This window comes from Apibacter adventoris (assembly GCF_002964975.1).
Classification (GTDB): Bacteria; Bacteroidota; Bacteroidia; order Flavobacteriales; family Weeksellaceae; genus Apibacter; species Apibacter adventoris.
The window spans coordinates 1-115,343 of the sequence record NZ_PSZM01000040.1 but is presented as its reverse complement, the minus strand read 5'-3'; the positions used below and the strand labels follow the sequence as shown (position 1 = coordinate 115,343).

Annotated in this window: 114 protein-coding genes and 2 pseudogenes (1 of these 116 running past the window's edge); 38 read left to right on the top strand and 78 right to left on the bottom strand. The window is 28.9% G+C overall.

Annotation, left to right across the window (positions count from 1 at the left end):
* Both C4S77_RS07330 and C4S77_RS07325 read right to left on the bottom strand, forming a co-directional pair.
* Positions 1 to 547 carry the 5' portion of a diphosphomevalonate/mevalonate 3,5-bisphosphate decarboxylase family protein gene (locus C4S77_RS07330; protein WP_105247001.1) on the bottom strand. Its footprint begins 509 nt before the window's first position, so the window shows 547 of its 1,056 coding nt (coding positions 1-547); it begins with the start codon at positions 545 to 547; its stop codon lies beyond the left edge, outside the window.
* Positions 540 to 1,553: an SDR family oxidoreductase gene (locus tag C4S77_RS07325; RefSeq protein WP_105247000.1), complete on the bottom strand. Its 1,014-nt coding sequence runs from the start codon at positions 1,551 to 1,553 to the stop codon at positions 540 to 542. The genes C4S77_RS07330 and C4S77_RS07325 overlap by 8 nt, the downstream gene beginning before the upstream one ends.
* A 658-nt stretch (positions 1,554 to 2,211) precedes the next feature.
* On the opposite strand from C4S77_RS07325, the gene C4S77_RS07320 reads away from it, so the two are divergent.
* From C4S77_RS07320 to C4S77_RS07305, 4 genes are all read left to right on the top strand, one after another.
* Positions 2,212 to 2,796 (top strand): porin family protein, encoded by a 585-nt coding sequence (locus tag C4S77_RS07320; RefSeq protein WP_181042845.1) that lies wholly within the window; start codon positions 2,212 to 2,214, stop codon positions 2,794 to 2,796.
* Between the two features lie 169 nt (positions 2,797 to 2,965).
* Positions 2,966 to 4,045, top strand: a complete 1,080-nt coding sequence (locus tag C4S77_RS07315; protein WP_105194035.1) for an Mrp/NBP35 family ATP-binding protein — start codon at positions 2,966 to 2,968, stop codon at positions 4,043 to 4,045.
* Positions 4,046 to 4,055: 10 nt separating this feature from the next.
* Positions 4,056 to 4,292 (top strand): NifU family protein, encoded by a 237-nt coding sequence (locus C4S77_RS07310; RefSeq protein WP_105194034.1) that lies wholly within the window; start codon positions 4,056 to 4,058, stop codon positions 4,290 to 4,292.
* Between the two features lie 95 nt (positions 4,293 to 4,387).
* Positions 4,388 to 5,179 (top strand): DUF3108 domain-containing protein, encoded by a 792-nt coding sequence (locus C4S77_RS07305; protein ID WP_105246999.1) that lies wholly within the window; start codon positions 4,388 to 4,390, stop codon positions 5,177 to 5,179.
* Between the two features lie 13 nt (positions 5,180 to 5,192).
* Here C4S77_RS07305 and C4S77_RS07300 read toward each other — a convergent pair whose 3' ends face one another.
* The gene (locus tag C4S77_RS07300; protein ID WP_105246998.1) at positions 5,193 to 6,356 is read right to left on the bottom strand and encodes a hypothetical protein; all 1,164 of its coding nucleotides are present in this window, start codon (positions 6,354 to 6,356) and stop codon (positions 5,193 to 5,195) included.
* Complete coding sequence (locus C4S77_RS07295) at positions 6,353 to 6,919, bottom strand: RNA polymerase sigma factor (protein WP_221405105.1); 567 nt, start codon at positions 6,917 to 6,919, stop codon at positions 6,353 to 6,355. Before C4S77_RS07295 ends, C4S77_RS07300 begins: the two co-directional genes overlap by 4 nt.
* A gap of 177 nt (positions 6,920 to 7,096) precedes the next feature.
* Here C4S77_RS07295 and C4S77_RS07290 point away from each other — a divergent pair, with 177 nt between their 5' ends.
* Genes C4S77_RS07290 through C4S77_RS07275 form a run of 4 tightly spaced genes read left to right on the top strand, consistent with a single transcriptional unit; the run spans position 7,097 to position 12,173 of the window.
* On the top strand, positions 7,097 to 8,128 hold the full coding sequence (locus C4S77_RS07290) for a DUF6263 family protein (RefSeq protein ID WP_105246996.1): 1,032 nt from the start codon (positions 7,097 to 7,099) through the stop codon (positions 8,126 to 8,128).
* A gap of 20 nt (positions 8,129 to 8,148) precedes the next feature.
* On the top strand, positions 8,149 to 8,379 hold the full coding sequence (locus tag C4S77_RS07285) for a hypothetical protein (protein ID WP_105246995.1): 231 nt from the start codon (positions 8,149 to 8,151) through the stop codon (positions 8,377 to 8,379).
* The gene (locus tag C4S77_RS07280; RefSeq protein ID WP_105246994.1) at positions 8,366 to 10,885 is read left to right on the top strand and encodes a YfhO family protein; all 2,520 of its coding nucleotides are present in this window, start codon (positions 8,366 to 8,368) and stop codon (positions 10,883 to 10,885) included. Before C4S77_RS07285 ends, C4S77_RS07280 begins: the two co-directional genes overlap by 14 nt.
* A 1-nt stretch (position 10,886) precedes the next feature.
* The gene (locus C4S77_RS07275) at positions 10,887 to 12,173 is read left to right on the top strand and encodes a glycosyltransferase family protein (protein ID WP_105246993.1); all 1,287 of its coding nucleotides are present in this window, start codon (positions 10,887 to 10,889) and stop codon (positions 12,171 to 12,173) included.
* 5 nt (positions 12,174 to 12,178) lie between these two features.
* On the opposite strand, the gene C4S77_RS07270 is transcribed toward C4S77_RS07275, so the two are convergent.
* Genes C4S77_RS07270 through C4S77_RS07260 form a run of 3 tightly spaced genes read right to left on the bottom strand, consistent with a single transcriptional unit; the run spans position 12,179 to position 14,999 of the window.
* The gene (locus tag C4S77_RS07270; RefSeq protein WP_221405002.1) at positions 12,179 to 13,093 is read right to left on the bottom strand and encodes a glycosyltransferase family A protein; all 915 of its coding nucleotides are present in this window, start codon (positions 13,091 to 13,093) and stop codon (positions 12,179 to 12,181) included.
* Positions 13,094 to 14,005 carry a glycosyltransferase family 2 protein gene (locus C4S77_RS13215; RefSeq protein WP_221405104.1) on the bottom strand — a complete coding sequence of 304 codons (912 nt, stop codon included), beginning with the start codon at positions 14,003 to 14,005 and terminating at the stop codon, positions 13,094 to 13,096.
* Complete coding sequence (locus C4S77_RS07260; RefSeq protein ID WP_105246992.1) at positions 13,998 to 14,999, bottom strand: hypothetical protein; 1,002 nt, start codon at positions 14,997 to 14,999, stop codon at positions 13,998 to 14,000. Before C4S77_RS07260 ends, C4S77_RS13215 begins: the two co-directional genes overlap by 8 nt.
* 110 nt (positions 15,000 to 15,109) lie before the next feature.
* Here C4S77_RS07260 and C4S77_RS07255 point away from each other — a divergent pair, with 110 nt between their 5' ends.
* A complete protein-coding gene (locus tag C4S77_RS07255) occupies positions 15,110 to 15,817 on the top strand; it encodes a VanW family protein (protein WP_105246991.1) in 708 nt (235 codons plus the stop codon).
* A gap of 196 nt (positions 15,818 to 16,013) precedes the next feature.
* Here C4S77_RS07255 and C4S77_RS07250 read toward each other — a convergent pair whose 3' ends face one another.
* Together C4S77_RS07250 and C4S77_RS07245 are read right to left on the bottom strand one after the other, a co-directional pair.
* On the bottom strand, positions 16,014 to 16,529 hold the full coding sequence (locus C4S77_RS07250; RefSeq protein ID WP_105246990.1) for an endonuclease V: 516 nt from the start codon (positions 16,527 to 16,529) through the stop codon (positions 16,014 to 16,016).
* Between the two features lie 383 nt (positions 16,530 to 16,912).
* Positions 16,913 to 17,323 carry an META domain-containing protein gene (locus C4S77_RS07245; RefSeq protein ID WP_181042844.1) on the bottom strand — a complete coding sequence of 137 codons (411 nt, stop codon included), beginning with the start codon at positions 17,321 to 17,323 and terminating at the stop codon, positions 16,913 to 16,915.
* A gap of 343 nt (positions 17,324 to 17,666) precedes the next feature.
* Here C4S77_RS07245 and C4S77_RS07240 point away from each other — a divergent pair, with 343 nt between their 5' ends.
* The 3 genes and pseudogenes from C4S77_RS07240 to C4S77_RS07230 form a co-directional block, all read left to right on the top strand.
* A complete protein-coding gene (locus tag C4S77_RS07240) occupies positions 17,667 to 18,458 on the top strand; it encodes a DUF2797 domain-containing protein (protein WP_105246988.1) in 792 nt (263 codons plus the stop codon).
* 87 nt (positions 18,459 to 18,545) lie between these two features.
* Positions 18,546 to 19,865: a dihydrolipoamide acetyltransferase family protein gene (locus C4S77_RS07235; RefSeq protein WP_105246987.1), complete on the top strand. Its 1,320-nt coding sequence runs from the start codon at positions 18,546 to 18,548 to the stop codon at positions 19,863 to 19,865.
* 208 nt (positions 19,866 to 20,073) lie between these two features.
* Positions 20,074 to 20,499 (top strand): annotated as a pseudogene (locus C4S77_RS07230) (DUF7000 family protein); the annotation flags it as partial.
* A gap of 253 nt (positions 20,500 to 20,752) precedes the next feature.
* On the opposite strand, the gene C4S77_RS07225 reads toward C4S77_RS07230, so the two are convergent.
* From C4S77_RS07225 to C4S77_RS07205, 5 genes are all read right to left on the bottom strand, one after another.
* Positions 20,753 to 23,893: a type I restriction endonuclease subunit R gene (locus C4S77_RS07225; RefSeq protein ID WP_105246986.1), complete on the bottom strand. Its 3,141-nt coding sequence runs from the start codon at positions 23,891 to 23,893 to the stop codon at positions 20,753 to 20,755.
* Entirely contained in the window at positions 23,890 to 25,080 is a 1,191-nt protein-coding gene (locus C4S77_RS07220; RefSeq protein WP_105246985.1) for a restriction endonuclease subunit S, read from the bottom strand. Before C4S77_RS07220 ends, C4S77_RS07225 begins: the two co-directional genes overlap by 4 nt.
* On the bottom strand, positions 25,077 to 26,624 hold the full coding sequence (locus tag C4S77_RS07215; RefSeq protein ID WP_105246984.1) for a type I restriction-modification system subunit M: 1,548 nt from the start codon (positions 26,622 to 26,624) through the stop codon (positions 25,077 to 25,079). The genes C4S77_RS07220 and C4S77_RS07215 overlap by 4 nt, the downstream gene beginning before the upstream one ends.
* 385 nt (positions 26,625 to 27,009) lie before the next feature.
* A complete protein-coding gene (locus tag C4S77_RS07210; RefSeq protein ID WP_105246983.1) occupies positions 27,010 to 28,677 on the bottom strand; it encodes a glycoside hydrolase family 3 protein in 1,668 nt (555 codons plus the stop codon).
* 21 nt (positions 28,678 to 28,698) lie between these two features.
* The gene (locus C4S77_RS07205) at positions 28,699 to 29,286 is read right to left on the bottom strand and encodes a hypothetical protein (protein WP_105246982.1); all 588 of its coding nucleotides are present in this window, start codon (positions 29,284 to 29,286) and stop codon (positions 28,699 to 28,701) included.
* A gap of 209 nt (positions 29,287 to 29,495) precedes the next feature.
* Between C4S77_RS07205 and C4S77_RS07200 the strand changes: the two genes are divergently transcribed.
* A complete protein-coding gene (locus tag C4S77_RS07200; protein WP_105246981.1) occupies positions 29,496 to 30,311 on the top strand; it encodes a glycosyltransferase in 816 nt (271 codons plus the stop codon).
* On the opposite strand, the gene C4S77_RS07195 is transcribed toward C4S77_RS07200, so the two are convergent.
* The 6 genes from C4S77_RS07195 to C4S77_RS07170 all read right to left on the bottom strand — a co-directional run bounded on the left by C4S77_RS07195 (position 30,308) and on the right by C4S77_RS07170 (position 35,792).
* Positions 30,308 to 30,928: a J domain-containing protein gene (locus C4S77_RS07195; protein ID WP_105246980.1), complete on the bottom strand. Its 621-nt coding sequence runs from the start codon at positions 30,926 to 30,928 to the stop codon at positions 30,308 to 30,310. The genes C4S77_RS07200 and C4S77_RS07195 overlap by 4 nt on opposite strands.
* 95 nt (positions 30,929 to 31,023) lie before the next feature.
* A complete protein-coding gene (locus tag C4S77_RS07190) occupies positions 31,024 to 32,673 on the bottom strand; it encodes a ribonucleoside-diphosphate reductase subunit alpha (protein WP_105194012.1) in 1,650 nt (549 codons plus the stop codon).
* 9 nt (positions 32,674 to 32,682) lie between these two features.
* Positions 32,683 to 32,976: a hypothetical protein gene (locus tag C4S77_RS07185; RefSeq protein ID WP_105246979.1), complete on the bottom strand. Its 294-nt coding sequence runs from the start codon at positions 32,974 to 32,976 to the stop codon at positions 32,683 to 32,685.
* Positions 32,976 to 33,950 carry a ribonucleotide-diphosphate reductase subunit beta gene (locus tag C4S77_RS07180; protein WP_105194010.1) on the bottom strand — a complete coding sequence of 325 codons (975 nt, stop codon included), beginning with the start codon at positions 33,948 to 33,950 and terminating at the stop codon, positions 32,976 to 32,978. The genes C4S77_RS07185 and C4S77_RS07180 overlap by 1 nt, the downstream gene beginning before the upstream one ends.
* 283 nt (positions 33,951 to 34,233) lie before the next feature.
* On the bottom strand, positions 34,234 to 35,109 hold the full coding sequence (locus tag C4S77_RS07175; protein WP_105194009.1) for an NAD kinase: 876 nt from the start codon (positions 35,107 to 35,109) through the stop codon (positions 34,234 to 34,236).
* Positions 35,110 to 35,132: 23 nt separating this feature from the next.
* Positions 35,133 to 35,792: a CBS domain-containing protein gene (locus C4S77_RS07170; RefSeq protein ID WP_105246978.1), complete on the bottom strand. Its 660-nt coding sequence runs from the start codon at positions 35,790 to 35,792 to the stop codon at positions 35,133 to 35,135.
* Between the two features lie 414 nt (positions 35,793 to 36,206).
* Here C4S77_RS07170 and C4S77_RS07165 point away from each other — a divergent pair, with 414 nt between their 5' ends.
* Complete coding sequence (locus tag C4S77_RS07165) at positions 36,207 to 37,067, top strand: hypothetical protein (RefSeq protein WP_105246977.1); 861 nt, start codon at positions 36,207 to 36,209, stop codon at positions 37,065 to 37,067.
* A gap of 242 nt (positions 37,068 to 37,309) precedes the next feature.
* Entirely contained in the window at positions 37,310 to 38,554 is a 1,245-nt protein-coding gene (locus tag C4S77_RS07160) for a D-alanyl-D-alanine carboxypeptidase (RefSeq protein ID WP_105246976.1), read from the top strand.
* A 132-nt stretch (positions 38,555 to 38,686) separates the two neighbouring features.
* Here the strand turns inward: C4S77_RS07160 and C4S77_RS07155 are convergent, their stop codons facing one another.
* From C4S77_RS07155 to C4S77_RS07125, 7 genes are all read right to left on the bottom strand, one after another.
* Positions 38,687 to 39,292, bottom strand: coding sequence for a hypothetical protein (locus C4S77_RS07155; RefSeq protein ID WP_105246975.1), 606 nt, complete (start codon positions 39,290 to 39,292; stop codon positions 38,687 to 38,689).
* Positions 39,293 to 39,307: 15 nt separating this feature from the next.
* Positions 39,308 to 41,728: a TonB-dependent receptor gene (locus C4S77_RS07150; RefSeq protein ID WP_105246974.1), complete on the bottom strand. Its 2,421-nt coding sequence runs from the start codon at positions 41,726 to 41,728 to the stop codon at positions 39,308 to 39,310.
* A gap of 90 nt (positions 41,729 to 41,818) precedes the next feature.
* The gene (locus tag C4S77_RS07145) at positions 41,819 to 42,142 is read right to left on the bottom strand and encodes a hypothetical protein (RefSeq protein WP_105246973.1); all 324 of its coding nucleotides are present in this window, start codon (positions 42,140 to 42,142) and stop codon (positions 41,819 to 41,821) included.
* Between the two features lie 71 nt (positions 42,143 to 42,213).
* The gene (gene galU / locus C4S77_RS07140; protein WP_105194002.1) at positions 42,214 to 43,113 is read right to left on the bottom strand and encodes a UTP--glucose-1-phosphate uridylyltransferase GalU; all 900 of its coding nucleotides are present in this window, start codon (positions 43,111 to 43,113) and stop codon (positions 42,214 to 42,216) included.
* A gap of 98 nt (positions 43,114 to 43,211) precedes the next feature.
* Positions 43,212 to 43,733, bottom strand: coding sequence for an isopentenyl-diphosphate Delta-isomerase (idi, locus tag C4S77_RS07135; RefSeq protein WP_105246972.1), 522 nt, complete (start codon positions 43,731 to 43,733; stop codon positions 43,212 to 43,214).
* 23 nt (positions 43,734 to 43,756) lie between these two features.
* Positions 43,757 to 44,713 carry a PorP/SprF family type IX secretion system membrane protein gene (locus tag C4S77_RS07130; RefSeq protein ID WP_105194000.1) on the bottom strand — a complete coding sequence of 319 codons (957 nt, stop codon included), beginning with the start codon at positions 44,711 to 44,713 and terminating at the stop codon, positions 43,757 to 43,759.
* Positions 44,714 to 44,919: 206 nt separating this feature from the next.
* Positions 44,920 to 45,621, bottom strand: coding sequence for an alpha/beta hydrolase (locus C4S77_RS07125; protein WP_105246971.1), 702 nt, complete (start codon positions 45,619 to 45,621; stop codon positions 44,920 to 44,922).
* A 129-nt stretch (positions 45,622 to 45,750) separates the two neighbouring features.
* Here C4S77_RS07125 and C4S77_RS07120 point away from each other — a divergent pair, with 129 nt between their 5' ends.
* Positions 45,751 to 46,956: an RsmB/NOP family class I SAM-dependent RNA methyltransferase gene (locus tag C4S77_RS07120; protein ID WP_105246970.1), complete on the top strand. Its 1,206-nt coding sequence runs from the start codon at positions 45,751 to 45,753 to the stop codon at positions 46,954 to 46,956.
* A gap of 259 nt (positions 46,957 to 47,215) precedes the next feature.
* Here the strand turns inward: C4S77_RS07120 and coaE are convergent, their stop codons facing one another.
* Positions 47,216 to 47,803 (bottom strand): dephospho-CoA kinase, encoded by a 588-nt coding sequence (gene coaE, locus C4S77_RS07115; protein WP_105193997.1) that lies wholly within the window; start codon positions 47,801 to 47,803, stop codon positions 47,216 to 47,218.
* A gap of 7 nt (positions 47,804 to 47,810) precedes the next feature.
* Positions 47,811 to 48,437, bottom strand: a complete 627-nt coding sequence (gene trhA / locus C4S77_RS07110) for a PAQR family membrane homeostasis protein TrhA (protein ID WP_105246968.1) — start codon at positions 48,435 to 48,437, stop codon at positions 47,811 to 47,813.
* A gap of 209 nt (positions 48,438 to 48,646) precedes the next feature.
* Between trhA and hemG the strand changes: the two genes are divergently transcribed.
* From hemG to C4S77_RS07075, 7 genes are all read left to right on the top strand, one after another.
* Positions 48,647 to 49,195, top strand: a complete 549-nt coding sequence (gene hemG / locus C4S77_RS07105; RefSeq protein WP_105193995.1) for a menaquinone-dependent protoporphyrinogen IX dehydrogenase — start codon at positions 48,647 to 48,649, stop codon at positions 49,193 to 49,195.
* A gap of 85 nt (positions 49,196 to 49,280) precedes the next feature.
* Positions 49,281 to 50,156, top strand: a complete 876-nt coding sequence (locus tag C4S77_RS07100) for a carbon-nitrogen hydrolase (RefSeq protein ID WP_105193994.1) — start codon at positions 49,281 to 49,283, stop codon at positions 50,154 to 50,156.
* Between the two features lie 21 nt (positions 50,157 to 50,177).
* Positions 50,178 to 50,807 carry a DUF4271 domain-containing protein gene (locus tag C4S77_RS13550; protein WP_105193993.1) on the top strand — a complete coding sequence of 210 codons (630 nt, stop codon included), beginning with the start codon at positions 50,178 to 50,180 and terminating at the stop codon, positions 50,805 to 50,807.
* A gap of 20 nt (positions 50,808 to 50,827) precedes the next feature.
* Positions 50,828 to 51,571 (top strand): uroporphyrinogen-III synthase, encoded by a 744-nt coding sequence (locus C4S77_RS07090; RefSeq protein WP_105193992.1) that lies wholly within the window; start codon positions 50,828 to 50,830, stop codon positions 51,569 to 51,571.
* 121 nt (positions 51,572 to 51,692) lie between these two features.
* On the top strand, positions 51,693 to 52,679 hold the full coding sequence (purM, locus tag C4S77_RS07085) for a phosphoribosylformylglycinamidine cyclo-ligase (RefSeq protein ID WP_105246967.1): 987 nt from the start codon (positions 51,693 to 51,695) through the stop codon (positions 52,677 to 52,679).
* Between the two features lie 7 nt (positions 52,680 to 52,686).
* Positions 52,687 to 53,259 (top strand): phosphoribosylglycinamide formyltransferase, encoded by a 573-nt coding sequence (gene purN, locus C4S77_RS07080; RefSeq protein ID WP_105193990.1) that lies wholly within the window; start codon positions 52,687 to 52,689, stop codon positions 53,257 to 53,259.
* A gap of 57 nt (positions 53,260 to 53,316) precedes the next feature.
* Positions 53,317 to 53,685, top strand: coding sequence for a putative signal transducing protein (locus C4S77_RS07075; protein WP_105246966.1), 369 nt, complete (start codon positions 53,317 to 53,319; stop codon positions 53,683 to 53,685).
* 704 nt (positions 53,686 to 54,389) lie between these two features.
* Here C4S77_RS07075 and C4S77_RS07070 read toward each other — a convergent pair.
* The 3 genes from C4S77_RS07070 to C4S77_RS07060 all read right to left on the bottom strand — a co-directional run bounded on the left by C4S77_RS07070 (position 54,390) and on the right by C4S77_RS07060 (position 56,916).
* Positions 54,390 to 55,262: an IS982 family transposase gene (locus tag C4S77_RS07070; protein WP_105246965.1), complete on the bottom strand. Its 873-nt coding sequence runs from the start codon at positions 55,260 to 55,262 to the stop codon at positions 54,390 to 54,392.
* A 102-nt stretch (positions 55,263 to 55,364) separates the two neighbouring features.
* Positions 55,365 to 55,952, bottom strand: a complete 588-nt coding sequence (locus tag C4S77_RS07065; RefSeq protein ID WP_105246964.1) for a hypothetical protein — start codon at positions 55,950 to 55,952, stop codon at positions 55,365 to 55,367.
* A 91-nt stretch (positions 55,953 to 56,043) separates the two neighbouring features.
* Complete coding sequence (locus C4S77_RS07060) at positions 56,044 to 56,916, bottom strand: IS982 family transposase (protein WP_105246963.1); 873 nt, start codon at positions 56,914 to 56,916, stop codon at positions 56,044 to 56,046.
* Between the two features lie 257 nt (positions 56,917 to 57,173).
* On the opposite strand from C4S77_RS07060, the gene C4S77_RS07055 reads away from it, so the two are divergent.
* Genes C4S77_RS07055 through C4S77_RS07040 form a run of 4 tightly spaced genes read left to right on the top strand, consistent with a single transcriptional unit; the run spans position 57,174 to position 61,124 of the window.
* A complete protein-coding gene (locus C4S77_RS07055; RefSeq protein ID WP_105193988.1) occupies positions 57,174 to 57,761 on the top strand; it encodes a DUF4199 domain-containing protein in 588 nt (195 codons plus the stop codon).
* Positions 57,727 to 58,692: a glycosyltransferase family 2 protein gene (locus tag C4S77_RS07050; RefSeq protein WP_105246962.1), complete on the top strand. Its 966-nt coding sequence runs from the start codon at positions 57,727 to 57,729 to the stop codon at positions 58,690 to 58,692. The genes C4S77_RS07055 and C4S77_RS07050 overlap by 35 nt, the downstream gene beginning before the upstream one ends.
* On the top strand, positions 58,689 to 59,402 hold the full coding sequence (locus C4S77_RS07045) for a GIN domain-containing protein (protein ID WP_105246961.1): 714 nt from the start codon (positions 58,689 to 58,691) through the stop codon (positions 59,400 to 59,402). The genes C4S77_RS07050 and C4S77_RS07045 overlap by 4 nt, the downstream gene beginning before the upstream one ends.
* Before the next feature lie 18 nt (positions 59,403 to 59,420).
* Positions 59,421 to 61,124, top strand: a complete 1,704-nt coding sequence (locus C4S77_RS07040; RefSeq protein ID WP_105246960.1) for a phospho-sugar mutase — start codon at positions 59,421 to 59,423, stop codon at positions 61,122 to 61,124.
* A gap of 61 nt (positions 61,125 to 61,185) precedes the next feature.
* On the opposite strand, the gene cysK is transcribed toward C4S77_RS07040, so the two are convergent.
* The 7 genes from cysK to rpsF form a co-directional block, all read right to left on the bottom strand.
* Positions 61,186 to 62,094: a cysteine synthase A gene (gene cysK, locus C4S77_RS07035; RefSeq protein ID WP_105193984.1), complete on the bottom strand. Its 909-nt coding sequence runs from the start codon at positions 62,092 to 62,094 to the stop codon at positions 61,186 to 61,188.
* 29 nt (positions 62,095 to 62,123) lie between these two features.
* Complete coding sequence (gene epsC / locus C4S77_RS07030) at positions 62,124 to 62,978, bottom strand: serine O-acetyltransferase EpsC (RefSeq protein ID WP_105193983.1); 855 nt, start codon at positions 62,976 to 62,978, stop codon at positions 62,124 to 62,126.
* A 202-nt stretch (positions 62,979 to 63,180) separates the two neighbouring features.
* Positions 63,181 to 63,969 (bottom strand): zinc ribbon domain-containing protein, encoded by a 789-nt coding sequence (locus tag C4S77_RS07025; RefSeq protein WP_105193982.1) that lies wholly within the window; start codon positions 63,967 to 63,969, stop codon positions 63,181 to 63,183.
* Between the two features lie 163 nt (positions 63,970 to 64,132).
* On the bottom strand, positions 64,133 to 65,230 hold the full coding sequence (locus C4S77_RS07020; RefSeq protein ID WP_105246959.1) for a Nif3-like dinuclear metal center hexameric protein: 1,098 nt from the start codon (positions 65,228 to 65,230) through the stop codon (positions 64,133 to 64,135).
* A 270-nt stretch (positions 65,231 to 65,500) separates the two neighbouring features.
* Positions 65,501 to 65,959, bottom strand: coding sequence for a 50S ribosomal protein L9 (rplI, locus tag C4S77_RS07015; RefSeq protein ID WP_105193980.1), 459 nt, complete (start codon positions 65,957 to 65,959; stop codon positions 65,501 to 65,503).
* Between the two features lie 18 nt (positions 65,960 to 65,977).
* On the bottom strand, positions 65,978 to 66,283 hold the full coding sequence (gene rpsR, locus C4S77_RS07010) for a 30S ribosomal protein S18 (protein WP_105193979.1): 306 nt from the start codon (positions 66,281 to 66,283) through the stop codon (positions 65,978 to 65,980).
* A 3-nt stretch (positions 66,284 to 66,286) separates the two neighbouring features.
* Positions 66,287 to 66,628 (bottom strand): 30S ribosomal protein S6, encoded by a 342-nt coding sequence (rpsF, locus tag C4S77_RS07005; protein WP_105193978.1) that lies wholly within the window; start codon positions 66,626 to 66,628, stop codon positions 66,287 to 66,289.
* 169 nt (positions 66,629 to 66,797) lie between these two features.
* Between rpsF and C4S77_RS07000 the strand changes: the two genes are divergently transcribed.
* The 4 genes from C4S77_RS07000 (at position 66,798) to C4S77_RS06985 (ending at position 69,721) form a co-directional block, all read left to right on the top strand.
* Positions 66,798 to 67,298, top strand: a complete 501-nt coding sequence (locus C4S77_RS07000) for a hypothetical protein (protein WP_105193977.1) — start codon at positions 66,798 to 66,800, stop codon at positions 67,296 to 67,298.
* A complete protein-coding gene (locus C4S77_RS06995; RefSeq protein WP_105193976.1) occupies positions 67,250 to 68,497 on the top strand; it encodes a PKD domain-containing protein in 1,248 nt (415 codons plus the stop codon). Before C4S77_RS07000 ends, C4S77_RS06995 begins: the two co-directional genes overlap by 49 nt.
* The gene (locus C4S77_RS06990; RefSeq protein WP_105246958.1) at positions 68,463 to 68,816 is read left to right on the top strand and encodes a T9SS type B sorting domain-containing protein; all 354 of its coding nucleotides are present in this window, start codon (positions 68,463 to 68,465) and stop codon (positions 68,814 to 68,816) included. Before C4S77_RS06995 ends, C4S77_RS06990 begins: the two co-directional genes overlap by 35 nt.
* Before the next feature lie 251 nt (positions 68,817 to 69,067).
* Positions 69,068 to 69,721 (top strand): T9SS type B sorting domain-containing protein, encoded by a 654-nt coding sequence (locus C4S77_RS06985; RefSeq protein WP_105246957.1) that lies wholly within the window; start codon positions 69,068 to 69,070, stop codon positions 69,719 to 69,721.
* A gap of 10 nt (positions 69,722 to 69,731) precedes the next feature.
* Here the strand turns inward: C4S77_RS06985 and C4S77_RS06980 are convergent, their stop codons facing one another.
* From C4S77_RS06980 to C4S77_RS13545, 20 genes and pseudogenes are all read right to left on the bottom strand, one after another.
* Entirely contained in the window at positions 69,732 to 70,388 is a 657-nt protein-coding gene (locus tag C4S77_RS06980) for an ATP-binding cassette domain-containing protein (RefSeq protein ID WP_105246956.1), read from the bottom strand.
* Between the two features lie 28 nt (positions 70,389 to 70,416).
* Positions 70,417 to 71,094: a molybdate ABC transporter permease subunit gene (gene modB / locus C4S77_RS06975; RefSeq protein WP_105246955.1), complete on the bottom strand. Its 678-nt coding sequence runs from the start codon at positions 71,092 to 71,094 to the stop codon at positions 70,417 to 70,419.
* Between the two features lie 19 nt (positions 71,095 to 71,113).
* Positions 71,114 to 71,881 (bottom strand): molybdate ABC transporter substrate-binding protein, encoded by a 768-nt coding sequence (gene modA, locus C4S77_RS06970; RefSeq protein ID WP_105246954.1) that lies wholly within the window; start codon positions 71,879 to 71,881, stop codon positions 71,114 to 71,116.
* Between the two features lie 27 nt (positions 71,882 to 71,908).
* Positions 71,909 to 72,820, bottom strand: coding sequence for a bifunctional molybdenum cofactor biosynthesis protein MoaC/MoaB (gene moaCB, locus C4S77_RS06965; RefSeq protein ID WP_105246953.1), 912 nt, complete (start codon positions 72,818 to 72,820; stop codon positions 71,909 to 71,911).
* Positions 72,821 to 72,853: 33 nt separating this feature from the next.
* A complete protein-coding gene (locus C4S77_RS06960; protein ID WP_105246952.1) occupies positions 72,854 to 74,116 on the bottom strand; it encodes an alginate export family protein in 1,263 nt (420 codons plus the stop codon).
* Positions 74,117 to 74,304: 188 nt separating this feature from the next.
* The gene (locus C4S77_RS06955; RefSeq protein WP_105246951.1) at positions 74,305 to 74,754 is read right to left on the bottom strand and encodes a molybdenum cofactor biosynthesis protein MoaE; all 450 of its coding nucleotides are present in this window, start codon (positions 74,752 to 74,754) and stop codon (positions 74,305 to 74,307) included.
* Position 74,755: 1 nt separating this feature from the next.
* Positions 74,756 to 75,844, bottom strand: coding sequence for a HesA/MoeB/ThiF family protein (locus tag C4S77_RS06950; RefSeq protein ID WP_105246950.1), 1,089 nt, complete (start codon positions 75,842 to 75,844; stop codon positions 74,756 to 74,758).
* A gap of 12 nt (positions 75,845 to 75,856) precedes the next feature.
* Complete coding sequence (locus C4S77_RS06945) at positions 75,857 to 76,090, bottom strand: MoaD/ThiS family protein (protein ID WP_105193966.1); 234 nt, start codon at positions 76,088 to 76,090, stop codon at positions 75,857 to 75,859.
* The gene (gene mobA / locus C4S77_RS06940; RefSeq protein WP_105246949.1) at positions 76,090 to 76,656 is read right to left on the bottom strand and encodes a molybdenum cofactor guanylyltransferase; all 567 of its coding nucleotides are present in this window, start codon (positions 76,654 to 76,656) and stop codon (positions 76,090 to 76,092) included. The genes C4S77_RS06945 and mobA overlap by 1 nt, the downstream gene beginning before the upstream one ends.
* On the bottom strand, positions 76,653 to 76,976 hold the full coding sequence (locus C4S77_RS06935) for a winged helix-turn-helix domain-containing protein (protein ID WP_181042843.1): 324 nt from the start codon (positions 76,974 to 76,976) through the stop codon (positions 76,653 to 76,655). The genes mobA and C4S77_RS06935 overlap by 4 nt, the downstream gene beginning before the upstream one ends.
* Entirely contained in the window at positions 76,964 to 78,151 is a 1,188-nt protein-coding gene (locus C4S77_RS06930; protein ID WP_105246947.1) for a molybdopterin molybdotransferase MoeA, read from the bottom strand. The genes C4S77_RS06935 and C4S77_RS06930 overlap by 13 nt, the downstream gene beginning before the upstream one ends.
* Positions 78,152 to 78,191: 40 nt before the next feature.
* A complete protein-coding gene (gene moaA / locus C4S77_RS06925; RefSeq protein ID WP_105246946.1) occupies positions 78,192 to 79,175 on the bottom strand; it encodes a GTP 3',8-cyclase MoaA in 984 nt (327 codons plus the stop codon).
* Positions 79,168 to 79,440, bottom strand: a complete 273-nt coding sequence (locus C4S77_RS06920) for a hypothetical protein (protein WP_105246945.1) — start codon at positions 79,438 to 79,440, stop codon at positions 79,168 to 79,170. The genes moaA and C4S77_RS06920 overlap by 8 nt, the downstream gene beginning before the upstream one ends.
* A 4-nt stretch (positions 79,441 to 79,444) precedes the next feature.
* Positions 79,445 to 79,954 carry a QcrA and Rieske domain-containing protein gene (locus C4S77_RS06915; RefSeq protein WP_105193961.1) on the bottom strand — a complete coding sequence of 170 codons (510 nt, stop codon included), beginning with the start codon at positions 79,952 to 79,954 and terminating at the stop codon, positions 79,445 to 79,447.
* Between the two features lie 23 nt (positions 79,955 to 79,977).
* Positions 79,978 to 80,547: a 4Fe-4S dicluster domain-containing protein gene (locus tag C4S77_RS06910; RefSeq protein ID WP_105193960.1), complete on the bottom strand. Its 570-nt coding sequence runs from the start codon at positions 80,545 to 80,547 to the stop codon at positions 79,978 to 79,980.
* A gap of 17 nt (positions 80,548 to 80,564) precedes the next feature.
* Complete coding sequence (locus C4S77_RS06905; RefSeq protein ID WP_105246944.1) at positions 80,565 to 82,787, bottom strand: molybdopterin oxidoreductase family protein; 2,223 nt, start codon at positions 82,785 to 82,787, stop codon at positions 80,565 to 80,567.
* A 23-nt stretch (positions 82,788 to 82,810) separates the two neighbouring features.
* Complete coding sequence (locus C4S77_RS06900) at positions 82,811 to 83,866, bottom strand: MFS transporter (protein WP_105246943.1); 1,056 nt, start codon at positions 83,864 to 83,866, stop codon at positions 82,811 to 82,813.
* Positions 83,867 to 83,883: 17 nt separating this feature from the next.
* Positions 83,884 to 85,239 (bottom strand): MFS transporter, encoded by a 1,356-nt coding sequence (locus C4S77_RS06895; RefSeq protein WP_105246942.1) that lies wholly within the window; start codon positions 85,237 to 85,239, stop codon positions 83,884 to 83,886.
* A 40-nt stretch (positions 85,240 to 85,279) separates the two neighbouring features.
* A complete protein-coding gene (locus tag C4S77_RS06890; RefSeq protein ID WP_105246941.1) occupies positions 85,280 to 86,755 on the bottom strand; it encodes an MFS transporter in 1,476 nt (491 codons plus the stop codon).
* Positions 86,756 to 86,844: 89 nt separating this feature from the next.
* Positions 86,845 to 87,230 (bottom strand): annotated as a pseudogene (locus tag C4S77_RS13545) (RrF2 family transcriptional regulator).
* Between the two features lie 363 nt (positions 87,231 to 87,593).
* Between C4S77_RS13545 and C4S77_RS06880 the strand changes: the two are divergent.
* Together C4S77_RS06880 and ric are read left to right on the top strand one after the other, a co-directional pair.
* Positions 87,594 to 88,040: an RrF2 family transcriptional regulator gene (locus tag C4S77_RS06880; RefSeq protein WP_105193954.1), complete on the top strand. Its 447-nt coding sequence runs from the start codon at positions 87,594 to 87,596 to the stop codon at positions 88,038 to 88,040.
* 13 nt (positions 88,041 to 88,053) lie between these two features.
* Entirely contained in the window at positions 88,054 to 88,779 is a 726-nt protein-coding gene (gene ric, locus C4S77_RS06875; RefSeq protein WP_105193953.1) for an iron-sulfur cluster repair di-iron protein, read from the top strand.
* A gap of 80 nt (positions 88,780 to 88,859) precedes the next feature.
* Here the strand turns inward: ric and dnaJ are convergent, their stop codons facing one another.
* Positions 88,860 to 89,984 (bottom strand): molecular chaperone DnaJ, encoded by a 1,125-nt coding sequence (gene dnaJ / locus C4S77_RS06870; RefSeq protein ID WP_105246940.1) that lies wholly within the window; start codon positions 89,982 to 89,984, stop codon positions 88,860 to 88,862.
* A 24-nt stretch (positions 89,985 to 90,008) separates the two neighbouring features.
* Positions 90,009 to 90,566 carry a nucleotide exchange factor GrpE gene (locus C4S77_RS06865; RefSeq protein ID WP_105246939.1) on the bottom strand — a complete coding sequence of 186 codons (558 nt, stop codon included), beginning with the start codon at positions 90,564 to 90,566 and terminating at the stop codon, positions 90,009 to 90,011.
* A gap of 165 nt (positions 90,567 to 90,731) precedes the next feature.
* Here C4S77_RS06865 and C4S77_RS06860 point away from each other — a divergent pair, with 165 nt between their 5' ends.
* From C4S77_RS06860 to C4S77_RS06845, 4 genes are all read left to right on the top strand, one after another.
* A complete protein-coding gene (locus C4S77_RS06860) occupies positions 90,732 to 91,712 on the top strand; it encodes a long-chain-fatty-acid--protein ligase (protein ID WP_105246938.1) in 981 nt (326 codons plus the stop codon).
* A 111-nt stretch (positions 91,713 to 91,823) separates the two neighbouring features.
* Complete coding sequence (locus C4S77_RS06855) at positions 91,824 to 92,378, top strand: YdcF family protein (RefSeq protein WP_181042842.1); 555 nt, start codon at positions 91,824 to 91,826, stop codon at positions 92,376 to 92,378.
* Positions 92,379 to 92,625: 247 nt separating this feature from the next.
* Complete coding sequence (locus tag C4S77_RS06850; protein WP_105246936.1) at positions 92,626 to 95,310, top strand: PD-(D/E)XK nuclease family protein; 2,685 nt, start codon at positions 92,626 to 92,628, stop codon at positions 95,308 to 95,310.
* Between the two features lie 74 nt (positions 95,311 to 95,384).
* The gene (locus C4S77_RS06845) at positions 95,385 to 96,611 is read left to right on the top strand and encodes an aminotransferase class V-fold PLP-dependent enzyme (protein WP_105246935.1); all 1,227 of its coding nucleotides are present in this window, start codon (positions 95,385 to 95,387) and stop codon (positions 96,609 to 96,611) included.
* Positions 96,612 to 96,636: 25 nt separating this feature from the next.
* On the opposite strand, the gene C4S77_RS13040 is transcribed toward C4S77_RS06845, so the two are convergent.
* The 8 genes from C4S77_RS13040 to C4S77_RS06810 form a co-directional block, all read right to left on the bottom strand.
* Positions 96,637 to 96,795, bottom strand: coding sequence for a hypothetical protein (locus C4S77_RS13040; protein ID WP_181042841.1), 159 nt, complete (start codon positions 96,793 to 96,795; stop codon positions 96,637 to 96,639).
* A gap of 103 nt (positions 96,796 to 96,898) precedes the next feature.
* On the bottom strand, positions 96,899 to 97,705 hold the full coding sequence (locus C4S77_RS06840) for a TPM domain-containing protein (RefSeq protein ID WP_105193946.1): 807 nt from the start codon (positions 97,703 to 97,705) through the stop codon (positions 96,899 to 96,901).
* Positions 97,689 to 98,111 carry a TPM domain-containing protein gene (locus C4S77_RS06835; protein WP_105193945.1) on the bottom strand — a complete coding sequence of 141 codons (423 nt, stop codon included), beginning with the start codon at positions 98,109 to 98,111 and terminating at the stop codon, positions 97,689 to 97,691. The genes C4S77_RS06840 and C4S77_RS06835 overlap by 17 nt, the downstream gene beginning before the upstream one ends.
* Before the next feature lie 11 nt (positions 98,112 to 98,122).
* Positions 98,123 to 98,752, bottom strand: coding sequence for a LemA family protein (locus tag C4S77_RS06830; protein WP_105246934.1), 630 nt, complete (start codon positions 98,750 to 98,752; stop codon positions 98,123 to 98,125).
* 128 nt (positions 98,753 to 98,880) lie between these two features.
* Positions 98,881 to 100,260: a tetratricopeptide repeat protein gene (locus C4S77_RS06825; RefSeq protein ID WP_146106065.1), complete on the bottom strand. Its 1,380-nt coding sequence runs from the start codon at positions 100,258 to 100,260 to the stop codon at positions 98,881 to 98,883.
* A gap of 1 nt (position 100,261) precedes the next feature.
* Positions 100,262 to 102,814, bottom strand: a complete 2,553-nt coding sequence (gyrA, locus tag C4S77_RS06820) for a DNA gyrase subunit A (RefSeq protein WP_105246932.1) — start codon at positions 102,812 to 102,814, stop codon at positions 100,262 to 100,264.
* 189 nt (positions 102,815 to 103,003) lie between these two features.
* Complete coding sequence (gene nrdG / locus C4S77_RS06815; protein ID WP_105193941.1) at positions 103,004 to 103,507, bottom strand: anaerobic ribonucleoside-triphosphate reductase activating protein; 504 nt, start codon at positions 103,505 to 103,507, stop codon at positions 103,004 to 103,006.
* Positions 103,500 to 105,707 carry an anaerobic ribonucleoside triphosphate reductase gene (locus C4S77_RS06810; protein ID WP_105246931.1) on the bottom strand — a complete coding sequence of 736 codons (2,208 nt, stop codon included), beginning with the start codon at positions 105,705 to 105,707 and terminating at the stop codon, positions 103,500 to 103,502. Before C4S77_RS06810 ends, nrdG begins: the two co-directional genes overlap by 8 nt.
* 418 nt (positions 105,708 to 106,125) lie before the next feature.
* On the opposite strand from C4S77_RS06810, the gene C4S77_RS06805 reads away from it, so the two are divergent.
* On the top strand, positions 106,126 to 106,548 hold the full coding sequence (locus tag C4S77_RS06805) for a hypothetical protein (RefSeq protein ID WP_105246930.1): 423 nt from the start codon (positions 106,126 to 106,128) through the stop codon (positions 106,546 to 106,548).
* Positions 106,549 to 106,631: 83 nt separating this feature from the next.
* Here C4S77_RS06805 and C4S77_RS06800 read toward each other — a convergent pair whose 3' ends face one another.
* The 9 genes from C4S77_RS06800 to C4S77_RS13035 form a co-directional block, all read right to left on the bottom strand.
* Positions 106,632 to 107,603, bottom strand: coding sequence for a hypothetical protein (locus tag C4S77_RS06800; RefSeq protein ID WP_105246929.1), 972 nt, complete (start codon positions 107,601 to 107,603; stop codon positions 106,632 to 106,634).
* A gap of 6 nt (positions 107,604 to 107,609) precedes the next feature.
* The gene (locus C4S77_RS06795; protein ID WP_105246928.1) at positions 107,610 to 108,581 is read right to left on the bottom strand and encodes a hypothetical protein; all 972 of its coding nucleotides are present in this window, start codon (positions 108,579 to 108,581) and stop codon (positions 107,610 to 107,612) included.
* 6 nt (positions 108,582 to 108,587) lie between these two features.
* The gene (locus C4S77_RS06790; protein ID WP_105246927.1) at positions 108,588 to 109,547 is read right to left on the bottom strand and encodes a hypothetical protein; all 960 of its coding nucleotides are present in this window, start codon (positions 109,545 to 109,547) and stop codon (positions 108,588 to 108,590) included.
* A gap of 6 nt (positions 109,548 to 109,553) precedes the next feature.
* A complete protein-coding gene (locus C4S77_RS06785; protein WP_105246926.1) occupies positions 109,554 to 110,531 on the bottom strand; it encodes a hypothetical protein in 978 nt (325 codons plus the stop codon).
* Between the two features lie 6 nt (positions 110,532 to 110,537).
* Positions 110,538 to 111,512 (bottom strand): hypothetical protein, encoded by a 975-nt coding sequence (locus C4S77_RS06780; protein ID WP_105246925.1) that lies wholly within the window; start codon positions 111,510 to 111,512, stop codon positions 110,538 to 110,540.
* Between the two features lie 6 nt (positions 111,513 to 111,518).
* Entirely contained in the window at positions 111,519 to 112,496 is a 978-nt protein-coding gene (locus C4S77_RS06775; RefSeq protein ID WP_105246924.1) for a hypothetical protein, read from the bottom strand.
* A 6-nt stretch (positions 112,497 to 112,502) separates the two neighbouring features.
* Complete coding sequence (locus C4S77_RS06770) at positions 112,503 to 113,480, bottom strand: hypothetical protein (protein WP_105246923.1); 978 nt, start codon at positions 113,478 to 113,480, stop codon at positions 112,503 to 112,505.
* A 6-nt stretch (positions 113,481 to 113,486) separates the two neighbouring features.
* The gene (locus tag C4S77_RS06765) at positions 113,487 to 114,464 is read right to left on the bottom strand and encodes a hypothetical protein (RefSeq protein WP_146106064.1); all 978 of its coding nucleotides are present in this window, start codon (positions 114,462 to 114,464) and stop codon (positions 113,487 to 113,489) included.
* Between the two features lie 6 nt (positions 114,465 to 114,470).
* Positions 114,471 to 115,343, bottom strand: an 873-nt coding sequence (locus C4S77_RS13035; RefSeq protein WP_105246921.1) for a hypothetical protein, incomplete at its 5' end; no start/stop codon positions are given.

Here is a 115,343-nt window from a genome sequence, read left to right as displayed (position 1 = left end):
CCGGAATTGTTTTATGTTTTCCCCAAACTACCAATCCTTTATAAACAGAACGGCAAGCACTTCCAGAACCTAATCTTGCTAAAAATGAAGTTTTAGCTTTATTAAATTCTTCATTATTTTTTTCTCCTAAAAGTGTACTCATTTTAACTAAACAATCGGCTATAGCTCCAAAACCTGATGCCGAAGATGCTATACCACTACTGTGAGGAAATGAATTTGTAGTGTAAATTATATATTTATACTTATCTATAAATGGTAGATATGGTTTTATTGACAAAAAATATTTTTCAATTTTCTTACTAAATTTTTCGTTAAAATGCTTTCCTAAAAAAACCTGAACAGAAAACTTTGTAGTTTTTTCAAAATTTATCGTTGTTTGGGTAAAACTTTCAGAAAGTGTGTAACTAATAGACGGATTGGCTGGTAATTGTGGAAAATATTTTCCCCAATACTTTATTAATGCTATATTTGAACCACATTTTGATTCTATTTTTCCTTTATCTACAAGATTATACTTATAATCAGAAATAAAGTCTTTTTCAGTCATTTTTTATTTTTTTATAGTGTAAGTAATTATTTGCGTGAAACTCTAATGATTTTTTTAATGGTGTAAATGTAAAGCCTAATGTTTCATTAATTTTTTTATTGCAATATCCAGTTTTAGAAGTTAAAGCTAAAAATGTAGCTTTATTTAATTTTTTCTTAATCGGTAATATGCGAGAAAATAATGCAATTTTAGATAACCAAAAATCTGAAATTTTAATTGCCGGTTTTTTATTAAAGTATTTTCTTAAAATCTGAAAAACTTTTTGATAAGTGGCATTTTCACTAACTAATATATATTTTTCATTAAAAATAGAATTATTATCCATTAATTGTATGCTTATTTTACTTACATCTTCTGCATCAATATAAGCTGAAAGTCCTGATGGATAAAATGCATTTTTAGTCATTGCCATATCGTATAAAAAACCACTGCTTCTCTCCCAATTTCCGGATCCAAGGATTATGCCCGGATTTACTACTATTACTTTTAAACCTTCTTGAGAACCTCTCCAAACTTCCATTTCTGCAGCATATTTGGAACTTGCATAAGAGGAATGTATATTTTTAAAATTCCATTCAGCTTTTTCATCAATATAGGGCTGCCCCGGTATTATGTCTAATGTAGCGATTGAACTGATAAAACAAAATTTTTCTATTTGCTTTTCAATACTAATATTAATTATATTTTTTGTTCCTTCTACATTTACTTTATATAATTCATCTTTTTGATTTTCATCAAAAGAAACCTTTCCTGCAATATGATATACATGTGTAACTCCTTTTAATGCAATTTCTAATGAAGATATATCTAATAAATCACCTTCTACCCATAGCAATGAATTATAAAATTGTAAATATTTCTCAGGTTCATAAATTTTAAACAATTCTAAAACTTCATGTTTAGTGGCATTATGACGTAACAATACTCTAACTTTCTTATTTAATCGTACTAATTGCAATAAAAAATAAGTGCCCAATAGTCCTGTACCTCCTGTTACTAATACCATTTTCTAACCTTAAATTAAAGTTCTTTCAAAATATAATTATATTTTTAAATAAACCAACCAAAATCACTAATTAACATCTAAAATCTATATCTCATACAAAAATGTATATCTAGACTTTACTTGATGAAATGAAAATAAATTTCAGCATTAAACATTTATTCAAATGATTAAATTGTATTTTGCTAAAATAGTCATTTATGTTTAAAAATCTTTAATTACTATTGTGTATTTATGGATAATAGATAATAATTAAAAATGATCAATCAAAATTATTACCAGATATCAGACTATCAATTTACTATAATATCACAAATTAATATTATATTAAAATAGATATATAATATTTTATAATATATATTGATTATAATAAAACTGAAATTCCAAATACGAATAGACTTCATATTATATAATTTCAATTTTTCCTTCATAAACTAAATTAAAATCACAAACATTACTATATGTATTTTTATTAATTTATATTAATTTTTTCCCGTTTGTTTAAAAATACATATTTAACAATATTTTATTGTTATTTTTTAATAATATATTATGTTAATTCAAAATATTAAAATTATTAACAAAAAAAACACATATTAATTACATTTTTTTAATACAAAACTCTAAATTTGCACGATTAACAGATAAAAAGAACAACACATTGAAAAAACTATTTTTTATTATACTACATTTAAGTATAATTATTTCAGTTAAATCACAAGTACGTTTTGGTTTAAAAGGGAGTTTACAGTTCACTAACGTTATAGACATACATGCGCATTCTGATACACGAGACTGTGGAATAGCTTTTGGAGGATTTTTACAAATTCCTTTTAATAAATACAATGAAAATTTGTTTATAAAACCTGAAATTTTATATTCACAACAAGGTGAATATGATGGGGATGACAAATATTTTCAGGATTATATTAATATTCCTATAATGATTAAATATTATTTATCAGAACTTATTCCGATAAGCAATTATGGAAATAGTGAGCTTTTTGCGGAAATAGGTCCACAAATAGGGTATTTAATTCATGAAAAAAACAAAGAAAAAGATCATCTAAGATATGCAAAGGCTGGGAATACAGATATTTCTATAGGACTAGGAGCCGGTGTTGCTTTTTATAGGACATTTGAAATAAATTTCCGTTATAATTACGGACTTACTGATGTATATAAAGATTATTCTAAATTTAATAATACATCAAATTTTGCTTTTTCTTTATCTTATATATTTTAATTAATTCATTAATGTTTAATACTTTACTTCTATTTTAGTTTGTAATACTTAAGAATATAGAATTTCTTTATTATATTATTTATTTTCTTTCTAAAAGAGTTTTTATTAATCCTATAAGATTTGTAAATTTGTAAAATACATTTATTTATAATTTTATAAAGACATAATGATGATTAGTAAAGACGAAATCAAGAAATATCTAAAGGAAATAGAAGTTGATGATCTAATTAGAAATATACAAATTATGGGAGACACTGTAATGATAGATATGCTCTCCCACTCTCCTGCAATGCACGAAAAAAAGAGAATGGAAGTGGCTATGCAGGCAGCATTTGAAGAAAAGTTTGGAAAAGATATTCATTTAAAATTAAATATAATAGTAGAAGTTCCTGAAAAGGAAACTAAAAAAGGAAAAAATATTCCAAAAATTAAAAACATCATAGCTATAGCTTCAGGTAAAGGTGGAGTAGGAAAATCCACAGTCGCTTCAAATCTTTCAATAGCTTTAGTTAAAATGGGATTTAAAGTAGGATTATTAGATGCTGATATATATGGACCATCGATCCCTACTATGTTTGATGCTGTTAATGAAAAGCCTATATCAAAAGAAAATAAAATCGAACCTATAGAAAGTTATGGGGTTAAATTGCTTTCTCTTGGTTTTTTTGCGGGTTCTAATCAAGCTGTAGTTTGGCGTGGAGCAATGGCCTCTAAAGCTATACATCAGTTATTACATGATTCCAATTGGGGAGAGTTAGATTTTCTTTTAATCGATTTACCTCCCGGAACCGGAGATATTCATCTTTCTATAGTGCAAGAAGTACCAGTAACAGGGGCTGTTATTGTAAGCACCCCTCAGCACATTGCATTAGCTGATGTAAAAAAAGGTCTTGGCATGTTCCAAATGCCTGAAATTAATGTACCTGTATTAGGATTAATTGAAAATATGGCTTATTTCACTCCTAAAGAATTACCAGATAATAAATATTACTTGTTTGGAAAAAAAGGTGTACAAAAACTATCAGAAAGTCTTGAAATACCTTTTTTAGGAGAAATACCTATTATACAATCTATTAGAGAAGCTTCTGATTATGGAAGACCTGCTGTTTTACAAGACAATGAAATAATTTCTAATATATATTCAAATATTTGTAAAAAAATGGTACAAAGTTTAGTAAAAAGAAATGAAAATTTACCTCCTACAGAAGCGGTAAGAATAACTACTATGGCCGGATGTTCAACTCAATAAAGCATTAATTATGTCAAATACGATTTTAAATAAGGTTAATAAAGCTCTGGAAGAAATACGTCCATTTTTAATTTCCGATGGTGGAAATGTGGAACTTATTGAGGTAAAAGATCATATTGTAAAAGTAAAACTTACAGGGGCTTGCAATGGTTGTTTCGTGAATCAAAGTACTCTTAAATTAGGAATAGAAGCAACCATAAAAAAATATGCGCCTGAAATAACTGAAGTAGTTAATATATCTGCATAAAATAATATTTTAATTAGAGACAGAAGTTTAGTTTAGATTTTAATTTTTTCTATTTTATTTAAATTATTACATTTGTCTGTTATTAAATTTCGTTCATGAAAAAGTTTTTTATAATTTTTATATTTTTATTTTCAACTTTTTTACTTGTAACCGCTAGTTCTACTGAAACACTTTTTCCTGCTTCGGAATTAAATAATGGAGAATATTTAAGATACAGAGTTCACTATATGTTAATAAATGCAGGATATGCTACGTTAACTACCAGTGAAACTAATTATAACGGAAAGCCCCACTATCATGTAGTAGGAGAAGGTTATTCTACCGGATCAGCTAAATTATTTTTTAAGGTTGAAGATAGATATGAAACTTACATGGATAAAGCCACTCTTCTTTCTTCCAAATTTATCAGGAAAATAAGAGAAAGTTCCTACGTAAGAAATCAATCTATGACTATTGACCATATCAATAAAAAAATTACATATACGAACGAGAGTGATAAAACATCCAAATATTTTACATATACAGGAGAGATTCATGATATGCTTTCAGCTTTTTATTATTTAAGAAATATGAACACTGATGGTTATAAATCTGGAGACTTTATAAGTCTTAATATTTTTTTAGATTATGAAATGTTAAATTTTAAATTAAAAATTTTATCACGAGAAACTATAAAATCAAATTTTGGAAAAGTTAAGTGTATTAAATTAAGACCGTATGTACTTTCTGGACGCGTTTTTAAAGAAAAAGAAAGTGTTACTATGTGGGTTACAGATGATGTTAATCACATTCCGATACAAATAAAAGCGGAACTTGCAGTGGGTTCCTTAAAAGCAGATTTAAGTAATTACAAAAATCTACAAAGTCCCATTAATTTTATTAAATAAACACATTGTTATCTCACTTGGTAAAATATACTTTTCCTTTTTTACCTTTCCAATCTGCACCATTTTTTATTAAATCTATTAATTTTTCATCTATTTCAGAGCATAGTGATTTTTTTATAATGAAATTATAAGGTCTCCCTTGTTCCGAAACTGAAAAACTTATAACAATATCGCCTTTATCAGATTTACATTTATTATTTTTAAATAAGTGCATGTGATCCTTTAAATATTGTTTATAAAGTTTGTCTCCTATAACCGGAACTGCGTCATACTCCTGAAGTTCCGAAAATCTATCGACATTTATTGATCCTAATAAAAGATCTTTATTATTTTGACTATTACCTTGTTCACTTTTTGAAGTGTTTTTATTTATTAATGACAGTCGATTTGTTTTTTTAGAATCTAAATCTAAGTTTGAATCTTTTTTATTATCATATTTCTCATTTTCTAAATTTTTTGTTAAAGAGGGAGAAGTTCTTATAGTTTTGTCTATCTGTATCATTCCCTGAGCAGATAACGGATGGTCAAAATATACCGAATTATTATGATAAGCTATACTTAGAGTGTCTAAATTTTGAGTTTTATTCTTCTCATTATTATTAATATTAGAAGGAAAAGTTATAGCATTATCTGCATGTTTCATTCTATAATCAGATAACGATTGCTCCAAATAGATAGAATTATTTTGCAAGGCTAAACTAAGAGTTTCTAAATTATTATCTTTTTTCTCCTCATCTATTTTTAAATTTTTTTTATTTTTAGATATAAATAACTTATTATACACTTTATTTTCCTTTTCGAAAGAACCATTGGTATTTACATTTTCATTTTTTTTATTTTCTTGAATTTCATTTGTTATTACTTCATTTTTAGACGTTGTATGATTAACAAACATTTTGTTTTCTTTATTTGTATTATTCATAAAGAAATAAGCTCCTATAAAAAATAAAATTATAATACTGGCTGCTATATAATAATATGTATATATTTTTTTCTTTTCTGTTTTTTTTAAAATTTGGCTTTTTAATTTATCTATAGTATTAATATGATTTCCCTCTACTAAGTCATATCCTTCTAAAGCATCATGCAAAAAAGGATCCTGCATAGCTTCTCTTTCCAGATCATGAGCTTTTTTTCCTTTTCTATTTCCTTGTATGTAATCTTTTAGATTTTTCACTTTGAATTTTTTTCCATGCAAATTTTTAAATTTCTTTTTCCATTTTGGATATAACTTTTTACACTTTTCAAATGATATTTAGTTTCTATAACAATTTCTGCATATGATTTTTCTTTAAAAAAAAACTTTTCTATAGTAATTCGCTGAGGTTCCGGTAACTTTTCTATACATTGTTTTAATATAGAAAACTTTTGATCTTCATTTTGTTCATCTAATAGATACAAAATTTCTACAGATTCCATAGATTCTTCATTAAAATCTGTGAAAATTTCTTTTTTTATAGCTCTAATTTCTTGCAAACAATGATTTCTGGCTACCGAATATATCCAAGTTTTAAAATTGGAAATTGAATAATTTATAATTTTAGTAACTAAGTTTTCAAATATTTGCATTACAGCATCTTGTGCTTTTTCATCATCTTTTAAATATTTAAGACAAAGACCATAAATTAAGGGTATATATTTATTATAAAGTACTCCAAAATACTCAGAATTTAATGTTTCTTTATATTTTCTTAAAAGTTCTTCATCACTTAATTGAGATATTTTAAAACGAATTTTCAATAATTTACAAATTAAAAGTGTAAAATTAAGAATTTGTTTTTGGGTTATATAATCTTATTACAAATTATAATCAGTAAATAATTAGTATTTTCCTAACAGGCTGTTAAATATTTAACCTTTTTATTCATTTTTATTTAAATGAAAATTATCTTTAGTAAATTGCGGAAAAATTTATAAATGAGAAAAATAATTTTTGCATATTCATTATTACTATTTTTAACTGCTTGTAAAAATGAAGAAAAGTCTAAACTTATAGATAATTCAAATATTAAAAATACTCAAAAAAATAAAAATCAAACTCAAATATCCACATCTGATAAAAATTCATCCTCTAAAATAATAGAAGCAGGAATATATCAGGACAAAGATAGTTTATATCACTTAAAATATAATTTAGAAGTAGGTAAAACTTATTCTTTTAATTCTAAAGAAATAAACAAACAAACAATAACTTTTAGAGGTAAAAGTCAATCTATGACTCAAGAGACGTATGATCCCATAAATTTCAAGGTTACAGATACCAAAGACAATAAATATACATTAGAGGTTAAAATGGGAGGTAAAAAAATTATTACTAAAGCAGAAGGAAAAGAATTTACTTTTGATACTCATGGAAAACAGCCTACAGATCCTAACCAGGCAAGAATGTGGAAAATTTATAAGGCTATAAGTGAGGTAAGTTTTACTGTAGATATGGATGTTTATGGAAATTTATCAAATATTAAAGGATTAGATGCTATCTATACAAAAGCAAAAAATTCTTTATCAGGAGACTTAAAAGGAAAGCAACTGGATGATTTTATTTTAGCTTTTAAAAAAGGATTTAACGCGGAAACTTTTAAAACCCAATTTGAAAATTCTATGATGAAGTTTCCAACTAAAGGATTAAAAATTGGCGAAAAATGGAATAATGATCCTTCAAGAAAGAATCAGGGATATAATCAATTAATTCAAGTTAATGATCAAAGTGCTGAAGTTAAAGTTCAAGGTATCATTCCTTCTAAATCAGATTCTAAAGTTATAGATGGAGTGACTTATAAAATTTCTGTTAAAGGCAGTCAAAACGGGAAAATTATTATGAATAAAAACTCCGGTTGGATTTCTAATGCTAGTTTTAATATAACTGTAACTGAAACAAAATCAGCAAAAAAAGGAAATGAATCTGAACAAGTAATACAAAAAACAGAAAATAATACTTACATTAACTAATTCTCTAATATATTTTTGATATGGGAAGATTATTAGAATTTATATTATTTGCAATAGTAGCATATTTTATATTTAAATTTTTAAATCAATTATTTAGTAATTCCACTAATGTTAATAATACCAATATAAACAATAAAAATAACCCTTCACAAAAAAATAACTCTTCATCTTCAATTAAAAAAAAAATAAACTGGGATGCAGAAACTATAGATTACGAAGAAGTAGATAAAAAAGACAATGAAAAAGAATAAATATTTATTGCCTGTGTTAGGATGTTTGATATTATTTATCATCATCTCTTTTGCTTATTTTACCCCGCTATTGTCCGGTAAATATATTTCACAACCTGATATTATTCATTATAAAGGAGGAGCTCATGAATTAGAAGAATATCGAAAAGCTCACGGTAAAGATACCTATTGGAGTAATTCCATGTTTGGAGGTATGCCTACATATCAGATGGGAGCCGCGTATCCTTCTGATGTGATAAAAAATATTGACAAAATTTTAAGGTATTTCCCGGCTCCTGCATGTTATTTATTTTTACTTCTGAGTGGTTTCTTTTTATTAGGTATGGTATGGTTAAAGAATTGGAAATATGCTTTATTGGGGAGTATCATGTTTTCTTTTTCTACTTATTTCTTTATTATCATCGGAGCAGGGCATAACGCAAAAGTACATACTATAGCCTATTTTGCTCCTTTTATAGCCGGTGTATATCTTTTATATCAAAAAAAATATATATGGGGATTTATTCTTACTACCATATTTCTCTCCCTTCAAATAGCTGCCAATCATCCCCAAATGACCTATTATTTATTTCTTGCTTTAGGCATTTTTGGAATAGTAGAACTTATACATGCTATTAGAAAAAAAACAATTAAATCCTTTTTTATCTCTACTTGTTTTTTTATAATTTCCATTTTACTATCAGTAGGGATGAATTCTTCACGACTGCTTTCTACCTACGAATATTCTAAAGAAACAACCCGTGGTAAATCAGAATTAACAATAAATAAAAATAATAAAGAAATCAATCATGGTTTAGATAATGACTATATAACCCATTGGAGCTATGGAATACTAGAAACAGCTAATTTATTTATTCCTAATTTTATGGGAGGAGGAAATAATGAAAAAGCTTTTAATCAAGAACATTTACAAACAGAATTACAGCAAAATATAAATTCTGAAAAGGATTCTAGAGAATTGCAACAATCTTTAGCTAGTTCCTTTAGTGGCTCATATTGGGGAGAACAACCTGGTACATCCGGACCTGCTTATGAAGGGGCTATAGTGGTTTTTTTAGCAATTTTAGCTTTATTCTATTATAAAGGAAGGTATAAATGGTGGCTAATTGGAGCTACTATATTAAGTTTTTTACTTGCCTGGGGAAAAAATTTTGGAATATTTACTAATTTCATGATAGAACATTTTCCTTTATATAATAAATTCAGAGCCGTTTCTTCAGCTTTAGTTATTGCTGAATTTACCATACCTTTATTAGCATTATTGGGCATATATTCTTATTTTAAAGATGAAACTCTGAGTATGCAATATAAAAAGAAAGTTTTACTCACTACTTCTGCGATTATACTTGGACTTCTTCTAATCTTTTATTTTTTTGGTATGAATTTATTTAATTTCCATACAAAAATTGAAGGAGAAAAAATAAATAATACATTTCTTGAAATAATACGAAAAGAACGTTTTGTTCTATTTCAGGCAGACACATTAAGAACTTTTATTTTTGTCTTACTTACTGCAATAATTTTATATATTCCTCAAAAAACACAAATTCGTCCACAATATATAATCTTCACTATTACTTTTTTATGCCTTGTAGACCTTTGGGGAGTTGATAAACGTTACTTAAATGATGAAAATTTCGTAGACCGCCAACTTTATAAAAATCCTTTCCCTACAGAAGTAAGTGAAAGCCAGTTACAGTTGGCAGCAACAGACCCTGCGGTGGCCAGAATAGTTAATACCGTTCCTGTTAATCAGGTTTTAGATGAAATTAAACAAAAAGACCCTTCTCAATATAGAGTATTTAACCTACTTTTAAGCCCATTTAATGAAACTAACACTTCATATTTTCATCAATCTATAGGTGGATATCACGGAGCTAAATTAAGACGTTATCAGGATTTAATAGATTTTTATTTTTCTGATAGCCTTAATTTACCTATTCTAGACATGTTAAATACCAAATATATTATTACCGCAGATTCTGTAATCCATGCATTACCTAACCCCAATAACAATGGAAATGCCTGGTTTGTAAATGAAATATTTTTTGCAAATAACGCCAATGAAGAAATCTCCCAAATAGGAAAAATAAATACTAAAAGACAGGCAATACTTAATAAAAATTTTCAAAAAGACCTACAATTTGCAAAATCCACCGACACTCTTTCTTATATAGAACTGAAACAATATGAACCTAATAATTTAATCTATGCTACCCATAACAAAAGTGAAAAATTGGGTGTTTTTTCTGAAATATATTATCCTCACGGATGGAAAGCAACCATAGATGGAAAAGAAGTACCTATCTATAGGGCCAATTATATTTTAAGAGCACTAAAGATACCGGCTGGAAATCATACTATTAACTTTACCTTTGATCCTCCTGTTATTTATAAAGGTCGAATTATTACTCTTATTTCTTTTTCAATTTTCATTATTTTAAGTGTAGCCTTATTAGTTTGGGATTATAAAAAGAAACTTAAAAAATTATCAATATCTCTTTAAAATGCAAAATAGGGTTTTAATTGTTTCTTATTACTGGCCTCCGGCAGGAGGACCAGGAGTACAGAGATGGCTGAAATTTACTAAATATTTACCTGATTTTGGTTATGAGCCTTATGTATATATTCCAGAAAACCCCTCCTATCCCATAATAGATCTGTCTTTACAAAAAGAAATAAACCCTAAAGTAAAAATAGTAAAACAACCTATTTGGGAACCCTATAAAATAGCTGAAAAGTTAACTAAAAATAACAAAGATTTTAAAGCAGGGCAATTTGAAACTAATAAAAAACAGAGTTTTTTATCTAAAGCATCTGTATTTATACGCGGAAATTTTTTTATTCCTGACGCCCGAAAATTTTGGATAGCTCCTTCTGTTAAATTTCTATCAGAATATTTACAAAAAAATAAAATTAACATATTAATAACTACAGGTCCTCCTCATAGTATGCACTTAATAGGAATGAAACTAAAAAACAAAATTCCTAATTTAAAATGGATTGCAGATTTTAGAGATCCTTGGACTGATATTTCATATTATTCTGAGCTGAAACTAACTTCTTTTGCCGACAAAAAACATAAAAAGTTAGAAAAGCAAGTTATGAATCAAGCCGATATAATTCTTTCAACCAGTTATACTGACAAAGAAAATTTTATAAAATTAGGGGCTAAAAATGTAGTGTGTATTACCAATGGCTTTGATTCAGAAATACTTCCTGAAAGTATTAAAACCTCAAAATTTACTCTTTCTTATATAGGTATGTTGGAAACTTTACGAAATCCTAACAATCTTTGGAAAGTATTAAATGAACTAATTACTCAACATTCTGATTTTAAAAATGATTTTGAATTAAAATTTGTGGGTAAGATTGCAAATTCTATATTAGATGAATTACAAGTGTCTCCTCTAAAAAACATTATAATAAATAAAGGATATTTATCTCATCAAGAATCTATTTCAGAAATGAATAATTCTACCCTTTTGCTTATTACCAATTTTGATAGAAAAAAATCAAAAGGAATTATTCCGGGAAAACTATTTGAGTATTTGGTTACAGGAAAAAAAATTATATCTATAGGTCCTGAAAATGCAGATGTTAAAAAAATTTTAAACGAAACACAGGCTGGTAAACATTTCACTTACCAAGATTATGATAAATTGAAATTTTTTATTTTAAGTGAATATGAAAAATGGAAAAACAATATTTGTTATTTTTCATCCCAAGATATCAAAAGATTTCACAGAAAAAAATTAACTAAACAACTTTCTGAGATAATCAAAAATTTATAATATATTTAATTTTTACGGAATAAATTTTTAAAATATAAACTCATATATTTTTTATATGTTTTTGAACGTATTTTATTATCATTTTCTTTAGCTATTTTCATAACCTTTCGCATTTTCTTTATTCCCCCATAGTTATATGCCATTAAAATATCATTGTCTAAAGCATTTATAAACTTATATTTTTTTACTTTTTTAAAATAGTTATTTATTCTAATTTTAGCATAAAATCCTTCATCAAAATCGCTTTCATTATCTAATTTAAAACTCAAACTATTAGGTCTATATGTTATACAATAAAGTTGAAAATTATCTGCAACATATTTAGTTGATAATTCCCCTGCTTTAATGACAAAGAGAGCATCTTCACCTATTTTAACTTCTTCAAAAGATAATTTATTTTTTTTTATAAAGTCGTTTCTAAACATTTTAGCCCAGGCTTCCCAATTTTTATAAACTAATTCTTCTTTTGCTTTTATCTTATTATATTTCAGTTTTTTATAGTACTTATTTCTTGTTTTTTCTAAATATAAATGCCTTTCAGCGGGCTTGAAATTATCGTTATTAACACTATTGGCTAAAAAATACACTATATCATTATCTGTATCTTTATATTTATCAATTGCATTTAAAAATCCCGGATTATAAAAATCATCTGCATCTGCAAACAATATCCATCTACCTTTTGCATGGGTTAAACCTACGTTTCTAGCATATCCTGCCCCTTTTCCTTCTTTTGTAAAATAAACTTCTGTATTCTGTCTTTTTAATCCGGGAAATTCATTAAAATTTACTATATCTGAATCACTATTATCATCAATTATTAGAATTTGAATATCCTCTCTCATAGGGATAGATTCCAAACATCTTTTTAATAAATCCGGTATATTTTTATGGGGAATGATTATAGAATATGAATACATTTAAGAAATATTTTTTAAATAAATTTTTATTTTTTTTATAAAAGAAATATTTTTCATATTATTTTTTAACTGTTCTTTTATATACAAAGGTACTTTATCTTTAGGAGTAGTAATATAAATTTTTCTTAATAGCTTATTTCTATATTCAATAGTTCTCTTTAAAAAGTTATTTAATTTATTTTCTTTACTAAATTTTATTCTGTCTTCCAATGCCTCTAAATAAGCTATTTCTTTTTTTAAAGGAAATTCAATATAGCTTTTATTTATTATACTATCTTCTCTAATAAAATAATAATACATAGCTAAATCTACTTCACATATTTTTTTTGAATTGAAAATGCATTTATACCAAACAAATTCATCTTCACAGATTTTTCCTTCAGGAAATCTTAAAGTGTTCCACAAGTATTTTTTATAAAGCTTATTCCAAACAACCACACAATATACTGTATCTTTTGCATAAGTAAATTCTTCTATAAAATTAATACTATTATATTCTTTGGGTATATATGAATTTAAATCTTCTTTAATATCCTGTATATTTAAAAATTTTTCTACTTTACAAAATGAAAGGTCACTATTAGTTTCATTTAGTGCATCATATAATATTTTGTAAAAATTTAAAGAAATAAAATCATCAGAATCTACAAATCCAATATAATCGCCCTTAGCAATATCTAACCCTGAATTTCTAGCAGCTGAAAGACCTCTATTTTTTTGATGGATAACTATTATCCGAGAATCCTTTTGCGCATAATCATCACAAATAGTACCGCTAGAATCTGTTGAACCATCATCAATTAATATTATTTCTAAATCTCTATAAGTCTGATTAATTATACTTTCTATACATCGGCTTAAATATCTTTCTACATTATATACAGGAATTATTACGGATATAATCTTATTCATTAAAAAATTTTCTTAATTGGTTTTCAAATAGTTTTTCTTCACTTATTATTTCCTCTTTATAGGTATTAAAATCTGAAATACAGGTATCATAATTATTTAATACTTCCTTAATCTTAGCTACAATCTCTAGAATTTTAGCTTTTGAATATTCAAACTTATACTTATCTGGTATATTTAAATCTTGGATAAATTTAGAAGAACCTCCGGTTCCTGATATTATGATACAATTCATTAATGCTGATTCTCTTAACATTCTATCTCTACCCGGATTATAACCAAAATCAATATATAACTTTGCCTTTTTCATCAAATTAGAAACCTGAAACGGAGTCATTCCCTGAATAGGTATCCAAGGATAGTCCCTACATTGTTTTTTTATTAAATCTATTGCTTTTTTTCCTTTTTTGGGATTATATATAATAATATTTTCCTTATGATTAATGTTTGATTCTTGATTGTCTTTACTGATAAAAATAGGATTCATATAATCACATACTCGAGCAATTTTCTCTTCCGGTATCCCTTTTTTTAATAAATACAAATAAGATCTATATGATTGTGCCCAATGATAAACATTGGGAAGATCCTCCAACAAATATTCCTTTATTTCTTTTTTACGCAAAATATATTTACTTACATAAAAATTTAATCCTCTATGCCTGTTTTTCATACATATTGCATAAAAGTCCACACTTAACCACCATACAATTTTTTGGATCTGAGTATATTTATAAATATAATAGGTGAGCGATTCCGGAATAATTAGAACATCATTTTCTTTATCTATAATTTCTGATGTTTCTTTTGTATAATAAATATTATAAATTTCTGGTTTAGGATTTAGACCTTTTTTTTTATTGGTATAAAACATTCTCACATCATAATTTAAAACTGTTTTTAATTTATGACTTAACTGATGTAATGCCTCCGGGCCTCCTGTTGTGCTATTAGCAGGACAAACAATATATATTTTAGAAAGAAAATCAGTTTTCATTAATTTGATTCTGTTACAAAAATAAATTAATTATTTTATAGTGTTTAAATATCTTATTAATTTTATAAATTAAAAAAATGTTATTTTTTCGTTTTTATATTTATTAATACATGAGTTTTATTACTAAATATTGTCTTCTAGTAAATTCATACTTTTCTATTTACAAAAGATTTTATAAAGATTTTAATTCAAAATATTCTTTTGCAAAACGAAATTTAAAAAAAACATTGGAATGCCCTTTTGAATTATCTATTATTCAACCCATAGAATTTATTTCTCCTTATACTAAACAAAGTCAAATTCAGAATTTAAAATTGGCGGCAAATAAAATAGAAAAATATATTATTTTGCCTAATCAGATTTTCTCTTTTTGGAGAATTGTAGGAAAACCCGTAACTAAAAACGGATTTGAAAAGGAAGATATAAATCATAAAAAAATCCAAGATCATGGTGAAAATTTAAGACAACTTTCAGGAATTATTTATTATCTGTCGTTGTTAGGAGAGATACAAACTCTCGAAAGGTACAATTATCCTACAGATATTTATTCTGAAGAACAACGTATATATCCTTTAGGATCTGACGCTTATATTTCATATTTTCAAAAAGATTTGAGGATTAAAAATAATTATACCTTTGCTATTAAATTCAAATTTATAGTAGAAAATAATCATATAAAAGGCTCTTTATTCACTGAAAAAAAAATATTTCCTAATAAAATTAATTTTAAAAGAACTGATTATAAAAATTACAAAGAAATATTAACTCGAATTAATCGAAGAACTGTAGCTTTTTCAAAATATAAAAATCTAAAATAAATTATTTAAAATTTATTATTAACCACATTGACGCTAGAGTGCATAATAATATGTCTTGTTTTTGCAATTTATTTTTATAAAAACAATATGATATAAATTAAAGGAATATATTTATAATTATTGTAGGTATTACTATTGATGCATTATTATTTTCATATGTCATATTTACACTCCCTATCAAAACTAAAAGATAATTTTATTCTGATTTAAATAGCTTTGTTTGTTGATCCATAAAAGTTAATATATCCGGCATACGATATTTACCTGCCATTAATTTTATATTTGCTGCGGCTGTTTCTAATTGCATACCTATTGCTGTAACATATAAAGGATGTTTACTCTCCCCACGCAACACCTCAACTAAATATTGGCTATTGCCTGAAAAAGACTTTTTAGCTACTCCAATAATAGGTATTGTTTGATTTAATTCATTATAAAGACGACCACCTAACCCCAATTTACCTTCATTCAAATGAACATAACCGTCAATAACGATAGTATTTATTTTACTTAAATCAATTTTAGCAAGTAGTGACATGATGCAAGGCAATTCTCGTTGATAAAACTGTCCAGATTGATAAGGAGCAACATTTTCTATATAATCAGTAACAATTGCATTAATATTCGCTTTGGCAACAGTCCAATCCTCAAATAAAATGCCTACGGTTTTTGCTCGATTTTCTATATAATATACATCGATTGCTAAAATCATTTTATTATTTTTATTTTAATAATTCTACATTATCAGGTCAATTTTTTGTTTTTATATCATCGGTATAAAATTTTTGGAAACAATCAAAATTTCCCTCATTAAGAATCTCCTTAATATGTTTTATTTTGTTGTAATTTAAAGAATACGACCTATATATTCTATATTGGATATTTTTATTTTTAGTATAAACCAGATATATTTTTAAATAAAGAGCTTCATTTTTTTAGAAACTAAGATTAAGTCTCTCAATTATGTTTTTATCTATTCTCCATAATTTATTATAAGATTTAATCAAACCTCCCATTTATATATTAAGAACACTATTATAAATATTCTGAATTAATGCAAGCATAAATGCTAAAGACCAACTAAAATTTTATTCATTAATTTTTTTTGAATGTTAACATCACTTTCCCATTATTTAAAAGATAAAGTAAATTTACATCTTCTGAAATTTCATTTATATTCTGTAATACATCTAAAAACATAGATTCATTTGTATTACTGCAAACTTGATCAGTAGAAGATAATCTTGTAATAGATAATTGAGTGCTATCTCTTTTATAATATGCTGTAAATTTATTGCATTCTGCTAATCCATAAATTTGTTTCCAAGATTCATCAAATCTCATTACAGGAACATGGGTATAAAGATCCAGGGCATTTTGATCATTAATAGTAACTAGTTGCCATTTCTCTTCGTTATTATCACCTAAATAAACTAATATTTTGTTTATTTTATGATTAGAAGAATTTGGAGTTTTTGTAGCCATTACTTTTTCTTGTTTTTGCATCTTTGCACTTTTACAGTTTATTAGTAAGGGTAATAAAAATAAATGTAATAATAAAAAATGACTCTTAAATAAATATTGTCTCATATGTTTTTATTTTTTTTCATTATAATTATATGGGTAAATTTATAAAAAATATAACTTTATTATTTAATTTTAGTTTTATTTTTTTACATAATTTACATTTAATTTATAATGATTTATATGAAAAACAATGGATATATAACCTCATTTTTCTTATGTTCAGCCCATAAATTTATCTCAAATATTTAATTAATTATTTTTAATAAGATTATAATTATATTTGTAATTTAACTCTATTGGAATAGAAAAATATTTTTTATTTATGAAATTCACAGGTCTTTTGACTAAATTAATTGCTGAAAATTGTAATCCGGTACAATACTATCTAAATTTTACAGATGAGATAATTTTTTTAAATCCTTTGATAGGTAAAGAAATTCACATTACATTTAGTCATTACCAATGTTTAGGTTGCGGGGAAGATAAAGAAATTTTTGCTATGGGATATTGCAAAAATTGTTATTTTACTTCGCCGCATACAGGAGAATGGATTATAAGACCTGAGCTTTCAAAAGCTCATCTAGGAATAACAGACCGGGATTTTTCTTTTGAAGAACAAGCTCAGCTGCAACCTCATATTGTATATCTTGCAAATTCCGGAGGGCTGAAAGTAGGAGTTACAAGAAAAACACAAATTCCTACACGTTGGATTGATCAAGGGGCAGAATATGCTATAAAGTTAGCAGAAACCGATAATAGATATGAAGCCGGTTTGATTGAAGTTGCATTAAAAAAACATATTTCAGATAAAACAAATTACAGGAAAATGTTGAGGGAAGCCGTACCTTACGTTAACCTTGAAGAAAAAAAAAGGGAATTGTGTCAATTTATACCTCAAGATTTACTAAAATACATTACAGAAGATTCCACAATCTTACATATAAACTACCCCGTAAATGTATATCCCTTAAAAATTAAATCTGTAAATTTAAAAAAAACCACAGCTTTTGGAGGAAAATTAATCGGTATTAAAGGACAATATCTCTTGTTTGACAATAATTTAGTATTCAATGTAAGAAACCATGAAGGTTTTGTAATTGATTTAAATATATAATAGTTAAAAACTAAATACATAAGGTAATTTTAGTATTTCTAATAATAATTTCTCGTTTTTTAGTAAATTTGTGTAATAATTTTAATTATGATTGAATACGAATTAAAACTTCCTCCTATGGGTGAGGGAGTTATGGAAGCTACCGTGACAGGTTGGGCAAAAAATGAGGGCGATTTTGTTCAGGAAGATGATGTAATAATTGAAATTGCTACGGATAAAGTAGACTCAGATGTTCCATCTCCAGTTTCAGGAAAAATAATCAAAAAATTAAAAAATATAAATGATATCTGCAAAATAGGCGAACCTTTCGCTATTTTAGAAATAGAAGGAAAGGCAGATAATAATTTAAATGAAAATAAAGAAGAAGTAATCATTTCAAATCATTCTTCAGAATCATTAGAAAAAGAAATCATTACTGAAATTGAAAAACCATTATTACATAATACTTCTTTAGAAAAAGACATACATTTTAGTAAAGATCGATTCTACTCACCTTTAGTAAAAGCTATATGCATAAAAGAAAATATTTCTCAGGAAGAATTATCTGCTATAAAGGGTACGGGAATTAATAATCGTATTACGAAAGATGATATGTTTTTATATCTAAAAAATAGGAAAAATGATAATCTAAATCATACTTCAGCAACAAAAAATATCGTTTCCGATGTTTCTTCAGTTTCCAATAATCATTCATACGAAACTGAAGAAGTGATAGAAATGGATAGAATGCGAAAATTAATTGCCGAGCATATGATTGCCAGCAAACAAATATCTCCACATGTAACTTCTTTTATAGAAGCAGATGTAACAAATATTGTACAATGGAGAAATAAAATAAAAGATGCTTTCTTTAAAAAAGAAGGCGAAAAAATAACTTTTACTCCCCTATTTATTCAAGCGATTGTAAAAGCAATAAAAGATTATCCAATGATTAATATTTCCGTAGAAGGAAATAATATTATTAAGAAAAAAAATATAAATATAGGCGTTGCAACGGCTCTTGTTAATGGTAATTTAATTGTTCCCGTTATAAAAAATGCAGATCAATTAAGCCTCACAGGGCTAACCAAAGCTACTAATGACCTAGCTAAACGCGCAAGAAATAACAATTTAAAACCCGAAGAAATAAAAGGTGGTACCTATACAATTACGAATTTGGGATCTTTTGGAAATATTGCCGGTACTCCTATAATTAACCAACCCGAAGTAGCTATCTTAGCCATAGGAGCAATTGTAAAAAAACCAGCAGTGATAGAAACTCCTCAGGGAGATTTGCTGGGCATTAGACACAAAATGATTTTATCGCATACATATGATCACCGAGTTGTGGATGGAGCCCTAGGTGGAATGTTTGTAAAAAGAGTTTGTGAATATCTTGAAAATTTTGATATAAATACTCTTATTTAACTTTTCTCAAAAAAGAGATTTGGCAAATTAAATAAGTCTGAATATAGATATATTTTTAATAAAGAATTTAGAGACCAAGCGCCTAAAAAATATCTTTTAAAGATTAGATTACAGATAAAATATCAATTAATAGAGGTTTTATTTTGAAAGATTTTAATAAACAGGTTTCCTTATATAAGAAGGCTCTAGAAGAAGGCAATATCCAAAAGCTTATAGGGGTCTATTGAAATATGTTTCTAACTTAAAAACTCATTTATCGAAAACATATACAAATAGATTTTCTTTCGGAAATGTATTTTCCGGTTATATGGATTATACGTATTTCTATTTCTTCAACGATTATTTGAGAGCTCACAAACTTCGTTTTGGAATTGTTTTTAACCACAAAAAAGTAAGGTTTGAACTGTGGCTGATGGGACAAAATACAGAAGTGCAAAAAGAATACTGGGAACTATTAAAATCTACTGAATGGAATGAAGGTAGAACGACCAAGCCTCGGTATTCTGAATTAAAGGTGATCTTGGTGGACCATCCTAATTTTGACCAATTGAATAATCTAACGCAGAGTATAGAAAAAGAAATAGACAAACTTGTTCCTATAATATTAGAATTTTTGAAAAATAATATCCAATAGGATTATGATAATACGGAGAAAGAGGTAATCTTTATTGAGAAATTTTACCTTTCTCAAAGGTACCCATCCTTCCATATCTGTAGGTTTATTTTGCAACCGACCCAACCATTCAGAGTTTTATTACCTATTAGTATTTCATTCTTTTCAACAGTCAATTCGTTAGCGGAAGAGCTTATTTTTTCATTATTTTCATAGGGATCTTCTCTGATTTAAGTTTTTGATTTTACTTACAAGTACATGGCACCAAAATTAATCAAAGTTGCCCTCCTATTCCTTTAAACTTATCAATAAATAAGGTCAGTTTTCTAAAAACCCTTTGCTTTTTTGTCAAATACTCTGGGTTTAAGGGACTCATCTTCGGTAAAACCGCATTAAGCTCTGTCCCGTTTTCCGTAGCATATTCTCGCTTTAAAGAAGTGGTGATATAACGCTTGGCTTCTTCTTCGTTTAAATCTTCTTCGGTTATTAAATCTTCTGCTTCTATTTTTTGTTTCTGCTGTGCATATTCGAAGAAAGAAGCTATAATATTCGCTTTATCTTGTATAGCATCTAAATTGGTTTCATTAATAAAATCTACAACCAAACTTTCTTTTGCCCTATTGCCTATACTTGCACGAATTACCCTGCGTATTTCTTCTATTAATGAGGCTTTATCTTTAGTCTTTTTGTTATGCTCAAAAATCAGTTCGAGAATATAATCCAGATTTATTTCCTGAGATTTAAGTAAATCTATTTCAAAGACTACATCCTCCCAGTCAATTTTCGATTCTTCCGGCTCTTTACCATTTTTCTCTCTTCTCAACCAATCGCGAATATCATTATAAGTAGATCGATAGTCTTGGATGGTTCGCTCCGGGAGTATTTGTATTCCTCGCATGGTATCTATCTCCTCATCGGTTACAAAATAAGTTTCTTTAAATCTTTCAATAGATTCAGGATCGTTGATATCTATTTTTTGAAGTGCTTTGAGATAGGTAAATTCATCATAATTCTGTAGTATATTTTCTACACGCAAATATTCTCCAAATAATTTTACAAATTCCTTTTTGTCTTTGTCTGTAGCTATTTTTTCCGTATCGGGAAATTTTTTATTTAAGTCTTTCACTACCTCAATATAACCTCTATGGGCTTTTCCTGTGACAATATCCGTGAAACCTTCTAAATATTCCTTGTAACTCTTTTCCAATACCACGTTTTTCGTGTTTTTATCGCCAAATAAGGTAATAGCATCAATGGTTGCCTGCTCTAAATCTCTGAAAGTTATAATGTTTCCAAAAGTCTTTGTGGCATTATAAATTCGGTTAGTACGTGAAAATGCCTGTAAAAGACCATGATAACGCAAATTCTTATCTACAAATAGCGTATTGAGCGTAGGAGCATCAAACCCTGTAAGGAACATCCCGACTACAATTAAAAGGTCAACTTTTTGTTCAGGTGGAAGTTTTTTGTTGCTACTATCTACTCCTTTTACACGTTTAGCAAGGTCTTTATAATAATTCTGAAACTCTTTACTATCGATGCCATAACTGGTTTTGAACATAGCGTTATAGTCATAGATGGCCTTAGTTAAAAATTCTTTGGCGCTGCTATCCATTGCAGAGGGTTCAAAGGTTTCATCTACAATCCCACCGATGGCATTTTGCTCTTCATTAGCTGCAAAGGAAAAGATGGTCGCAATTTTCAATGGCTTTTCACTCTCTTTTTGCAAACGATTCAATTCATCATAATAACATTTTGCGGCATCAACACTGCTTACTGCAAACATGGCATTAAATCCTTGGTTGCCTCCTAAATTTCTGTGGGTTTTTATTCTGAAATTCTGTAATATGTATTGAGATATTTCTTTGATACGGGCAGGATGAAGCAAGGCTTTATTATTTTCTGCCGCACTTAGTTTTCCCAAATCTTGTTCGGATTCTATTCCTTTAAATTGTGGACGTACATCATTGTAATCGACTTTAAATTTCAGCACTTTCTCATCTCTAATAGCATCGGTAATTACATAAGAGTGCAATTCTCTGCCAAATACACTTGCAGTGGTATCTGCCCCCAAAGCATTTATAGGGAATATAGGAGTTCCGGTAAAACCGAATTGATAGTACTTTTTAAATTTCTTCTTCAGATTTTTCTGGGCTTCGCCAAACTGGGAGCGATGGGCTTCATCGAAAATGAATACGACCTGCTTTTGAAAAATAGGTAAGTCACTTTCACTTTTCATCAGGTTATTCAGCTTCTGAATCGTGGTGACAATAATCTTATTATCCTCTTTTTCTATATTTCTTTTTAAGCCCGCGGTACTTTCCGATCCGTTCACACTGTCGGGAGAGAAACGTTGGTATTCTTTCATGGTCTGGTAATCCAGGTCTTTACGGTCTACCACAAAGAATACTTTATCAATAAAATCGAGTTGGGTAGCCAACCGGGCAGCCTTGAAACTGGTAAGGGTTTTACCCGAGCCTGTAGTATGCCATATATAACCGCCTCCTTCTGTATTTGACCATTTTTTTGACAGGTATGAACTTTCTATTTTACGCAAGATTCTTTCTGTGGCTGCAATTTGATAGGGCCGCATAATGAGTAAGGTATTGCTTGTATCGAATACCGAATAGGTGAACAATACATTCAGGAGTGTGCGTTTCTGAAAAAAGGTTGCGGTAAAGTCTTTCAGGTCTTTGATTAAGGTATTATCAGCTTTAGCCCAGTTCATGGTAAAATCGAAACTGTTTTTGTTTCGCTCTACTGTATTTGCAAAATAACGGCTGTCGGTACCATTAGAGATCACAAAAATCTGCAGGTATTTAAAGAGTGAATTTTCAGCATTAAAACTCTCTTTGGTATAGCGGTGTACTTGATTGAAGGCTTCGCGAATAGCCACGCCGCGTTTTTTGAGTTCTACTTCTACCAAAGGCAAGCCATTGACCAATATAGTTACATCATAGCGGTTGGCATGTGTTCCTTTTTGTGCAAATTGGGAGATTACCTGCACTTTATTCCGGGCTATATTCTTTTTATCTACTAAGTAAATATTTTGGATATGTCCATCGTCAAACACAAAATCGTAAATATAGTTGTCCTGTATTTTCCTTGTTTTATCTACTAAATTATCTCCCGGACGGTCTAAATATTCTTCTACATACCGCGCCCACTCGCTATCGGTAAATACCATATTGTTAAGAGCCTGCAGTTGCACCCGCACATTGGCGAGCATAGCTTCTGCGGTAGTCAGATAAGACGGGTTTTCATACCCTTGATTGATTAGGTCCTGGATAAATTCACGTTCCAGATCAGCCTCTGTCTGATAAACAGCCGGAGTATCGTTTACCAATGAGTACTTGGTGTAATTATCGAGAACTATGAAATTGTTCGATTCTGCTATGGGTGTATATTGTGTCATTTTTGTTCGTCTTTAGGAAATGTTAATAACATATCGCGGTAATATTCATACTGTTTTTTTCTGAGTTCTATTTCCTTAGGCAGACCTTCAGTTATGGAAGCAGTGAGGGTATCGAATTTGTCGAGAATGGAAACAATGCGCTCTTGTTCTTTTAAAGATGGGATAGGAATTTTAATTTTAGACATATCTTTTGCTGAAACATCAATTACTTTTGTTCCTTTTGCATATTTCTTTTTTTCACTAGCAAACATTGCTGTTTGAGTAAAATATACAAAATATTTTCCTAAAATATTTTTATTGGGTTTAAATATTGTTGCATGTCCACCAGTGACAGCTTGTCTCTCCCCTAAATAAACAACAGCTTTTCCGACATCATCAAGGTTTTCACTTGTGTTTGTAATAACAACATCACCATAATTAATTTTTTTAAGTTTTTTTGCTAAATCATGTGAAACAAAGGACTTTGTCTTTGTAGCAAATGTACCATAATAAGTATAAATCTGCCCATAATGAATGGCTGGAACACCTACTTCAGTAAAATCTTTTTTTTGTAAACCATTACCTCTAATTAATTCTCCTATTTCTCCCAAACTCTTCCACTTTACTTCTCCCTCTTCAAAACTAAGCAGCCGGTCACGATAGAAGTTATATTGCTTTTTACGAGCTGTAAGCTCGGCTGTAAGCTCGGCTGTAAGCTCTGTAAAAGTATCAAGAATATCAACTATTTTTTGTTGTATTTCTAAAGGTGGTATCGGGATTAATATTTTAGCCATTTGATTACTCATCAATTTAGGATTACCCATCCCTGAATAAACATATTTTTTAGATTCAATTGAAAGCCAATAAAACAAAAATTTATAGTTTAGTTCTTCTATGTTTTTTATCTTTATTAATCCACAAACATTTGTTATTGAGAATTTACCTATTCTATGAAATACAGTTCCAGCATTAGCTCCGTCAGTTGTCCAAGTAATAGCTTCTCCATCTTGGTCAAAAGTTCTTATTTTCCCAATTTCTCCATTATTAGCTGTTTGGGAACTATATACAGGAAATTTACCCACATTATCTTCTAAATATTCTTTTGACATTACCCGACCACGACTTAATTCAGCTACTCCAGATTCTAAATAAGCCAACGGTTTCCATTCCACCTTAACACCTTGTAATAATTTTTCTAAATACCTCATGCTTCAATTTCTTTTATAATTGCATCTATATCGGCACGAAGGGCATCGATCTTTTTCACTGTTTCCGTAATTTCCGTGTTCAGCTTAGCAATATCTATTACTTCCCTAAGATCCTTGGCTTCTACATAGGAGCTAACCGAAAGGTTGTAATCGTTTTCGGCAATCTGCCGATTGTCTATCGATTTTGCCACATATTCAACCTCTTGTTTTTTGTCGAATATTTCTATAATCTTATCAATATGCTTATCTTCAAGTATATTGTTATTGGTGGCTTTCTTATAGAAACCTTCGCCACTGGCGTCTATAAACTGTGTATGGTTATCGGTCTTATGCTTGGAAAGAACCAGGATATTTACGGCAATGGAAGTGCCGTAGAACAGGTTGGGGGCTAAAGAAATGACGGTTTCCACAAAGTTATTATCTACCAGATATTTCCTGATCTTCTGCTCTGCTCCCCCACGGTAAAAAATCCCCGGAAAACAAACTATAGCAGCCCTTCCTTTAGCCGACAGGTAACTTAGTGCATGCAATACAAAGGCAAAATCGGCTTTTGATTTGGGAGCCAGTACCCCGGCAGGCGCAAAACGGTCGTCATTGATGAGCGTAGGGTCATCTGCTCCTATCCATTTTACCGAGTAAGGAGGATTGGAAACAATGGCATCAAAGGGTTTTTCGTCGCCAAACTGCGGATTTGTAAGCGTATTCCCCAGCACAATATCAAATTTGTCGTAGTTGATGTTGTGCAAAAACATATTCATACGAGCCAGGTTATAGGTGGTGTGGTTTATTTCCTGTCCAAAGAAACCTTCTTCTATGATATGATCTTCAAATTGCTTTTTTGCCTGCAGTAGCAAAGACCCCGAGCCGGCTGCCGGGTCATAAATCTTATTTACGCTTGTTTGTTTATGCATGGCAAGCTGTGCAATAAGCTTAGAAACGTGTTGTGGCGTGAAAAACTCTCCTCCTGACTTCCCTGCGTTTGCCGCATAATTAGAGATAAGAAATTCATAAGCATCGCCAAACAGGTCTATATGGTTTTCTTCAAAATTGCCGAAATTCAGTTCCGCTACGCCTTTTAATACGGCAGCTAGCCGACTATTCTTGTTTTCAACGGTGTTACCCAATCGGGTGCTGGTAGTATCAAAATCGGCAAACAACCCTTTGATATCATCTTCGGATGGATAACCATTTGCAGAACTTTCAATAGCATCGAAAATAGCTTTCAGATCTGTATTAAGATTCGGGTTGGTATGGGCGGTCTCAACGATATTTACAAAAAGCTGGCTTGGATAGATAAAATATCCTTTGGTTTTGACCGCGTCTTTTTTTATTTCCGGAGTTATTATCTCATCGGACATACTTGGATAGTGAATGCTGCGATCTCCTCCTTCCATATAGTCTGTGAAATTTTCACTAATAAAACGATAGAAGAGGGTTCCTAATACAAACTGTTTAAAATCCCAGCCATCTACAGACCCACGCACTTCGTTAGCTATTTTCCATATTTTGGCTTGCAGTTCAGCTCTCTGATTTATACTTGTCATCTTTTATATTTCCTATAATTAGTTTGTTTTTCCTTTGTATTCAAAATTACTAAAATATTTTTCTGTTATCGTATTGGGCTATTCTCTTATTTGATGTTTAATTTACAGTACCTTCCTACAACTGAACCCTAAAAAATATTACCTCTTTTGTGTATCTTTTTTTGGAAGGTATATTTTGTTTTAGCGGAGTTATTTCTTATAAAGAACCGAGTTGGGTAAAGGAAAACCCGAGGAGGATTGTGAGACTGTTCCATGATGAGTAGTTTTAGTTATTTTAGGTGGTTTGTGGTTTATGTTTATTTTTATAGTTAAAAATAAGTAAAATAATAATGGTATAAACTATGTTTAAAAAAAACTTATCCTTCAGCCGAATTATTTTTATAGGTTAATTGGCAATCTTTACAGGTAATTTACCTTCTGCTTTTATTGCTCCTGTTAATATATCAATCATATTTTTTTGGGTATAAGAATTATTCTGGTAAGTGATTATAATATTTTTTATTGAGGTTAAGTCCAAGTAATTTAAACTATATGGACTTATAAAATCACATAAAGTCACCTCATATTTTTTTGATAATTGTGTAAGGGAGTCTTTAGATTCTTGAGATATTTTATATGAGTAATACACTGAACTTTCCGTATCTTTAAAGATGCCTATAATTAGCTGATAATCTTTGGGATTCAATTTGCCTGAGTTTAATTGTGAGAGGGTTACTTTTTGTATATCCGGAAATTTGTTTTGTAGTTCCGAATAAAATATTTCATGGTTTCCTTCTTCCAAAGGCAAGAATAAATATTTTTTGCTTTTTGATAAAGGGAAAAAGCCTTTTGTTGTTTTTATGTTAGTAATTGCGGCTTTATACAATTTTTCTATTAATAAATCCGAGTCTTTATTATTCAAATCGTTCATTAAATTCTCTTCATTTACGGGTGTAAATTTTTTATATAAACCTACCTTATATTTAGCAAACAATATCTTTTTTACACTTTCTTCGAGTCGTTTTTCCGAAATATCTCCACTTTCCAGGCCTTGTTTTATTTTTTGTTTTCCCAATACAACCCCTTGGGAGAATAAAAGAACATCATTGCCTGCTTTAAATGCCAAATAATCCATTTCTCCATAAGGGTAGTTTTTAGCTACTCCTTGCATATTCAATGCATCGGTAATGATTAAGCCTTTAAAGCCTAACTTATTCTTCAACAGTTTTGTAATTATATTGTAGGAAAGTGAAGCGGGTACTTTAGGGTCTTTTTCATAAACCGGAACATTTAAATGAGCGACCATAATACCGTCTACTTTATTTTTAATTAATTTTTTAAAAGGAAATAATTCTAAAGTTTCAAAACGGGCTTGGGTATGATTTAAGGTGGGAAGATCCAAATGGCTGTCGACCTCTGTATCTCCATGACCCGGAAAGTGTTTTGCCGAAGAAAGGACCTTTTGACTTTGCAACCCTTGCATATAGGCTAAGGCTTTTTTTACAACATTATGTTTGTCGGAACCAAAAGATCGGTTTCCTATTATAGGGTTATTAGGATTTACATTAATATCTACTACCGGAGCAAAATCCCAATTAATTCCCATTCTTTTGCAATGTAACGCAATGAACTTAGCCGTTTCAAAAATAAGACTGTCTTGCGTTATAGCACCTAATGTCATAGCCCAAGGAAAACGGGGAGTTTCTGCAAACCGTTGTGCTAACCCCCATTCGCCATCGATTCCTATTAACATAGGGACAAGGGATTGTTGTTGTAATTGGTTTACCCATCTTGTTTGTTTTCGGGCGTCGTCTTGCATCAATATTAAACCTCCAATATGCTCGCGGTTTACTAAATCCGTAACTTCCTGTATATGTTTTTCTCCTTTATTTACATAGGCTGCCACAATAAATAATTGTGCAATTTTATCTTCTATTGTCAAAGAATGATAAACTGAATCAACCCATTTAGCCGCTTTTTTTTGTTCTTCTTTAGTCATATTTCTCTTTAATTGAGATTCTACTCTACAAAAAAAAGAGCTGAAAATAATAAAAGCCCACAGTATTTTTTTCATAAATAAATTTTACCTGTTTTTTTAAATTTCTAAATCATATTTGGAGATGGATAGACTTGTAAGTATATTTTTTTCATTAAAATAAAAGGTAATATACTTCGATTGGTTTTCCATTTTATAAGTTGGAATTTTTGAAGATTTATATTTGATTAATTTTCCGGGATATAATTTTTGAATAGAAGCTAAGGTGGATTTATGAATACTTATAGAATTTCCCAGTTCTAAAGAGTTGGTATTTCCATAATTAAAACTTACCAGAACTATATTATCATTTCCTCCTACTGTACCTCCGGACTCAGATATTGCACTTATTTGAAATCCATTGGTAAAATCCCAAGTATATATATTTCCTGCTCCTTCTATAGATTCAGAACTTGTATATCCTGCAATACTGTTTATAGCAGATATTGTGGCTGGTAGTTTAAATTGAGAATTAAGAAAGAACAGTTCTTTTATTTTAGCTGCGGATTTAGGTCCGTAAATTAATGGTTTTTTTTTATACTGAGAGCTTTTTTCCTGTTGGGTAGTTTTTTTATTTTGAGCCTGAAACATTCCTATGTTTATAATTGCAATAACTATGATTAACAGCCTTAATAATTTATTATGCATTTTTCATTTTTATTTTGCTAAGCATAAATATAATAAATTATTTTTTATTCTTTTCTTTTTTAATATGCAAGCATTATTACAGAAATTTATCATATTTAATAATTGTTGTATTTCTATAATATTTTGTATATTAAAACCATTTATTTCATATTTTTGAATAAATATATCACTCTTTTTATTTTTTTAAACTAAAATTGAATTTAAACTCCATGTCTCATACTATTTCTTTAGTTATTTACACTTTTAATTGGCCGGAAGCTCTTAACCTAGTTTTAAAAAGCATACAACAACAAACTAAATTTCCTGATGAAATTTTAATTGCCGATGGTGGATCTTCCAAATTAAACAAACCTATAATTCAAAAATTTGCTCAATATATACCCACTCCTATCCTACATATGGAATTAGAAAAGAATGAAGAGCCAAGTAAATCTAAAATATTAAATAAAGCGATTCTTAAAAGCCAATCGGATTATATAATACAAATTAATGCAAATTGTATTTTACATAAAAATTTTGTTTATGATCATAGTATAAAAGCTAAACCTAATATTTTTCTGTATGGAATTAGCCTACCTGTACATTCTAAATCAATTCATACAGTAATACAAAATGAAATTATTAAATTCAGTTACTTCTCAGGAAAAATTAAACGAAGCAATAAAAATTTAAGAATTCCTTTTTTGTCAAATTTTAATTCCCCGATTAATTATTTTTCTGAAGAAATGACGGGAAATAATGTTTCTTTTTGGAAAAAAGATTTTATGGATATAAATGGGTATAATGAAGATTTTATGACCCAAGCCGGGGAGGATATTGATTTTTTTTATCGTTTATTATTTAGTGGAATTAAGGGGAAAAAACTAAGTTATCTAGCGATTTTATATTTTTTGCCTAATCCCTCTACTGATGATGCTGATAAGCTGAATATTATGATCTTAAAAAAAACAAAAAAATATAAGATTATAGTATGTACAAATGGAGTGGAAAAAATTAAGAAAAATAAAAAAATTCCTTTTTATTAACGGAATAATCTTGTAATCTTATATTTGGCTTTTATAAAAAAAGCTATTACATTTGAAAATATTAATTGATTTGAATGTTTAATATAATCATTTATTAAATTATTTAATTTAGGATTTTCATTTGCTAAAATAAATAATCTACCAGTAATATTATTCATATTTTGGGTAGTTAAAAAATTACAACATTTCAAAACTTCTTTTATTATTTCTTCGTTGATTTCTTTTTCGTTTTTAATTAGTAAAAATTTCAGATTGTTATCTGATAATAAATTGTATAAGGCTTTATATAAGGCTGTTTCACTAATTTTATTCCTTCCTTTTGTGTATATGAATTTTCTTATATTATTAATTTTTTCTAGAAACAAATGAGGAGATATAGTTGTTTTTTTCTGAATAATTTTTGTTTTATAAATTAAATCATAACGTTTTCGAGATTCATTTTTAGATAAAACGTTATAAGCTTCATTTATCTCTGTAAATATCTTTTGGTATTTATTTTTATCTGAAGGATTTTTATCCGGATGATATAATAAGGCCAATTTTCTGTAGGCTTTTTTTATTTCATAAGGTTTTGCATTGTAATTAACTCTTAAAATTTTATAATAATCAGTACTCATTATTTTTAGATGAACTGTACATTTCCGTAAAATTAAGAATATATTATTGGAAAATAAAAAAGTCTGAATGTATCAGACTTTTTTTATTTTAATTGTTATGATTCACAACTACTACAGCTTACCAAATTAACTACCATTTCTTTAGCTACACTTTGACTTCTTTGATAATACAATGTTTTTACTCCTAATTTCCATGCTTCTATAATTAATCGGTTAACTTCCTTTACAGGCAATTCTGCGGGTATATTTAAATTTAATGATTGCGACTGATCTATATATTTTTGTCTTATTGCCGCTTGTTGTATTATTTCTAATTGACTTATTTCTTTAAATGTTTTAAAGACTTGTTTTTCTTCATAACTTAGCTCATTTAAATGCTGAACACTTCCACCGTTTAACATAATTCCTCTCCATGTATCTTCATTATTAATGCCTTTTTCTGTTAATAATATGTCTAAGTATTTATTTTTCCGCATAAAATTACCTTTGGATAATCCTGCTTTATAATAATTTGAACTAAATGGCTCTATACCGGGAGAAGTTTGTCCTAAAATGGCAGAGGAAGAAGTAGTAGGAGCAATAGCTAATAATGTGGTGTTTCTTTTGCCATATCCTTTTAATAATTCAGGTTCTCCGTATATTCTGGCTAAGTCCTCTGTTGCTTTGTTAGATTTATCTTGTAAATATTTAAAAATTTCTACCGTTTTTTGTTTAGCTTCCATTCCTTCAAACGGAATCATATTTTTCTGTAAGTAAGAATGCCATCCTAAAACTCCTAAACCTAAAGCCCTATGCCTTTTTGCAAAATTATTTGCTGAAGCTAGGTAATAATTCCCTTCAGTTTTTACAATAAATTCTTGTAATACAGCATCTAAAAAGAAAATTGCTAATTTTACTGCATCGGTATCTTTCCATTCATCATATAATTCCAAATTCATTGAGGATAAGCAACAAATGAAAGACTCTTCTTCTGTAGAAGGTAACATAATTTCTGAACAAAGGTTAGAAGCATGAATTACCATTCCTTGATCTTTATATACCTGTGGCTTATTTTTATTTACGTTATCTGAAAAGAAAATATAGGGTAATCCTTTTTGTTGCCTGCTTTCCAAAACTTTAGCCCAAATTTTTCTTTTATCAGTATCTCCATCAATCATTTCCTGCATCCAATAATCGGGAACGCAAACACCGAAAAATAAATTTTGTACAGGATTACCTATATCTTTGATAGTTAAAAATTCGTCAATATCAGGATGGTCAATATCTAAATAAGCAGCAAAAGCCCCTCTTCTTACTCCTCCTTGGGATATAGTATCCATAGCAGTATCAAAAAGTTTCATAAAGCTTACAGCACCACTACTTTTACCATTGTCTGATACAGCAGATCCTCTGGGTCTTAGGGCCCCAAAATATCCGGAAGTTCCCCCCCCTATTTTGGTTTGCATGATTACTTCTCCTAATTTATGGGTAATGCCTTCTATACTATCGGGTATGTAAACATTAAAACATGAAATAGGTAATCCTCTCTGAGTACCCATATTAGCCCAAATAGGTGAGCTTAAACTCATCCATCCTCTTTCTATCATTTCCTGAAAAGCTTCTTTGAGTTCAGGTTTATAAAGCCTCTGAGATGCAGATGTTGTAATCCTGTCAATAGCTCCTTCTACTGTTTCCCCTTTCAACAAATATCCTCTATTCAAAATTTGTTCACTTTCTGAATTTTTCCACCAAAGTTTTTCGCTCATAATTTATTATTAATCTATTCTTTTAACCATTAATTCCAATTTTCCTTTTAAACCGGATTTTTTATTTATTGCCAATTTTCTTAAGAAATATCCATTATCTTTTCCTTCTACATCAATAAAAGGCATTTCATAAAAATCTGTTAATTGAAATTCTTTTAAATATTCTGATATTTTGTCTTCTAATTCTTCTAATATTTGTAAATGTCTGGTTCTATTATCCAAACTTGTCAAAACTTCTTTTTCTATAGATGCTGTAAATTCTTTATGTAAAAAACTTGCTTTTATGGTATAAAAATTTCTCATTAAAATAGATCATTTTCAGTTATACTTTTATCATGTTTTGTATACTCTGTTGGTCTTTTAGCAAAGAAGTCATCTAAACTGTTAGCAAAGACTTCTTCTTCAAACCATGCCATAGGTTTATATTGCTCTGCCGAAATATTATAAAGTTGTTTTATTCCAATCTGTTTAAGACTTTCATCTACCCTAAATTTCATAAAATTCAATAAATCTTCTTTTTGTAAATTATTTATTTCACCTTCTTCAAAAATCCAGTCTAAAATTTTATCTTCTATTTTTAAGGAGTTTTCTACGGTTTCTCTAATATGGTTTATTGTGTCTTCATCAAAATATTCAGGATATTCTTCTTTTATTTTATTTATTAAATAAATTCCTGCATTTGCATGTACTTGTTCATCTACAGAGGTCCATCCTATAATATTGCTAACATTTTTCATTAGCCCATTAAAACGAGTAAAGGAAAGTATTATGGCAAATTGACTGAATAATGATACATTTTCAATTAAAATGGAAAATAATATTAATGAAATTACATATTTTTTACGATCACTAGATTTAGCATATTGTAAAGCATTATCTAAATATTCTATTCGTTGTTTTATAATTGGTATTTCTAATAATTTTTCAAACTCATTATTATAACCTAAAACTTCTAATAAACGAGAATAGGCTTCCGAGTGACGGAATTCACATTCGGCAAAAGTACTTCCCAATCCGTTAAATTCCGGCTTAGGAAAATGTTGATATATATTTCCCCAAAAAGTTTTTACAGCTACTTCTATTTGTGCAATTGCCAATAAGCTATTTTTTATAGCATTCCTTTCTCTATTTTCTAAGTGGGAATGGAAATCTTGAATATCAGCCGTAAAATCTACTTCTGAGTGAACCCAAAAAGCCCGATTTATAGCTTCTGTAAATTGTAATATTTCCGGGTATTCAAAAGGTTTATAATTTACTCTTCTCTCAAATATTGACATATCTTTATTTTTTATAGCATTTTTATTAAAATCAACAAAAAAAAACTAAAACAAAGAGAATGGAATCTTGTATTTGAAATCTATCTCTATATTTTATCAAAAAACCTTATAAAACTATAAAATTAATATAAGGTTAATATTTTTTTAAATAATTGCTCTCTTTTTTTCAAATATTTTTGATGAAATAAAATTAGAGATATTTATATGATAAGGAAAATGATATTAATAAAAGATATTAAAAACTTATAAACAAACTTGGGTTTAATAATTGATAATCAGTAATTTAATTTCTTGAATCTCTTCCCCATTGTAGTTTTTGTCTTAAATTTTCAAAGTAAGAATAGTTTTTATATTTTACAATATTTATTTTATAATCTGCTTTTTTTATAATGATTTCATCCTCAATATTCATTGTATTATACCTGGAATCTAATGATAAGGAATATTCCTTTGATCTGCCACGGATTTTCAGTTGAATGGTTACGTCATCTTTTAAAATTAATGGCCGAACATTTAAATTATGAGGAGAAATAGGTGTTATAACAAATATATCTGCTTGTGGATAGATTATTGGTCCTCCACAACTTAGCGAATATCCTGTTGAGCCGGTTGGTGTAGAGATAATAAGGCCATCTGCCCAAAAAGAATTTAAAAAAACATTATTTACATAAGTATCTACAGTTATCATAGAGGATGTTTCTTTTCTCATGACAGCTACTTCATTAATAGCAAAAGGATAAAAAATTTCTTTATTACTTTTTACTTCTAGAATAGAACGTTCACTGATACTACAATTACCCTCTAAAATTCTGGGTAATTCATTCAAAATTTCTGTTTTTTGAAGAGTTGCCAAAAATCCTAATCTTCCTGTGTTTATACCCACAATAGGAATATTGGTATTTTTAATAAAAGTTGAGGCAGTCAGTATAGTTCCATCACCACCAAAGGTAAAAAGCAAACGGGTATCTTCCGGCAAACCTTTTTCTTTATCAAAAGATAATAAATTAGAATTTTTATAGCCTAATACATTATACAATTCTTTTAAATAAGTATTACAAACTAAAATAGTAATTTTTTTTTCTTCCAACTTTTGAAAAAAAGTCTCATATAAATTTTTATCTTCTTTTTTTACTACCTGTCCATAAACTCCTATCTTCATTATTCTTATATATTTATAATTTACTATACTTCTAAAAATCTTTGGAAATGATCAAACCTGTTTTTAAGTAATTCTTGTTTTGAATCCTCAAAATATTTATTTGAAATATGATACCCAAAACGTTCAAATGTATCTCCTATAGAACTAATATTTTCTGTCTGTATTTTTAATGTTATTTTAGTTGTTTCCTCATCAATTTTAGTAACCATCAAACCTAATATTTTTCCATTATTGCTTTCAACTATATTTGCCACTTCACTAATTGAATATTTTTGTATCGGAGTAGTAAGTGTCATATAAACTCCAAAATCGTTAATCACAGCATAGGTCGCAAATTCTTCAATTATGTCTTCTTCTAATACTACTCCTAAATAATTTTCTTTTGTATCTATAATCGGGATTATATTAGTTGCATTATCACTAAAAATTTTAATAGAATCAAATATAATTGAACTTTGATAAAGAAAAAATTCTTCTAATTCTATTAAATGGTTTATAATTACTTCCTTTTTTTCAAGATTTTTAATAATTTCAAAACTTATATTCCCTAAAAGTTTCTTTTTTTCTGAGATTACAGGCAAATGAGAAAGCTTATAGGTTAACATAATATCTTCAGCCTTTTCTACAGTGTCTTCTTCATATAATGGGGAAACATTTTTAAAAATATAATCTGTAATTATCATTGCGCTAAGGTATAATAAGATTTTTTAGTTTCCAAAATTTTATGTTTTTTAGTTAATTTTGCTGACATTTTACTTATTAATTAGAAATAAAATCGGATCAAGCAAAATGTAAGTATAACATATTTAGGTTCTCAACTTGAAAAGGGAAATCCTATACAAGTAGGAGTAGATTATGTTTTAAATTATAAAGGAAGCATTTAATGAAGGAACAACAGATCATTTCATAGTTATAGTGGGACGAGGTTGTGATTATGGAAAAGTTTTTTATCATTTTTAAGATGTTGGAACAAGTTATAAGAATAAGGGAACTAGCCTAAATAATAAGTTGTATTTAAATATTTCTGACTATTCATTAAAAAGAAAAACAGTATATAATATTAATTTTTATCTAATAAATTAAATAAGGATTAATCAATGAAAAATATTATTTTATTAACATTAGTAACTTGTGTACTATTTTGTAGATGTAATTCTCAAAACAAAAAAAATATTCCTATATCGAATATTGAAAATACAGGTAAGTTTGGAAAATGGCAAATGCTTACCATACAAAAAAATGATACTATTTTATTTCTGCCATGTGATGCTGATAACAGAAGTATTACTTATACTAAAGATTCTGTAATTGATAATAAAGAACAAGAAAACTTAAGATGTAAAATTCAAAGTATTATTGAGAAAGGAAATAGAACTTATATTTCTTTAGAAAAAGATTGTTCTTATTCAGAAACCATTTCTTATGAAATAATCAGTAATAACTTAGTTCATTGGTATCTATATAATGGTGTGAATTTTTTATCAACTAATGAAATAAATAAATATAAAATTGTAGAGCAACCTTGTACTGAATGTAGAAGTCTAAAAGAATGTAATGGGATTGATACTCTAAACAAAAGTGTTATAATTAATGGGAATTGGAGATATTCATGTGATAGTCCTGCAAATATTTACATTACTGATGAAAATAACATCCTCTTTGCTGTAATGTCTAATCAAATTTATATCAAAGCAAAACTCAAAAAAATAAAGAAAAATAAATTTGAGTTACTCCTTATAAAACCTGAGGATCTAGGACCTGGGGGAATGAATATGAATTGGAATAGTTTTTCAAGAGATAGAGCTATTGCAAATATTGATTTATTAGAAAATGATACCATCCGCTTTTATTGGGTAGGGTTTTATGATGAAAAGGAAAGAAAAATTGTTTTTCCGGATTGTGAATTTAATTTAGAATCTGATTATAATAATCCTGTAAAATTAAAAAAATGCCAATAACTAACTATTTTTTAAATAGATGAGCTAGGGAAATATCGCCGGAAAAAAATAATATAGAGTTGATAGATTTCACGTAAAATTATCTAAAATAATGTTGCAGGTTCACTTTTTTATTATGATAATAAACAGTTCATATTAAATAAAGAGAGATGAGATTTAAACCTCCTAAGAATTAAACATAAATTTAAAAAGAAGATTCCATTCTTATTTGTTTTTTTTCAATATATATATAATTTTGTTCAATGTTAAAATATAATTTCATTTTTTGGTCATTTATTATTTTTGAGATTACTAAGGCTCAAAATTCTTTTTTAGACTCTCATTTTAATTCTGATTTTTATAAAAAACAGTGGGTTGGATTTTATTTGTATGATCCTGTAGGAAAGAGAGAACTCTATAATTTTCAAGGTGAAAAGTATTTTATCCCAGCCTCTAACACTAAAATTTTTAGCCTTTATACAGGGTTAAAAATTATTCCCGATTCTATTCCTGCTTTAAAATATCTAATTAAAAATGATACTCTATATATTGCAGGCACCGGAGATCCTTCTTTGCTTGAATCTTATTTTAAAGAAAATAAGGTAATAAATTTTTTAAAAAATAGTAAAAAGCCAATTTCATTATTTTTAGATAATTTTAAAGATGATCCTAATGGCAAAGGATGGATGTGGGATGATTTTGCTGAATATTATTCAGCAGAACGAAGCGCATTTCCAATATATGGAAATATTGTAAACATATATCCAAATTTAAAATCAAATCCAAACTATTTTGAAAGAAATATAGTAAGGAAAGGAAATAAGTATTCCAGACTATTTAATGAAAATATTTTTTTCTCTAATGGAGAAAAGCATTTGGAAATACCTTTTATAACTTCTGATACTTTAACTCGAAAATTACTGGAAATAGAAATTAAAAAGCCTGTCACTCTTACTCATAAATTTCCTGCAGGAAAAGTAAACATATTATATAGTATTCCTTCTGATAGCCTCTTTAAACGTATGATGCTTGTTAGTGATAATTTTCTGGCAGAACAAATTTTAATGATTTCTAGTGGAATACTTTATGAAAATATGAACAGTAAAAAAATTATTAATTATATGATTAATGAACATTTAAACAAAATACCTCAAAAACCTATTTGGGTAGATGGTTCAGGTTTATCTCGATATAATAATATATCTCCTCAAGATTTTGTTTTTGTTCTTAATAAAATGTATCAAGAGTTTTCTTTTGACAGATTAATTAATATATTTCCAACTGGTGGGGTAAGTGGTACTTTGAAAAACAGCTTTAAGTCTAAAGAACCTTATATTTTTGCTAAAACCGGGTCTATGGGACAAGTGTACAACTTAAGCGGATATTTAAAAACGAAATCAAATAAAATACTGATATTTAGTTATATGAATAATAATTTCCAGCATTCTAATGGAGAAATTAAAATGCAAATTCAAAAAGTTTTAGAATATGTAAGAGATACTTATTAAAATTATTTTAAATAAAAATTCACTAATAAAATAAAAAAGCCATACGCTAAATACGATATGGCTTTTTTTTATTAAAAGTAAGTGATATATTTTATTATTAATACATATTTTTTGGATTTATAGTTTTAAATATTAATCGGTTTTTATTTCAAAATGAGCTTCAATATCTATTTCTCCACCTAATTGTCCTGCCGATGGCGCATCAGGATTCTTATCAGCCGATTGATGCATTAAATATAAATAAACCATTCCACCTCCTTTAGGAACATTCCATAAGGTTTTATGTCCTAATTTTCTTCCTTGAGCATCTACCCTATCCTCTGCTGCATATTTTATATTAATCTGAGAATTATTTAATTTCTGATAATATACAAAATGATCCTCTGCATCTTCAATAAATATTTCATCTGTCACATCATGGATATGATCACCATGTGCAGAGTAAAAATAAGTTTCTACATTATAGGTCCCTGCAGGAATATTAACAAGTGTAAGTGGCAACTCTGTAGTCCCTTCTTTTACTTGATAGCTAAACTCTCTTACTAGAGTAGGATCTGTCAGATTTATAAATTTTAATACTATTTTAGATATTTCCTCATGTTCATGTTCTGGTATTGAATTGATAATATCATATTTATCATCTGATGAACAGGAGATAAACCCTATAAATATTATTAAAAATACTGAAAAATATGTTAGTAAATTTCTAATTATTTTTATTGTTATTTTGTTTTTCATTTTTATTATTTAGTGTTAAAAATTATATTGTAAATTAAGTATTAAGTTCCTTCCTACTTCATCCGAATAAAATCTTAATCTATTTAAATAATCTCTGTAGGAAGTATCAAATATATTTCTAATAGTAAATGATATATTTAATTTATTGTGATACGTAATTGGTAAAGAAAACCCTGTATTAAAATCAAATATTTGATAAGCTGCCGGGGGGGTACTTATATCTAACAAGGTAGGAGTAATTATTCCGTTGTTTACTATATTCACTGTAAAGTTATAATCCGGATAATGATTTTGTCTAAATACACTTATAGAAGATAGCTTTGTAAAAAAATTCATCCATTTTTTATTTTCATATAGCAAAGAGTTAACCCATTTAGCTGGTGGCATATTAATTAAAGCTATATCATTTTTTTTATCATTTCCCCGTAAATAAGAGAAATTAGTTGCTATTTTTATGTTAGGATTTATAGTAAAATCTGCCATTACATCTATTCCATAAATTTCTGCATGAGTCTGCATATATTTCCACACAGGGAAAGCTCCTCTTATAGAGTATTCTACTCCTGTAGGAATTTGATTTATATAATCTTTAATATAATTATAATGTGTTGTTATTTCCAGATTTATACGATAATTCAATAAGTTTCCTCTAAAAGTAGCCATAATTTTATTAGATTTTTCATTTTTCAAATCTAAATCTCCTAATTCTATGGCTGCTGCGGAATGATGTAGACCATCGCTAAACAACTCACTGGGGTTAGGCGTTCTACTGCTTAGTGAATAATTTACTATGATATCATTTGAGGCTCCTATTTTATAATTTGCTCCTAAAGTAGCTGCAAATCCATAAAATTCTAAAACAGGATTGGTAAGATAGCTTAAACCTGTATCTTTGAGTACAAGATTTGGATATTTTTTATCATACCCTAAATCCTGCCATCTTGTTTTTTTGAAAAATTTAAGTGCATCTATTTTTTGATAATCATATCTAAAACCTGTTTCTAAAATCAGATTAGGAGTCAATGAATAATTTTCTATCCAGTAAGTCCCAACATTATTTTTTTCATAATAAGGTATTATGGGACTTATTCCTGTATCTACATTAGGTATATTTTTCTGGAAAATATAAGATACTCCCATCTTACCTTTAAAACCAAAAATATTTTTATGATCAAAATCTAAATGAAAATCCTGTGTTGTCAAATCTAAATTTAATGAAGGTTTTCCTTTAAACTCTGATCTTCTTACATCATATTCTTTTCTGTTATTAAACTGATAGCCGTAAGTAAAACTCAATTTACCTAAATTAAAATTATAGAAAGTATTAATTTTAGCCAGATTGTGTTGTATTTTTTGTTTAGGAGTATCAATATCCATAGTAAAATCTTCTATAATTAGAGGTTGTTTACTATTAATAGCATTTACTAGATTTTCCAAATTTCCTATGTGTGCCGATTTTAAAATTCCCGTATCAGTACCATAATAACTATAAAAAATTTCCATTCCAAAACTATCTTTATTGTAAGCTGCCTGAACAGAAAAATCATTTTCTGAAATACCTGTATTAGAAAGATTATAATTAGGTGCAGACAAATCTCCTAATTTTTTATAGGTCCCTTGTAAACGAAACGCTAAACCATTTCCAAACCCTTTTTCTATATTGGCTGACATATTTCCTCCTTTTCCATTTGAAATATTAGAAGTTAATATATTTCCTAACAAGGTATCTTGCCTTGTTAGTTTTTTAGGTTCCACCAATATAATCCCTCCTATAGCATCTCCGGCATATTGCAGAGCTCCTGCACTTTTAATAATATAAATAGAATTGGCAAGATTTACATCTATATCCGGAGCGTGTTCTATTCCCCATTGTTGATCTTCCTGCCTAATTCCATCATTCAAAATAGGGACACGGCTGCTATGTAAACCATGTATAACCGGTTTAACAATATTATTTCCTGTACTTAATGAATTGACTCCGGCTATGGAAGTTAAAGCCGTTCCTAAATTTGTATCTGAATAGGAATTAATTTGACTTTTAGAAATTTTATTTTCTATTGAAGTTTTTGTATTTTTTTGAGATTTACTTATTGTTATTACTTCCTGAATCTCTTTTTCATGATGCTCTAAAGAATAATTTTTTATAATGTTCTTATTAATAGAAAGTGGAAAAGTTTTAGAAACGTATCCTAAATGTGAAATAATAACGTTATAAGTTTCTGCACAAACATTAGAAATTAAATATTCTCCTTTTTCATTTGTGAATGTTGAATATATTTTTTGTCCCATAGTATTGCATACTAAGACCTCGGCATTTTCTATGGTTTCTCCTGAATGTATATCTTTAATTTTTCCTGATAGTGAATAATTACAAACATTTTGCGCTTGTATAACTATTACTATAGTTAGCGATAGTAATATAAATATTTTAGACATAAAAAGGGTTTATAAGATAAATAGATTTCTTTTTTTAATAATGATTTATGCATTATTAAAAAAGAAAAAGTTGAAAAATGATTATTTATTTTAAACCCCTTGAGGAGGAGGGCGATTATACAGCTCTGAACTAATTATATTTTTAAAAAATATATTACTGTATGCACAGGTAAATAAATGTAATTGAATTGAATGTTTGAATAAAGCAAAATCAAAAATTTCAGGGATTTCAAATGCCTGATATTTACTTATTAAATAAATATTATGACAAACCTGACAATCTATATGATGTGAATGTTCTTTATTATGTTGCTCTATATGAACATATTCCTGAATTACAGCAAACTTAAAAATAAAAGCTACTATAAAAAGAATATAATTTATATTTGTTTTATGTTTATATAAATAATTCATGCAAATCAGTGCAAAAATAAAAAAATCTCCTTAAATGAAGGAGATTTTTACATCTATCTATTTTTATTGATTTACTTCTTTTTAGAAGAATCTTTTTTAATAAGTTCTTGTCCTAATTCTATAATGTAGTTATGTAAACTTTCCTTTATTTCAGGATGAGATAATCCATACTGAATACTTGTTTTTAAAAAGCCAAATTTATCTCCTACATCATATCGTTTTCCACAAAATTCTCTCGCAAATACCCTTTGGGTTTTATTTAATGTATCTATAGCATCTGTTAGTTGAATTTCATCTCCTGCACCCGGACTTTGATTTTCTAATATTTCAAAAATTTCAGGTGTCAAAAGGTATCTTCCAATAATTGCTAAATCACTTGGAGCTACATCCGGTTGTGGTTTTTCAACAAAACTATGTACATTATACAACCCTTTTTCTACTATACTTTCGGGAGCTATAATTCCGTATTTATAAGTTTCTTCATGAGGTACTTTCATTACGGCAATAGTTGCTGCATGAGTCTTTTCATAGTCTAGTATCAACTGCCTTGTTAATGGTATTTTATCTTCCATTAAATCATCTCCTAACATCACTATAAAAGGCTCATTACCTACAAAGGCTTTAGCCTGTAATACAGCATGCCCTAATCCTTTTGGATGAGACTGACGTATAAAGTGTAAGTTAATATCTGTAGTTTCTTCTACAACTTTTAATAATTCTGTTTTATTCTTCTCTCTTAAATTATTTTCTAATTCAGGGTTTGAATCAAAATGATCTTCAATCGGACGTTTTCCTTTTCCTGTAACTATAAGAATATCTTCAATTCCTGACTTTATAGCTTCTTCTACTATAAATTGTATTGTAGGTTTGTCTACAATCGGCAGCATTTCTTTAGCCATAGCTTTTGTTGCAGGTAAAAAACGTGTTCCTAGTCCTGCTGCAGGTATTACGGCTTTTTTAACTTTTTTCATAAATTAAATTTTGTTCACCTAAAATAATTTTTTTATTGTTATTATTTCAGTATAATATAAGGCTATTTGTTTTATTTTTTATAATTTTATTAAATAATTTACTGAAATAAGTTTTCTATCTCATTTTCATATTTATCAAAAATAATTTTAAACCATTCAGTAAAGTTATCCGGATAATTTTTTATTTCGTTTTTTAAATCTTCTATACTAACCCATCTCACAGCATGCACTTCTTGCACATTAATATATACTTCATTTTCATATGTTCCAATAAAAACACGATCAAATTCATGTTCTATTAAACCATCACCTACCTCAGCTTTATATATAAAATGAAATTTTTCAGTGAGATGACAATCAAACCCTAATTCTTCTTTTAGCCTTCGATGTGCAGCATCTAAATAGGTTTCATTTTTTCTGGGATGGCTACAACAAGTATTAGTCCACTTTAAAGGGGAATGATATTTAGTTCCAGCTCTTTGCTGAAGAAGTAATTGCTTTTTTTTATTAAAAATAAAAATTGAAAAAGCCCTATGAAGTAATCCTTTTATATGAGCTTCCTGTTTCTCCATCTCTCCAATAACCTCATCAAGTTCACTTACTAAAATTACAAATTCCATATTAAATAAAAATAATAAAATGATTATCTATACCTAAAGCCGTTAGGATTGATAAAATTATCTAAATTGTAACCTAAACCTACCATAAGACCGTCTCCTCCTTCTTTATAAATATCTGATATACCAAAATTATAGCCAAAAGTAAAATTAAGTTTTCCTAAATCTGCCTGGAAAAAAGGAGTAAAAGAAAGACCACCACTTTGCTGTGAATCTTTTGCTGTTCTATAACTAACTCCTACTGCAAATGCATTAAAATCATCTTTATATTTTGCTTTCAAATTAAAATCCATAATTCGTTCCGAATTAGTATTTAATGACATAAGGAATGAGGGCTCAAGGGAAATTTTATCTACCAACTCCCAATTGTAACCCAAATTAAGATAATACCAAGTCGGAGAAGGTTCTATTGAATTTACAACCGGTCTATTCCTACCTAATGGAATATCTAAAACAGATACACCTGCAAAAAAACCAGAATAAACTACTGATGTGCCTAAATTGAAATAAGGCAAAAATATAGATTTATCACCATATAACAACGGATCATTCTGATCTTCTGGCCTTAATTTATTATAATCAAATGATTGAGAAAATAGGCTAACAGAACATCCGAAAGAGAATTGACTTTCTGATCTAAATTCTTCATCTCCTAAAGGTATATGATAAGCAGAAGAAATATTCAATCCGGTTAAAGTAATAGGTCCATTCTCATCTCGGAAAAAATAGGCTCCTAAACCTACTCTATCAAAAGCATTAAAATGAGCACTGATAGTTTGAGTATTAGGACTCTCATTAAAATCATTCCATTGTTGATGGTACGTAGATTTTAATACTATTTCATCTGTTGATCCTGTATAAGAAGGATTTATTAAAACTTTATCAGATAATAAGTATTGCTGATCAAAAGGAATACTTTGTTGTCCGTAAGCGCAATAATAAATTAAAATAAATACCGATAAAATTTTTTTTAAATAATTCATTAGCAATTAATTATCTAATAGTTATTGTTTATAGAAAATGCAAACTTAAGAAAAAAAGTATTCATCTGTATATTTTTAAAAAACTATTTATATGAAAATAACTAAAATTACATGCATTTAATAACAAAAGAAATAAATTCTTATCCATTAATTATCTATTTTAAATTATTATAAATTTACACTTTTAAATGAAATAAATATTACAATTATAATAATATTTTTTCAAAAGCTTTATTTATTTTATGTGGATATTCTAAAACTAAAATATGTGAAGCTTTATCAATTGTATATAAATTATCTTGCATATCATCTTTTTTCGTTTTTATTGAAATTTTTTTATATGGAAATATAATATCTTTTGTACCATGTATTTGATATATATTTTTACATTCTTTCTCAGATTTCCAATTTATAATCTGGTTAATTGACCATTTTAAATATTGGGGATTCATCTGAGTCATATATTCTTCAATTTTTAAATCTTCTTTATCTTTTATCCGGGGAGGTCGCATTTTAAAATAAACTGATCTTAAAAAAGCATAAGATAAAAATTTTTTACTTGTAAAAAATGTCATAGGAAACCAATGTGTAAATTTTATTCTTTTTAATATTTTAAATAATTGTGGAGTTTGTATATCATTTTTCATACTTGCTATAAGAATAGTTTTTTCTGGATTCATAAATTTATTCATCTCCTGCACAATTATTCCTCCAAATGAATATCCTACTAAAATAAAAGGTTCCGTGGTATCTATTTTTTCTGCCATTTTATGAGTATACTCTTCTATAGTTTCAGTACCTTTAGGAGTAAACCACTCTATATATACTTTTTCAAAACCATCAGGTAATTTTATATGCTTAAAACACTTACAATTTGCTCCTAATCCTGGAATAAAATATACTTTCATATTCAATTATTTAACAATTTAACAAAGATAAAATTATTAAAAAAACGTTCTTTTTTTATTTTAATAAATTTAATACAATAACACTTATATTTGCAATTATTTTTTGCTCCATTTAGATTTATTAATCACATGAAAATATTACATAGAAATTTAATTCAAGGATTGGAAAAAGCTCTTAAAGAAAGTTTTTTTGAGCCAAATAAATATGCAGATAAAGTACTTGAACGAACTCTTAAACATAATAAAAAATGGGGAAGTAAAGACCGATCTTTTATTTCCGAGTCGTTTTATGACATTATAAGATGGAAAAGAAAACTTGAATTTTATGCAAATAAAAAAATGGCTCCTGATAATATTAATTCTATAATAGCCACTTATTTATTATTAAAGAAAATAGAACTCCCATTATTTCCGGAATTTGAAAAAATATATAAAAAAAAAATAAAAGATCGTTTTAAACTTGCTTTCCCCTCTAAGGCTATTGAATATTCAATTCCTGACTGGATGCAAACACTTATGAAAGAAGAATTAGGAGAAAATTGGTATAAAGAAATGAAGGCTTTAAATATTCCTGCTTCTACTATTTTAAGAGCTAACACTTTAAAAACTACCGCTGAGGATTTAAAAAATATTTTGAGTGAAGAACAAATATCTGTAGATTTCATTAAGGGTTATAAAGATGCATTAATTCTTGAATACAAAGAAAATGTATTTAAAACTCAAGCCTTTAAAGATGGGCTTTTTGAGATTCAAGATGCATCTTCTCAACTTGTCGGGCAGTTTCTAAATCCAAAACCAGGCATGAGGGTTATTGACTCTTGTGCAGGTGCTGGAGGAAAAACTTTACAGTTAGCAGCATTAATGCAAAACAAAGGTCATATTATTGCTTTAGATATACATGAATGGAAACTACAAACTCTTAAACAAAGAGCACGAAGAAATGGGGCTCACAATATTCAAACAAAAGTAATTGAGGATTCTAAAACCCTTAAAAGACTAGAAAATACAGCAGATAGAGTTTTAATTGATGCTCCTTGTAGTGGCATAGGTGTATTAAGAAGAAATCCTGATGCTAAATGGAAACTTACCCCCGAATTTATGGAAAGAATTTATAAAGAACAACGGGAAATTTTGCAAAATAATTCAAAATTAGTAAAAAATGGAGGTATAATGGTTTATGCTACATGTTCCATAATGCCTTCAGAAAACACAAAACAAGTCCTAAATTTTTTAGAGAATAATAAAAATTTCAAATTGGAAGAAGAAGTATCTATTTTACCTTCTAAAAGTAATTTTGACGGATTCTATATGGCTAAATTAGTACGAATCAGTTAATATTTTTTTATATATTTTTATGTTTTCAAATAATTTATTAATTTCAACAGGAATTGAGTTCCTATTATATGGATTCTTTCATCCTATTTTTTTATGAATAGAAATAAATATGCATATTAGCAATTATTTAATTTTATCAGAATATTTATTTTATTGAAAAAATTGAGCTGATAGGAAGATTATTAGTATTATTCCCTGTATTATTCTTTTAGAAACGAATTTGGCATTTCTATATATTATTTTCCCTACTTTTTTTAAATTATATTTGATTCTCAAGTATATTTATAATTGATTTTACCTGCTTATTCAAGTTTTCGATACTTGAATCATTAGATATATGAAAATCAGATAATTTAATTAATTTTTCCTGAGGCCATTGATTTTTAATCCTTAATTTAACTTTATCTTCCGGAATATTATCTCTTTTCATAACTCTCTTTATTCTTAATCTTTCGGGTGCTGTTACCACGAGTGTATAATTACAATCTTTATAGGATTCACTTTCAAATAATATTGCAGTTTCTTTAATACAAAACTTCCCACTTTGTTCAGATACCCAATTTTTAAAATCTTTTTTAACTTCTGCATGAACTAACTTATTTTGTTGTTTTAATAACTCATGATTTGTAAAAATTTTCTGGGCTATAAAACTTCTGTTTAACGATCCATTAAGGTAAGCCTTTTTCCCTAATAAATTTATAATCCCTTGTTTTAAAGAATCGTTTTCTTCCATAAGTTTTTTAGCTCTTATATCTGAATTATATACCGAGTATCCTTTCTCTTTAAATATCTTAATAACTGTTGACTTTCCAGCTCCTATTCCACCGGTCACTCCTAATATTTCCATATAAATTTTAAACAATAGAATATACCATTACATAATGAGCTGTACTTCCTCCTAAAACAAATAAATGCCAAATAAAATGTGAATAGGGAATTTTTTCAATAGCATAAAAAATCGTTCCTAAAGTATAAAAAACTCCACCAATTACTAAATACAACAAAGCATAGGAGGCCATTAACTCTATAACATTTTTAATATCAAAAATGATCATCCATCCCATAGCTAAATACAGAAATAAAGAAAGTTTGTCTACCTTACCCGTTAAGAATACTTTCATAATAACACCTATTGTAGCTATAGTCCATACAATAAAAAATAAGGTCCACCCCGAATTATTAGCCAAAGTAATCAAGCATATTGGTGTATATGTTCCAGCAATTAAAAGATAAATACTCATATGATCTAAAATTCGAGCTTTTCTTTTCATTTTTTCATTGGAAAATAAATGATAAATAGTAGAAGAAGTATACAAAATTATTATTGATATTCCATACATCCATATACTTAAAGTACTATACGCAGTTATACTTCTATTTTTAATTAATAAAAAAATAAGACCAACAATACCTAATACAATCCCTGTAGCATGGGAAACTGTATTAAGTAATTCATGCTTATCTTTTGCTATTTTTATCATTTTTATTTTAGTTGTATTTTAATAAGTCTTTAACAAATTTACCTTTTTATCTTAAAATAAACAAGAGAATAAAATTATTTATTATCATTGCAGCTTTATATTGTCTTAGCAGAATTTATTGAAAAAAAATTTACATGACAAAAAACAGACAAACTGAATAAGAATTCCCTTATTATTCGCAGTACTTTTGTAGGAACTAATGCTAAAATATGCAAAAAACACATGAATTAAATCCTAAAAAGAAAAAAGTATTAATTATATATTCAACTACAAATGGTCATTGTTTAAAAGTATCAAATTTCATCAAACAATATTTAAATGCTAATGTAGATGTTATATCTATAAAAGAGACAATTCCAGACTTAAATTTTTATGATGGAATTATTATTGGGGCAAGCATTCGTTATGGTAAACATAATTCATTAGTAAAAAAATATATAAATTCACATTATAAAGAAATTCAGTCTAAACCAAATGCCTTTTTTTCAATCTCGTTAATTGCTCGAAAAGAAGAAAGAAGAACCATTGAATGTAATCCATATGTTAAAAAATTTTTATCATCTATTAAATGGAAACCTCAAAAACTGTCTATTATTGGAGGAGTGTTAAATTATCCAGAATATTCGATTCTTGATAAGTATATGATTAAATTTATTATGAATATAACTCATGGTCCTACTGATTTAAGTAGTGTGATAGAATACACAAATTGGAATGATGTTAAAAAATTTGCTTTGGATTTTAATCAGGGATTATAATGAGTTTTTATAGCTGAAAAATATATATATTAAAATAAAGACTTATTTTTGCAAATAAATTTAATTACAATTTTTAAAATATTAGATGGCAAAAATTAAAGTTGGTTTAGTACAATCCAGTTGTTCTAAAGATGTAGATAACAATTTAAAAAAAGCAATTGAAGGCATTAAAAAAGCCGCTTCGCAAGGGGCACAAATTGTATGTTTACAGGAACTATTTACTTCATTGTATTTCTGTGATGTAGAGGATTATAATAATTTTAAACTTGCAGAACCCATTCCTGGACCTACAACTGAGCTACTTTCTATAATTGCAAAAGAAAACAATATAGTTATTATTGCCTCTTTATTTGAAAAGCGTTCACTGGGTATTTATCATAATACTACAGCTGTAATAGATGCTGATGGGACTTATCTGGGTAAATATAGGAAAATGCATATTCCAGATGACCCTGCTTTTTATGAGAAATTTTATTTTACTCCCGGAGATTTAGGGTATAAAACATTTCAAACCCAATATGCAAAAATAGGGGTTCTCATTTGCTGGGATCAGTGGTTTCCTGAAGCTGCAAGAATTACTTCTTTAATGGGTGCTGAAATTTTATTTTATCCTACAGCTATAGGCTGGGCTATTTCTCAAGACGAGGTTACTAATCAGGAACAATATAATGCTTGGCAAACTATACAAAGAAGTCATGCAATAGCGAATGGTGTGCATACTGTAAGTGTAAATCGTGTAGGTTTTGAACAAGACGGAGCTATGAAATTTTGGGGAGGTTCTTTTGTCTCTAATCCCTTAGGGTCTATTTTATATCAAGCTTCCCATACTGATGAAGAAATTATTGTAGTGGATATAGACACTCAAGAATCTGATAATTATAGAGTACACTGGCCATTCTTAAGAGACAGAAGAATAGATTCTTATCAACCGATTACAAATAGATGGATTGATAATGATTGAATTTAAATAATTTATTAAGTTTTGGAAGTTTTACGATCCTCTTTAGGAGATGATTTAATTAATTTTACCTTTTTAGGTAGTTTATTGTTGTTAGTTTTATCTAGATTTATACTTATTCCTAAAAGTGAACCTATTTTTAAGTTTTCCTCTCTATCATTTGAAAGTGAAAATTTTACTCTTTATATTGCAATATGCAGTTTTGTATATACTGTAATTTTAGCTTTAGTTTTGTTTCCTTTTTTTGATATTGTTATACCCTTTTATCAATCAGAAATTTTAAAATTTATTATTTTATTTATTATACTTTTAATCTATCATGTATTTTCTTATATTTTAGGAAATGCCTTTTTTCTTATTCTCGGAAAAAACAAAGAATATAAAGAAAATTATAAAAATCGTTACATCTTCTTATTTCTAAAATTATTTATATTTATATTTCTTTGTTTTGCTATTTATTATTCAAATATTCCAAAAGAATATCTTACCTATATAACAATTGGAACACTATTTACGCTGTTAATATTAGAATGGATATGGTTAATATTTTTCATCAAAAAACGAATAAATATTTCAACATATTACGAATTTTTGTACCTTTGCACTTTCGAAATATTACCTGCACTATGTATATTAAAATTAGTGTTCTTATAAGAAAAATTTTATTTTAAATTATGAAAGTTAAATCTATATTAGTATCACAACCCAAACCAATAGGTGATAGTTCTCCTTATTTTGAAATAGAGAAAAAGCATAAAATTAATATAGATTTCTATCCTTTTCTCCAAGTAAAAGGGGCTGATGCCAAAGATGTTAGGTTACAAAAAATTGATTTTTCCCATTTTACTGCAATTATTTTTACAAGTAGAAATGCAATTGACCATTTTTTTCGTTTAGCTGAAGAAATGCGTTTTAGTGTACCTGATTCAATGAAATATGTATGTCAATCAGAAGCAATAGCACTTTACCTTCAACGATATATTGTTTATAGAAAACGTAAAATATATTTTGGAGAAAAAGAAGCTGAAGATATGATTCCTCTTTTCAAAAAAAATCTGAATGAAAAGTATTTGTTACCCACATCTGATGTTTTAAATCAAGACATTCCCGATGCTTTAAATAAAGCAGGAATTACGTGGACTCGAGCTGTTTTATTTAGTACCGTAAGTTGTAATGTTGCTGCTAAAATTAAAGATATACATACATATGATGTTTTAGTTTTCTTTAGTCCTTTAGGCATAAAATCTTTATTGGATAATTATCCTGGATTAAAACAGGAAAATTTGATTATAGGAACTTTCGGACATTCTACTAAACAAGCTGCTGAAGATGCCGGTTTAAAAGTAGAATTTTTTGCTCCTACTAAAGAAAAACCTTCTATGACTAAAGCTTTGGAAGATTTTCTTAACGATCAATAAATTAAACTATAGATAGATAAATGCCCAAAAATTAATATAAATTTTTGGGCATTTTTCATAAAAATATATAATTATAATTTATAATTAATATTTTTGTAATACAACTAAAAAATTAAACTATATGGTAACGTATAAAGAATCCGGAGTAGATAAAGAAGAAGGATACCAAACTGTATCTAAAATTAAAAATGCTGTAAGTCAAACTTACAATACTCATGTACTAAATGAAATTGGTAGTTTTGGTGCTTTTTATGAATTATCTGGTTATAAAAATCCAATATTAGTATCAGGGACTGATGGAGTAGGTACAAAGCTTCGTATAGCTTTAGATTCTCACATATATAATACTGTAGGAATTGATTGTTTTGCTATGTGTGCTAATGATATTCTTTGCCATGGAGCAAAACCTCTTTTTTTTCTGGATTATTTAGCATGTGGTAAATTAAATTCAGATATAGCCGCCGAAATAATTTTAGGTATTGTAAAAGCATGTAAAGAAACAGGAACAGCTCTGATTGGAGGAGAAACTGCCGAAATGCCAGGAATGTATAAAACAGGAGATTACGATTTGGCTGGATTTTGTGTAGGTGTTGTAGAAAGAAATGAAATTATTGATGGCTCAAAAATAACTGAAGACCAAGCTATCATAGGTCTTCCTTCCAGCGGGTTCCACAGCAATGGATTTTCATTAATCAGAAAAATATTTACCGATATTAATGAAATTTATGACAATAAACCTATTTATGAAACTTTACTCACTCCTACTCGTCTTTATCAAAATGACATTCTAAAAATACAAGAAAATTTTCCTATTTTTGGAATTGCACATATAACCGGTGGTGGATTATTAGAAAATGTTCCTCGAATTATTCCAGAAGGTTTATGTGCAAAAATAGAAACTTCAAAAATAAATATACCTCCTATAATGAAAGAACTCCAAAGAAGAGGAAATATTAAAGAAATGGAAATGTTTGGAACTTTTAATATGGGAGTAGGTATGTGTATTATTGTAAATCCTGAAAATGTCTTAGATATTTTACAACTTATTGAGGGTAGTATGTTTTTAGGTTCTATTAAACATGGAAAAGAAAAAATTGCACTAATTTAATAATTCTATGAATCTAGCTGTTTTAGTTTCCGGAAATGGAACAAACTTACAAAGTATTATAGATGCTGTAGATTCAAAGGAGTTACAAAATACTAGAATTTGTATTGTAATTGCTGATAGGGATTGTTATGCTCTAGAAAGATCTATAGACAGGGATATAAACACGTTCTTAGTGGAAAGAAACAAAGACTTATCTTCCGAAATAGATATATTATTATCTTCTGAAAATATAGATTTAATAATACTTGCTGGTTTTTTATCTATATTATCTGCTAATTTTTGTGAAAGATGGAAAGGAAAAATAATTAATATACACCCATCTCTTTTACCTAAGTTTGGTGGAAAAGGAATGTATGGAGCAAAAGTTCATCAGGCTGTTTTAGATGCAGGAGAAACAGAGTCCGGAGCTACAGTTCATTACGTAACGCCCGAAGTAGATGAAGGAGATATTATTGTACAGGGAAATTTCCCTGTTGAAAAAGGAGATACTGTCACAGATTTACAACAAAAGGTTATGCATACGGAACAAAAAATTTTAATTGAAGCAATAAACAAAATCTCTTCCGGTATTAAAAATTAAATTCTATATGTAACAGGTTTTTGCCAAAAAATTCTTTTTTGTATAAACCATAAAAATATGAATCAGTTAGTTAGCTTAAAGAAGTATGATAACTATATTGAAGCTTCTCAAACCCTTCAATTACTAGAAGAATATGGAATTTACGGATATATAGCAAATGAATATACCGTACAATCTGATTGGTTGCTAAGTCAAGCTATTGGGGGAATAGAACTACAGGTATTTAAAAATGATTTGGAAAAAGCAAAATCTGTTATTCAATTACATGAAGAACAAATAAAAACTACAGAAAATAATGTAAAAGTAGAATATACAATTAAAAATTCTAAATATGGAGATAAAACATGTCCTAAGTGTGGTTCAAATCATATATATCAAGATGAAAACCTCAACGGAATTTTTGGTTTAAGTATATTATTCCTATAAAAGTAAAAAATTCTAAGTTTCATTGTTATTATTGTGGAAATGTATGGAAGGATATTTAACTGAAATCTAATAATTAGTTAATTACAAAATATTAAATACTAAAATTTAGCTATTTAATTTATAAAAGAAAAAGCCTCTTATAAAAAGAGGCTTAATTAACACTAGTTGCTTAATAATATGTTTGAAATTATTATTCTGATTAACTGATATAAAATTACGATTAAGTGATAGAATTTCATTACGGAAATCCGTAATTACAATAAAAAAATATATTTTTTCGCAATTATTTTAAATTTTATTAAATTTTATTAATAAAACAATAATCAACTTACCCATTAACATAAAATACAAACTAGTTTATTCTACATTAATAATCAAATGAATGATTATATTATCACACTAACTTTACTGTTTAAAAAAATATTTTTCGTAGAAAATATAAGCCTCATTTTTTGAATTGTAATAAATGATAATTTTCAAATTAATTCATGTATCATTTATTTAAATAAATATTGTTTTTGGATAACTTTGTTTTATCCTTAATCTTAATAAGATCTTTCTAAAAATAATTTTTATTTCTATTAGAACAATAAACTAATTAAACATCTTAATAAAAAAGATATACTCATATTGTTAACTTTATAATTATAAATATTTGTCGTTCATTGTATTTTAAATTAATACTATTACCCGTAGTGCATTAATCATGCAATACTAATTTTTAAATTGTTAATATTTCGGTTATTTAATTTGTTTATGAACTGTATAACGGTAAGAGCCATTATTTTAGATAATATTCTATTTTTAAAACCATCAAAACTTTTAGCATAGTTTCTGCGAATCATAAACTGGTCGCATAGCTGTGAGAAAAGAGTTTCGATACGTTTTCTTGATTTTCTAAAAACATATGCTTGAGGTTTATAATCCTTTTGATTTCTTCGCATTGGCACTTCAAGCCGGATTTGATTGGACGAGAATAAATCTCTTTGGTAATCAACACTTAAGTAACCTTTGTCGGCTAAAACAGTACAATTTTCATAAATTGATTTTATGTCTTTCAAATAATGAATATCATGTACTGAAGCCTGTGTCAAATCAAAATCAGTAAAAACGCCATCAATTGTGCAAACTGCATGAAGTTTATAGCCGTAGTAGTTAGTCGATTGCGATGCACAATAACCCTTGTCTGGAGCAGTTTGATAATCTTCCTTACAGATGCAAGAACGTGAACTTCTGCTTAATTTACACACTTCCAATGGCATACTGTCTACTATAAAATGATCTTGGGTACTTATCTTGTTTGCTAAAACTTTACGCAAAGACTCTCGATGATAAAACAAAGCTCGTTTTCTACGATTGTAAACACTACGTTCGATTCTTGTCTTTAATGAATGAGGTAATATTCTAAATAGTTGATATTCTGAATCAATACTCATGTATATAGAAGTCAAGTCAATGGAGATTAACTCAATATCTGATAGTCGGGGTTTACGTTTTTGATTCAAAAAATTCATTTCTACTGTTATTGACTGTAAGACTTCTAGAATCTTTTCGTAACTTGCTTCAATGTTGTTCATTCATTTATTTAGTTGGTAGCTAAATAAATATAGTAATTTAACTAGATATGAACAACTTTTATTTTCTTATAATATTAATGCACTACGGGTTAATATAATAAGTTAGTTCTTTGTTTCATACTGACGAATCGTTCCACATCCCTTATAAATCTTGCCATAAATGTTTATGTAAACTTCGTAAAGCGAATCTTTATATTCAGGTATAAGGTATTCGCAAACATGACATTTGTCCTTTGTTCGCGATCCTGTATTGTTGATTGTTCCGAATATGTTTCCACATTTGCTTGAAAACATTGCGAAAAAAATAGGATCTAAACTTTCCTCATTGGTGTATAAATTGATTTTGTAATCTTCCCAGTTATCTTTTTCAGGGATGTAGATATTTATTTTATCTTTAAAAATAATAGCATTCCAAAAAGGTTCATATCCGTTCAATTCGAAACATAACCCTGACTTGAAAAGTTTATTAGTAAATTCCTTGCCGATTAACAATCCAACCTGTTCTAAATCTTCAGAGTTTTTGAATGTGATTTTGTTATCCTCAAAAACTTTCAGGGTATCATTTTTTTCGGATTTAATTCCGCCAATGAACAAGCAGGTATCTTGCGAAACTTTATCTAAAAATATCTCTTGTCCATTCGCAGTCAGAAAGGATAAAAATATTAATATTGTTAATAATCTTGGTTTCATAATTATTCAGCTTTTATTATTTGAATGTAAAGAAATATATTAGGACTATTTATCGCAATAAATTTAGCTATATTAACCCGTAGTACATTAATCATGCAATACTAATTTTTAAATTGTTAATATTTCGGTTATTTAATTTGTTTATGAACTGTATAACGGTAAGAGCCATTATTTTAGATAATATTCTATTTTTAAAACCATCAAAACTTTTAGCATAGTTTCTGCGAATCATAAACTGGTCGCATAGCTGTGAGAAAAGAGTTTCGATACGTTTTCTTGATTTTCTAAAAACATATGCTTGAGGTTTATAATCCTTTTGATTTCTTCGCATTGGCACTTCAAGCCGGATTTGATTGGACGAGAATAAATCTCTTTGGTAATCAACACTTAAGTAACCTTTGTCGGCTAAAACAGTACAATTTTCATAAATTGATTTTATGTCTTTCAAATAATGAATATCATGTACTGAAGCCTGTGTCAAATCAAAATCAGTAAAAACGCCATCAATTGTGCAAACTGCATGAAGTTTATAGCCGTAGTAGTTAGTCGATTGCGATGCACAATAACCCTTGTCTGGAGCAGTTTGATAATCTTCCTTACAGATGCAAGAACGTGAACTTCTGCTTAATTTACACACTTCCAATGACATACTGTCTACTATAAAATGATCTTGGGTACTTATCTTGTTTGCTAAAACTTTACGCAAAGACTCTCGATGATAAAACAAAGCTCGTTTTCTACGATTGTAAACACTACGTTCGATTCTTGTCTTTAATGAATGAGGTAATATTCTAAATAGTTGATATTCTGAATCAATACTCATGTATATAGAAGTCAAGTCAATGGAGATTAACTCAATATCTGATAGTCGGGGTTTACGTTTTTGATTCAAAAAATTCATTTCTACTGTTATTGACTGTAAGACTTCTAGAATCTTTTCGTAACTTGCTTCAATGTTGTTCATTCATTTATTTAGTTGGTAGCTAAATAAATATAGTAATTTAACTAGATATGAACAACTTTTATTTTCTTATAATATTAATGCACTACGGGTAATACTATTCTAATTAAATATAAATATTTGTGTTATTTACTCTCCTAAATATTTTTATATCATCATTGAAATAAAAAAATAACAATATTTACATAAATAATTATTTATTGATAATTTAGTACTTTTTACATTCACACAAAAAAGAGTAAATTTGCATTAAATATATTATGAAAAGTAAACCTATTAATTATGGATTATTATTAACAGCAATAACTCTTGTAATATTTTTTGCTGTTTACTTTTTTTTTATAAATTCTGATTATTATATGATTAGTGCAAAAGTTAATTTTTTTGTTCTTCCATTTATCTATACATTACTTACTATAATCTTATTATATAAAAAAACAAATGTTAAAAAACTTTCTTTTTTTAAATGTTTACAATACTCATTTAGCACATTATTAATAGGAGGAACACTCTCATATCTATTTATAGCCTTTTTTTTTAACGTTATAGATAAAAATTCAGAAAAATTATTAAGGAATCAAAGACTTGAACAGAGCTTAAAAGAACTAAATAAAGATTATAAATCTTTACAAAACCCAACTGAAGAGGACACATTTAAATATAAAATGCACCATAAAAGTTTAACTTCTGAATCTTTAAAAAATGAACCTTTGTTTAATTTGAAAAATTCTTTTATTATTTTAATTATACTGTATCTTTTTTACTTTACAATATCCGTACTTTTGTCAATATTTTTTAGAACTCGAATATCCAATGCAAATCTCAATAATTATTCCTCTACTCAATGAAGCTGATTCACTGAATGAGCTTTTTGATCGTATACATAATGTTTGTATTCAAGAAAAATTTTGCTATGAAGTAATTTTTATAGATGATGGCAGTACAGATAATTCTTGGATTATAATTAATAACCTTTCAAAAATTTATCCACAAGTAAAAGGAATTAAATTTGCAAGAAACTATGGGAAATCCCAAGCTCTAAATGCTGCATTCAAAATAGCTAAAGGTGAAGTTGTTATCACTATGGATGCAGATTTACAAGACTTTCCTGAAGAAATTCCTGCACTACATAAAATGATAGTAGAAGATAATTATGATTTGGTTTCCGGGTGGAAAAAAAAACGTTATGATAATGTAATCACCAAAAATCTTCCTTCAAAACTTTTTAATTGGGCTGCAAGAAGTACTTCGGGAGTAAAACTACATGATTTTAACTGTGGACTAAAAGCTTATAAAAATGAAGTTATAAAAGCAATCGATGTTTATGGAGATATGCATAGATACATTCCTGTTTTAGCAAAAAATGAAGGATATACTAAAATAACCGAAAAAGAAGTACCACATCAAGCTCGTATATATGGAAAATCAAAATTTGGAGCTAATCGTTTTGTCAGGGGCTTTCTCGATCTGATAACCATATGGTTTATGTCTCGTTTCGGATCTAGACCTATGCATTTTTTTGGATTTATTGGTACTCTTATGTTTATTTTGGGCTTTTTCTCAGCAGCATGGATGGGAATCAGCAAATTAATTAAAGTATGGAAAAATATTCCTGCTAAACTAATTACTACCGATCCTTTATTTTATATCTCTTTAATCATGATGGTATTAGGTACCCTCTTGTTTATTGCAGGATTTTTAGGTGAGCTTATTGTCGAATTAAAAAGAGGAAGAAAAGAAGATTATACTATCTCCAAATATATAAATATAAAAGAATGAAAAAACTTATATACCTTGCATTTATGCCAGTGATAATAATGTTTTGCATATCCTGCAATTTTTCTATTAAAGGTGAAGGAAATATTATTACTAAAGAAATAAAACTAAGTAATATCAAACAAATCTCAGCAAAAGGAAATTACCGCCTTATTTATTTATATGACGATAAAAATCCGAGAATGATAATAGAATCTTATAATAATATAATAAATAATTTAAATATAAAAAATAAAGATGGCTTACTAAGTTTGTCCGAATCTAAAGAAGTAAAAGATACTGATTTATATAATATATATATTTATAATCCGGAAATAACCCAATTTAATTTGTACAATAACGTAAATGTAGATATTAACTCACAAATTAGAACTTCTAAATTAACCATCTTTTTATATAATAATTCCAAATTATTAGCAAGCAATATTGTTGTTGATGAATTAAACGTAAAAACAGAAAATGCCTCTAAAATTAATTTACAAGGAAGTGGCAATAAACTAAAATTAAATGCTAAAAACGATAGTGATTTTTCAGCTCCTTTTTTTGAAATTTCTGTAGCAGATATACAATTAGCTAATGTAGCTACTGCAGAACTTAATATTAAAAGTAAATTGACCGGTAAAATTAAAAATAATACTACTTTAACTTTAATAGGAAACCCTGAAAAAGATTTAAAACAAGTGGATATGGCTGAAATTAAACAAAAACAATAACTAAAATTACTTTATAAAATGAATTCCTTAGAAATTGCTAAAACATGGCTAAAATCACCTTTTGATGAAAATACACAAAAGGAAGTTCAAAAGTTAATTGAAACCAACCCTAAAGAGTTAGATGAAGCTTTCTACAAAAATCTGGAATTTGGTACAGGTGGAATGCGAGGAATCATGGGGGTAGGTACCAATCGACTAAATAAATACACATATGGACAGGCTACCCAAGGTTTAGCCAATTATTTACACCAACAATTCACTGGAAAAAAAATTACAGTTGCCATAGCCTTTGATGTACGACATAATAGTGACACTTTTGCAAAACTTGTAGCAAATGTCCTTACAGCCAATGGAATTTATGTATATTTATTTAAAGAATTCAGGCCCACACCAGAATTATCTTTTACTGTACGTAAATTAAAATGTGATGCCGGAATTGTTTTAACAGCTTCCCACAATCCACCCGAATATAACGGATATAAAGTATATTGGAATGATGGGGCTCAAATAGTACCTCCTCACGATTCAGCAATTATCAAAGAAGTACGAAAAGTAGATTTTGCTGAAATCAAATTTGATGGTGATGATTCTAAAATTACTTATTTAGATCAAGAGATAGATAATCAATTTATTGATGCTGCAATTGAAAACACTATGTTTTTAAAAGGAAAAAAAGATCTTAAAATTGTTTATACTTCTCTTCATGGAACTTCAATAAAAATATTACCTCAAACTTTACAAAATGCAGGATATGAAAATGTATTTATTGTTCCAGAACAAGAAATACCTGACGGAAATTTCCCTACAGTAAAATCCCCTAATCCGGAAGAACCCGAAGCCTTATCTTTGGCATTAAAATATGCTGAAGAACAAAATGCAGATATTGTTTTCGGGACAGATCCAGATGCTGACAGATTAGGAATTGCAATTCGAGATATAAACGGAAAATTGGTTTTATTAAATGGTAATCAAGCAAATACTATACTTACAGATTATATTTTACAGAAATGGAAAAAAAATGGAAAAATTGACGGAAAACAATTTATTGGATCTACTATAGTTACTTCTGATATTTTCTTTGCATTAGCTAATCATTACGGTGTTGATTGTAAAGTAGGTTTAACAGGATTTAAATGGATTGCTGACTTAATAAGAAAAGAAGAAGGAAAAGAAAAATTTATTTGCGGAGGCGAAGAAAGCTTTGGATTTATGCCGAGTGATTATGTTCGAGATAAAGATTCAATATCATCTATTCTTGTAGCTTGTGAAGCTGCGCAGGAAGCTAAAAATGAAGGAAAAACCTTATTTGAAAAGTTAATTGATATATATGAAAAAGTAGGCTTTTACTATGAAGAATTGGTTTCAATCGTAAAGACTGGAAAAGATGGAGCAAGTCAAATTTCAAAGATGATGGAAGAATTCCGTGCTCACCCTCCTAAAGAAATAGCTGGAGAAAATGTAATCAAATCTGATGACTATCAATCATCTATTTCCTTAAATTTAACTACAGGTGAAAAAACAAACATTGATATTCCTAAGTCCAATGTTTTAATTTTCTATACAAACAAAGGAACAAAATTAGCTTGCCGGCCTTCCGGGACAGAACCTAAAATTAAGTTTTATTTTTCCGTACAAAGTACATTAACAACTAAAGATGAATTTGCAGAAAAAATTTCTGAAGCTCAGATTAAAATTCAAAAAATTAAAGAATTTTTAAAATAAATTTTCATTAATAAATAAAAAAGAGATGTTATAAAATAACATCTCTTTTTTTATAAAGTTTTTAAAATAATCCTTCAACTGAAAAATATCTTTCTCCTGTATCATAATTAAAAGTTAAAACCGTAGCCCCTTTAGGGAGCTCTTTTATTTTTTTGGCTACTGCTGCTAAGGATGCTCCTGTGGATATTCCTCCTAATATTCCTTCCTCAAAAGCTAATCTTTTAGTATATTCAAATGCCTCATCTTTAGATATTTGAATAGTCCCATCTAATAATTTTACATTTAAAGTATCAGGAATAAATCCTGCTCCAATGCCTTGAAGAGGATGAGGTCCAGGTTTTCCTCCTGATATTACCGGTGAATCTGTAGGCTCTACAGCAAAAACTTTTATGGTAGGAAATTTTTCTTTTAACATTTCACCAACACCTGTTATATGTCCACCAGTTCCTACTCCGGAAATTAATGCATCTATTCCCTCAGGAAAATCATCTATGATTTCTTTAGCTGTCGTTTTTGCATGTATTTTAGGATTTGCAGGGTTTTTAAATTGTTGAGGAACAAAAGAATTTTGTATTTTTTTGTTTAATTCCTCAGCTTTTGCTATAGCTCCTTTCATTCCTTGTTCCCTTGGAGTTAATACCAATTCTGCTCCATAAGCAGACATTAATCTTCTTCTTTCAATTGACATAGATTCAGGCATAGTTAACATAACTTTATACCCTTTTACTTTTCCTATCCATGCTAAACCTACGCCTGTATTTCCCGAAGTAGGTTCTATAATGGTACCACCTGCTTTTAATAAACCTTTTTTTTCAGCATCCTCAATCATAGCTAAAGCAATACGATCCTTAATACTACCTCCGGGGTTTTGTTTCTCTAGCTTGATATAGACTTTGTAATCAGGAAATAATTTTTTTATCCGTACATGTGGAGTATTACCAATAACTTCTAATATACTATTTGCTTTCATAAATTTGTTTTTATTTGTTTTTAAATTTTCTATATAACATAATTAATAGGTTCCTTAAAATCTTTAATAGTTTTAATTTTCATTTCTGAAGAGTAATAAACTAAAGTATAGGGTAACACACTTTGAGTAAGCCAAACATTTCCTCCAATAGTTGAATCATGTCCTATAATCGTATCACCGCCTAGAATGGTAGCTCCTGCATAAATAACTACATTATCTTCTACGGTGGGATGTCTTTTTACTTTAGACAGATTCTTTGCTACATAGAGTGCCCCTAAAGTAACACCTTGGTAAATTTTTACATTATTGCCTATAATACAAGTTTCACCTATTACAGTACCTGTCCCATGATCAAGAAAAAAATTTTCTCCTATTACTGCTCCTGGATGAATATCAATACCTGTACGAGTATGTGCATATTCTGAAAACAAACGGGGTATTATAGGAAATTTTAATTTGTAAAATTCATGAGCTATTCTGTGAACTGTTATGGCATAAAAACCGGGATATGTCAACACTACTTCTTCTAAAGATTCAGCGGCTGGATCGTTGGCTAAAAACGTTTTTGCATCTTTCTCTAAACTTAATTGTATATCTAATAATTTATTTAAAAATAGTTCTAACTTGTATTCAGCTTCTTTTTTATTTAATAATTTAGAAATATTTTTTAAAAGTATTTTATATGCCTGAGTTAGTTCTAATTCTGATTTTTTCTTATTTGTTTTTTGACATATTGGAAACATTTGGGAAAAAAATATATCTATTACTTGTTCTAGATCCTTTTTATTGATAGGTAAATAAATTGGCTGAGAATTAAATTTATTTATTAATTCTGATATCTTTGTAGCTATACCCTGTTCTTGTTTATTTTTACCTTTATCCATATAGAATTTATAATATTTTTTGCAAACCTTTTTATTTTTTTTCCTCTTTATAAGCAAATTTAGAAAATATTCATATCATACGTATTTATATTTTTATAAATTTCATTATTTTTGAGATAACTAATGTATAATTGAAATAAAAAACCTGAAGGCAATTAAAATTAATTGCCTTCCGGTTTTTTATTTTATAAATTTTATTGATTTAATTACCTTTTAGTAATTCTTCCATTCTTTCTTGTTCTTCTTTGGCTAAAAACTCATCTACAAGGATTTTCCCACTATGTTCATCAGATATAATTTTCTTTCTAGAAGCTATTTCCACCTGTTTTTGAGGTGGAACTGTAAAGAATGACCCAACAACAGCCCCTCTGTCTATACTGGTAATAGCTAAACCATTTTTAGAACTTTTTCTGATTCTGTGATAGCTATTTAATAATCTTTCATCAATTTTAGAACCGAACTCTTCAGATTTTTTTATTAAAAAATCTTCTTCTTTTTCAGTTTCTCGAATTAAATTTTCTAATTCTGATTTTTTATGATTTAAATGTTCCTGATAACTTGATAATTTTGTTTGTTGCTCTTCAATTTGAGATTTTTTAAATTCAATTTTAGCATTAATTTCTTTTATCTTTTTATTTTGTAATTGAATTTCTAATTCCTGATATTCTATTTCTTTTGCTAATGCTTCAAATTCTCTATTATTTCTTACGTTATCTTGTTGGGATTTATATTTTTTTATTTGAGCTTCAGAATTTTTATTTAATTCATTCTTAATCTTAATTTCATTTACAAAATTCAATACTTCATCTTCAATCTTTCCTATTCTTTTTTCTAATCCTGCTATTTCATTTTCCAAATCTTCTACTTCCATAGGCAACTCACCACGTAAGTTTCTTAGTTCATCTAAACGAGAATCTATAATTTGTAAATCATACAATGCCCTTAGCTTCTCCTCAATTGTAGTAGTATCTGCTTTTTTCTTTGTAGCCATAAATTATTATAGTTATTTTTTTGGAATTTTATTTTGTGTTTAATCAAAGTGTAAAATTACTAAATTTTATAATATGTTTAACACCCAATCAAACATTTACACTTTAAAACTTTATGTAACAGGTAATTTATTTTATTAATACTGACTCCATGAATTCCTTATTTTAAATAAAATAATTCACAGGATTAGTATTGTACTCAGATATGTAAATGGGTAAACTTCCAATATTCCCTGTTAAATAATTATATATTAAATTTTTGGTATATTGTTCACTTTCATAATGTCCTATATCGATTAATAATATTTTGCCTTCTGCCTGAAAAAATTTATGATATGTAATATCTGCTGTAACAAAGGTATCGGCTTCCTGTGAAATAGCATTTTTTATTGCAAAACTGCCGGATCCTCCTAATACAGCTACTTTTTTAATGGGCTTATTTCTTAAAACAGTATGTCTTATACATGGGGTTAAAAAATTATTTTTTAATTTTAATAAAAATTCTTCTTCAGAAATTTCTTGTTCTAATTCTCCGATCCTTCCCATTCCTAAATCTTGATTTTCATTATCCAATGTATATACTTCATAAGCCACTTCTTCATATGGATGAGATTTTTTTAGCGCTTGTAAAACATCAGGCAATTTATAATCTTCAAAAATTACACTTAATAAAGCCTCTTCTACTTCTTCTAAATTATTTATATTTCCTAAATAGGGATTGGCATTTTGTGTTGGTAAAAATGTTCCTCTTCCATCCATTCTAAAACTACAATTTTTATAATTTCCAATTTCACCAGCTCCAGCTTTAAATAAAGCTTGTTGTATGCTAGAAAAATGAACAAAAGGAACATAGGTATGAAGTTTTTTTATACATTGTTTTTTACTTATTAGAGGACGCAGATTCTTGAGATTTAAACGATTCCCTATTTCAAAATTTACCCCTTCTTTTGCAATATCCAAATTGGTATGTATTGCATAAATTGCAATATCATGCTTTATAGCTTTAGCAACAGCCTTTTCTACATAATTATTACATGTAAAAGATTTTAATCCAGAAAAAATTATAGGATGAAAAGTAATAATCATATTACATTTTTTATGTATTGCCTCTTCAATTACTTCTTCCAAACAATCTAAAGTTACTAAAATCCCTGTTAGTTCTTCATCTACATTTCCAACTAATAAACCTACATTATCGAAACTTTCGGCGTTAGATTCAGGAACCCATTTATCCAGCATTAAAGCTATTTTTCCTACTTTCATTTTTTATGCTTTATCTAAATAAACAAAGGTAATATTTTAACTAATAATCACGAAAATTAGATTAGAATTGTAGTAGTTTATAAAATTAGATTTAAAAATCTATTTTTTAAGAAATCAAAAAAATTATATTTTTAGTACTCTATTTTTCTTATAAGTAGTTAAATTTATCTTATAAAATACTAAAAACTTTCAACTTAAATCCAATAATTAGATAAGACAGAAAAAAGCAGTTATAAAACTGCTTTTTTATATATTTTATATTTTATTTGATTATTCCGTTACACCATCAGAAACAACTTCAAAAGAATAATCATACTCCACATTTCTGTGTAAACGAACTTTTGCAGTATATTTTCCTAATCTTTTAATCGTGTTACCTGGAATTTTAATATATTTTTTATCTATTTCAACTCCGGATTTTGCTAATGCTTCTGCTAAATCAGAATTATTAACAGAACCGAATAACTTATCACCAGCACCAACTTTTGCAGGAATAGTTACAACTACCTCTTTCAATTTCGCAACTATATCATTAGCAGTTTTTACTAAGGCAGCTTCTTCTGCTTCTCTTTCTTTTAAAGTAGCTTCTAAAGCAGCTTTATTTTTTGGGGTTGCTAATAAAGCACATCCTTTAGGTATTAAATAATTACGAGCATAACCAGGTTTTACATTTACCACATCAAACTCTAATCCTAAATTTTCTACGTCTTGTTTAAGAATAACTTCCATGATCTCTTTTTTATAAAATTAAGGTTTTAATTGATCTCCTACATATGGCAATAAAGCTAAATGTCTTGCTCTTTTAATTGCCTGAGATACTTTTCTTTGGAATTTTAAAGATGTACCGGTAAGTCTTCTGGGAAGAATTTTACCTTGCTCATTTACAAATTTCAATAAGAAATCAGGATCTTTATAATCAACATATTTTATACCGTATTTTTTAAAACGGCAATATTTCTTTTCTGTCTTAGTGTCAATATCTAACTGACTTAAGAATTTTACTTCACTGGCATTTCCTCCTGCTGCCTGTTTTGCTAATTCATCTATTGCCATGTCTTATTTTTTTAATGATTTAACTTTTTCTTCTCTCTTTCTAGCCCATTCTACTCCGTGTTTATCTAGCTTCACAGTTAAGAATCTTAATACTCTTTCATCTCTTTTAAATGCTAACTCTAGAATGTTAACAATATCACCAGGAGCTTCAAATTCAATTAGGTTATAAAACCCATTTCTTTTTAATTGAATAGGGTATGCTAATTTTTTTAATCCCCAGTTTTCCTGGTTTACAATAGTTGCGTTGTTTTCTTTGAGTAAGTTCTCAAACGATTTAACTGCTTCCTCTACCTGAGAATCCGATAGAACGGGAGTTAAAATGAAAACAGTTTCATAATGATTCATAAATCAAATTGTTTAATTATTTTTTCGAACGGCAAATATAAGAAACTTAATTGAATTTACAAAAGGTAATTCTATTATAGAAAACTGTCATAATTGATCATTATCTATAATTTTCACAATACGAAATAAAAGTTGTATGTTTATAAATTAATTACTAATTATTCCACATATGAAGAGATATTTTTTAATTATTTACGTATTATTATCCTATTTTATATATGCACAATTGGAAACCGCTCATTGGTTCTTTGGCAATCATGCAGGGCTAGATTTTACTTCAAGATCCCCCATAGCCGATACTAATGGCGCTTTGTACACCCATGAATGTTGTTCTTCAATATCCGATAAAAATGGAAATTTATTATTTTATACCGATGGTTCAACCGTTTACAATAAAAATCATTCCATTATGTCTAATGATACCGGTTTATTAGGAAATAGTTCCAGTACTCAATCAGGACTTATAATTCCTGATCCTTACACCCCAACTCTTTATTATATATTTAGTGTTCATACAAATGATATTAGCCCAACAAATTCTGTAGGAATACACTACTCTTTAGTGGATATGACTTTAGATTCCGGAAATGGAGCTGTAATATCAGGAAAAAAAATATTCCTTTGCCTCTCAATGGTGTACAAAAAAGTTTTGAAAATATTACTGCAGTAAAACATGCTAATGGAGAAGATATTTGGATTATTACCCAATTTATTGATAAATTTTATGCTTTTAAAATAGATAATTCAGGATTAAATACCATTCCCGTAATAAGTAAAGTTGGAATATCTGTTCCTTTAGACCATGATTGTCGTTTAGGTTATATTAAAATTTCTCCTGACAGTAAAAAACTAGCAATTGCCCACTATTCAAAAGCTTTAGCTATCTATGATTTTAATTCTTTCACTGGTGGTGTTAGTAATGAAGTTATTTTAGATACTAACAAACATTTTTACGGAGTAGAATTTTCTCCTAATAGTAAAATACTTTATTCGTCTGAAAACGTTGAAAGCACAATACATCAATATGATTTAACTGCAATCTCTATACCAAATAGTAAATTTCTCTTATATAAAGGTAATAATCAAAGTTATTTTGGAGCTCTACAATTAGGTCTAGATAAAAAAATTTATCATACTGCAATAAATGATAAAGCCCTATCTGTAATTGAAAATCCTGATATATATGGATCAGGAGCAAACTTTAAACCTCTTTCTATCGATCTAGGAGGAAAAATTTCCACCTATGGACTCTCCTCCTTTATTGTCTCTTTTTTTAATGGAACTATTCTTATTAATGGAAATTTAAACCTGTCTGAATTTTGCTTAAATGAACCGCTTACTTTTTCCTTAAATACAAACCTTTCTACTTATACTGCTAACTGGGATTTTGGAGATGGAAATACAGTTATTAATAATAATACTCCTATTCATACTTTCTCTACTTTCGGAACCTATCTAGTTAAGGTTACCCTAAAATATAAAGACCAGTATGAAAATGAGCAAAACATAACATTCGATAAAACTATTACAATACATCCCAAACCATCCGTCAACTTAGGTCCCGATAAAATCCTATGTGAAGGTGCTTCCTTAACTTTGGATGCTGGTAACCCCGGAGCCTCTTATCTGTGGAGTACCGGTGAGACTACCCAAACTATCAACGTTATTAAGTCCGGCTCGTATTCGGTAACTGTGACTGATTATAACAATTGTAGTGTTTCTTCTTCAGTGATTATTAATTTCCTTAATCCTTTTATTAAAGAGATTAAAGTTAATAAGAATACTGCGGAAATAGTAGCGATAGAAAACTCTCTTTTGCAATACAGCCTGGGATATGATTCACTGGCAGTATTCTCCTGTTTTTTATAACCTGGAATTTAAAATTTATAATACCTATGTTAAAAATGCTTCCGGCTGTATCTCTGCCCCTTTTCCTTTTGGTTTGCTCAATGTTCCCAATATAATTACTCCTAACAAAGACGGAATAAATGATGTATGGAACCTAAAGGGATTGGAATTATACCCGGGAAGTTCTGTGAAAATCTTTGACCGATATGGCAAATTATTAGTCAATACTAAAATTGATAAAGGTTTCGTTTGGGATGGTAAATATTTAGGAAAAAATGTAGCTACAGCAAGCTATTGGTATATAATTGAACTTACGGATGGGAGAAAATTAACTGGTTAAATTATGGTTAGAAATTATAATGAGAAAGATCAATAAGTAATTACGAAGCGTTGAATAAAAAGACTATATTTCATAATTTTAAATAATAATATTTGAAAATATAATTTTCTTCTCTCTTATTTTCTTTAGATAAGTATAAAAAGTTACCATATTAGTTCATAAATTGTATATAGTAATTATATAATAATTATTAGAATAAAATGTTTATTTTTGCATTATTATTTTTTTATTAAAATTATTATTACTGTCTTATGAAAAGCTTATTTTTAACACTAACTATACTATTATTATCTCCATTTGCAAGCGCTCAACTAGAAAATAATAATGATGTCATTCAATTCCATAAGGTTAATTCTTCCGACACATATTTAAATTCTACAACTGATAGAAACTTATGTAATTCCTCTTCTTCTGTCAATATTAATAATCTTTTCATTAAAGAGGTAAAGGTTAATAATTATAGAGCAGAAATAATTGCTGTGGGAAATCCTCCTTTACAATATAGTCTGGATAATATTCATTGGCAAAATTCACCAATTTTTCATAATTTAAAAAATGAGGTATATAATGCTTATGTAAGGAATGCTTATGGATGTATATCTAATGCTTTTCCTTTCGGCATTTTAAACCTTCCTAACATAATCACTCCTAACGGAGACGGAATCAATGATGTTTGGAATCTGAAAGGATTGGAATTATATCCGGGAAGTTCAGTGAAAATATTTAACCGATACGGCATTATATTAGTCAATACTAAAATTGATAACAATGGATTTGTTTGGGATGGTACTCATCTGGGGAAAATTTTACCTTCTGATAGCTACTGGTATGTAATTGAAATTACTGATGGCAGAAAATTAACCGGATGGATTGTGGTTAAAAATTATAATGAAAAAGATAGATAAAAGTTCTTGTTTATTTTATATAAACTAACTCTGCTTTTCCATTTTTAATATATAAAATGCATGAGGCCATCTTATTAATTTCATCTTCGTCGTGGCTTACGACAAAAGTTGTTGAATGTAAAAGATGATGTGATTTTATAATTTCATCTTGTAATTCAATCCTCATTTCCCGATCAATAGCAGATAGTGGCTCATCTAAGAGGAGAATAGGCGCTTTTTGAACCAGAACACGAGCCAAAGCTACTCTTTGTTTTTGACCTCCGGAAAGTTTTTCTATTTTTTGTTTTTTAAGTCCTTCTAAATCAAATATTTTGATTAATTTACCCGCCCATTCCCCCTCTTTGTTTAAGGGCTGTGCAAAAAAGATATTTTCTTCTACATTCAAATTAGGAAAAAGAGCATAATCCTGAAACATAAAACCTATATTTCTTTTTTGTGGAGATAGATTAATTTTTTCGGTTGAATCAAAAACTATTATATCTCCAAACTTTATTTGTCCGAACATAGGCTTAGTTAAACCGGCCAATATACGAAGTAAAGTGGTTTTTCCTGCTCCGGATTTACCTGAAATACATACTAATTGATTTTCCGGTATTTTTGCTTTTATATCTAGAATACTTTTTCCTTCAGAAGTTTGTATGTGATGTTTTATATCTATTTCTATCATATATGAATTTTCATACTTTTCTTACGAATTACAAAGTGTTAATTCTAAAACTTTTATTTATACTGTAAATAAGCGTTAGCAAAATAAAAGAAATTATAAATAAAATTATAGAATACTGATTGGCTACTTCATAATTAAGTGCCTGAACTTGATCGTAAATAGCTATGGATGCTATACGAGTTTGCCCTGGAACATTTCCCCCTACCATTAAAACAATTCCGAATTCTCCTATGCAATGTGCAAAAGTTAAGGCTATTCCTGTGATTAATGATGGTTTTATATTAGGAATCAATACTCTCCAAAAGGTAACCCATTTTGATTTTCCCATAGTATAAGAGGCTTCTCTAAAACTATTAGGTAATGAAGTAAAACCATTTTGAAGAGGTTGAATCATAAAAGGAAGTCCAGCTATGACACTGGCTACTACTATTCCTTTAAATGTGAATGCTAATCGTGTATTAAAATATTTTTCAAAAAAAATTCCTAAAGCATTATGAGGGCTAAATGCTACCAATAAATAATATCCCATTACAGTAGGTGGTAAAACCATAGGCATACAAATTAGTGCTTCAATAAAGGCTTTACCTTTAAAATGTGAATAAGCCAACTGATACGCTACTGGCAAACTTATAATTAGTAGTAATAAGGTTGTTATTATTGCTAATTTAGCTGTTAAAATAAGTGTATTAAAAAAATCTAAATCCAATTTATTTTATATTTATTTCTCAAGGTAATCCATATCCATATTTTTCCCATATAGAATTGCAAGCAGGGCTATTTATATATTTAAAAAAGCGAAGGGTCTCTTCATCATCCTGACCTCCTTTAATTAAAACTGCCGCCTGTTCTACCCAAGGACATATTTCACGGGGCAATACATAATATCTTCCTTTATTTTTCATTTCCGGAGATAATGCTAAAGACAATGCTATAAACCCTATTTCAGCATTTCCTGAAAAAGCAAATTGTGCTGTTTGATTAATATTTTCTCCCCATACAATTTTTTTTGTTATTTTATTATATAACTGTTGAGAGGCAAGAGCCTTAACTGTATTGCTACCATAAGGAGCATTATCAGGATTGGCTATAGCAATTTTTTTCACTTCTGGAGAAAATACTAAATGTAAACCTTTAGAAACCTCTTGAGAAGAACTCCACATAGCAACTTTTCCGTATGCATAGGTTTTAATCGAACTTGCAGCAAAACCTTGTTTAGTAATTTTTTCAGGAAATTTAGTATCTGCTGACATAAAAAGAGTAAAGGGGGCACCATTTAAAATTTGTTGTGTCAAGGTTCCTGAAGATCCGTAAGTTATTTGTATTTCTGCTTTAGGATATTCTTTTTTATATTGATTTTTTATTTCTTCTAAAACATACCTTAAATTCGCTGCTGCAGCTATGGTTACTTTATGATTATATGTGAAAAACCTAGGTAAGAATATGGCTAATATCACTGCCAATAGTATCAATATTAGATAAAATTTACGTTTCATAGAATTAAATTATTACAATATTTATTATTATTCGTGTTGACCTCCATTTATAATTTTAAAAATATGCAAAATTGCCGGAAATATTGAATCCATCGATTCCTCAGCTCCTTTTGTAGAGCCCGGTAGTGTAATTATAAGAGTATTCCCTATCAATCCGGCAACACTACGAGAAAGCATAGATAAAGGAGTTCTATCTTGTCCGTAGCTTCTCATAGCTTCAGCTACTCCGGGTATTTCTTTTTCTAATAATGGTTTTACAGCTTCCGGAGTTACATCTCGTTTGGATAATCCTGTACCCCCAGTAATCAGAATCATATCTATTTTCTTTTCGCAATATGTTTTTATTAATTCTTGTATTTTAGTTATTTCATCCGGAATAATTATATATTCTGAATTTTCAATTCCAAACTTAGATAGTTTATCAATAATTATTTTCCCTGCACGATCTTCCTTTCTGCCAGAAGAAATGCTATCGGAACAAACAATCACTGATGCTATTAAAGGAATATTAAATTTATCTTTTTTATCAGATTTTCCTCCCTTTTTTTCAATTAATCTGATATTTTGAATTTCTATATTTTTATCTATAGGTTTCAACATATCGTAAAAAGTAAGTGCAACAATGGATGCGGCATGCATAGCTTCTACTTCTACCCCGGTTTTATAAATTGTCCTTATTTCTACGGTGATAATTATTTGCAAATCATTTATTTCATAATTTACCGATGTATATTCTATAGGAAGGGGATGACAATCCGGAATCATATCACTGGTACGTTTAGCCGCAAATAATCCGGCAGTTTTTGCCATTTCAAAAACATTTCCTTTAGGAACATTATTCTCCTTTATTGCAGTAATAGTATCAAGCAAACTTACTTTGACTATAGCTTGCGCTATAGCTTTTCTTAATGTTTTATTTTTATATGTTATATCTACCATTGATTATATTTTTTATTATATATCTTTGATTTTTTATTTTTCTTTTATTGTTGAAAAGAAAACCGGTTTAATTGTTATCATTATATATGCCCATTGTGGAAAATGAGTGTTTATTTCTTCTTGTTTTTTTATAATTTCTGTACCTCTGTTTTTCAAATAGGTACTCCATCCTCCCTGAATAGATAAAGAAGGAGAAAGTTTATAGTCTACTTGCAGATCAAATTCAGATCCAATATCTTTATTTTCTCTATTTTTCATTTTTTGAGAAGTAGAAAAGGTGTGAAAATTTCCTAAAAATTTTAATTTTGAATTAGTTTTAATTTCTATTCCTCCATATAAATCTATTAGTCCCTGTCTAGGGGGAGTTGTCCAGTATTCTATAGATCCATTAAAGGCATGATTGGCTCCATATAATTTATTAAAGGTATAATCTTTATTTTTGGAAGCATTGTATTTAGTACCTGAAAAATAATCTCCTCCAAAAATAGCTGTTATTTTATCTGAAAATTTATAGTGCGATTTTAATGCCAATAAAAATGCATCTAATTTATGATCATCCCGATCATAACCAAATTGATAATAGCCGGTTGTATAAAATGAAATTGGTATTTCTTTATTTTTCATTTCTACATTTATTCCTGTTGTATTTCTATATATGGAGGTCTTAGGATTTTGTGTTTCATTTTTTCTTTGAAATCCTTCATTTACCCATATAAATGAGGTGGTAAAATTTTCAAAAGTTTTTTGTACCCAACTATATAATAATGATTGATAACCTTTATCATAAACCGATTCATATAAAACATCACTGGCATTATTCCAGGCTCCTCCTAAGTGAACTTTAAATTTAGATGATTCATATTTCAGTTTCAAAAGGTCATGAGCAATTGGAGTATTACTCCAATTAGTTGAAGAAAATAAACGATTATCATCATATTCTAAAGTCTGACGGCCTAATATGCCCGAAAATTTTGGTGAGAAAAAATATTCTGCCCATGCTTCATACAGACCTAATGAATTTCCTGTATTATTTATTCCTGTTGACCCATAGGTTTTTGTATCTTGCACAGTTACTTTTATGCGATATTCTTTAGTTTCATATAAAGCTGTTAAACGGGCTCTCATATTGTTTACAAATGCAGGATTTAAACTATCTGCCAAAGGAGCTCGGAATCCATCCCGGAATTCTCCCCTTGTTCGCAATTCTCCTTCTATTTTTATAGATTGACCATAAATATTTACATTTATTAATAATGAGTATGTAAAGAGAACTAAAAGTAGTCTTTTATAATTCATAATATTTATAAAAATTTAGATTTTACTATTTTTTAAATAAACGTCTTTGTAAGTTTTCAACGATTTCTGTTTCTAATCGTTTTATAAGTAAATTTTCCCAACTTAAAGCCAGAATATTAACGGATAACTATTGATTTAATGTTTCCTATATGTAAAAAGCTAGATAGTGTTATTTTTCTTTAATTAAATTACTCATATATATTTTCTTTCCATGTATGGGTATCATCATTATAAATCTCTTTTCCCCAAATAGGTATTTCTTTTTTTATTCTTTCCACCATTTCATCACAGGCTTTTATGGCAGGTTTCCTATGTTTAGAAGAAGTAAATACAAATAAACAAATTCCTCCTTTTTTTATTTTTCCTAAACTATGATATACATGCATGCACTCTAAGTTGTATTTAACAAAAATTTCTTCTCGTATCTGGACTAATTTCTGTATTGCCATTTCCTGATATGCGGTAAATTCTATTGCTGTAACTTCTTTTCCCTCTTTTTTATCATTTCTTACCTGCCCTAAGAAAATACTATGCCCTCCTATTTGGGTTTTTGAACTATGTTTTTGAATACTTTCAGCTATAAATCCAAGAGAAACGGGACCATCAACAAATGGGTTTTTTATTTTTATTGTTTTCATTCTATAGTATGGTTTTTACTCCTTTATAAATATGGAAGATATCTTTTTGAGGATATTCTTGTTGTACAAGTTTAAAGGCTTGTTCACTCCTTACTCCCGATTGACAAACAAAAATAATGGTTGTATAGTTTTCTAATTCTTCTAGTCTATGTGAAAATTCCGTTAAAGGAATTCTTATATATTCATATTTATTTATTACTGGAATTTCTCCTTCATTCCGAACATCAATTAATATTGAATTTTCCCTAGCTAAAAGAGAACGCAATTCTTCCTTATTAGCAATTTCTTTTTTCGAAAAGGAGGATATATTACAAAATGTATCATAATTCATAGTTAAAAATTCCTCTTTATTTTTAGGACCCATCTCTATTTCTAATTTATTATATTTAATGATTCTTGTTTCATAATTAAGCACATTTATGAGATACAGTTTATGTACTAATAGGTCTCCTATTCCTGTGATTAGTTTAATTACTTCATTAGCTTGAACTGTTCCTATTAAACCAGAAAGTGTACCTAATACTCCTGATTGATTACAGTTTGGAACTTCAAAGGATTTTGGTGCAACGGGAAATAAATCTCTATAATTAGTTATTTGTCCATTTTTTTCTATGTTAAAAACTGATACCTGACCTTCATATTGGTAGATAGCTCCATGAACCAAAGGTTTTTTCAACAATTTACAAGCATCGTTAAGTAAATAACGTATCTGAAAATTATCTGTACCATCTACAATAATGTCATATTGTTCTATTAAGGGTAAAATATTATCATGAGTAATTTTATACGAATAAGCTGTAATTTCTATTTCGGAATTTATTTGATGAAGTTTCTCTTTTGCTTCATTTGCTTTAATTTTTCCTATGGAATTTTCATTATATAAAATTTGCCGATGTAAGTTAGATATATCTACCTTATCATCATCTGCAATTCCTATATGACCTACACCTACTGTAGCTAAAAATTGCAAGACCGGACAGCCTAAACCTCCTGCTCCTATGACAAGAACTTTCGATTTTATAAGTTTCTGTTGAGAATTTTCTCCAAACTCAGGTAAAATTATTTGTCTATTATATCTATGTGTATTCATTTTCTGATTTTTTTATCCTCCCGAATAAGGGGGAAGTAAAGCTATTTCTGCATCTGATTCTATAATTTTTTTATCATTTATATATTCATTATTAACCACTATTAAAAATTTACTAGAGGCTAATTCTGGAAATTGTATAACTAATTTTTCTTTTAATTCGGAAACTGTATTTATCTCTTCTTTAAATACATATTCGTTTGTCTTGAAAACATCTGTTAAATTTCCAAAAATTTTAATTTTCTTCATTATATCTTTTTTGTTTCTATTTGAGTAAAATCTTCCAGATTGTTAATATTTACAAATACTTTTGAGGAAAACACAGGATTCATTTCTATAATTTCTCCTTGGATATCCTGTATAAGTTCTCTCATTTTAAAATTTTTTTTATTAATTTTTTCTTCTAATAAAGGAAGTATTTGCTGGCTGTATATTCCAAATAAAGGTTGTATTTTTTTGTTATATCCAGCTACAGTAGTAGAAGCTTCTGTATGGTTTTTTATGAGATAAGTAATTGCTTCTTTTGTAATAAAAGGCATATCGCAAGCTATAACAAATATATCCTTTCCAGAGTTTTTAAGTGAGGCATAAATTCCTCCTATGGGACCTGCATTAGAAACAATATCGGGAACTATTTCTAAATTAAATTTCTTATATTCTAAATTTTGTGTATTAATTTTTACTTCAGAAAAGCAAGTAGTTAATACATTTATTTCATATTGTATAATAGGAAATCCATTAAGTAATTTTAATCCTTTATCTTCTCCCATTCGGGAACTTTTCCCACCTGCTAATATATATGCATCCCCAATCATATCTGCTCTTTTTTAAATTGGATAAATTTATTACTTAGCCTTTTATATTCTAAAAGTAACCGTTTCCCTTCTTTAGTTAATTCAGAACTTCCTCCATCCTTTCCTCCAATTGTTTTAATTACTAAAGCTTCAGAATTATTTTTATTCATTTCTTTTATCATATTCCAAGCTTTTCGATATGGAATCTTTATTTGTCTTGCTGCTTCAGCTATAGAGCCGCTTTTTTCAATATATTCTAATAACATAGCTCTTCCTTTTCCTATCTTCAGCCCTTCTGAGCTTTCTATCCATATAAAACCTTCTATTTTCAGATTTTCCATAATGATATTTTTTCTCCTTGTTTCAAGATTCTAGGTCCTCCATCTATTTCTGCTATACAATTTGATTTAGAAAAACTATCCAATTTATAAGATTCTTGAGCTGATAAAATTTTCACATTCCCATCTTTTTCATATGCTTTTAAAAATAAAGTTAAGTTGTTGTTTTTTTCAAAATCTGAAGACAAAGCCCCTAAATATTTTTCTTCATAAAAATTTTTTCTGCCTTTTATCCCTTCTATAAATGGTTGTACATATTGATAAAAACAAGTCAGAACAGATGCCGGATTTCCGGGAAGTGCAAAAACAAACTGATTTTCTTTTTTACCAAAATACATAGGTTTCCCTGGTTTTTGCTGAATTTTATAAAAGAGTTTTTTAGTACCTAAATTTTCTAATGCCTCTTGTACAAAATCATAATCTCCTACAGATATCCCTCCTGTAATAAGTAGAATATCTGCTTTTTCCCACGCTTTTTTTATGGCTTGTAAGGTCAATTCATTATTGTCTTTTACTTTTATTAAAATTGTCGGGAGTATGTTTAATTCTTGTAAAGCTGCTTGTAATGCCCATGAATTAGTTTCATAAATTTGACCAAATTCTAAGGGGTTACCTACTTCTGTTAATTCATTACCAGTTACTATTATTCCTATTTTCGGATAAGTATTAACATATAAATGAGTAAAACCAAACCCTGCTAAAAAACCTAAAACTCCAGCTGTAATTTTTGTATTTGAAGAAATCAATAGATCTCCTTTTTTTGATTGAGAACCACGTAAACGTATGTTTTGTCCTTTTTTAATTTGTGAATCATTAAAAATAAGATAATCATTTTTTAAAGATATTTTTTCCTGCATTATTACTGTATCTGCTCCATGAGGAATGGGAGCTCCTGTAAAAATACGGACCGCTTCCCCCGAACGTAAACTCGGTATATTACTATCGCCAGCCTGAATAGTATATGATACTTTTATTTTTTTACATTCTTCATAATCTTTATAAGAAAAGGCATACCCATCCATAGCTGAATTATCAAAATTTGGAACATCTAAGGGAGCATATATATTTTGTGCTGTATAATAATGTAAGGAATCTTTAAGTGAAATTTTATTTTCTACAGTTTTAAAAATTTCCTTTTCTATTATTTCTTTAGCTTTCTTTACTGTTATAAAGTTCATATTCCAATAGGTTTTTTTTAGCATAACGGTTATAAAAAAATTATCCGCCTATCTTTATCATACTTCTATTCTCTAAATGATTAGGATTTAAATTTTTGAAATTTTGAAATTGTCTCCCCATTTTTTTATGTTTCTTATATACACAATTCTCTATGACAGGTTTTATATTTCTACCTGCTCGTAATTCTCCTAAAATATCAAATTCTTCTTTTCCGAAAAGACAATTTTTCATTTTACCATCTGCCGTTATTCGCATGCGGTTACAACCTGAACAAAAAGGTTGACTCATAGTTGTAATAAAAGCAAAGGTGCCTTTAGAACCTAATACCTGATATTTTTTTGCAGTATTGTGTATAGAATCTTGTAATTTAACAATAGAAAAATGTTTTTCTATATTATGTAACATTTCAGTGGTGGTTAATACCCTATTTTTTTCCCACCGATTTCCGCTAAAAGGCATAAATTCTATGAACCGAACTTGTAAAGGCAAACTATAGGTTAAATTCACGAAATCTGTAATTTCATGTTCGTTAATTCCTCTCATTGCTACAACATTAAGTTTTACGTGAAAATTTTCTTTTACTAAAAGATGTATATTTTTCCATACTTGCGATAATGCATTTCTTTTAGTAATTGATTTAAATGTACTTTCATTTAAACTATCAATACTAATATTTATAGACTTAATACCTACATTTTTAAATAAATCTACATATTTATGAATCAATACTCCATTGGTTGTCAAAGTTAGTTTTACAGGCAATTGTGCTAGACATTGTACTATTTCTGAAAAATCATGTCTTACCAAAGGTTCTCCTCCGGTAAGACGAATTTTATTGACATTATAATCTACAAAGGTCTGTGCTATGGTAAATATTTCTTGAGGATGCATCAAATCTTTTTGGGAAAGACATTGCATATTTTCTTCGGGCATACAATATAAGCAACGAAAATTACAGCTATCCGTAAGAGATATTCTTAAATAGTTATGAATTCTATTATATGTATCCTGTAAATTATTCATATTTATTTTCGGAATCTTTAGCTTCGCTTTTACGAGCATCTGGCAAATATTTTAATAAAAACAATGCTGAAATAAAAAGAAATAAAGATCCTCCAAAAGTAGCCCATGCAAAAGGCTGATTATCAGCCAAGGCATTGTTCAATGCACCATACATTAGCCATATTTGTATACTCAGAATTAAAATAAGTATTATTATAATAGCTGACATTAATGTATTAGTTTTACTGGGATGTGCTGTATTTTGTGCTTCTCGAAAATTACTCATAATTTTATTTCTTTTCTTTTTCTGTTACATAAACATTTCCATCTCTAATAACTACAGATAGTTGGGGTAAAGGTCTTGGTGGAGGCCCCTGTAATACTTCTCCTGTTTCTGGATCAAAAAAACCTTTATGACAAGGACACACTATTTTGTTTATTTCATGTTTATACAAAACTGCACAGGAAAGATGTGTACATTTCTGTTCAAAGCAGCGCCATTTATCTTCTCCTAAATGTATTAATATATAGGGCACTTTATGATTATCATTAATTACAAATGATTTCATTTCCCCAATAGGTATTTCAGAAGTTGAACAAATTAAGTGTTCCTGATATTTTTTATCTTTTGAAAATAAAAGAGATTTGGCTGCTATCATTCCATTTCCTACTGCTAAACTTCCAGACAAAAGGCATAAAAATTTAGCAAACTCGCGTCTGGAAACATGAGTAGATTCCTCTTGTTTTATAGGAAAATCTGATTTCCAAAACGGGGTTTCTTTTTCTTTGTTATGTGACATTTCTGTATAGTCTTTTATGTTAATTAATGAACTTTTAATTCTTTACTCCCTTTAGGCATCATAACATTTACTTTTGTTATAACTTCTTGTTTTCCAAAAATAAACTTATTTACAGGGGTACTATGTGGACGTTTTTCTTCTATTTCTTCTAATGTACCGTAAAATAAGGCTCCACTTGGACAAACTGTGGCACACATTGGTTTTAAACCTGCACTGGTTCGATCATAACACATATTGCACTTCATCATTAATTCTGCTTCTTCTTTTTTATTAGGTACTCCAAATGGACATGCCATTACACAATTGGAGCAACCTATACAACGTGCTGTATTTGCTGAATGGACAACCCCTAAGTTATCTTTAGTTATGGCATCTGCCGGACAAACATTAGCACAGACAGGATCCTCACAATGCATACATACCTGTACGGTAGTTTGTATTGTGTGTTTTCTGTCAACATAATGAATATGGATCATACTCTCCTGTCCATTTGTTTCACATTCCGCACAAGCCATTTCACATGCATGGCAACCAATACATCTTTGCATATCCACAAAAAAACCCATATTTTTATTATATTCTGTAATTGTCATAATCTTTTCTTCTTTAGTTATTCATCAAAACTTTGAAATGCATTGGATTTATCTGATTTCGAGGCTTTTTCACCTGTATTTATTAATTTACAGGCACATACTTTGAACTCTGGAATTTTAGACATAGGATCTAAGCTACTAATGGTTAATATATTAGCAGAATGAATTCCTCCCCAATGATAAGGTATAAATACAGTATCTTTTCTTATAGTTTCCACAACATTTGCCGGAAAAATAGCTTCACCTCTGCGAGTTACTACTTTAATTAAATCCCGATCTATAATTCCATATTTATTTGCCAGTTCTGGATGAATTTCTAATAAAGGTTCTGGATATTGATCTACTAATTTACCTATTCTACGGGTTTGTGATCCACTCAAATATTGTGAAACTACTCTTCCAGTAGTCAGTGTAACCGGATATTCCTCATCAGTTACTTCTGAAGGATCTTTATAGGGAGCAGGATTAAAGTGAGCTTTTCCATCGGGTGTTTTAAATTTATAATTTTCCCAAAGTCTTGGTGTTCCGGGATGGTCTAATGTTGGACAAGGCCAAAATACACCCATATTTTTTTCTATCTTTTCATAAGTAATTCCATAATAATCTGCTGTTCCGCCTTTAGATGCTACTCTTAATTCATTAAATATATCTTCAGCTGTTGTAAAATTAAATTTATCTCCGGCTCCTAAACGACTTGCAATTTCTTTAATTATTTCACTATCTTTCCTTGCTTTTCCCGGAGGATTTATAGCCTGATTGATACGAACAACTCTACCTTCTGCTGTTGTAACCGTTCCTTCTTCTTCTTCTTGTAGAGATCCTGCTAAAATTATATCTGCATGTCTTCCGGTTTCACTTAAAAAGAAATCTATAGCTACATAAAATTCTAATTTTTCAAGAGCTGAACGTACATAATTATTATTGGGAAGTGACACTAACGGATTAAAGCAAATAGATATAAGTCCTTTAATTTCTCCTCTATGTATAGCTTCAATAATTTCCCAAGCACTATATCCTTTTCCTGGTAAATCTTTTTCCTCTATTCCCCAAACTGCTGATATATATTTACGATGTTCAGGATTTTCTATGTCTCTGTTTCCCGGTAATTGATCGCATTTATGCCCATGTTCTCTTCCTCCCTGTCCATTACCTTGACCGGTAATTGTAGCATATCCGCAATAGGGCTTTCCTATTCTTCCGGTAGCTAATACTAAATTTATACATCCTACTACGTTATCTACTCCTTTTGTGTGGTGCTCAATTCCTCTTGCATGTAATAAAAAACTAGTTTTAGCTTTTCCCCATATTTCTGCAGCCTTGTATATTTTCTCTGCTGAAACTCCTGTTATTTTCTCAGCCCATTCTAACGTATGATCTTGAACAGAAGCTAATGTTTCTTCATAACCCGAAGTATATTTTTCTATAAATTCTTTATCTACCCAATTATTATCAAATAAAACTTTTAACATAGCTCCATATAAGGCAGAATCTGTACCGGGGCGTAAATCTAAATGTAAATCTGCAGTCCTTGCCAATGGAATTATTCTAGGATCTATAACAATCAACTTAGCTCCGTTATCTCTTGCTTCCCAAATCGGATAAGTTAAAGTAGGAAATGTTTCACTTACATTGGCTCCTGTAACAATAATTACTTCTGCATGTTTTAAATCAGACCAGTTATTGGAAGCTCGATCTAATCCAAACGCTTTTTTATTCCCTGTACCGGCACTTACCATACATAAACGTCCGTTATAATCCAAATTTTTAGTTTTTAACGCTACTCTGGCAAACTTACCTATCATATAACTTTTTTCATTGGTAAGGGAGACTCCTGATAACATAGCCATAGCATCTCTTCCGTATTTTTCTTGGATTTTCTGAATTTGTGACACTGTGGTATCTATAGCTTCTTCCCAATTAATAGGTTCAAATCCTACTCCTTCTACTCTTTTTAGTGGAGAAAGTAACCGATCAGGATGATTATTTTGTAAATATCTTTGAACTCCTTTTGGACAAAGTCTTCCTTGATTGAAAGGGAATTCTTTCCAAGGTTCAAAACCTACTACTTTATTATCTTTTACTTTCAGCTGAATACCGCACTGCATTCCACAAAAACAACAATGGGTCTTCACTAATTTATCTGGCTCTGATACCCCTTTAAAACCATTTTTTGGAGTATATTGTTTGTGAGGTCCAAATTTTTCTATAATTATATTGTCTTGTACTGGTAATTTAGCCATTACTTATTTTCCTTTTTATTTTTTTAACCAAAAAAACTTCCTGATTCTTCTCTTGCTTTTAAATGTGCTTGGGCTAATGCTGATCTTTTTCCTTCAGGGCTGTAGTCTAAATGACTTTCACCATTATCCATAGTAAAATCAAACCCTAATTCATTTGTTACAGTTTTTAAATCTTCTATATGCATTTTAGTAGCAAACTCTTCTCCTGTGTGTGGACATACTGCCATTCCATTTTTTATTCCTACGGTTTTATAGATATTAGCTCCTAACTGTGCAGGTCTTTGAAAAATGTGAAAAAATTTTCCGAACGGAATCCACACTAAGAATAATATAACAGTAATTGCATGGGCAACAGACATAAATTGATTAGTTTTTCCTTCTAAATATGTATAATCGAAAGATATTCCAATCCCGGTTACTGATATAGCTATAAGAAGAATTAATGGAAGCCAGTCTCCTTCAAATGTCTGAGTAGAAATTAGCCCACCGTTAGTCATTCTACGTTTCATCATCATTATGGAACCTAAAATTACTAATATAGAACACCATACTAAGGCATGGAATGTTATGAAAGCTATAATTGACCCTAATTCAAAATTTAAAACTTTAAAACCAAACATATGTGCTTCATAAGTTGTAAGAGTACCAGATTCTAAAGTAAAATGTATCCAACCAAAAGTTAAAGGTATGGTTATACAAAATGCGATCATACATCCGGTAGCTAACAAAAAATGACCAATCCAACGGATTTTTCCTCTTGGATAGATAAATTTTTGAAATAATATATTTTGGAAAAAAAGGCTTATACCTTTTCCTGTATATTCAAGAAAATGTTTACTAAATAAAAATTGCCAAGAACGTTTCCAATACATTTTAGTGGGTGGTCTTTGTAACCAAATGGAATATCTATACGTAACTCCGAATATGGAAAAAATAGTTCCAAAAAGATAAGCTATTAATGCTGCATCAAAATTCTGTAAATCTCTTGAACCTACAATCACCAAAATAATAGCAATAATACAAACTATAATCGCTTTTAGTAAAGCATCTTTATTCAGATTCTGAAATAATTTAAACATAATTTAATCTGTTAGTGTTAACTAGGTCTTTCAGCTCCTTTTCTTTGATAGTAATACCAATTAATAATTGTAGCAGCAACAGAAAAGATCAATAATCCCCAAAAAAAGCTATTTGCATTTTTCATACCTAATTCTTTGGAAGAATGTAAAACAGCTCCAATGATTATTGAAAAAATAAATGGTCCATATGCAGCTATAGCAGCTGTCCAGCCTATTACACCAGCTGCATGCACAGGATTATCTTTAAATATAATCGGATATTGTCTAAATGTTCCTGCATTTCCTATTCCTGAAAAAAAGAAAATTAATAACATAGTAATAAGAAAATAAGGAAATTGATCAATTGATGTTGGAGCTACTAACCCCATTGAAATCATAACTATAATACAACCAATAAATCCAATTCCAGTAATAGTGGTTAAAAGTGCTCCTCCTACTTTATCGGCAACGAATCCAAACAACACTCTACTAGCAGAACCAATTAAAGGTCCATAAAATGCATATTGTAAAGGATCTGGTGCTCCGGGAAAATCTCCATATAATGACTTAATCATTAAAGGAAAGGCTGCTGATAATCCTGAAAAAGTACCAAATGTCATAAAATAAGTAATGGTACAAAACCAGGTATGTTTAATTTTAAAAATTTCTAATTGTTCTTTAAAAGAAGATTTTAACGGAATACTTTTTAATCCAAACCAACAAACAAGGGTCATAATAATTAATATTGGAATATAAATTATTACAGGGCTTTGTAAATAAAGAGGTTTAGTTATTACTTCATGAGATACAGGATCTACAGTTTTTAATATTTGCGGAGCTCCTACAATGGCTATACCTAATAATGCAGGAGTTAAAAACTGTACTATACTTACACCAAAGTTTCCTATACCAGCCTGAACACCTAATGCGGTTCCTTTTAATCGGGCTGGAAAAAACATATTGGTTGAAGGCATAAAGGAAGAAAAATCACCTCCACCAAAGCCTGTAGTAAAGGCTAAAATGGCAAATACCCAAAAGGGTGTGTTGGGATTCATTACTGCCAACACAATTCCTACAACCGGTATTAATTTTATAAGTGTTGATATAGTTATGGTATGTCTTGTACCATAAATAGGAATTAAAAAGGTATGTATTATTCTTAAAGTTCCTGCTGCTAAGCCTGGAAGGGATGCTAACCAAAACAATTCCTTTTCTGAGAAATTAAATCCTACTCCAGGAAGTTTAGTTACTATTCCGCTCATCAAATACCAAACTATAAAAGACAGTGTTAATGAAATGGTAGTTATTGTAAGTGTTCTCCAGGCAATTTTTTTTCCTGTAGATTCCCAAAAATTAGCATCTTCCGGTTTCCATTCTTTAAGCCATGTAGCCATAATTATAATCTTTATATTTAATTAATTTTATTTTTTCGATTTATTTTTTTTCAATATCTCTGGATATTTCAGGCATTTTCTCACGTAACATCTTTATTATTACACGATGCATGTAAATAAGACAAATTAAAGATATGATCAATATAAACATCCAGGAACTCGTCCATAATCCTGTATAATTCAATAAATACCCAAATACGATAGGCCCTATAAATCCTCCTAAGCCTCCAATAAGTCCAACCATACCTCCTACTACTCCTACTTCATTAGGAAAATACTCGGGAATATGTTTGTAAACAGCAGCTTTTCCTATTCCCCAAGAGATTCCGATTAAAATAACCAAAGTAAGATATACCCACATGTTGGCTCCAAATTTTATTTCAGTTACTCCTTTGGCTAAGAGGTCTTTCTTTTTTATGGATTGATTTTCTTTCACTACTACTTCCTGCCAGGAGGTTTGAACTGGCAGAAAACTTGTTTCGTTTACTTTTTGTGAATGTCTTTCTTTTACTGAATATTCTCTTTTATCTACTGATATGTGTGAAGCTGTAGCTTGTGTAACTATTCCTGTATTAGAAGATAAAACGCCCGGTCCATCTGTATAAATATCCATTTTAGGAAACATAAGCAGAAAACTCAGTACAATAGAAGATCCTAAAACCCAATACATAACTTTTCTTGCTCCATATTTATCTGAAAGATACCCTCCAAATGCACGTATAACGCCTGAGGGTAAACTAAAGAAAGAGGCAAACATTCCTGCCATTACCAAACTTATTCCGTACACATTCATAAAATTTGGAACTAACCATTGAGAGTAGGCTACAAAAAAACCAAAAACCAATAAGTAATACAATCCAAAACGCCATACTCTACCTTTTTTTAGAGGTGTTAATAATTGTACAATAGTTTTGGAGCTACTTGCAGGTTTTTTATTTTTAGCAAATAATATAAACAAAACCCCAATAATTACTAAAATACTTCCATAGGTAACCGGAAGCATTTTCCATCCATTTTCAGGATCACTTTTAGAAAAATAGTTTAATAATGTCGGAGCTAAAAAAGTAGTTAAAGCTGCCCCTGCATTTCCCATTCCAAAAATACCTAACGCTCTTCCCTGCCATTCTTTAGGATACCAAACTGAAGTGTATCCTACCCCGATTGCAAAACTGGTACCTATGATCCCAAAAAGGAAACTTAATATGGCAAATGTGGTAAATGTTTGTGCAAAAGGTAAAAGGAATAAAGGTATTGAACAAAAAAGTAGTAACCCTGAAAAAACATATTTACCTCCAAATTTGTCTGTCATAATTCCTATCGGAAGTCTTAAAATTGATCCTGTTAAAACAGGAATCCCTAACAACCATCCGGTTTGTACTACAGTAAAGTTAAAAATACCTTTGTCTACCAAATAAGTTACCAAAACCCCATTAAGAGTCCAACAGGCAAAACAAATAGTAAAAGCTAAGGTATTTAAAAATAAAATTTTGTGAGATTGAAATAAATTAGCAGCCATACAAAATGTACTTTTAATAATTATATATAGTTTTTTAATTGTTAATTAATTAAACAAATAATTATAACATATTTAGATTTTCACAATTTTTAATGAATTTTAATATGTCTTAAATTATCTTTTAAATCCTGAATATTTGTATTTAATATATTTTTTTGGATTTCATTTTTAATTTTATAATATTTATGATGTAACGGACAAGGATTCTCGCCAGAACAATCTGCTAAGCCTAATATACACCTTGTGAATGATTTATCTCCGTCTATGGCTTTAACAATATCAAATATTGTTATTTCTTTAGTTTTTTTTCTATTTTAAAACCTCCATTTTTACCTTTCATAGAGCTTAATAATTCAGCCTTTACTAATTGTTGTAAAATTTTTGCTGTAAATGCTTCGGGAGATTTCAGCATTTCACATATTTCTCTAACACCATGCAATTTTTCGTTTTCTTTATGAGTCCCTAAGTATATCATAATTTTTATTGCATATTCACTGGTTTTTGAAAACATCTAATTTTATATATATTTCTTATTTATCCAATTTTGTTAGATTTTTTTGTCAAATATACAAAATTTTCCAAATATTAAAAGATATAAACATGTTAATATCTTAAATAACAATCAAATTTAGAATTATTTGAAATAAATTATAAATATTAATTTAATAAAAATTTAAGTATATATTTATTTTTATTTAAAAAAATAAATATATTTTATATTACTATTTTTTATGTGTTTATAAATTTATTTTAAGAAAAATCAAGAAAAATAATAAAAGATATTTATGTCTTTTATTGGAGAAATATTTGCTAACTTTGAAAAATTATATATATAAATATGTTTTCAAAAAGTTGCGAATATGGAATACGTGCTACATTATTTATTATTTCAGAATACTACAAGGGAAACAAACCTGGTATTAAAGAAATTTCTAATCAAATAAATTCACCAGAAGCATTTACAGCAAAAATTTTACAAATACTTGTTAAGCATGAAATAATTAATTCTACTAAGGGCCCTTCTGGCGGATTTAGTGTGAAAAAAGAACATATCTCCAACATAAAACTTTTAGATATAGTAAAAGCTATAGATGGAGATTCTATTTATGAAGGTTGTATTCTTGGCCTTCCTAAATGTTCTGAACATTCCCCTTGTCCTGTACATAATAAATTTAAACCTATTAGGAAGCAACTGAAAGATATGCTTACTTCAATCAGCGTTGAAGAACTTGCAATGAATATAAATAAGGGTATAACATTTTTAAAATATAAAGAGTTAATTTAAAAAAAATAATAGTATGAAAAACTTTGATGGAACTATTGGTAGCATTGTTGCAGATGACTTCAGAACTGCTGCCGTTTTCTCTAAATATAAAATTGATTTTTGTTGTAAGGGTGATCGTACAATAGAACAGGCTTGTGAAAGAAAATCCATTAATATTGATGAATTAAAGAATAAATTAAATGAAATTGTTACTGATAGTAAAAATGAAAATATTGATTATCAGTCTTGGCCCTTAGATCTACTAGCAGATTATATTGAAAAAACATTTCATAGATACATACGTGAAAAAATTCCACCATTATCTCAATTTTTAAATAAAGTACAGAAAGTTCATGGGGAAAGACATCCTGAATTATTTGAAATTTTTGATTTGTTTTCTAAATCTTCCAATGATTTATTAAATCATTTACAAAAGGAAGAAATGATATTATTTCCTTTCATAAGAAATATGGTACATGCTCAAATTACACAAATTCCTTTAGAAAATGCTCATTTCGGAAGTGTAGAAAATCCTATAAGAATGATGATGGATGACCATTCTGTGGAAGGAGAAAGATTCAAAAGAATATCTGAACTTTCTAAAGGATATACTCCTCCCCCTGAAGCATGCAATACTTATAAAGTTTCTTTTGCAATGCTAGATGACTTTGAGCAAAAACTTCATAAACATATTCATCTGGAAAATAATATTCTTTTTCCTAAAGCTATAATCATGGAAAAATCTATGCATTTATCATAAATATACACCTCTTTCTTAAAACAAAAATGCTAATACATGAAGTATTAGCATTTTTTTATGACATATAAAAATAGTAAATATTAGGAAAACATATCTTTTATTTTTTCAAAAAATGTTTTATCATTTTTTGTAGGTTTGGGTGTAAAATGTTCATCATTCATCATTTCTTCAAAAAAGTCTTTTTGTATTTTAGTTAACTTATTGGGATTTGGCGTCCAAACATTTACATGAATAAACAAATCACCGTGCCCATATCCTTGCATCTGAGGTAAGCCTTTTCCTTTTAATCTTAAAATTTTTCCAGACTGTGTTCCTGCTTCAATAGTTATTTTAACTTTTCCTGCAACAGTAGGCACTTCTTTTTTTATTCCTAAAATTGCTTCAGGAACTGTTATATATAATTCATAATGAAGATTGTCTCCTTCTCTTTTTAGGTTTTCATCTTCAATTTCTTCGATAACGACAATCAAATCTCCGGGTATTCCTCCAAATGGTGCATCATTTCCTTTACCTCTTACTTGAAGTTGAACTCCTTCTCTGACCCCTGCAGGTATTTTTATAGAAACTTCTTCTTCAACTTTTATCAAGCCCATATTATTGGCTCCGGGAGGAATATGATCTGCTATTTTCCCAGTTCCGTTGCAAGTCCCACATACAGTCTGGGTTTGCATTTGCCCAAAAGGAGTATTCATCACTCTTCGGGTTTGTCCAGAACCTTTACAAGTTGTACAAGTTTTTGAAGTGGCACCCGGAGCTAATTTAAATCTCTTTACTTTTACAGTTTTTTCAACTCCATTAATAATTTCTTTTAAAGTGAGTGATAAACGTATTCTTAAATTAGATCCTTGTACTTGTTGAGGTCTTGAAGAAAATCCTCCAAAACCACCACCTCCAAAAGCGCTTCCAAAAATATCACCAAAGTGAGAGAATATATCTTCCATATTCATTCCTCCACCACTAAAACCTCCTCCAGCTGCACCTCCTACTCCAGCATGACCGAATTGATCGTATCTAGCTCTTTTCTGTGGGTCACTTAACACTTCATAAGCTTCTGCTGCTTCTTTAAATTTTTCTTCGGCTTCTTTATCTCCCGGATTTTTATCTGGATGATATTTCAATGCCTTTTTTCTGTATGCTTTTTTTAATTCTACCTCAGTAACATTCTTTGAAACTTCTAATATTTCGTAATAATCTCTCTTTGACATGATTTTTAATAGTCTATTAAAATTTTATTTACCTACTACTACTTTTGCATATCGGATAACTTTGTCATGCAATAAATATCCTTGTTGTACTACATCTACTATTTTATCTTTTAAATTTTGATCTGGAGCAGGTATCTGTGTAATTGCTTCATGTAAATCTATATTAAAATCGTCACCAGGGTTTACTTCTATTATAGATACACCTTTTTCTTTTAAAGTATTAAAAAGCTTGTTATAAATTAATTTAATCCCTTCTAAAGCATCAGCACTTTTATCATCTTTTTCTAATTCTTTAATTGCTCTATCAAAATCATCTAAAACTGGTAACAAAGCCTCAACCATATCTTTATTAGAGTATTTAATCTGGTCTAGTCGTTCTTTTGTAGTTCTTTTTTTATAGTTATCGAATTCTGCAAAAAGACGAATAAATTTATCCTTCTCTTGTGCCAGTTTTTCTTCTGGAGTAAGTTCCTGCTTATTATCTGACATATTTTCAGTACTTTCTGATTCTTTAACTGAGTTTTCTTGATTATTGTTTTCTTCAATTAACTCATTTTCTTCTTGATCTTTATGTTTCGACATGGCTGTTCTATTTAAAAAATTACCTAATGTTAATCAATTTTATTGCCATGTTTATTTAAACTGTCAAATCGACTGGGTCATATAACAAATTATAGATACATATATAGTGATACATAAAATTAAAATTCTAGTTATTAAATTTGCATAAGCCTACACGAAATAATTATGCTTAAGAATTTTAATATTTTTTCAATACAATCAGAAGAAGATTTTAATGAAAAAGCTCTAGAAATTTTCAAGTTTCAATATAATAATACTTTGATTTATAAGAAATTTGTTAATTTGTTTAATATAGATATTAATAATATTACTCATTACACTCAAATTCCTTTTATTCCTATAGAATTTTACAAAACAAAAAAAATAATCCATCAAAATTATAATTCTCAATTATATTTTCAAAGTAGTGGAACTACATCTATGAATTTATCTAAACATTATATTGCAGATGAATCCATATATCAGAAAAGTATCATTAATTCTTTTAAACTTTTTTTCGGTGATCCCTCACAATATGTATTTTTAGGTTTATTACCTTCTTATTTGGAAAGAGAAAATTCTTCTCTAATATATATGGTTAATTATCTGATGCAACAATCTAATCATGAGGAAAATGGATATTTCTTAAATAATTGGGAAGCATTAAATTCTTTATTAAAAAAATTAGAAAAAAATAATAAAAAAACTATTTTATTTGGGGTTTCCTATGCATTATTAGATTTTTCTGAAAAGTTCCCGCAAACACTCAAAAATTCGGTAATAATAGAAACTGGAGGTATGAAAGGAAGGAAAGAAGAAATAACCAAAGAAGAGTTATTAAAAAAATTGCAGAATTCTTTCCACACATCGAATATTTTTTCTGAGTATAGTATGACAGAATTATTATCGCAAGCTTATTCTATGGGAAATAATATTTATCAAACGCCTCCTTGGATGAAAGTTTTAATTCGAGATATAGAAGATCCCTTTCATTTTTATGTTGATAATAATAAATCGGGGGGAGTAAGCATTATAGATTTGGCTAATATTTATAGTTGTTCTTTTATTTCTACACAAGATTTAGGGCGTCAAAGTGATAATAATTTTGAAATATTGGGAAGAATGGATAATTCTGATATTAGAGGGTGTAGTCTCCTTTTATTATAATATTTTTAACATTTAAATAAGAATAATAAAACTTGTATGGCATTTTTTTTGCATAATTAATAAAAAAATCAAACAATACATATGTATTACTACAAGAAAATATTAAAATATATGTTTTTGTGTATTTTTCTCATTTTCTTTTGGTTTATTTTACATACTTTAACAATTATAACTGACGGAACCCAAGAAGATACTAGACCGGCTGATATTGGAGTTATATTTGGTACCAAGAATAAAAAAGATGGTTCTCTCTCACAATCAATGTTAAGAAGATTAAATATTGGTTTAAAACTATATCAGGAAGGAAGAATACAAAAAATATTATTATCTGGCGGAATGGCCAATAAGGGATTCTGTGAATCAGATTTAATGCAGGATTTTCTTATAAGTAAAGGAGTTCGTTTAGGGGATATAATTATTGATAATAAAGCAAAAAATACAAAAGAGAATGTAGATAACTCTCTTGAAATTATTAAAAATAATAATTATAAAAGATTAATTATTATTTCACAGTATTATCATATTTCACGTATAAAATTAATGTATTATAAACGAGGATTTTATAATATAGGATCTGTAAGTTCAAGACATTTTAGTAAAAAACACGATCCGAAAATATTTATACGAGAATTCTTAGGTTTTTATTATTACTATTTTTTCTATTAATTAATAATAGAAATATTATAAAATTAGGTTTATATTTTTGGTACATAATTTTTTTATGAATAGTTATAAATAAATTAAATTTCCTCATTAATAATACAATTTTTAGCTAAAAATAAGATTAATTTTAAAATTCCCCATTAAATTATTTATAAATAAATGACCCTGTTATTATTTATAATAAAACACATTATAAGAACATTTGCGATTAAATAGAAATCCATATCTTTATTTATTAATTTTCCAAATAATGAATTTTATAGAAAATGTAATTAATGCTTTACTTGATAAAAATTTAGATTTATCAAAAACGAATCTAATACTTCCCGGTAAAAGACCTATAATATTTTTTAAAAAATATTTTGCTGAACAAAAATATAATGGTTTTATTCCTGCATTTTTTACAATAGAAGATTTTATATCAAAATATTCTGATTTAATTCAAATAGAAAATATTCCGTTATGGTTCGAAGCTTACAAAATTCAAAAAGAATATATTAATCCTGAGGAAAAATTTGAAGATTTTTTAAAATGGATACCTACACTTCTCAATGATTTTAATGACATTGAAACTTTTTCTGATCATCCATTAAAGATTATAGAACACCTTTCTTCAATTGAGAGAATAGAAAATTGGGGAGAATCACTGAACTCTCAACATCAAGATAAACTATTTTTTAAAAATATAAAATTTTGGGAAAATAATCTTATACTTTATAAGAAATTAACCCAATCCTTAAAAGAAAAAGGGCTAGGAACTAAGGGTATGCTTATAACTTCTGTTGTTGAAAATTTAAAAACAATTTCTATACCTCAAAAAGAAACTTTTGTTTTTGTTGGTTTTAATGCGCTAACTCCTAAAGAGGAAAAAATAATTAAATATTTTATTTCAAATTTCAACACCTTTTTATATTGGGATGCTGATAGTTATTATTTAAATAATCCTACGCAGGAAGCCGGATATTTTTTAAGAAATTATTTAAAATGGAATTATTATGCTAGCAGAGACTTTCAATGGATACAAAATAATTTTAAAGAACCAAAAATTATTAATGTTATAAGTACTTCACAAGAAGTTACACAAGCTAAATATGCCGGAAACCTTTTAAACACTTTTTCTAATAAAGAATTAAAAAATACCGCCCTTATATTATGTGATGAAACAATACTCCCTTCAGTAATAGAAAGCCTTCCAAAAAATATACAAAAGGTTAATATAACAATGGGTTATTCTTTAAAAAACTCTCTTTTGGCTTCTTTTTTTAAACAAATATTTCAACTTCATATTTTTAAAGAAAAAAATAATTCTAAAGGATTTTATTTTGAAGATGTTATAAATATACTAACTCACTCCATCATAAATTCCGATCCTATTATTTCTAATTTTGTTAATGAAATTAAGCAATCTAACCGTGTGTTTATATCTGATTATTTAATTTATAAACAATTATCGAATCTCAATATTTTCTTTATTTTTAAAGAATATACAAGCCCTATACATTTATTAATAAAATTGAAAGAGTTCTGTGAAATTATGCATGAAGAAACAAAGGAAACAGAACCGATATTAAAAGAAAATTTTTTAAGATTTAAAAATATTTTTTCTCAACTTATTTTTCAATTAGGAGAAAATCCAATTATAGATAGTTTTTCTGTTTTACAAACCTTTTACCATCATGTATTAAACAATGAAAAAATTGATTTTATTGGAGAACCTTTAGAGGGACTTCAGCTTATGGGATTATTGGAATCTCGTTTATTAAGCTTCAAAAATATCATTATGCTTGGGGTTAATGAGGGAATTCTGCCTGCCGGTAAAACAGACAATTCTTTTATTCCTTTTGATGTAAAGAAAAATTATAATATCAATACTTTTTTAGAAAATGACGCTATTTATGCCTATCATTTTTACCGATTATTGCAACATGCAGAAAATATAACCTTACTATATAATAATTATACTGAGGGAATAAATTCCGGTGAAAAAAGCAGGTTTATTAGTCAACTACAATTTGAATCCGGTAATCAAATAAATGAAATTGTAGCTACCTATTCCGGAAATTTACAAAAAAATAAAAAATTATCTATACTTAAAACTCCTGCATTAATGAAGGCAATAAATGAGTGGCTACAAGAACCTATCTCGCCTACTCATTTGACAAATTACCATTATAATCCTATTATTTTTTATATACAGAAAATATTACATTTAGAGAAAGAACAGGAAATAGAAGAAGAAATTTCCCCTCTTAATTATGGGAATTTAATTCATCATACCTTAGAATCTCTTTATTCTCCTTATAAAGAAAAACAACTTTCAATAGATATTTTAGAACAAATGTTAAAAGAATATCCTTTGAAATTAAATACATACATAAATCAAAATTTAAATAAAGATCTATTTGAAAGAGGCCATAATTATTTACAAAAATTATTAGCAGAAAAAACTGTTGAAAAGATAATTCTCAGAGATATTACCGATATAAAAAATGGAAATACGATTTTCATTAAAGATATTGAAAAAAGGTTATTTTCAAAAATTAACCTTGATCATATAGGCGAAATTCACTTAAAAGGTTTCGTTGACAGATGGGATATTTTTAATGGTCAAAATCGTATTATAGACTACAAAACATCTTCTGTAAATCCTTTAAAATTTAAATATGAAAAAATAGATAAAATAAGAGAGAATAATAATTACAAATTTTTTATTCAATTAATATTTTATGCTTATATGATTTTAAATGAAAAAATGTCTGAAACTGTAAAAGTAGGCATCTGGAGTTTTAAAAAACCTTTCAAAGGTTTAGAAATACTATCTATGGATAACAATGATGTTTTTACTTATTCTGAAGTAATTACATTATTTAAAAATGTAACTTCCCTCATAGAAGAAATTGCAAATCCTAATATTCCGTTTTCTGAAAAAGATTAGGTTTTATTAGTATCAAAAATTATATTTTTTATATGTACTAAAAGATAATTATCTTTGAAAACATAATTTACCTCATGGAGATAGACCTTAAATATATTCGCAGCCAATTCCCAATATTAACTCAAACTGTTAATCAGAAACCTTTAATTTATCTGGATAATGCTGCTACTACCCAAAAACCATTTCCCGTTTTGGAGGCTGAAGATATTTATTATAAAACTATTAATTCCAATGTACATCGTGGTGTGCATACACTAAGCCAGCTCTCAACTATTGAAATGGAAGCTACTAGAGGAGCTGTAAAAGAATTTATTAATGCAAAAAAAGATTATGAAATTATATTTACCAAAGGCACTACTGATGGAATCAATTTATTAGCTTCAAGCATAGAGCCTTTGGTAAACAAAGGAGATGAAATCATAATATCGACTTTAGAGCATCATTCTAATATAGTTCCATGGCAATTTTTAGCAGAAAGAAAAGGTTTAATATTAAAAGTTATTCCCATTGATGAAAATGGAGAATTATTATTAAATGAATTTGAAAAACTTATAACAGAGAAAACAAAAATTGTTGCTATAAATCATATTTCAAATGCTTTAGGGGTTGTAAATTCTATAGAACATATAATAAAAAAAGCTCATGAAGCACAAGCTTTTGTATTAATTGATGGAGCTCAAGCAATTTCTCATAAAAAAATAGATGTTCAAAAGCTAAATGTTGATTTTTATGTATTTTCAGCACATAAAATGTATGGACCTACAGGGGTGGGTATTTTATATGGAAAAGAAAAATTACTAGAGAGAATGAAACCGTATCAGGGTGGAGGAGAAATGATTAAAGAAGTTACTTTTGAGAAAACGACTTATGCAGATTTACCTTTCAAATTTGAGGCAGGAACTCCTAATATAGCAGGAAATATTGTATTAAAAAAAGCTATTGAATTTATACAGAATATTGGTTTAGAAAATATTGAAAAATATGAAAATAGCATTTTAAAATATATTACGAAAAAATTAGAGGAATTAGATGGTATTACTACTTATGCTAAAAATAGCACTTCTAAAACCGGAGTGGTTTCTTTTAATTTAGATATTAATAACATACATTCTTCAGATGTTGGATTCATTTTGGATAAGCAAGGAATTGCAGTAAGAACGGGACATCATTGTGCACAACCTCTTATGAGACATCTTGGAGTAACAGGCACTGTAAGAGCCTCTGTAGCTATATATAATACAAAAGAAGAAATAGATCTTTTGATTGAAGGAATTACATTAGCACAAAAAATGCTGCAATAGCTTATAAAAATTATATAATCAGAGATTATCCTCGGTCATAATCATCATAATCATAATAATCATAATCTAAATCATAATAGTAATCATCTTGATCATAGGGATTTAATTGAGAATTGTTTAATGTTTTACAACTACTTAAACACATAAGTAAGAGAAATAATAAAAATAATCTATTTATAATCATATTGATTTTTTCATTTGAATTAAGACATGAATATAAATCTCAATTTTTTGGATTTTAAAATCCTTATTTATAGTTTTTTTAATTTATAATAATAACTGTTTTCTTACCAACTACCACTGGCTCCACCACCTCCAAAGCTTCCTCCGCCACCAAAACCTCCAAAACCTCCACCACTTGAGCTTCCTCTGCCAAAACCACCAAAGCCTCCGCCTAAGAAACCTCCGCCAAAACCTCCCCAAAAATCATCATCATCATCTTTCTTTTTCTTCTTTCCATTTCTATCGTAGTAGGTACTACTTGTTGATTTTTTTTTCATCAATACTATAAATAAAATAAAGAAAAAAAGAATCAACGCTACAACAAATCCTGACATACCATCGTCTGTATCATCCGTTTTCGGAGATGCTTTAAACTTACCTTGCAATACTTTAATAATTTGATCTGTTCCTGAATTTATAGCTCCAAAAAAATCATTATTTTTAAGATAAGGCACCATATACTGGTTTATAATTATGCCAGAATAAAGATCTGTCATTGCATCTTCTGTTCCTTTTCCATTTTGAATTGCCAACTTATGATCATTTACTGCTATTAATAATAAAATACCATTGTTTTTATCTTTTTGCCCTATTCCCCATTGAGTTCCCCATTTGGCTCCAACGTAATTTATATCGTCACCATCTAAGGTTTTTATTGTGCAAACTATAATTTCTGTAGAAGTAGAATCACTATAAGAAATAAGTTTTTGATTTATCTCTTGTTTTTGTTGCGTAGTAAGTATTCCTGCATAATCATTAACAGGATATATAATTTTTGGTCTTTCAGGAATTTTAAATTCTGTTTGGGCATAAGATAAAAATCCAAAAAGAAAAGTGCATAAAATAAATAAATTCTTAACGCGAAATCTCATTAGCTAGTTCATTTTCATTATTGTCTCCGTCAGAGGGAAAATATTTTTTTAATTGATTTCCTGTTTTAAAAATTGCATTAATCAAGCCTTCTTTATATTTTTCTTTTTTAAAAGATTCTATAATTTCTTCCAAAATTTCGTTCCAAAAAGATTGTCTTACTAACTTATGTATATTTTCATCTCCAATTATCGCCACTTTTCTCAAATTTTCGGAAACATAAAAAAGAACACCGTTTCTGTTCTTTGTTTTTTGCATGCCAATTTTATAAAATATATCTTGTGCTGTAGCTAAAGCATCACCTTTTAGATGTTGATCCAAATGAACCCGAATTTCTCCGGTAGATAATAGCTCAGCATTTCTAATAGCTTCTATAATTTCTTTTTCATCTTCTGACGAAAACAACATGTTTTTCTATTTTATTTATTATCTGTACCGTTTAATAGGGTATTTACATCTGGAGCCTTTTGTGCTCCTGAATCTGCTTTAAATAATCCCTTTTCTTTAAATCCTCTTAATCCGGCTATAATACTGGAAGGAAATTGTTGTATTTTTATATTATATGTAGTTGCAGATTGATTAAAATTATCACGATCTATTTTAATTCTATTTTCAGTTCCTTCTAATTGATTCTGAAGAGATAATATATTTTGGTTAGCTTTCAGATCCGGGTATCTTTCAATTGAAACTAATAATCGGCTCAATGCTGATCCCAAGCCGGATTGAGCTTGTTGAAATTCTGCTAATTTTTCAGGAGAAAGATTAGAGGGATCTATTTGTACAGACGTAGCTTTAGCACGTGCATTTATAACATCTGTTAAAGTTTCTTTTTCATAATTTGTAGCCTTGTTAACAGTCCCTACTAAATTAGGTATTAAATCTGCCCTTCTTTGATAAGAACTTTCTACATTTCCCCATTTAAGATTTACATCGTTATTTAGCTGAACCAAATTATTATTTACAGATACTCCCCAAAAGAAAATACCAATACAAATTAAAAACAATATAAGAAATATACCTCCTCCTATTAGACATCCTTTACTTTTCATATTCTTTAAATATTATACTATTATTGCTTACAAAGATAGACTATTTAATTATATAATTTACAGGAAAAATAAAAAAACTATCCCAAAAAAGATAGTTTTTTTTATTTTTATTATAAAAAATTTTATATTTATAATGCATTTTCTGCTTTTCTTATCTCATCTAGTTTATCTCTCATTCCTAAAACTCTGTATGCTTCTTTAAGTACTTGAATAATTTCTATATCTTTTTTATCAAATTCGTAAGCTTTTTCTATATAAGGAAGAGCTTCTTTAAACATATTTTTTCTCTGAGATAATAATACATCATATTTTTGTTGATCCGCTTTATTAGCCCCTAAAGCTTTCATTTTTTCAACAATTTCTTTATCAGGAGATAAACTTAATGAAGCTAAATTAAGATAAGCAACAGCATAATCGGGTTTTATAGATATAACCTTATTATAGTAAGATTTAGCCAAATCATAAGTTTTTGGATCTTTACTATAGATTACCCCTAAGTTAAATAAAGAGATATAATCATTTGGATCTTTCTGTACCGCACTTTTTAATTGATTTATATATTTATCTGTTTGTCCGGTCTGATAATAAAGCTCCCCTATTTGACTATTTAAATTTTTATCTCCAGGAAATTTAACTAATCCTTTTTCTGCAATAGTTAAGGCCTCATCATATTTTTTATCTGCTGATAATATTGCTATAGCATAACTGTATATTTCTGCTTCTACTGAGGGAGTTTCTTCCGTTTTAAAATCAGAAAATCCGGAATTTGGAGTAGATTTAAATAAATTATACTGTTGTTCCGTCAAACCTACTCTTACTCCATTTTGTATAGCTGTATATAAAGTTTTCTTTCCTGTATACCCGGTATTAATTAGTTCTTTATATAATTCTAAAGCTTTAGCATTGTTCTTGGCTGCATGATAAGAAATGGCAGCATAGTACATATAAATTTCATCATTGCTACCAGCGGCTTTAGTTAAATAATGCGCTTCTAAAAAATCATCGCCAGAGCCGGCATAATTTTTAGCGTTGTATTCTTCAGTAGCTTGGTTAGCTATGGTTTGTCTTTTTTGTTCTATAACTGGAAGTACTTTTTGTAAAAAATTAGTCCCTGATTTAGTTTCTTTAAGACCGCTAAATCCTTGTGCCTGCAAGTTATTAGCTTCTTGTTTAGACAAAGTAAAAGCTTTTTGTTTATTACTTTTATTTTTCAATGAATATACCGGACCTTGCTCATAAGCAGACAAAATTGAAAATGTTTGTGCAGCTTCTAAGTTTTTTCCATTTTCTAAAAGGGTACTTCCTTTAATATATAAAAATTTAGCATAAACATCGGGTTCTAAAGCCTGAGCCTTTTCTAACACTACAGGATCTACCTGTTGAATTAAGGTCTGCGCTTGTGCTTTATTTCCATTTTCAAAAGAATTAAAGGCTTCTTTTATTTCTTTTTCTTGTCCAAAAGAAAGTATTGAAAATAAAGTCAATAATGATAAAGTTATCTTTTTCATCTTAATCTTGAATTTCTATGTTTGGATCTTGTGATCTTTCATCTTTATTTGTTGTTTCATCTGAATTCATAGTTTCCGAATTTTCCTCTTCTTCCACTCCTTCTTCTTTTTCAATTTTTGTAATTGCGGCAATTTCATCGTTTTTCTTTAAATTAATCAACCTTACTCCTTGAGTATTCCTGCTCATTACCCTCAATTCTTCAACTGACATACGTATAGCAACACCAGACTTATTAATAATCATTAAATCATTCTCATCTGTTACTTTTTGAATGGCTATCAAATCTCCGGTTTTATCGGTAATATTTAAAGTTATTACTCCTTTTCCGCCACGATTTGTAATTCTATATGCATCTACATGGGTTCTTTTTCCATAACCTTTTTCTGAAACTACTAAAATAGTATCATTTTCTGGGTCTGAAATAATAACCATACCTATCACTTCATCATTCTCACTTCCTAAAGTTATACCCCTAACTCCTGAAGCATTTCTTCCAATAGGTCTTAAAGTCTCTTGAGGAAATCTGATCGCTTTTCCATATTTGGTAGCTATCATTATTTCATCTTTTCCAGAGGTAAGACTGGCACTAACTAATGTATCTCCTTCTTTAACATTAATGGCATTAATACCATTAGCCCTAGGACGTGAATATGCTTCTAAACTGGTTTTTTTAACCGTTCCCTTTTGGGTTACCATCACTAAAAATGTATTGCTGGTATATTCTTCATTTTTTAAGTCATGGGTAAGAATATAGGCTTTAATTTTATCGTCAGTCTCTATATTTATAAGATTTTGAATTGCTCTACCCTTAGCAGTTTTTGAACCTTCCGGTATTTCAAATACACGAAGCCAGAAACATTTTCCTTTTTCAGTAAAAAATAACATATATTGATGCGCTGTGGCAGAAACTACATACTCTAAGAAATCTTCATCTCTTGTAGATGCAGCACGGTTTCCTACTCCTCCTCGAGATTGGGTTCTATATTCAGATAGTGAAGTTCGCTTAATATAACCCATTTTAGAAATTGTTAATACCACTTTTTCATCAGGGATAATATCTTCAATACTCATTTCACCACCGGCAAAATCTATATCTGTTCTTCTTTCGTCTCCGTATTTTTGTTTAATTTCTAATAATTCGTCTTTAATAATTTGAAAACGAAGCCCTTTATCATTTAAAATATTATTTAAATTTTCAATCTCCTTCATTATAGCCTCATACTCATCCCGAATTTTATCTAGCTCCATTCCTGTTAAACGAGCCAATCGTAAATCCAAAATAGCCTGAGCTTGTATTTCTGAAAGTTCAAATTCTTGAATTAATCCGGTTTTTGCTTCTGCCGGACTTGCACTTTCACGTATTATTTTTATGGCTAAATCTAATGAATCCTGAGTAGCTATTACTTTCATAAAACCTTCCAGGATATGAGCTCTTTCCTGAGCTTTTCTAAGTAAGTATTGGGTACGCCTAACTACAACATCATGTCTGTGATCTACAAAATGATGTATAATATCTTTTAAATTAAGTTGCACAGGTTTTCCTTTGACCAGCGCTATATTATTTACACTAAATGAGGTTTGTAAGGCTGTATATTTATATAAAAGATTTAAGACTACATTAGGTATTGCTTCATTTTTAAGTATATAAACCACTCTCATCCCTTTCCGGTCAGATTCATCTCTAATCTCTGCAATACCTTGTAATTTATCTTCTTTAACCAGTTCTGCAGTACGGGCAATCATATCTGCTTTATTTACCTGATAAGGAATTTCTGTAACAACAATTGCATCTTTTCCGTGAACTTCTTCAAAATTAGCTTTTCCTCTAATTATAATTCGCCCTCTGCCGGTTTCAAAAGCAGATTTCACTCCTTCATAACCATAAATAGTTCCACCTGTCGGAAAATCGGGAGCTTTTATATACTTCATTAAGCCTTCTACTGATATTTCATTATCATCTATGTAGGCACAAATGGCATCTATGGATTCTGATAAATTATGAGGAGCCATATTCGTAGCCATTCCCACTGCTATACCTGAAGCTCCGTTAACCAGCAAAATAGGAATGCGTGTAGGCATTACCTCTGGTTCTTCTAAAGTATCATCAAAGTTTAATTGTGTATCTACAGTATCTTTATCTATATCTGATAAAATTTCTTCTGAAATCTTCTTTAATCTAGCCTCTGTATATCGCATAGCTGCAGGTGGGTCACCATCTACAGAACCATAATTTCCTTGTCCATCTACTAATTGATAACGCATAGACCATTCTTGCGCTAAACGAACCATAGTATCATAAACGGAAGAATCTCCATGAGGGTGGTATTTTCCCATTACCTCCCCTACAATTCTTGCTGATTTTTTGTAGGCACTGCTTGAAGTTACCCCCAATTCATACATCCCAAATAAAACCCTCCTGTGTACCGGCTTCAAACCATCTCTTACATCTGGTAAGGCTCTGGATACTATTACGGACATGGAATAATCTATATATGAAGATTTCATTTCATCTTCAATATTTATAGGAATCAATTTTTCCCCTTCTCCTGTCATATTTTCGTGTTTATTTTTTCTTTATATGTATATGATTATTTCTGTAAAATTAATAATTTTTTATGGAACAGACAATTCTTACCAAATGAGCTTCATCCCTTATTATAAAATAAAAATGAGTAGTTATAATATTTTTGTCAGAACCATTAAAAAATTAGGAAATACATAGCAAAAGTATTTTACTTATATTCAATAGTTTTCCTTTCCCCATAAGGTTAGCTTTTTGTTAAGTATTGACTGTTGCACATCAACTATCCTTTGATTGGAACTACCACGAAATAGTAAGGATTCTTTATGTAGTGAACTTATAAATTTTCCATCTATAATGACGTCTATATAAGGCAATATTAGGGATAGTTTTTTTGATTTGGATATTTGTTCATAAGTAAAACCTGTATAACACCAGATATTTTTGCGTGTTTCTTTCTTTATTAAAGTAGCCAATTCTGTAAATCCTTCGACCTGTATTAGAGGATCTCCGCCTGTAAATGTTACATTTGCAAAATCTGCCTCTTTAACAACCTCCAACAATTCATTTATATGATAAAGTTTTCCATTATGTTTGTCCCAAGATTGCGGATTATGACAGGCTTCACATTTATGAATACATCCGGCAGCATAAATGGAAGTCCTAAAACCAGGACCATCCACAGTAGTATCTTGTATTATATTTAATATAGATAATTTACCCATGGGTTACACGGTCATTTAGCTCTGCAAGTTTCGCCTTATTCCATCGATCTGTGGTTCCTACTAAATAACCGGTAATACGTTGTAAGCGATCAATATTTTCACTTCCGCATTCTGGACATTCTTCTATATGAGAAGAGGCATTTTCATATCCACAGTGTAAACATCTGTTACGGGTATGATTCACAGAGGCATATCCCATATTATATTTATCCATCATATCTACTACTGTCATAATGGCTTCGGGGTTATGGGTTGCGTCGCCGTCTATTTCCACATAAAAAATATGGCCACCTCGTGTCAATTCATGATATGGGGCTTCTATTTTTGCTTTATGATGAGCACTGCATTTATAATAAACCGGCACATGGTTAGAATTGGTATAGTATTCTTTATCTGTAATATTTTCTATTATTCCAAAGTCTTTTTTGTCCTGACGTGTAAATCTGCCTGCGAGCCCTTCTGCCGGCGTAGCTAATATACTATAATTATGTTGGTATTTTTCTGAAAATTCATTGGCTTTATCTCTCATATAGGTGATTATTTCTAAACCTAATTTTTGAGCTTCTTCATCTTCCCCATGATGTTTACCAATTAAAGCTATTAATGATTCTGCCAAACCTATAAAACCAATTCCTAACGTTCCTTGATTTATAACTTTTTCTATGGTATCTTCATTGCTGAGTTCATGACTTCCTTCCCATAATACAGACATAAGCAAAGGAAATTGTTTGGGGGCTGCCGTTTTTTGAAATTCAAAACGTTGATGTAATTGTACAGCCATTATATTTAATAGTTTATCCAGTTTTTGATAAAATGTGTTTAACCTTTCTTTTCTGTTTTCTATATTTCTACATTCTAAGGCAAGGCGTACTAAATTTATGGTGGAAAAAGAAATATTACCTCTACCCACAGATGTTTTTTTACCAAAACGATTTTCAAATACACGCGTACGGCATCCCATAGTGGCCACTTCGTAGTTATAACGTTCAGGATCTTCTGATTTCCATTCCTCATGTTGATTAAAAGTAGCATCTAAATTCAAAAAATTAGGAAAAAACCTATGGGCACTTACTTTACATGCATATTGATATAAATCGTAATTTCGATCTTCCGGAAGATAATTGATTCCGCGTTTTTTCTTCCATATTTGTATGGGAAATATAGCGGTTCCTCCGTTTCCTACTCCTTCTTCAGTACTTTTAAGCAATTCTCTGATTACACATCTGCCTTCTGCTGTTGTATCGGTTCCGTAATTTATAGAACTAAATACTACCTGATTTCCTCCTCGTGAGTGTATGGTATTCATGTTGTGTATAAATGCTTCCATGGATTGATGTACCCTGCTGACCGTACGATTAATAGCATGTTGTATAATGCGTTTATCTCCTTCCAGCTGTTCTAATGGATGATATAAATAATCATCTATTTCTGAGTTATAAAGAGATTCATAACTTTTCCCGTTAATTTGTTCTAAAATTTTTATTTCTTCTATAAAACTTTTACGAACAAAAGGAGCTAGGTAATAATCAAAAGCAGGAATAGCCTGTCCTCCATGCATTTCATTTTGAGCAGTTTCGAGAGAAATACAAGCAAGCATACTTGCTGTTTCTATTCTTTTTGCAGGACGGGATTCTCCATGCCCGGCATAAAACCCATCATGTAATATTTTATCTAAAGGATGTTGAACGCAGGTAAGACTTTTGGTAGGAAAATAATCTTTATCATGAATATGTAAATAGTTTAAACGTATACTTTCTCGAACTTCTGGGGTTAATAAATAATCATCAACAAAAGGTTTAGTGGTTTCACTGGCAAATTTCATCATCATTCCGGCAGGCGTATCGGCATTCATGTTTGCATTTTCCCGAGTAACTTCATTAGATTGGATTTCAATAATCTCCAAAAACATATTTCCGGTTTTTGCTTTACGAGCTATATTTCGCTGATCTCTGTAAGCTATATATTTTTTTGCAACTTCTTTACGTGGACTTTTCATGAGTTCCATTTCTACCATATCTTGAATATCCTCTACAGTCATTTGTTTTATACCCTGACACGATATATTTTTTGCTATTGCTTTTATTAGGAAAAGGTCTTCTCCCTCATCTGTTTGCAGCATAGCTTTACGAATTGCACTAATAATTTTATCTTCATTAAATTCTACAATGCGACCATCTCTTTTAACAACTGTCTGAATCATGTTATTTATTTTTTTATTAACAACGTTTATGCTCCACGGAAGAAATTTTAATCACTTAAAAAATGATTGCTTTCAGATAATTATTTAAGTAGTATTGCTTATCGTGACTAACCTTCCTACAAGCTATATATATCGAAAAAATATAGCGAAATTTTATTTTTTCCTTTATTTTAGATGCTTGTACAAAGGTAATTTTTTTCTCTAAAAATATATTTGGAGGTCTTTTTAACTTTTCAACATAATTATTATTATATAATTAATATAAAAAATTTAAAATAATTTAATTTAATCACAATTTAAAAGAAATAATTTATATTATAAATAAAATATTAAACAATTCTATACATTATAAAAAATAATCATTTTAATTATTAACAGTATTTTTATATTGGATAAATTATTTTACTATCTTTGATTCATGAATAAAACTATATTTTTTTTATTTTTTATTTGTTCGTGTATTTTACATGCTCAAAATAAAAACTTGACCTGTTTAGATTTTACTAAAGGGGAGTTTAAAAGTATTAATGACGATAATGCTACTTTAAGTTCGATTATCATAAGAAACGGACAAAAACAATTAGAGATTACCAATCAAGAATATACCTACAAAAAAATTCATTGGTTAAATGATTGTGATTATTCTCTATTTTTTTCTAAAAAAGACAGTAAAAAAGACCCTTTTAAAAAATATATAAACCATAATGGTGGAATTATTGTTAAAATGGTGAAAATAGAAAATGACGTTTTGTATTATAAAACTTCTTATTTTGACGGGAAAAAAGAGGTAACAAGTAGTGGAAGATTGATTAAAATAAGCAACAATTCTTCTTTTAACTAAATGTTATAGTTATCTTTAACGGGCAAACAAATACTACCTTACAGTGATTATTTTTATTCTATATATATTCTTTTCATTCTCTATTACCGAATAATCTGAAATTGGGAAGAGCCTTTGGGACGATACAGGTATAAATCTATAAACCAAATTCCTCTCCTATCTTTATTTTCATAGGTATATCCAAATGAAGATTTTCCTTTATTCTTTCCGGAAATTGTTTCCAAACATAAAATACGACCATTGCCATAGACGCTCAACTTATAATTCTCTAATGGAAAAAATTTTCGATCTATCTTACTATTCTCCAATCCTTTTTGAAATTTTTCAATATTCTCATCTGTGATATATTCTGCCTGATATTTTTCCTTATCAGCTTGTAAATATTGTGTTCGTATATAATCCCATTCTTTCTTTTGGTAGGCATTTATCATATCCTGATAAAAAGCAGCCACCTGAGCTTTGAGCTGAAGGGAATCTTCTTTTTTAAAAACTTCTCCATTGGTCCAACCTTGCAAATGATAGGGCACAGTAGCTTCAAAAGATAAACTGTCAGTAAAGCTCTTTAATTTAGCATAATCGATCGTATTCCCGGTTTGCTTATTTTCCTTAGGTAATTCATATTCCAAAATAGTTTTTGGTTCTTCCAAACCGCCTCCATCTTTACGCCAGGAAGTTTCGGTAAGCGTTAAGGTTAAATATCCTTTAGCATCAAAAAACTCATTCTGAGTAGTTTCATTAATATAACGAGGAAAAACCTTTATTTCCAGTTTTTGTTTTCCGGATTGAAGTATAGAGGAATTAATATTCATTAAACGTGTGCCAAAAGTACCAAAATGGGTATATACCGGAAAATCATTGACCAATACCTGATAACTATAATTGGTTTGTACTTTTAATTCAAATAAAGGCTCATAATTATAACGCTGAATATTTTTTTTTAGATAGTCAATCCGTTGCGAAGGTGTGAGTATATTCATGGTTTGTTCTTTTTTTTCCTGCGCACAGCCTTGCAGGAAAAAAAGAAACCCAAATGCTATATACAAACTTTTTTTCATTTTCTATTACCGAATAATTTGAAACTGAGAAGAGCCTTTGGGGCGATAAAGATATAAATCTAAATACATAATTCCCCTTTCTTCCTCATTTTCATAGGTATAACCAAAAGCTGAATTCCCTTTATTCTTTCCACTAATTGTTTCCAAACATAAAATCCTCCCGTTTCCGTAAATGCCCAACTTATAATCCTCTAATGGAAAAAATTTTCGATCTATTTTACTATTCTCCAATCCTTTTTGAAATTTTTCAATATTCTCATCTGTGATATATTCTGCCTGATATACTTCTTTATCGGATTTTAAATATTGTGTTCGTATATAGTTCCATTCCTTTTTTTGATAGGCATTTATCATATCCTGATAAAAAGCAGCTACCTGAGCTTTGAGTTGAAGGGAATCTTCTTCTTTAAAAACTTCTCCATCAGTCCAGCCCTGTAATACATACGGTACCTTCGCCTCAAAAGACAAACTGTCGGTAAAGCTCTTTAATTTAGCATAATCGATCGTATTCCCGGTTTGCTTATTTTCCTTAGGTAATTCATATTCCAGAATGATTTTCGGTTCTTCCTGTCCTCCTCCATCTTTGCGCCAAGAAGTTTCGGTAAGCGTTAAGGTTAAATATCCTTTAGCATCAAAAAACTCATTCTGAGTAGTTTCATTAATATAACGAGGAAAAACCTTTATTTCCAGTTTTTGTTTCCCGGATTGGAGTATATAGGAATTAATATTCATTAAACGTGAGCCAAAAGTACCAAAATGGGTATATACCGGAAAATCATTAACCAATACCTGATAACTATAATTGGTTTCAACATCTATATAATATAGCGGCTCATAATCATATCGCTGGATATTTTTCTTTAAATACTCAATCCGTTGTGAGGCTGTTAGTATATTCATGGTTCGTTCTTTTTTTTCCTGCGCACAGCCTTGCAGGAAAAAAAGAAACCCAAATGCTATATACAAACTTTTTTTCATTTTCTATTACCGAATAATTTGAAACTGGGAAGAGCCTATGGGACGATATAATAGCTTATTTAAAATCACTATTTTATTATTACCATATATATCTTCTTTTTCTCCAATTATAGCTGATTTATATTTAAACGGATTATCTACTCGCACAAGAGCTAACACCCTATTATTAGCATAAAACTCTAATTTATAATTTTCTAAAGGCAGCATTTTTAACCTATTCTTAGGTAGAGTATTGTTAAATTTTTCTCTATTACTTATAATTAAATCTTTTGTAAAATAATTATACTGTGCTAATTCATACTCTTGTAATTTAGACAATTGATATAATTCTTTAAAATTGTGGGTATTGTATAAATTTATTATTTTTTTATAAAAATCTACTACTTGCGCTTTCAACTGTAAAGAATCTTCTTCTTTAAAAACTTCTCCATTGGTCCAGCCCTGCAAATGATAGGGTACGCTAGCTTCAAAAGACAGACTATCGGTAAAGCTCTTTAATTTAGCATAATCAATCGTATTCCCGGTATGTTTATTTTCCTTAGGTAATTCATATTCCAAAATGATTTTCGGTTCTTCCTGCCCTCCTCCGTCTTTGCGCCAGGCTGTCTGAGATACAATCAATTTAAAAGTTCCCTGATTATCTAAATATTCTTTTTGTTTATTTTTATCAATATATTCAGGATATATCTCAATACTTAAATTTTGCTTTCCTGAATATAATATTGCTGAATTGATATTAAACTTTGTGTTTTTTAGAAATTCTGTAAAATTATTTTTTACAGGTATATCATTAACTTTTACTCTATAAGCATAATTTGTAAAAATTTCAATTTGATATAAAGGCTCATATTCATATTTTTTTAAGCTATCTAATAACATATTTTGCATCTTTTCTTCTTTTTTTTCCTGCGCATAGCCTTGCAGGAAAAAAAGAAACCCAAATGCTATATACAAATTCTTTTTCATTCTCTATTACCGAATAATTTGAAACTGAGAAGAGCCTTTGGGGCGGTACAGGTATAAACTTATAAAACTAACCCCAGTTTTTTCTTTTGTTTCATAACGATAACCTAAAGCAGAATATCCTTTATTTTGTCCACTAATTGTTTCCAGGCATAAAATACGACTATTGCCATAAATGCCCAACTTATAATTCTCTAATGGAAAGAACTTTCGTTCTCTTTTACTATTATCCAACCCTTTCTGAAATTTTTCAATATTCTCATTTGTGATATATTCTGCCTGGTACTTGGCATTATCCGATTTTAAATATAAAGTGTTTATATAATCCCATTCTTTCTTTTGATAGGCATCTATTATATCCTGATAAAAAGCAGCTACCTGAGCTTTGAGTTGAAGGGAATCTTCTTCTTTAAAAACTTCTCCATTGGTCCAGCCCTGTAATACATACGGTACCTTGGCCTCAAAAGACAGACTGTCGGTAAAGCTCTTTAATTTAGCATAATCGATCGTATTCCCTGTTTGCTTATCTTCTTTAGGTAATTCATATTCCAGAATGGTTTTCGGTTCTTCCAAACCGCCTCCGTCTTTGCGCCAGGCGGTTTGGGTCATTTGCAACTTAAAATAGCCTTTAGAACCTAAAAATTCCTTTTGGGTAACCTCATTAATAGATTCCGGATAAATACGAATTTCCAGTTTTTGTGTCCCAGATTGTAATATAGAATTATTAATATTAAATGTCATACCCCCTTTTAATTCATAATCAAAATTAGTATACACCGGAAAATCATTAACCAATACCTGATAATTATAATTAGTTTCAACATCTATATAATATAGCGGCTCATAATCATATCGCTTAATATTTTTCTTTAGATAGTCAATCCGTTGCGAGGCAGTGAGTATATTCATGGTTCGTTCTTTTTTTTCCTGCGCACAACCGTGCAGGAAAAAAACAAACCCAAATGCTATATACAAATTCTTTTTCACACTCTATTACCGAATAATTTGAAACTGGGAAGAGCCTTTGGGGCGATACAGGTATAAATCTAAAAAGCGTATTCCCTCTCTATTTTCATTTTCGTAGGTATAGCCTAAGGCTGAATTCCCTTTATTTTCACCGGAAATCGTTTCCAGACATAAAACTCGACCATCGCCATAAATGCTCAACTTATAATTTTCCAAAGGAAAATATCTTTTTTTGTATTTTTCTTTTACATGAGAGCCATCCTGCAAACGTTGAATTAAATCATCCGGAAAATATTCTGACTGATACCATTCTTTATTGGCTTCTAAATATTTAGTGCTTAGATAATTTTCTTCATCATTTTCAAACGCTTCTCGTATATCCTTATAAAAAGCAGCTACCTGGGCTTTGAGTTGAAGGGAATCTTCTTTTTTAAAAACTTCTCCATTGGTCCAGCCTTGTAATGTATACGGTACCTCAGCCTCAAAAGACAGACTGTCGGTAAAACTTTTTAATTTAGAATAATCAATAGTCCAACCGGTATGCTTATTTTCCTTAGGTAATTCGTATTCCAGAATGGTTTTCGGTTCTTCCAAACCTCCTCCGTCTTTGCGCCAGGCAGTTTGGGTCATTTGCAACTTAAAATATCCTTTGGAATCTAAAAATTCTTTCTGATCGGTCTTATTAATATAACGAGGATAAACCTTTATTTCCAGTTTCTGCTTTCCGGACTGAAATATGGATGAATTTATATTAAACTTCATAGATCCATAAGGTCCAAAATGGGTATATACCGGAAAATCATTAACCAACACCTGATAACTAAAATTGGTTTCTGTTTCTATTTGATATAAAGGCTCATAGTTATAGCGCTGAATATTTTTCTTTAGATAGTCTATCCGTTGCGTAGTAGTCAGTATATTCATGGTTTGTTCTTTTTTTTTCTGCGCACAGCCGTACAGGAAAAAAAGAAACCCAAATGCTATATACAAATTCTTTTTCATTTTCTATTACCGAATAATTTGAAACTGAGAAGAGCCTTTGGGGCGGTACAGGTATAAACTTATAAAACTATCCCCGATTTTTTCTTTTGTTTCATAATGATAACCTAAAGCAGAATACCCTTTATTTTCACCGGAAATCGTTCCCAGACATAAAATACGTCCATTGCCATAGACGCTCAACTTATAATTCTCTAATGGAAAAAATTTTCGATCTATCTTACTATTCTCCAATCCTTTTTGAAATTTTTCAATATTCTCATCCGTGATGTATTCTGCCTGATATTTTTCCTTATCAGTTTGTAAATATTGTGTTCGTATATAATCCCATTCTTTCTTTTGGTAGGCATTTATTATATCCTGATAAAAAGCAGCTACCTGAGCTTTGAGTTGAAGGGAATCTTCTTCTTTAAAAACTTCTCCATCAGTCCAGCCCTGTAATACATACGGTACCTTCGCCTCAAAAGACAAACTGTCGGTAAAGCTCTTTAATTTAGCATAATCGATCGTATTCCCTGTTTGCTTATCTTCTTTAGGTAATTCATATTCCAAAATAGTTTTCGGTTCTTCCAAACCTCCTCCGTCTTTACGCCAGGCGGTTTGGGTCATTTGTAACTTAAAATAGCCTTTAGAATCTAAAAATTTTTTTTGGGTAATCTCATTGATAGATTCCGGATAAATTCGAATTTCTAATTTCTGTTTTCCGGATTGTAATATAGCCTTATTTATATTAAATATCATCCCCCCTTTTAATTCATAATCAAAATTAGTATATACAGGAAAATCATTAACTAATATTTGATAATTTAAATTTGTTATGGTTTCTATATAATATAGAGGTTCATAATCATATCGTTGGATATTTTTCTTTAAATACTCAATCCGTTGCGAAGTAGTCAGTATATTCATGGTTCGTTCTTTTTTTTCCTGCGCACAGCCGTGCAGGAAAAAAAGAAACCCAAATGCTATATACAAACTTTTTTCCATTTTCTATTACCGAATAATTTGAAACTGAGAAGAGCCTTTGGGACGATACAGGTATAAATCTAAATACACCGTTCCTTTTCTTTCTTCATTTTCATAGGTATAACCAAAAGCAGATTTTCCTTTATTCTTTCCGGAAATCGTTTCCAGACATAAAATACGTCCATTTCCATAAATACTTAGTTTATAATTTTCTAAAGGGAAAAAAACTATTTTATATTTACCATCACTATCTTCTACTCCTTTCTGATATTCTTCAATAATATTATCCGGAAAATATTCTGACTGATACCACTCTTTTTCTGCCTGTAAATATTGTGTATTAAAATAATCCCATTCTTTCTTTTGGTAGGCATCTATTATATCCTGATAAAAAGCGGCTACCTGAGCTTTGAGCTGAAGGGAATCTTCTTTTTTAAAAACTTCTCCATCAGTCCAGCCTTGTAACATATACGGTATCTTCGCCTCAAAAGACAAACTGTCGGTAAAGCTCTTTAATTTAGCATAATCGATCGTATTCCCGGTTTGCTTATTTTCCTTAGGTAATTCATATTCCAGAATGGTTTTCGGTTCTTCCAAACCTCCTCCGTCTTTACGCCAAGCTGTCTGGGTTATAAACAATTTAAAAGTTCCCCGATTATCTAAATATTCTTTCTGATCGGTCTTATTAATGTATCGGGGATAAATTTTTATTTCTAACTTTTGTTTTCCTGATTGAAGTATGGAAGAATTAATATTAAACTTCATAGATCCGTAAGGTCCAAAATGGGTATATACCGGAAAATCATTGACCAATACCTGATAACTATAATTGGTTTCTGTTTCTATCTGATATAAGGGTTCATAGTTATAACGTTGGATATTTTTCTTTAGATAGTCAATCCGTTGCGAAGTAGTCAGTATATCCATGGTTTGTTCTTTTTTTTCCTGCGCACAGCCGTGCAGGAAAAAAAGAAACCCAAATGCTATATACAAACTTTTTTTCATTTTCTATTACCGAATAATTTGAAACCGGGAAGAGCCTTTGGGACGATAAAGATATAAATCTAAATACATAATTCCCCTTTCTTCCTCATTTTCATAGGTATAACCAAAAGCTGAATTCCCTTTATTCTTTCCACTAATTGTTTCCAAACATAAAATCCTTCCGTTGCCGTAAATGCCCAACTTATAATTCTCTAATGGAAAGAATTTTCGATCTATTTTATTATTCTCCAACCCTTTTTGATATTCTTCAATAATATTATTCGGAAAATATTCTGCCTGATATACTTCTTTATCTGATTGTAAATATTGTGTTCGTATATAATCCCATTCTTTCTTTTGATAGGCATTTATCATATCCTGATAAAAAGCGGCTACCTGAGCTTTGAGTTGAAGGAAATCTTCTTTTTTAAAAACTTCTCCATTGGTCCAGCCCTGTAATATATACGGTACCTTGCCCTCAAAAGACAGACTGTCGGTAAAGCTCTTTAATTTAGCATAATCGATCGTATTCCCGGTTTGCTTATTTTCCTTAGGTAATTCATATTCCAAAATGATTTTCGGTTCTTCCTGCCCTCCTCCGTCTTTGCGCCAGGCGGTTTGGGTTATTTGCAACTTAAAATAGCCTTTAGAACCTAAAAATTCCTTTTGGGTTACCTCATTAATAGATTCCGGATAAATACGAATTTCCAATTTTTGTTTTCCGGATTGTAATATAGAATTATTAATATTAAATGTCATACTTCCTTTTAATTTATAATCAAAATTGGCATTTACCGGAAAATCATTAACTAATACCTGATAATTATAATTAGTTTCAACTTCCATATAATATAGCGGCTCATAATCAAATCGCTTAATATTTTTCTTTAGATAGTCTATCCGTTGCGTAGTAGTGAGTATATTCATGGTTCGTTCTTTTTTTTCCTGCGCACAGCCGTACAGGAAAAAAAGAAATAAAAATGCTATATACAAACTCTTTTTCATTCTCTATTACCGAATAATTTGAAACTGAGAAGAGCCTTTGGGGCGGTACAGGTATAAACTTATAAAACTATCCCCGATTTTTTCTTTTGTTTCATAATGATAACCTAAAGCAGAATACCCTTTATTTTCACCGGAAATCGTTCCCAGACATAAAATACGTCCATTGCCATAGACGCTCAACTTATAATTCTCTAATGGAAAAAATTTTCGATCTATCTTACTATTCTCCAATCCTTTTTGAAATTTTTCAATATTCTCATCTGTGATGTATTCTGCCTGATATTTTTCCTTATCAGCTTGTAAATATTGTGTTCGTATATAATCCCATTCTTTCTTTTGGTAGGCATTTATTATATCCTGATAAAAAGCAGCCACCTGAGCTTTGAGCTGAAGGGAATCTTCTTCTTTAAAAACTTCTCCATTAGTCCAGCCTTGCAAATGATAGGGCACGGTAGCTTCAAAAGATAAACTGTCGGTAAAGCTCTTTAATTTAGCATAATCGATCGTATTCCCGATATGTTTATTTTCCTTAGGTAATTCATATTCCAGAATGGTTTTCGGTTCTTCCAAACCTCCTCCGTCTTTGCGCCAGGCAGTTTGGGTCATTTGCAACTTAAAATATCCTTTGGAATCTAAAAATTCTTTTTGGGTAATCTCATTAATAGATTCCGGATAAATTCGAATTTCCAGTTTTTGTATTCCTGATTGTAAAATTGCTTTATTTATATTAAACATAATAGCACCACCCTTTAATTCATAATCAAAATTAGTAAACACCGGAAAATCATTGATTAGTATTTGATAATTATAATCAGTCCTTACTTTTATCTGATATAAAGGTTCATAGCTATAACGCTGGATATTTTTCTTTAGATAGTC

What these genes read in the sequence shown, in the direction of transcription:
- C4S77_RS07290 (WP_105246996.1), top strand. Translation starts at nt 7,097, where the DNA reads ATGAGAAAAATAATTTTTGCATATTCATTATTACTATTTTTAACTGCT.
- C4S77_RS07090 (WP_105193992.1), top strand. Translation starts at nt 50,828, where the DNA reads ATGAAAGTTAAATCTATATTAGTATCACAACCCAAACCAATAGGTGAT.
- C4S77_RS07200 (WP_105246981.1), top strand. Translation starts at nt 29,496, where the DNA reads ATGTCTCATACTATTTCTTTAGTTATTTACACTTTTAATTGGCCGGAA.
- galU (WP_105194002.1), bottom strand. Translation starts at nt 43,113, where the DNA reads ATGAAAAAAGTTAAAAAAGCCGTAATACCTGCAGCAGGACTAGGAACA.
- C4S77_RS06775 (WP_105246924.1), bottom strand. Translation starts at nt 112,496, where the DNA reads ATGGAAAAAAGTTTGTATATAGCATTTGGGTTTCTTTTTTTCCTGCAC.
- C4S77_RS06985 (WP_105246957.1), top strand. Translation starts at nt 69,068, where the DNA reads ATGAAAAGCTTATTTTTAACACTAACTATACTATTATTATCTCCATTT.
- ric (WP_105193953.1), top strand. Translation starts at nt 88,054, where the DNA reads ATGAAAAACTTTGATGGAACTATTGGTAGCATTGTTGCAGATGACTTC.
- C4S77_RS06850 (WP_105246936.1), top strand. Translation starts at nt 92,626, where the DNA reads ATGAATTTTATAGAAAATGTAATTAATGCTTTACTTGATAAAAATTTA.
- C4S77_RS06860 (WP_105246938.1), top strand. Translation starts at nt 90,732, where the DNA reads ATGCTTAAGAATTTTAATATTTTTTCAATACAATCAGAAGAAGATTTT.
- moaCB (WP_105246953.1), bottom strand. Translation starts at nt 72,820, where the DNA reads ATGGTAGATATAACATATAAAAATAAAACATTAAGAAAAGCTATAGCG.
- C4S77_RS07170 (WP_105246978.1), bottom strand. Translation starts at nt 35,792, where the DNA reads ATGATAATTACAGATTATATTTTTAAAAATGTTTCCCCATTATATGAA.
- C4S77_RS07260 (WP_105246992.1), bottom strand. Translation starts at nt 14,999, where the DNA reads ATGAAAACTGATTTTCTTTCTAAAATATATATTGTTTGTCCTGCTAAT.
- C4S77_RS07165 (WP_105246977.1), top strand. Translation starts at nt 36,207, where the DNA reads ATGAAAAATATTATTTTATTAACATTAGTAACTTGTGTACTATTTTGT.
- C4S77_RS06890 (WP_105246941.1), bottom strand. Translation starts at nt 86,755, where the DNA reads ATGGCTGCTAATTTATTTCAATCTCACAAAATTTTATTTTTAAATACC.
- gyrA (WP_105246932.1), bottom strand. Translation starts at nt 102,814, where the DNA reads ATGACAGGAGAAGGGGAAAAATTGATTCCTATAAATATTGAAGATGAA.
- C4S77_RS07185 (WP_105246979.1), bottom strand. Translation starts at nt 32,976, where the DNA reads ATGAGAAATTTTTATACCATAAAAGCAAGTTTTTTACATAAAGAATTT.
- C4S77_RS07025 (WP_105193982.1), bottom strand. Translation starts at nt 63,969, where the DNA reads ATGGCTACAAAGAAAAAAGCAGATACTACTACAATTGAGGAGAAGCTA.
- C4S77_RS07280 (WP_105246994.1), top strand. Translation starts at nt 8,366, where the DNA reads ATGAAAAAGAATAAATATTTATTGCCTGTGTTAGGATGTTTGATATTA.
- C4S77_RS07215 (WP_105246984.1), bottom strand. Translation starts at nt 26,624, where the DNA reads ATGACAAGTATAAATCAGAGAGCTGAACTGCAAGCCAAAATATGGAAA.
- C4S77_RS07305 (WP_105246999.1), top strand. Translation starts at nt 4,388, where the DNA reads ATGAAAAAGTTTTTTATAATTTTTATATTTTTATTTTCAACTTTTTTA.
- C4S77_RS07145 (WP_105246973.1), bottom strand. Translation starts at nt 42,142, where the DNA reads ATGAATTATTTATATAAACATAAAACAAATATAAATTATATTCTTTTT.
- C4S77_RS06910 (WP_105193960.1), bottom strand. Translation starts at nt 80,547, where the DNA reads ATGACAATTACAGAATATAATAAAAATATGGGTTTTTTTGTGGATATG.
- C4S77_RS07160 (WP_105246976.1), top strand. Translation starts at nt 37,310, where the DNA reads ATGTTAAAATATAATTTCATTTTTTGGTCATTTATTATTTTTGAGATT.
- C4S77_RS07210 (WP_105246983.1), bottom strand. Translation starts at nt 28,677, where the DNA reads ATGAAAAAAATACTGTGGGCTTTTATTATTTTCAGCTCTTTTTTTTGT.
- C4S77_RS07065 (WP_105246964.1), bottom strand. Translation starts at nt 55,952, where the DNA reads ATGAAACCAAGATTATTAACAATATTAATATTTTTATCCTTTCTGACT.
- moaA (WP_105246946.1), bottom strand. Translation starts at nt 79,175, where the DNA reads ATGAATAATTTACAGGATACATATAATAGAATTCATAACTATTTAAGA.
- nrdG (WP_105193941.1), bottom strand. Translation starts at nt 103,507, where the DNA reads ATGGGTAAATTATCTATATTAAATATAATACAAGATACTACTGTGGAT.
- C4S77_RS06790 (WP_105246927.1), bottom strand. Translation starts at nt 109,547, where the DNA reads ATGAAAAAGAATTTGTATATAGCATTTGGGTTTCTTTTTTTCCTGCAA.
- C4S77_RS06900 (WP_105246943.1), bottom strand. Translation starts at nt 83,866, where the DNA reads ATGTTTAAATTATTTCAGAATCTGAATAAAGATGCTTTACTAAAAGCG.
- C4S77_RS07050 (WP_105246962.1), top strand. Translation starts at nt 57,727, where the DNA reads ATGCAAATCTCAATAATTATTCCTCTACTCAATGAAGCTGATTCACTG.
- rplI (WP_105193980.1), bottom strand. Translation starts at nt 65,959, where the DNA reads ATGGAAGTTATTCTTAAACAAGACGTAGAAAATTTAGGATTAGAGTTT.
- rpsR (WP_105193979.1), bottom strand. Translation starts at nt 66,283, where the DNA reads ATGGCAATAGATGAATTAGCAAAACAGGCAGCAGGAGGAAATGCCAGT.
- C4S77_RS06835 (WP_105193945.1), bottom strand. Translation starts at nt 98,111, where the DNA reads ATGTTGTTTTCGTCAGAAGATGAAAAAGAAATTATAGAAGCTATTAGA.
- C4S77_RS07130 (WP_105194000.1), bottom strand. Translation starts at nt 44,713, where the DNA reads ATGAATTATTTAAAAAAAATTTTATCGGTATTTATTTTAATTTATTAT.
- C4S77_RS07075 (WP_105246966.1), top strand. Translation starts at nt 53,317, where the DNA reads ATGAATCAGTTAGTTAGCTTAAAGAAGTATGATAACTATATTGAAGCT.
- C4S77_RS06895 (WP_105246942.1), bottom strand. Translation starts at nt 85,239, where the DNA reads ATGGCTACATGGCTTAAAGAATGGAAACCGGAAGATGCTAATTTTTGG.
- C4S77_RS07240 (WP_105246988.1), top strand. Translation starts at nt 17,667, where the DNA reads ATGAAATTCACAGGTCTTTTGACTAAATTAATTGCTGAAAATTGTAAT.
- C4S77_RS07070 (WP_105246965.1), bottom strand. Translation starts at nt 55,262, where the DNA reads ATGAACAACATTGAAGCAAGTTACGAAAAGATTCTAGAAGTCTTACAG.
- C4S77_RS06915 (WP_105193961.1), bottom strand. Translation starts at nt 79,954, where the DNA reads ATGTCACATAACAAAGAAAAAGAAACCCCGTTTTGGAAATCAGATTTT.
- C4S77_RS06955 (WP_105246951.1), bottom strand. Translation starts at nt 74,754, where the DNA reads ATGAAAACAATAAAAATAAAAAACCCATTTGTTGATGGTCCCGTTTCT.
- idi (WP_105246972.1), bottom strand. Translation starts at nt 43,733, where the DNA reads ATGGAATTTGTAATTTTAGTAAGTGAACTTGATGAGGTTATTGGAGAG.
- C4S77_RS07120 (WP_105246970.1), top strand. Translation starts at nt 45,751, where the DNA reads ATGAAAATATTACATAGAAATTTAATTCAAGGATTGGAAAAAGCTCTT.
- C4S77_RS07150 (WP_105246974.1), bottom strand. Translation starts at nt 41,728, where the DNA reads ATGTCTAAAATATTTATATTACTATCGCTAACTATAGTAATAGTTATA.
- C4S77_RS07245 (WP_181042844.1), bottom strand. Translation starts at nt 17,323, where the DNA reads ATGCAAAAACAAGAAAAAGTAATGGCTACAAAAACTCCAAATTCTTCT.
- C4S77_RS06865 (WP_105246939.1), bottom strand. Translation starts at nt 90,566, where the DNA reads ATGTCGAAACATAAAGATCAAGAAGAAAATGAGTTAATTGAAGAAAAC.
- C4S77_RS06980 (WP_105246956.1), bottom strand. Translation starts at nt 70,388, where the DNA reads ATGATAGAAATAGATATAAAACATCACATACAAACTTCTGAAGGAAAA.
- C4S77_RS13040 (WP_181042841.1), bottom strand. Translation starts at nt 96,795, where the DNA reads ATGATTATAAATAGATTATTTTTATTATTTCTCTTACTTATGTGTTTA.
- trhA (WP_105246968.1), bottom strand. Translation starts at nt 48,437, where the DNA reads ATGATAAAAATAGCAAAAGATAAGCATGAATTACTTAATACAGTTTCC.
- C4S77_RS06960 (WP_105246952.1), bottom strand. Translation starts at nt 74,116, where the DNA reads ATGAATTATAAAAGACTACTTTTAGTTCTCTTTACATACTCATTATTA.
- C4S77_RS07020 (WP_105246959.1), bottom strand. Translation starts at nt 65,230, where the DNA reads ATGAAAGTAGGAAAAATAGCTTTAATGCTGGATAAATGGGTTCCTGAA.
- mobA (WP_105246949.1), bottom strand. Translation starts at nt 76,656, where the DNA reads ATGATTGGGGATGCATATATATTAGCAGGTGGGAAAAGTTCCCGAATG.
- epsC (WP_105193983.1), bottom strand. Translation starts at nt 62,978, where the DNA reads ATGGATAAAGGTAAAAATAAACAAGAACAGGGTATAGCTACAAAGATA.
- C4S77_RS07180 (WP_105194010.1), bottom strand. Translation starts at nt 33,950, where the DNA reads ATGTCAATATTTGAGAGAAGAGTAAATTATAAACCTTTTGAATACCCG.
- C4S77_RS07155 (WP_105246975.1), bottom strand. Translation starts at nt 39,292, where the DNA reads ATGAAAAACAAAATAACAATAAAAATAATTAGAAATTTACTAACATAT.
- C4S77_RS07040 (WP_105246960.1), top strand. Translation starts at nt 59,421, where the DNA reads ATGAATTCCTTAGAAATTGCTAAAACATGGCTAAAATCACCTTTTGAT.
- C4S77_RS06830 (WP_105246934.1), bottom strand. Translation starts at nt 98,752, where the DNA reads ATGAAAAGTAAAGGATGTCTAATAGGAGGAGGTATATTTCTTATATTG.
- C4S77_RS07325 (WP_105247000.1), bottom strand. Translation starts at nt 1,553, where the DNA reads ATGGTATTAGTAACAGGAGGTACAGGACTATTGGGCACTTATTTTTTA.
- C4S77_RS07205 (WP_105246982.1), bottom strand. Translation starts at nt 29,286, where the DNA reads ATGCATAATAAATTATTAAGGCTGTTAATCATAGTTATTGCAATTATA.
- rpsF (WP_105193978.1), bottom strand. Translation starts at nt 66,628, where the DNA reads ATGAATCATTATGAAACTGTTTTCATTTTAACTCCCGTTCTATCGGAT.
- C4S77_RS06765 (WP_146106064.1), bottom strand. Translation starts at nt 114,464, where the DNA reads ATGAAAAAGAGTTTGTATATAGCATTTTTATTTCTTTTTTTCCTGTAC.
- C4S77_RS07000 (WP_105193977.1), top strand. Translation starts at nt 66,798, where the DNA reads ATGAAGAGATATTTTTTAATTATTTACGTATTATTATCCTATTTTATA.
- C4S77_RS06935 (WP_181042843.1), bottom strand. Translation starts at nt 76,976, where the DNA reads ATGGAAAATCTGAAAATAGAAGGTTTTATATGGATAGAAAGCTCAGAA.
- C4S77_RS07175 (WP_105194009.1), bottom strand. Translation starts at nt 35,109, where the DNA reads ATGAAGATAGGAGTTTATGGACAGGTAGTAAAAAAAGAAGATAAAAAT.
- purN (WP_105193990.1), top strand. Translation starts at nt 52,687, where the DNA reads ATGAATCTAGCTGTTTTAGTTTCCGGAAATGGAACAAACTTACAAAGT.
- C4S77_RS06805 (WP_105246930.1), top strand. Translation starts at nt 106,126, where the DNA reads ATGAATAAAACTATATTTTTTTTATTTTTTATTTGTTCGTGTATTTTA.
- C4S77_RS07055 (WP_105193988.1), top strand. Translation starts at nt 57,174, where the DNA reads ATGAAAAGTAAACCTATTAATTATGGATTATTATTAACAGCAATAACT.
- C4S77_RS07060 (WP_105246963.1), bottom strand. Translation starts at nt 56,916, where the DNA reads ATGAACAACATTGAAGCAAGTTACGAAAAGATTCTAGAAGTCTTACAG.
- C4S77_RS07285 (WP_105246995.1), top strand. Translation starts at nt 8,149, where the DNA reads ATGGGAAGATTATTAGAATTTATATTATTTGCAATAGTAGCATATTTT.
- C4S77_RS06770 (WP_105246923.1), bottom strand. Translation starts at nt 113,480, where the DNA reads ATGAAAAAAAGTTTGTATATAGCATTTGGGTTTCTTTTTTTCCTGCAC.
- hemG (WP_105193995.1), top strand. Translation starts at nt 48,647, where the DNA reads ATGCAAAAAACACATGAATTAAATCCTAAAAAGAAAAAAGTATTAATT.
- C4S77_RS07255 (WP_105246991.1), top strand. Translation starts at nt 15,110, where the DNA reads ATGAGTTTTATTACTAAATATTGTCTTCTAGTAAATTCATACTTTTCT.
- C4S77_RS06990 (WP_105246958.1), top strand. Translation starts at nt 68,463, where the DNA reads ATGATTCACTGGCAGTATTCTCCTGTTTTTTATAACCTGGAATTTAAA.
- C4S77_RS06795 (WP_105246928.1), bottom strand. Translation starts at nt 108,581, where the DNA reads ATGAAAAAAAGTTTGTATATAGCATTTGGGTTTCTTTTTTTCCTGCAA.
- C4S77_RS06905 (WP_105246944.1), bottom strand. Translation starts at nt 82,787, where the DNA reads ATGGCTAAATTACCAGTACAAGACAATATAATTATAGAAAAATTTGGA.
- C4S77_RS07275 (WP_105246993.1), top strand. Translation starts at nt 10,887, where the DNA reads ATGCAAAATAGGGTTTTAATTGTTTCTTATTACTGGCCTCCGGCAGGA.
- C4S77_RS07270 (WP_221405002.1), bottom strand. Translation starts at nt 13,093, where the DNA reads ATGTATTCATATTCTATAATCATTCCCCATAAAAATATACCGGATTTA.
- C4S77_RS07045 (WP_105246961.1), top strand. Translation starts at nt 58,689, where the DNA reads ATGAAAAAACTTATATACCTTGCATTTATGCCAGTGATAATAATGTTT.
- dnaJ (WP_105246940.1), bottom strand. Translation starts at nt 89,984, where the DNA reads ATGTCAAAGAGAGATTATTACGAAATATTAGAAGTTTCAAAGAATGTT.
- C4S77_RS13215 (WP_221405104.1), bottom strand. Translation starts at nt 14,005, where the DNA reads ATGAATAAGATTATATCCGTAATAATTCCTGTATATAATGTAGAAAGA.
- C4S77_RS06855 (WP_181042842.1), top strand. Translation starts at nt 91,824, where the DNA reads ATGTTTTTGTGTATTTTTCTCATTTTCTTTTGGTTTATTTTACATACT.
- C4S77_RS06845 (WP_105246935.1), top strand. Translation starts at nt 95,385, where the DNA reads ATGGAGATAGACCTTAAATATATTCGCAGCCAATTCCCAATATTAACT.
- C4S77_RS06920 (WP_105246945.1), bottom strand. Translation starts at nt 79,440, where the DNA reads ATGAGTAATTTTCGAGAAGCACAAAATACAGCACATCCCAGTAAAACT.
- C4S77_RS06840 (WP_105193946.1), bottom strand. Translation starts at nt 97,705, where the DNA reads ATGAGATTTCGCGTTAAGAATTTATTTATTTTATGCACTTTTCTTTTT.
- C4S77_RS07100 (WP_105193994.1), top strand. Translation starts at nt 49,281, where the DNA reads ATGGCAAAAATTAAAGTTGGTTTAGTACAATCCAGTTGTTCTAAAGAT.
- C4S77_RS06800 (WP_105246929.1), bottom strand. Translation starts at nt 107,603, where the DNA reads ATGAAAAAAAGTTTGTATATAGCATTTGGGTTTCTTTTTTTCCTGCAA.
- modA (WP_105246954.1), bottom strand. Translation starts at nt 71,881, where the DNA reads ATGAAACGTAAATTTTATCTAATATTGATACTATTGGCAGTGATATTA.
- cysK (WP_105193984.1), bottom strand. Translation starts at nt 62,094, where the DNA reads ATGAAAGCAAATAGTATATTAGAAGTTATTGGTAATACTCCACATGTA.
- C4S77_RS07190 (WP_105194012.1), bottom strand. Translation starts at nt 32,673, where the DNA reads ATGAGCGAAAAACTTTGGTGGAAAAATTCAGAAAGTGAACAAATTTTG.
- C4S77_RS06930 (WP_105246947.1), bottom strand. Translation starts at nt 78,151, where the DNA reads ATGAACTTTATAACAGTAAAGAAAGCTAAAGAAATAATAGAAAAGGAA.
- C4S77_RS07315 (WP_105194035.1), top strand. Translation starts at nt 2,966, where the DNA reads ATGATTAGTAAAGACGAAATCAAGAAATATCTAAAGGAAATAGAAGTT.
- C4S77_RS06880 (WP_105193954.1), top strand. Translation starts at nt 87,594, where the DNA reads ATGTTTTCAAAAAGTTGCGAATATGGAATACGTGCTACATTATTTATT.
- C4S77_RS07220 (WP_105246985.1), bottom strand. Translation starts at nt 25,080, where the DNA reads ATGAGGTATTTAGAAAAATTATTACAAGGTGTTAAGGTGGAATGGAAA.
- C4S77_RS07235 (WP_105246987.1), top strand. Translation starts at nt 18,546, where the DNA reads ATGATTGAATACGAATTAAAACTTCCTCCTATGGGTGAGGGAGTTATG.
- C4S77_RS06945 (WP_105193966.1), bottom strand. Translation starts at nt 76,090, where the DNA reads ATGAAGAAAATTAAAATTTTTGGAAATTTAACAGATGTTTTCAAGACA.
- C4S77_RS07225 (WP_105246986.1), bottom strand. Translation starts at nt 23,893, where the DNA reads ATGACACAATATACACCCATAGCAGAATCGAACAATTTCATAGTTCTC.
- coaE (WP_105193997.1), bottom strand. Translation starts at nt 47,803, where the DNA reads ATGGAAATATTAGGAGTGACCGGTGGAATAGGAGCTGGAAAGTCAACA.
- C4S77_RS06780 (WP_105246925.1), bottom strand. Translation starts at nt 111,512, where the DNA reads ATGAAAAAGAATTTGTATATAGCATTTGGGTTTCTTTTTTTCCTGTAC.
- C4S77_RS06825 (WP_146106065.1), bottom strand. Translation starts at nt 100,260, where the DNA reads ATGAAAAAGATAACTTTATCATTATTGACTTTATTTTCAATACTTTCT.
- C4S77_RS06810 (WP_105246931.1), bottom strand. Translation starts at nt 105,707, where the DNA reads ATGATTCAGACAGTTGTTAAAAGAGATGGTCGCATTGTAGAATTTAAT.
- C4S77_RS07195 (WP_105246980.1), bottom strand. Translation starts at nt 30,928, where the DNA reads ATGAGTACTGATTATTATAAAATTTTAAGAGTTAATTACAATGCAAAA.
- C4S77_RS07250 (WP_105246990.1), bottom strand. Translation starts at nt 16,529, where the DNA reads ATGATTTTAGCAATCGATGTATATTATATAGAAAATCGAGCAAAAACC.
- C4S77_RS06950 (WP_105246950.1), bottom strand. Translation starts at nt 75,844, where the DNA reads ATGAATACACATAGATATAATAGACAAATAATTTTACCTGAGTTTGGA.
- C4S77_RS07125 (WP_105246971.1), bottom strand. Translation starts at nt 45,621, where the DNA reads ATGAAAGTATATTTTATTCCAGGATTAGGAGCAAATTGTAAGTGTTTT.
- C4S77_RS07310 (WP_105194034.1), top strand. Translation starts at nt 4,056, where the DNA reads ATGTCAAATACGATTTTAAATAAGGTTAATAAAGCTCTGGAAGAAATA.
- purM (WP_105246967.1), top strand. Translation starts at nt 51,693, where the DNA reads ATGGTAACGTATAAAGAATCCGGAGTAGATAAAGAAGAAGGATACCAA.